The organism is Ruegeria sp. CF3, assembly GCF_056537365.1.
Genome location: NZ_JBQFRK010000001.1, coordinates 1,463,124 through 1,544,052, shown reverse-complemented (window position 1 = coordinate 1,544,052; position 80,929 = coordinate 1,463,124). Strand labels below are relative to the sequence as shown.

The window sequence follows — 80,929 nt, the reverse complement described above, 5'->3', positions numbered from 1 at the left end:
TCAAGTAGCGTAAGCGATAGGTCACTTAAAGTGTCGCGGGATGGAGCAGCCCGGTAGCTCGTCAGGCTCATAACCTGAAGGTCGCAGGTTCAAATCCTGCTCCCGCAACCATTACAGTCGAACGCAGTGTCAGACGAGCCGCCTCAGGGCGGCTTTGTTCGTTCTGAGATGCTCCCAACGCAAGCAAACCTGCCAACTCTCCAACAAGTTCAATCGCATACTTTCCATCATCTGGGATCAACCTGATCTCCGATAGACAGCTGCGAATGATGGATGTCGTTTTCGCTTGAGATGACGGATCGCGCAAACGAGATCAGGATCATTGCCATCGAGTGTGTCAAGGACGATGAGTCGTCCTATTTCCTCCCAATGATTGCGGCCCAGCCATCACGGCTGGTGGGTTGATAGTACTCTTAACCTGTGAGCCGTTGCTTGCCTGTCAAGGGCAGCACGGCGTGGTTACCTCACGGTTACCACTACTGAGATCAGGCCCGACTTCTACACGTTTAACTCAATGAAGTTATTTAAATTTTGTCTGTTTTGACTTTGGGTGGTTATCCGGACGTGATAGTCTCAAGCGCAAGGGTGCCGGGTGAGTGCCTGGATACCTCCTCTCTCTGACAAGCGACGAGGCCACTCCGGTCGGTTAACGCCGATACGTGTCAACCCGGCCCCGATCTCTTCTGCGCAACTGACAACAGGTTCAGTCCCAGCCCCGCTTGACCGCACCGGACAGCATTACGGTGATCTTCTCTCTTATCGTTTGATCGGGATTGCGTTTGAACATGAAGATCTTGCTGAATCCGCACCGTGTTCAAAGACCGCGACTGTGCTGGATACGGTAGCCATGGCTCACGCGTTCGCGGACTTCTTTTACCATGTCGTGGTCGTTGATCTTCAAATCCCGGATCGCGTCTTCTTTCAACCGACGTCTAACCCGTTCGGCAACTGCGCCTTCAAGTAGTAGTTGTGCTTCCGGCACAAACAGCGCACATCCTTTGACATTTGGCGCGAGTTCTTGTTGGCTTCATTAATCCGGGATTGGCTTCGCGTTAACCGGCCTGCCAGAACCGTAGAGAATTGAAGGGCCCGTTGCCGATGCTTACATTAAAGTCATGGCTCGAATCTCTGAAGTTGGAAAAATACCTCGACGTGATGGAAGCCAATTCCATTGATTTAGACGTCATCGGAGAGCTTTCTGAGCAGGATTTCGCAAGCCTTGGCATCGCGCTTGGCGATAGCAAACGACTTCTCAAAGCGATGAGGGCGCTGCCGGAGGAGAGGGAAGACCCCGACGTTGCCGGTTTTCAGGAATCCGCCTCCGCCTTCGAAATCGCGACAGAACGGCCGCGAAGGTCCATCGGCGAGTTGCGTCAGATGACGATCATGTTCGTTGATTTGGTCAACTCGACAGGGCTCGTGCAGGAACTGGGGATCGAGCAGTATCGAGACTCGCTCAAGGCCTTTCAGAACCTCTGTGCTGAAGCGATCAAAGAGAATTTCGGCTATGTCGCTCAATTCGTCGGTGACGGGGTGGTTGCCTACTTCGGTCACCCGGTAGCCAACGAAGATGATGCAGAGCGCGCAGTGCTCACGGCACTTGCAATCATCGAAAAAGTGAGCGTGATCCCTGTTCCCCCGCTAGAAAAACTGTCCGTGCGCATTGGCATAGCGACCGGCGATGTTCTGCTCGAAGATATTATGCACGGCACACAACAGGTCGACAGTTTCGTGCTGGGGGATATCCCCAACCTCGCCGCCCGCCTTCAGGCGCTGGCCGATCCTGGGCAAATTGCCATATCTGGGCGAACGCGGCGGCTTTTGGGGTACAACTTCCGCTGCACTTCGATCGGCAAACACCAACTGAAAGGATTTTCGCGCCCTGTAAGTGTTTGGCTGGTCAAAGAATCTCGAAAGACAGAGCTACGCTTCGAGAAGCGGATGCACGGCGCGCTAACCCCCCTGATTGGACGTGAAGGCGAATTCAACTTGCTGCGCAGACGCTGGAACGCCGCCTGCCGTGGCGAAGGACAGGCAATATTTCTCTCTGGCGAGGCGGGGCTCGGAAAGTCGCGTCTAGCAGAGGAAATACAGCAAACGCTCGTTCTCCCCATGGGCCAGAGGCTCAGCTTCCAGTGCTCACCCTACCATGAAAACAGCTCGTTCTTTCCAATAAAGTCACATATCATCAATGCTGTCGGCCTTAAGGAAAACGACACTCTCAAAGAGCGTGAATCCAAACTGAAAACGTTTCTGGAAGAGCGCGGCAACGCCTCCGACGAAGTGACCTCACTGTTTTCCAACCTGCTTTCTTTCGGTGCGCCGGAGCAACGCCCGCCTGTGGCGCCCGAAGAGATTAAAACGCGCACTTTTGAGATCCTGCAAAACTACGTCGAACGCGCCTCGCTCAAAAAACCTGTCTTTATCCTCTTCGAAGACCTGCAATGGATCGATCCCTCTTCCGAAGAGTTGCTCAACAACCTGCTGGAGCGAATCGGCAATCTGCGGGTCATGGTACTGGGCACCTACCGCCCTGAATACACACCAAGGTGGTCGAACCTGCCCAAGGTCACCACATTGTCGTTGCCCAGTTTGGGCACGCGCGAAACAGCACAGCTACTCGAAGCACTGATGAGCGACGGAATGGCACTGAACGGGCTTATGGAAACCATCATCACCCGCTCGGAAGGCGTACCGCTCTTTGTTGAGGAAATGGTGAGTATGCTGGCCCGCTCCGCGGGTTCAATCCAGCCGGACAGCCATTTGAAACAAGAAACACTATTCCCGTCGAACTTGAAGGACCTGCTCCGGGTCCGGCTCGACCATCTGAGCGTCGCACCGGACACGATTTCAATTTGTGCCGCTCTGGGACAGGGCTTTACGAGTGATCTCGTCGCCGCCGTTGCTGGGCGACCGGTCGATGAAATCCTGTCAGAGCTTCAAAACCTCGCACGCGCACAGACCATGGTGGAGAAATTTGAAGGAGGCGAAAGCAGTTTTTCTTTCCGCCATGCCCTGATCAGCGATGTCGCCTACGAGGCGATCTTACCACAACAGGCAAGGAGTCTTCACCTCCGCATTGCCGAAACCATGGTAGCGCGTTTTGCGAACCTTTGCGCACGTCAGCCCGAAATTCTGGCGCTACACTACAAAAAGGCGGAACAATTCGACGCTGCGCGGGATCGGTGGCACGAAGCTGCCAAGCTGAGCCTGCGCAACTATGCCAGCAACGAAGCAATTGCCCAGATGAGCGCCGCGATCGAGGCGCACGACAGGCTTGAGCACCACGAAACGTCCGACCAGATCGAGATCAAATTGCGCCAGTCTCTCGCCGTCGCCCTTGAAATGCGCAGCTGGGGCTCGCCCGACATCACAAGAAATCTGGAAAAGCTGATCGCGCTTAACGAGAAAAGTGGCGATCACGAAGTGGCTTTTACCAACCTCCACCAGCTCATAGGTGAACACTTGATCGGTGGCCGCCCCGATGCCGCCTGGCCGTATTGCGAACAAATGACTGACATGCTGGCCGATGACCCCAATGCCGCTTTGCACACCTTAAGCGAACACAATAGCGGCTTGGCTTCGCTGCTTAGGGGCGAATTCGACCAGGCGATTTCTCATCTGGACCGTGCAATTGAACATCGCGCCCAGTGCGACTTGAGCGAAATCAACCGATTCTATCCAGCGGATACGGAAATTGTCGATATGGTGATGCGCTGCTGGGCACGTACTCTGCAGGACCCTGAAGATGACAAGGTGCGCTCGGAACTGGAGCAGGCGATAGCCAAAACCCGCGCCGAACGCAGCGAATTCTCCCGCTGCTACGCGTTGAGCATTATCGCGTCCATTTACTGTACCTACGGTGAGCCCGCACCCTGTCTAGAATTTGCCAAGGAAGCGTACGAAACCAGCAAAAGAAAGAAATTCAAGTATTGGGAACACTGGTCCGCCGTACTTGTGGGATGGGCCGAGACCAGATGTGGCGAAGCAACGGGTGTCAAGACCCTACGGGACGGGCTTGAAAAATATGTGGAGACAGGATCGGGTCAGATCGTTGCCTTCTCGCACAGCCTGCTTGCGGATGCCTTGCTCCATCAGGGCGATCCGGAAGAAGCCGCCGTGGAAATGTCCAAAGCCCGTGAGATTCTTGCGGTCTCCTCCATCAGGTTCCATGAACGGCTGACCGATACAATCGAAAAGAAGATTAAGGCCCATCCCGCCGTTTGACCACGCTGCACCCTGCAACCCGAAATCCCGTTCACAGTCCACATTTTCCCGCAAACCGGGGGAATTCTTAGATTTTTTAAACCGAACGTGCTACGGTTCTGGCATTACTCGAATTTTGTTGTCGGAGTAAATTATGAAAAGACCCAGTTTAAGTATGTTGCTGTTAACTTGCATTGTCGCTCTTTTTTCCGGTTGTTCCTATGTAGTGGAAGACGAGAAGGGATCATCATTCAACACGATCAACCTGCCCGACCAGAAGGTGGTCGCGGGCGGAGTATCTCCTAACAAGAATCTGGAAGACCCGCCCAAGCCAGTGAAAGAGTTCACGGAAGCGGATTTCAAAAGGCTCCTGTCGCAGCTCAGTGAGCCCCCTTGCGATCCCCAGCAGGAGTTTTGTCCTGCCATTAACCGTGCGTCGGTTGTCCGTGACTACGGCGGATTTTCCGGGGTCGCAACCGAGCCGGTTGTAAGGGTTGCGAACAACAGGAACCTGTTCGGCACAAGGACAGTTTCGGTCAAGGGGCAGATATTGGACAAATGTCTGCACGACTCTAGGCTCGCCGGGTATTATTATTCTGGCGGCGCAGATGGTCCGTATGCAAAATCAAGCGGCGACCTTCGTCTCTGTGTCCTGATGCGAACCGCAGTCTCGCGTGCGGGAAGGCTGACGCCAGCAGTTCGTTACCAGTACTTCCACGTCGAGGCCGGGAACGCCAGGGTCGACAAAAAAACTATAGAAGACGCGATAAAAGGTGTATTTCACAAAGCCTTTGATGCGACAGAACTGAAGGTCAGCGCTGCCATGGCGGAGCCGTTCGAATACAAGCTTTATGCCGCGAAACAGGACATCAAAATCGTCAACTATTGGGAAGCGAATTGGGAGCTTGGCAAGGGCCGCGCAAAATGGAAAAAATTCGATCAAAGCACAGTTCCACCCGGAAGTCTGAATCGTATCCCCCTGATCTTTGCGGATAACGGGACCGCCTGTATTGACATGATGTTCCCGGAGGAAACGGGCGTACCAATGACACTAAAACCCAACGCCGCGGCCGGTGTCCACTATTGCCTCGGTCGTTGTTCAAAACCGCCCATCGTGAACACGCGCTGACAGAGCGGTGAGTTTGGCGACCCTGTCGCGCGTTGCGTGTTTCAGCCGGCGCCGTTTTTTCTACTTCGCGAACGTTGCATTTGCCCATTTAGGCGAGCCGGCATGAACTTCCATGTCGAAGGCTCCACCAGCGATGTCCCGTAGAAAGCTGGATATAACTACGCACGTGAAGGGTCCTGTGCGGGGCTTTTCTCGCTTGGTCGTCCTTCATCTGGCTTTGAAATGCACGCAACGCAGAGGCGTCTGTGAACCCATGCCGGACTTCAAGAAACTGGGAGCCGGTGTAGCAGATCCGCAGGCGATCATTCTGATCGAAGGAAAGAACGCGAGTAGGAAGGTCCAGACCTGCTCGCATGTTCTCTTTCAGAATGGGCGTGTGACCCACACCTGCTCGAAAACGCACACGGCCTGCATATGAGGACCGATATCACACCGGGTTGGACATCTGATTATCGTGGTTTCGATTTGGTAAAGGTAGACAATCTGCCTTAGCCGCGCGTGTTGATAGCTGATCGCGGCTATGATGCTGACAAAACACGTAGACAGATGAATAATCGAGATGTGATGACCCAGATACCGATGCTGAAAATCATATAGATGCGCGTTGGTGTCGACCGTTCACTCTACCGGCCGCGAAATCGGGTCTCGCGCTGCTTTTACAGGCTCAAAAACGCTCGACGTGTTGCGACCCGCTACCACAAGACCGCAGAGAGCTTCCTCGGATTCATAGACATTGAGTCCAACCGACTTTGGCGTCGCCATTTGTCAACATGAACTAGTCGCCAGTTCTCTTGATTTACGGCGTAAGTCGCGATCACTACCGCAGGTCACAAAGCCCAAAGCGCCATTCGCTGCGCTCACATAAGCGCATCTCGTTTTTATCGATGCCTCAATTTTGGCGTGCGAGAAGAATTGACCTATCGCGTCGCATCCAAACCCGGTGGAACGCCCTTGCAATAGCCGCCCGCACAAAACACACCTGCGTTTGGCAGCGACGCCGGCACGGAAATGTCAAAACCATTAACCTTATCCACGAACCAAATGTCGATACAGGCATTCCCTACAATCAGGTATGCAGGGTTGTTGGGCGGCAGCGCCGTGCCGTCAATTTGCATAAGTACAAGCTGAATTCCCGTTCCTCTTGCAATAAATCGCTGCTGATACGAACCACCATTGGGCGGCGGGTTTGAAAAGCCGCCTGATTCTTCGACTTTCAGGCTTTGGCCATTCACATTGAATACCCACCGCACATTGATTGGGATGCCCTCTATGTCGTTCGTAAGTAGATTACGACATAGGACAAACTTGGTGGTTCTTATGTCGAATTGGCCACGACCAAGGCCCTCGTTCGCGTCTTGATCAAAAGCGTACTGGACGGCAGTCATGGAACTGCGACCCAAAATAGCCGTTTTGTAGATTTCCCATTTGTTATTTGGATTGCCCAGATCTGGTGGGGCAGGCGGAAGCGCCTTACACTTTTCTGCGCCGATGTCAGAAACTGTTAGCATTTCTATCGCTGCCGCGGCTTGCACTCCACCACCGTTCAGTTCTTCATCTTCAAAATACCCGAGTGAGTCACCAAGTGCTTCCAACCCAGGGTTATCACTTTGTCTCAGAGCATTGATAAAAGCATCTTCGTTCAATGATCTATAACCATCCTCCTCCGAAGCATTTATCGCAAGTGCGGACTCGGAGCTTAGGCCCAACTCGCTTATTTGGTCGGAAAGCTCTTTTAGGTCAAAAAACTTCTTTATGTGGTTACCTTCAGAATCTTTTTCCTCGGACAGATAGCTGTAGAAAACACTTGGCACCGTCACGATTTCGTTGTCCTGACCGCGAACATCCGTCGCAATGGACAATGAAACCAATAAACACATCGGAGTTCCGTAACGAGCCTTGCTAAAAAAGGCTGCGCAAAGACTACTGATCATAAAACCCTCCCGGAAAAACTTAACGACAAAAAAGCAAAGACTTAAAAACAACAGCAATCAGCTAAGTGCGATTGGACGGCAAAACGTTCACGCAATGAGCAAACCGCTGCAGCGGTGTAAGGTTAGCACAATTCAGCATTCGCTGCACTGGATTTGTAGCAGTGCGACGTACAGTTGCCGCTTGGGCATTTTGTTTTCGCCGGAAGCTTCATTCTTAGCAACTAAACCAAGTAAACTGCCAAACACAGCATCAGATATAAAAATAACGGTCATTTATTCGGCAATAGCGCGAATCTCAGCCTCGTCTCGTGCCGCTAGGCCGAGAACTATGATTTTGGGCTAGACCATGCGTGGTGTGTTGAGCTTTCCAAATTGCTTGGTCTCGTGTGCCAAACAAATGCGCATAGCTAGGCCCATAGTGTGCTTCGTCAAGTGATAGAAGCGGTCACATCACCGACAAGAGCACGATCGCTTTGTAAGCATATAAAAGCGTCCAGCCTCTTTGCTCTAAGAATTGATTGGGTTCAGCGGCATCATAGCCGCCACGCAAGATGCGCGCAAAATGCAGCGTCCGCTGCGGTTTCATTCGCCCCCGTGCCGTTATCGTATCTGACCTGAAAACCCGATCAATTTCGCGTTTCAAATCGTTCCATCCTTTCGGTCTGGAGTTGGGAAGGCTGGCAATGGTGACCCTCCCGGGCCGCCCCTCTTGCAGGCTTTAATTCAGTACAGTCGCTCAGAATCTTCTCGAAGAGACTCTGGACTTTTTTGTATGCCTCTAACTTGGCGTTTCCAGACACTTTTTTTGACTGCCGGTAAAGCTCTACCGCCTCTACGAATAGGTTGTTAACTTCCGTGTCATTGTTTTGTGCTCGCACTTCGAATGCTGAAATGCAAAAAAAAGCAAACGCCAGCAAAACGGTTCAACGCACGTGTTGCGACGATCCGTTGTAATCACCGCCTATACTTGGCATTTCAGTTGCGTTCGGCATCGGTGGTTGCGCCCTACCGTAAGCAATTGGGTCGAACAAAGCACCGAACAGACCGCCGCACGGCGGCTTTGTTCGTTTTGAATCTCAACCAACGCAAATACACCGACAGTTCCTCGACAAGTTTAATCGCATACTTCCGTTCTAACGGGATCAACTTGATCTCCGATAGACAGCTGCGAATGATGGATGTCGTCTCGGCTTCTGTGCATTGAGCATTCAACGCTTCTTTTCAAAGTTAACTTGATGATTGTCGATGACTGAAGGCGGCTTTTGCGACGAAAGTTGTTAAGTGTCATTCATTAAACGCTATAGGTCAAAACCAGACAATCTGGTGCGATGTCTGCCTCAGATACAAACGTTTACCGGAACTCCAATCTCAGAATGGCAACATTTCAAACTGCCTATTCGAAGCGGTCTAAGTACGTTTTCGATTTGTCAAATTTTGTGTTGAAGGAACCCTTATCAAAGGTCTGAGACGGCATCGGCGCAGATGGTAAGCCGGCAAAGACTACGTTTCACACGACCAAGTTACTCGCAGCAAGCCAAAGCGTTACGGAAAAAGCAAGAAAACGTAGATGAAGTAACATAAAGCTTGCTGCGAATCGATGAGAGGCTTATTAACCGACCTACCGGTCACTTAATGATGTGAATTCAAATTCGGAGTAATCGACCTATGGACGCCTTTATCTGCGACGCCCAGCGCACCCCGATCGGACGATATGGTGGTGGACTAAGCCAGGTGCGCACAGATGATCTTGCCGCCCTGCCAATCGCTTCGCTTGTCGCGCGTAACCCACAGGTGGATTGGTCCAGTCTGGACGACGTGATTTATGGCGATGCGAACCAAGCCGGTGAAAGCAACCGCAATGTGGCGCGGATGGCGGCGTTGCTGGCAGGGCTGCCGGTGGATGTACCGGGAACGACAATCAATCGGCTCTGCGCGTCTGGCATGGATGCGGTGGGCATGGCTGCGCGCGCCATCAAGGCTGGGGATTATGACATGGCGATCGCGGGTGGGGTCGAAAGCATGTCGCGTGCGCCATTTGTGATGCCCAAGGCAACATCCGCCTTTACTCGTGCCAATGCCGTTTACGACACCACGATCGGCTGGCGCTTTGTGAACCCGAAAATGGAAAAGGAATTTGGTATCGACTCGATGCCCGAAACAGCGGATAACGTAGCGGAAGCTTATGGTATCAGTCGCTCCGATCAGGACGCGTTTGCCGAACGCAGCCAGGCCCGCTGGGCCGCGGCGCACCAGACCGGGGTGTTTCAGGAGGAGATCACCCCGGTCACAATCCCCCAGCGCAAAGGTGACCCGGTGGTGGTCGATACGGACGAGCATCCGCGACCGGGGACTACAGCAGAGAAACTGTCTGGCCTAAAGGGCATCAACGGTCTGGACAAGACTGTGACCGCTGGAAACGCCTCGGGTGTTAACGACGGCGCGGCGGCGATCCTGATGGCAAATGAAACTGCTGCGGCAAAGAACGACCTGACCCCGATTGCCCGTGTGGTTGGCATGTCCGTTGCTGGAGTGGAGCCGCGCGTGATGGGCATCGGCCCGGTTCCAGCCAGCCGTAAGGTGCTTGCACGGGCTGGGCTCAGCATCGATCAGATGGATGTGATAGAATTGAACGAGGCGTTTGCCTCGCAGGGCCTAGCCACGCTGCGCGAACTCGGGGTGCCTGATGATGCGCCGCATGTGAACCCAAATGGCGGGGCAATCGCCATTGGCCACCCGCTTGGAATGAGCGGTGCGCGGCTAGTGATGACTGCTGCCTATCAACTGCGCCGCACCGGAGGCCGCTACGCGCTCTGTACCATGTGTGTCGGGGTAGGGCAGGGTGCCGCACTTATTCTTGAACGTGTGTAAGGGAGGAGACCTCACATGTACGCTCAGATGATCAAAACAGCCGGAACAGGCGTGAAATCCCGCGAGGAGATGACCGAGCAGGAGCGCGCGTTTCAGGACAAGATCGACGCCGATATCAAGATCGAGCCCAAGGATTGGATGCCCGACGACTATCGCGCGACACTGATCCGTCAAATTGGCCAGCACGCACATTCTGAAATCGTAGGCCAGCTGCCCGAAGGAAACTGGATCACCCGAGCGCCAACGCTGGAGCGCAAGGCGATCCTGCTGGCCAAGGTGCAGGATGAGGCCGGGCATGGGCTGTATCTCTATTGCGCGGCAGAAACGCTGGGTGTCAGCCGGGATGAGATCACCGAGATGCTGCTGGACGGGCGCATGAAGTATTCGTCGATCTTCAACTACCCGACACTGAACTGGGCCGATATAGGCGCGGTCGGATGGCTGGTCGATGGCGCTGCGATCATGAACCAGGTTCCGCTGCAGCGGACATCCTTCGGACCATACTCGCGCGCAATGATCCGCATCTGCAAAGAAGAGAGCTTTCACCAGCGCCAGGGCTATGATGCGATCCGCAAGATGGCAGAGGGTACGCCAGAACAGCGTAAGATGGCGCAGGATGCAATAAATCGACTGTGGTACCCGTCGCTGATGATGTTCGGGCCGTCGGACAAGGAAAGCGTGCATTCGGCGCAATCCATGGCGTGGAAGATCAAGATCAACACCAATGACGAGCTGCGCCAGAAATTCGTGGATCAGACCGTGCCTCAGGCCGAATATCTGGGTCTGAGTATCCCTGACCCGGACCTGAAATGGAACGAAGAACGGGGCCATTATGATTACACCGACCCGGACTGGTCCGAGTTTTTCGATGTGATCAAGGGCAACGGCCCCTGCAATGTCGACCGGCTGGCCGCGCGTAACAAGGCGTGGGACGACGGTAAATGGGTTCGCGACGGGCTGCTGGCTCATGCCCGCAAGAAACGCGCCGCAAATCTGGCTGCAGAATAAGACTGCCCTGAGGAGGATACCAAATGAACAACGAATGGCCCCTGTGGGAAATCTTCATCCGCGGACAACATGGCATGAGCCACCGCCATGTTGGGTCGTTACACGCCCCGGACGCGGAAATGGCGATCAAGAACGCGCGCGATGTCTACACGCGCCGCAACGAAGGCGTTTCGATCTGGGTGGTTGAGGCCAACAACATCTCGGCCTCATCGCCCAGCGACAAAGGTCCGCTGTACGAGCCCAGCGAAAGCAAAGTGTACCGCCATCCAACCTTCTTCGATATTCCCGAAGAAGTGGGGGCGATGTAATGAGTGTTCCGGTTTCCAATGACGCTTTGCTGCAGTTTCTGCTTCGGATGGGGGACAATACCCTGATCCTCGGCCATCGCGTCAGCGAATGGTGCGGTCATGCGCCTGTGCTGGAGGAAGACATCGCGCTGGCCAATACCGCGCTGGACCTGATCGGTCAGACTCAGATGTGGCTGGGTCTTGCGGGTGAGATCGACGGCGGAAAATCCGCCGATGATCTGGCCTTTCTGCGAGATGCCTGGGATTTCCGCAATGTGCTGCTGGTCGAAGTGCCGAACGGCGACTTCGGCCGCACGCTGATGCGTCAGTTCCTGTTCGATGCGTGGCATTCGATCATGCTGGGGCGTCTGATGACATCCTCTGACGACCGGGTCGCGGCGATTGCCGCCAAGGCCAGCAAAGAAGTTAGCTATCACCTCGAACGCTCGGGCGACACGGTTGTGGGCCTCGGCGACGGGACCGAGGAAAGTCATGCCCGCATGCAAGAGGCGCTGGACTATCTCTGGCCATATGTCGGCGAGATGTTTGCCAGTGACGATGTTGATGCAGAAATGGTTACGGCGAGGATTGCCCCGAACCCGGCAGATCTGCGCGCAGAATATGACGCTCTGATCGAGCGTGTGCTGTCCGAGGCGACACTAACCATTCCCGAAAGCCGCTTTGCCCATAAGGGCGGGCGCGACGGTCGCATGCATACCGAGCATCTGGGCCATCTTCTGACACAGATGCAGTGGTTGCAGCGCGCATATCCCGGCGCGAAGTGGTAAGGATCAATGCGGGCTTCAACGGATCAGGTGTGGGAATGGCTGGACGCTGTACCAGACCCTGAGATTCCGGTGATCTCGGTCGTCGATCTGGGCATTGTACGCGATGTGCGATGGGATGATGACACTCTGACGGTTACCGTCACGCCGACCTATTCAGGCTGCCCGGCGACCTCGGTCATCAGCATGGATATCGAAACTGCACTGCGTGATCATGGAATCGACGATCTGCGGATCGAGACAAGTATCGCACCGGCTTGGACCACCGATTGGCTCAGCGACAAGGGCCGTGCTCGGCTCGAGGATTACGGCATCGCCCCGCCGCAGCCTGCAGGTGGACCTGAACGCTGCCCACATTGCGGTAGCAAGGCGGTTGAAAAGGTCAGCCAGTTTGGCTCGACCCCTTGCAAGGCCCATTGGCGCTGCACCGACTGCCTGGAACCTTTTGACTATTTCAAGTGCATCTGAGGGAGGATCACCGGATGGCACGCTTTCATGATCTGGAAGTTACCGATGTTCACAAAACCATCCGCGATGCGGTGGTCGTGACGTTGAAACCTGTAAACGGTTCAGCCGATGAATTCGACTTTACCCAAGGCCAGTACCTGACCTTCCGCCGCGATTTCGACGGGGAAGAACTGCGCCGGTCCTATTCGATCTGCGCGGGCAAGGATGAGGGCATTCTGCAGGTGGGGATCAAGCGCGTGGATGGCGGCGCATTCTCGACCTGGGCCAACTCCGATCTAAAGGTGGGCGATACGGTGCAGGCGATGCCGCCGATGGGCAGCTTTTACACCGCAATCGATCCCTCCGCCGAAAAGCATTATCTGGGCTTTGCGGGTGGGTCGGGCATCACGCCGGTTCTCTCGATCCTGAAGACGACGCTCGCCCGAGAAACACATTCGCGGTTCACATTGGTTTATGCCAACAAGGGCGTGAACACGATCATGTTCCGAGAGGAGCTTGAGGACCTCAAGAACCTCTATATGGGGCGTTTGAACGTGATCCATATTCTGGAAACAGACGCGCAGGAAATCGAGCTTTTTACCGGTCTGGTCACGCAGGACAAATGTGCCGAACTTTTTGAACACTGGATCGATATTCAGAACGTCGACACGGCTTTTATCTGCGGCCCCGAGCCGATGATGCTGGGCATTGCCTCAGCCCTGCGGGCGCATGGGCTGAACGACGGGCAGATCAAGTTTGAACTCTTCGCCAGCGCTCAACCCGGTCGGGTCAAGCGCAAAGTGAGCGGGGCGGACACGGCGTCTCGGGACAACCAAACCAAAACATCAATCACCATGGACGGGGCAACGCAAACGATCACCATGCCGAAGGATCAATCGATTCTCGATGCCGCGTTGGAGAATGCGATGGACGCGCCTTACGCCTGTAAGGCCGGGGTCTGTTCAACCTGCCGCTGCCGAGTGCTTGAAGGCGAGGTCGAGATGGTCGCCAATCACGCATTGGAAGACTACGAAGTCGAGAAAGGATACGTCCTGAGCTGTCAGGCCTATCCGATGACCGACACCGTTGTCGTGGACTACGATCAGTAGACGGAGGGAATGATGGCTGAAGACATGACAATCGAGAGCTATTTGGCAGCGGGTGGTGTCCTGAGTAATCCAACCAACGTGCCTCCGCGCTATCGTGCAGAGCTCATGAAACTGATGGCGACCTTCGTGGACAGCGAACTGGCCGGCGCAGCGGGCTTTGCCGACATCATAAATCTGGGCCCGGGCATTAAGGAACGCATCGCGGCGGCCAAGATTGTGCTGGAAAAGACCGACAACGCAGATCGTGTCCTGAAAATCATGGGCGAGTTCGGAGCCAACACTGACCGCTATGCAAATCACCATCCCTGGACCACACGTCTGGATCGTGATGCGGATATCGGGGCTACGCGGTCCGAACACGACATGCGCCTTGCTGTATTCAACTATCCGATCGAAGGATGGGAAGATGCCGTGGTTATGAACCTGCTGATGAGCCAGGCGGTTGACGTCCAACTCGCCCAGTTTTCGCAGATATCCTATCAGCCTCTGGCCGAGGCCTTCCGCGGGATTTCCCCGATCGAGGCGCGCCATGGGGAGCTTGCGCTTGAGGGTGCGGGCAAGCTGATCGAACAGGGAAAGGCTGCAGAAATGCAAGCGTCGGTCGACTATTGGTGGCCCCGGGTCGCGGCAAGTTTTGGGGCAGGCACAGCCGAGAAAACCGAAACGCTCCGCAAGCTGGGGCTGCGGCAATTAACCGGGATTGAGATGAAAGATCAGTGGACAGTAAAAGCGACCGAACAGATCGAAAAGCTGGGACTTAAAGTACCCTAGCTTTCAAAGTTGGCGTTTACGGCTCAGCAACCCATACTTCACGGCCAATCCGCGAAGCGTGCGACGCTTTCGCCGATCTTTCTTCAATGACTGCTGGGCTTTAGCACCACATTTCCGATTGAACTCAAAAACGTCAATCACCCGCTCGGCGCAGCCACAGGCTTCGCCCAGACCTACTTTGGCGAAATAGAATTTATCGAAACGATCAGGGCGTTGCATGGGTAACCTCCGCCCTTATTGAACCTCATCCTGACCGAAGAGCCAAATCAACTCTGTGCCAACAAGGGTTCAAAGGCCATCAACACCTGATAATGTCAGATTGCTTACCAACGCGGCGTAATCGCTGCGCGCGTTGGCATCCGCCCCGGCATTCCACATGTAGAACCAGTTCAACATTCCGAAAACGGACATGGTCGTGGCTCGAAGCTTGGCCGCATCATCCTTAAAAGTTGCAGGCGAGATGCTGGCGATGATGTCGCTGACGAACACCACCAGATCCCGCTGATAGCCACGCAGCAGATTCTGCTGCTCTTCGGGCAATGCGGACATGCCGCTGGTTTGCACGCGATGCTCATCATCCACGCCTTGATAGGCCAGTAGGATTTCCCGCACCACCCGTTTCAAGCGATCCGCGGGTTCCATCCCGTCAAGGTCCAAGCCGCAAACCTGGTCACGCAATTGCAGCAGGTAACTGTCGAGAATATCAAACAGAATGGCGTCCTTGCTGTCGTAGTAATGATAGATATTGGCCTTGGATATCCCGCACTCCCGCGCCAGCTGAGACATTGACGCCCGATCAAATCCTTCCTGCGCGAAGACGCGGGCGGCGCATTTCAGGATACGTGTTCGTTTATGGTCGTGGTCTTTTGCTATCGTGCGCGCCAAATCCTGACCCTCCGTCTGTCGCTTAGCTGTCCCGATTGTCAATCACGCGCCGGGCCTTGCCCTGTGAGCGTTCAACCTCGCCCGGCTCGCCTATATCGATCTCGGTCGAGATGCCAACCACCTCTTTAATCCGACGAGATAGCATCCGAGCAGCGGCGGTTTTGCTCAGCTCATCGGCTGCATCTGGCGTTGCTTCGACATGCACGCGCATCGCGTCCATCCGGCCAGCTTTATAAAGTTCGATCTGGTAGTAGGGCGCCAGACCGCCGGTTGCCAGAACCTGCTCCTCGATCTGACTGGGGAAGACGTTGACACCCCGCAGAATGATCATGTCATCCGAGCGGCCCGTGATCTTTTCCATCCGACGCATCGACCGCGCCGTGCCGGGCAAAAGCCGCGTCAGGTCACGGGTGCGATAGCGGATCATCGGAAGACCTTCTTTGGTCAGCGTGGTAAAGACCAGTTCACCAATCTCACCATCAGGCATGACCTCGCCGGTCTGCGGGTCGATGATTTCGGGGTAGAAGTGGTCTTCCCAGATCACGGGCCCATCTTTGGTTTCGACGCACTCATTGGCGACGCCCGGTCCCATGATCTCGGACAGGCCATAGATATCGACGGCATGCATATCGAAAGCCTGTTCAACCTCGGAGCGCATCGAATCCGTCCAAGGTTCAGCGCCAAAGACGCCGACAGCCAAGGAACTTTCGCGCGGATCGAGTCCAATCTTGTGATACTGCTCAAGAATGTTCAGCATATAGGATGGTGTTACCATAATCCCGTCTGGTTTGAAGTCGGTGATCAGATCAACCTGCTTGCCGGTCTGCCCACCGCTCATCGGGACGACCGTGGCCCCCAGACGTTCGATTCCATAATGCGCGCCCAGGCCGCCGGTGAACAGGCCATAGCCATAGGCGTTGTGCACCATGTCGCCCCGGCGCAAACCGCTGGCACGCAACGACCGCGCCACCAGATCCGCCCAATTATCGATATCGCCTTGCGTATACCCCACGACGGTTGGCTTGCCCGTGGTTCCCGACGAGGCATGAACACGAATGATCTGCTCACGCGGGACTGCAAACAGACCAAAGGGATAGTTTTCCCTCAGATCGTTTTTGTAGGTAAACGGAAACCGTGCCAGATCACTGAGGGACTGAAGGTCGTCAGGATGCACACCGGCCTCATCAAACCGCTGCCGGTACATAGGCACGTTGTCATAAGCATGGCGCAGCGACCATTTCAGCCGATCCAACTGTAGGTTGCGGATTTCATCAATCGAGGCGATCTCGATCGGATCAAGATCCGCCTTGTTCGGAGTAAGATCCTTCATGCCATCCCCCTCATCTCAGGTCTCGTCAAACACCGGGCCTTTGACCGCGCGGGAAAAGCCCCGAAATTCTGCGATCTTTTGTCCGGCTTGGTTGGTTATGGATACGTCATAGATGCCGCTGCGCCCTGTCAGGCTCAGTTCCGTTGCGCGGGCCGTCAGCAGATCACCGGATCGCGCGGGCGCGACGTAGCTGATCACATTGTGCTGGGCGACTGTGGACTGGTTGCGACTATTGCAGGCAAAGGCAAAGGCGCTGTCGGCCAACATGAATGTCACGCCGCCATGGCAGATCCCGTGCCCGTTGCAGTGATGGTCAGCCACCTGCAACGCCAGCGTCGCAGCGCCTTCATCCATCTCCACCAGTTCCATGCCTGCCCATTTCGAGGCATTGTCCCGCCCCCACATGGCAGCAGCGGCTTTCTGGGCGCGTTCCTTCGGCGTCATCTCATTCTCCCCGAAATACTGGCGCACGCTTTTCCAGAAACGCAGTAACGCCCTCGGCATAGTCGACGCTTTCGCCGCAGGTTTTCATTGCGTCCGCCTCAATCTCGAGATGATCGGTCAGGGTATTCGTGGCAGCCGCCTGTATCGTCTGTTTCGTCAGGCCAAGTCCCAGCGTTGGACCATTGGCGAACTGTTCCGTTAGCGCGCGCGCCTCGGTCATTAGTTCAGCGTCTGGAATTGCTTTCCAGATCAGCCCCCAATCCGCAGCCTGCTTTGCTGGCAGGGGTTGCCCAGTCAGGGCCAGCCCTTTGGCTCGGGCTTCACCCAGCAAACGTGGCAGATGCCAACTGCCGCCGGTATCAGGGATCAGGCCCACTTTGGAAAATGATTGGATAAACTTGGCGGAGTCAGCGGCAAGTACCACATCACAAGCCAAGGCGAGATTCGCACCCGCCCCGGCGGCAACGCCATTGACGGCGCAGACAACAGGTAATTCCAAGGACCTGATCAGGCGGACCAAAGGCGCGTAGAAGGTGCGAACCGTATAGCCCAAATCCGGCGGACCCTCCATCGTGGCAGGGTTTCGATCGCCCAAATCCTGCCCTGCGCAGAACCCGCGCCCCGCGCCGGTTAACAGCACCGCTCGTGCACCACCGTCACGCGCGGCCTCAAGTGCAGCGCGCAGGGCATAGTGCATCTCATCCGTGAAACTGTTCAGGCGATCAGGGCGATTGAGTGTAATTTCAACCCATTGACCCATATTCTGCGAAATAATCGTGTCGGACATGCCCGGTTCGCTTTTCATAAGTTACAACAAACTTCTTGCATAAACCGAACGGTTGGTCAATAAATTCTATAGCCGTTTGTGACTCGGCGATCGGAAATGCCATTTGGCCAGCGGGCGGAACAGCATTTCTCGTCGTTGATAGTTACAAAACGTACCATTAACACATTCACGACTTGCGATTTTGAGGAGGAGACCCGGTCATGAAATTCACCAAGCTCACCACATTGTTGGCGTCTGCAACCTTGGCGGTGTCCGGCACCATTGCTTTTGCGGCTGACTACACCCTGACAATTTCCAGCTGGGCCCCACCCACCCACGGCATCAACGCAAAGATGTGGCCCAAATTCGTCGAAATGGTAGAGGAGGCCACTGACGGGCAGGTCACCGCAGAGCTTAAGCTGGGTATCGCTCCACCGCCTGCGCAGATGGACCTGATTATGGATGGCGCGGCCGATGCCTCGATTATCTTTCATGGCTATCAACCGGGACGCTTCGTCACCACCAAGCTGATCGAACTGCCTGGTTACGAAGGCTCGGCCGAGGACGCTTCGGTTGCCTACTGGCGCGCCTACGACAAGTACTTGAAAGCTGCTGACGAGCATCGTGGTGTCAAAGTCATCGCCTTGCACACGCATGGACCCGCGCAGCTGCATTCCAGCGCGCCAGTAACCACTCTGGATGAGGTTTCGGGCCTGAAAGTACGTATCCCGGGTGGCGTTGGCGGAGACGTTGGTGCGGCGCTTGGTGCGACCGGCATTCAGGTGCCTGCTCCGAAAGTCTATGAAACACTGGCGTCGAAAGCGGCGGACGGTGTCGTCATGCCGCTGGAATCGCGCAAGGGTTTCAAGCTGACAGAGGTTGCGCAGAATGTGTATGAGATGCCCGGTGGTCTTTATCGCGGTTCGTTTGCCTTCATCATGAACGAAGACACCTTCGCAGATCTGCCACCCGAGCTGCAGACGGCGCTGGAAGAAAACGTGTTCGGCGAACCGCTGAGCCGTGAGATCGGCAAAATCTGGGATGAGATCGACGCCACTGGACGTGAGGCAACCGAGGCGGCAGAAGGCAATGCCATCAACGCTGCCACAGATGCGGATATGGAGAAGTTCTCGGCGATCGCCGAAGACATCCGCGGCAAGGTCATCGCCGAGGTTGACGCAACAGGTGTCGACGCTCAGGCCGCATATGACATGATCAAATCGGAAATGTCCTCGAACTGATCCGACTGCAGGGCGGCTCTTGCGCCGCCCTGACTTACCCTGCGCGAGTTTCCCATGACCCCTATTATTCAGCTTGTGCGCCGTGCCAGCGCCCTTCCCGTGATCGTGGCCTGCATTGCACTGTTTATCCTGATGGTAATGACCTTTTGCGACGTGATCCTGCGTTCGGTCTTCAATGCGCCCATTGAGGCCGCCACCGAGCTGACGCGCATTCTGATGGCAATTCTGGTGTTTTCTGTCCTCCCGATCGTCTCCACCACCAATGGCCATATCGCGGTCGATCTGACAGACGGGTTCTTCCACCGTCTGCATCTGTCGCGTGCGCGGGACGTTGTGATCTATGTGGTCAGCGGCATCATGCTGTTCTGGCCGGTCCAGCGCGTTTGGGTCCTGGCCGAGCGAGCGCGGGATTATGGGGATGTAACCGAATATCTTTCAATCCCCACCTACCTGATCGGCTGGTTCATTACCCTGTCTGTTGCCATCACTGCACTGGTGATGATCGCCACTGGGCTGCTAAAGGCCTTCGCCCCAAATACACTGTCGGAGCCTATGTAATGACCGCAGCGCTAATCGGATTTGCGATTGTATTGATCTTGGTGCTGGTGCGCCTTCCTATCGTTTTTGCCATGGGTCTGGTCGGCACATTGGGCTTTGCCTATGAGCGTGGCGGCTCGATCTTTGATGAGCGCGGGATGAAGGCTGCCATGTCCATGGTGGGCCGACAGATCACCGACACTGCGCAGGACTATGGTCTGTCGGTTGTACCGCTGTTCATCCTGATGGGCCTGTTCGTGAACAAGGGCGGCATGGCGCGCGAGCTTTACGCGGTGTCCAACGCCTTTCTTGGCCACATGCGCGGTGGTATTGCCATGGCAACGGTTGCGGCCTGTGGCGGATTTTCGGCTATCTGCGGATCGTCGCTGGCAACCGCCGCCACGATGTCAAAGGTCGCGATGCCGCAGATGCGGCGTTACGGCTATTCCGATGAACTCTCGACCGCCTCGATTGCCGCCGGTGGTACGCTTGGCATTCTGATCCCTCCATCGGTCATTCTGGTCATCTACGGGTTGCTGACCGAGACCTCGATCGGGAAACTGTTCATGGCGGGCATCATCCCTGGCATCCTCGGCATTCTGTTCTACCTCTTCGCCGTGCGCTGGACCGTCTGGCGCAACCCCGAGGCCGGCCCAGCCGGAGAGCGTGCCACATGGTCCGAACGCATCCGTGCGCTGGGTTCGGTTTGGGCGGTGCTGTTGTTGTTCTTCCTAGTGATTGGCGGGCTTTATGGAGCCTTCGATTTTGAGCCCCTAAACCTGACATTCTCACCCACCGAGGCCGCAGGTATGGGGGCCGCTGGGGCCTTTCTGATTGCACTCTTTCGTGGGGGCCTCACGGTTGGCTCGACATTCGAGGTGCTGAAAGAGACCTGCTTTACCGCGTCTGCCCTGTTTGCGGTGTTGATTGGTGCGCAGATATTCTCAAATTTCATCAATCTGGCCGGTTTGCCCGAAGCCCTGATCGCGATGGTGACCGCCTATGATGTGGCTCCGTTTGTCGTGATCCTGATGATCCTTGGTATCTACATCATTCTGGGTTGCGTCTTCGAATCCCTCTCGATGCTGTTGCTGACGGTTCCGATCTTCTTCCCGTTGGTCACGTCTCTGGGCTATGACCCAATCTGGTTTGGCATCGTCGTCGTGGTTGTCACCGAAATCTCGCTGATCACGCCACCCGTTGGCCTGAACGTCTTCATCCTGAAAGGCGTGGTGGGTGACGTCTCGACCGGCACCATATTTCGTGGCGTCACTCCGTTCTGGATCGCCGATATCTTCCGCCTCGCGCTGATCGTGCTGGTGCCCATCGTGGTGCTGTATCTGCCGCAGCAAATGGGCGCTTTGGGACACTAGTCCCACCGCATCAAACAGGAGAACACCATGTCCCTGCATCAGATTTCCAGCTTCGCCGCTGGTACTTGGGTCGCGCCTGGAGAAGGCGCACGCACCATCGCATCCGCCATCACCGGCGCACCATTTGCCAGCGCTGGCAATGCCGCGCTCGACGTACAGGCGATGCTTGACTATGCGCGTAATACCGGTGGCCCCACGCTGCGCAAGTTAACGTTCCACGACCGTGCTCGGATGCTCAAGGCGTTGGCGCAAGAGCTTTCGGCGCATAAACAAGCCCTTTACGACCTGAGTTTCGAAACCGGAGCTACGCAGAAGGACCACCTGATCGATATCGATGGTGGCATCGGCACGATGTTTGTCTTTGCCTCAAAAGGCCGGCGCGAGATGCCGGATGCGCAGGTTTATCTGGACGGCGAAATCGAGCAGTTGTCACGCAATGGCACCTTTTTGGGGCAGCATATCTGCACGCCCCTGCAAGGGGTCGCGGTTCATATCAACGCCTTCAACTTCCCGGTCTGGGGGATGCTGGAAAAGCTGGCCCCGACGCTGCTGGCTGGCGTGCCTGCAATCGTCAAGCCGGCTACCAACAGTTGCTACGTCACCGAACTGGCAGTGCGGATCATGCTGGATAGCGGCATCCTGCCTGCCGGTGCGCTACAGCTGGTCTCGGGCGGGTTGGGCGACATGCTCGATCACTTGGATTGTCAGGATGTGGTCAGCTTCACAGGCTCGGCGAACACCGCGTTGAAGCTGCGGCAGACGCCTGCGATCTTGCAGAACTCGGTCCGGTTTGTGGCCGAGCAGGACAGCTTGAACGCTTCCATCCTCGGGCCCGATGCCACGCCCGGCACGCCCGAATTTGACCTGTTCGTCAAGGAAGTCTCGCGCGAGATGACCACAAAGGCGGGCCAGAAATGCACTGCCATCCGACGCATCATCGCGCCCCAGCCGCAGGTCGACGCCATAATTGCCGCGCTGTCTGACCGATTGGCAAGGATCACCATCGGCGACCCCCGTTCCGACACCACTCACATGGGCGCGCTGGTGTCGAACGGGCAGAAAGCCGACGTTCTGGAAAAGGCAGCTCTGATCGGGCAAGAGGCTGAACGGGTTTATGGCAACCCCGACGCGTTCGACCTGCACGGCCCTGAAACCGGCGCATTCGTTCCCCCGATGCTGTTTTACTGTGCTGACCCCGACAAAGCGCAGCGCGTGCACGATACCGAGGCCTTCGGCCCAGTTTCGACCCTCATGGGCTACTGCGATCTGGATCATGCGGTGGCACTTGCCAATCGCGGGCAGGGATCTCTGGTCACGTCGCTGATCACTCACGACACAAACGTCGCGCACAACGTAGTGATGGGGGCCGCAGCCTATAACGGGCGGATTTACATCAACGACCGCGACTCGATGGCTGAATCGACCGGCCACGGATCTCCGCTGCCCCATATGGTGCATGGTGGGCCGGGCCGTGCGGGCGGCGGTGAGGAAATGGGCGGCGTGCGCGGTGTGAAACACTATATGCAGCGCACGGCCATTCAGGGCTCCCCGCGCATGCTCAGTGGTATCAGCACCAAATGGGTGCCCGGAGCGCCCGAAATCCAAGGTCCGGCCCATCCGTTCACCCGTAAATTTGGTGAGTTGCAGGTCGGAGAGACGCTGCACACAGCCCCGCGCACTGTCACGCTGGAGGATATCGAACACTTCGCCAATTTCACCGGCGATACCTTTTATGCGCATATGGACGAGGACGCGGCGGCGCGAAATCCGTTCTTCCCCGGTCGGGTAGCGCATGGCTATCTGTTGCTCAGTTTTGCGGCGGGCCTATTTGTTGAACCGAACGAGGGGCCGGTGCTGGCCAATACCGGACTGGATGGGCTGCGGTTCATGAAGCCCGTTGTTGCTGGCGACAGCATCAAGGTGCGCCTGACGGTAAAGCAGAAAACCCCACGCAATGAAGATTATGGCGAGGTCCGCTGGAACGTTTCCCTGACCAATCAGGATAATGAGCCGGTCGCAGAATACGAGCTTTTGACCATGAACGCCCGCTGAGCCGCTGTACTACCTGTTTTTCTTATTGGGCCTAATGGGTTAAACTGGTCCCATGACCAAACAACGCTCGTGGTTCGAAACGGCTGTGGCCGAACTGGCGGACCCGCAAGACCAGCGGGTCTGGTCGATTATCGTCTCGCTGTTTGGTGACATGGCACAAGAGCCCGGCGCGCAAATCTCGGGCGGTGTTCTGACCCGGATAATTGAGCCGATGGGCATCAAACCCGAAGCGATCCGCGTCGCTCTGCACCGGCTGCGCAAGGACGGCTGGATTGAAAGTGACCGGATTGGACGCGTCTCGCGCCATGTCCTCTCGGAATTCGGCCGGACGCAATCCGCCGCCGTCACGCCGCGCATATATGCGCGCGGTCCTTCGCCCATTGAAAATTGGCATCTTCTAATCGCCGAGGATGGATCGGGCACACAAGTGCTTGAAGACGTGATGCTCAGCGATGACTATATCCCTATTGGGCGCAACGTAGCGATGGGTGCGGGTCCCGTTCCAGATCAGTCGGACGGTTTGCTGGCCTTGGACATCTCTCCGCACGCAGCCCCCAAGTGGGTGCAGGATCGGTTGTGTCCACCCGAATTGCGTGCCTCTTGCAAGGCTCTTCTGGGCGCGGTCGAACGCGCGGCGAAGTCCCGCCCCGAAGGCTGGGCGCCTACACCCTTGCAGAGCGCAACACTGCGCACCCTGCTGGTGCATCGGTGGCGGCGCGTCGTGCTACGCCAGCCGGACTTACCTTTGGCTTTTTATCCTGTGGATTGGGCTGGCCCTGCTTGTCGCGATAGCGTGTTCGGGCTGCTTGATTTGCTGCCACGACCCTCTGCTGATGTGTTGAGCGGTACGAGTTGACCGCTGAGCGGTCTGTTCAACCATATTATCAGTGCGGCGCACATACCGGGTGCTGGGAGCTTTTCTGACCAAGTCATACCAATTTACACACCAATAATTAGGTTGCGGTTATCTGCCTGCCAATTCAGCCGTTCAGAAAACGCATGGTGCAATCGGGCCCCGGGCAATACCATCGCCTGAGCAAACCTACCGGAGATCCGTGATGTCGATTTTGCTAACGATTGTCTTGTTGCTGATGTCCCTTTTGCTGGGGATGCACATCTGGACTCGTCGCCTAACGCGGCAGGGCACCGAAATGGTGCCGCAACTGGGGCGGATCGTGCCCGTTCACGGTGGCGGCATTCACTATGTCGAAAAAGGCGACCCTTCCAACCCGACAATTGTCATGATCCATGGCCTATCAGGCCAATTGCAGCATTTTACGTATGCATTGGTGGATGATCTTGCTCAGGATTATCACGTTCTCGCGGTTGACCGTCCGGGCTGTGGCTATTCCACGCGCGATGCTGCCCAGTTGGCGGAATTGCCCGAACAAGCCCGAATGATCCACGAGTTTCTGGAAATAAAGAACGTCGATCAAGCCACACTGGTCGGTCATTCTCTAGGTGGCGCCGTGTCTCTTGCGATGGCACTGGATTATCCCGACAACACGGCGGCGTTGGCGCTTCTGGCCCCCTTGACGCAACAAATGCCGGAACCGCCCGCCGTTTTCAAACCACTTGAAATCCGTACCGAGTGGCTGCGCAACCTTATTGGCAATACAATCGCCGTCCCGATGGCCCGAAAAACCGCACCCTTCGTGCTGAAAGACGTCTTCGCACCCGAGCCCGCGCCCTCAGACTTCCTGAACCGTGCTGGGGGTGCCCTTGGTCTTCGCCCCTCGGCCTTTATCACCGCCTCACAGGATGTTGTTGGGGTAGAGGCCAGCATGGGTGCCCTGACTTCACGCTATAACGACCTGCGCGTGCCCGGAGGCATCCTGTTCGGCACAGAGGACCCGATCCTGTCCGCCGAGCTACACGGTGCTACAATGACGAAATTCGGCCTGACCTTTGAGGTCCTGGAACACCGGGGTCACATGATACTCATCACAGAACCCGAAATCTGCGCGCGTTTCATCCGCCAGATCGCCGAGAATTCCCGCACCCGGCTGGCAGAGCAGGATGCGCATTGAACAACGCAATAAAGAATCTCGGCAGGCACGCTTTTCCCTCTTGACCCTCCCCGGCCCCTCGCTTAAATCGCCTCACACTCGTGGCGGAGTAGCTCAGTTGGTTAGAGCAGCGGAATCATAATCCGCGTGTCGGGGGTTCAAGTCCCTCCTCCGCTACCAAATCACCAACATAAAACATTGAAAAAATGTAAAAAATATTATTCTTGAGTTTCTACCATCACCCTTACCACTATTTGTCCGATATTCAGCAGCATTTGATCAGTGGAGCTCGAGATTCTCATCTGGCTAGTAAGATTCGAAAACCGCTATAGGACTTCCCCAGAGAGTGGCGGTCGCTAGCTGTCCAGCTTGAACTATATGCCCCTATCCGATTAGAGGTTTTCTGGATACGACCGATGGAATTCAGCTACGCTGAAAAGTCACAAATAACTATGTCCGACTAATCCGCTTTGTCCAAAACCCATCTTCCGTTTGGCTTCAAAATTGCATTGGTGTTTTGCAGAGCACTTGATAGCTGTTGACGATCGCAACTCCTTTTCATTTTCTCGGATACCCTTATCCTCAAAAGGTCGAAACTGCACCCGCCTTCGGCCTCCTCTACAGCCTCCTCCAATGTCTCTTTCAATGCCGCCGGAAGTGATGTTCTTCTATCGTCGTTCCAATGCGAAAGATAGACATTCCGCCCACTGCTTACTCGAAGCTCCGAGGAAAGTGAGAGCAAGCTAAACAAAGCCTCCGGATCCATCGTGGGGAGCCCGGGTAGGTATTTATCAATTTCAGATATGTGTATTCCATGATTCAAGGAATTAAGAGTATTGCAGGCATAACTAGCTAACCGCGGTTGGTCGTTTCTCTGTGCCTGTGCCATCCTATACCCGACAGCTTCTATAACGCGCAGATGGTAGTGAACCCGGTCACTAGCCACATCTAACTTGAGAATTCGGTGCTTTGAGGCTGCAATGACCCCATTCAGGTCGCCGAACTCAGCCAGCAGACGTTTTGCCAATGGCTTAATGTCGATCCTCGGAATTGCTTTGAAAAGTAGCAGCTCTGAAAGCTCATATTCCGGCATTGGATCGTGACCGCCTTTGAGAAAGCGTTGCCGCAGTCGCTCGCGATGCCCCCAATTGTGAGGCCGGTTAGCCCCGTCGTCGTCTTTAATCAGGCCACCACCAGCAGCATTCTTTCGTGAAAGTCGGTCTCGATACACGTATGACGGCGGGTGTGCAGGTTCGGTTATGGCGTTAGGTGGTGGGCTGCGTGCGTACAACTCATCCAATCCCTTCAATTCTTCCTCTGAAAATCCGTTGTGATCGTCATACTTGACCAGCTTGCCGAACCTTTTTCTATCTCAGCCTATTACCTCTTTTAAATTGTCCAGTATTGCCGACTTTTTCATGGTTACCGCTTGATGCACCAGCCCATGGCCCATGCCCACAAGTTGGTTAACGAGTGGTAAAAGCTTATTATTTGTTGCGAACACGTGGTTGAATTCATCATGTTCGTTCGAACTGATGCAGCCAGACTTAGGTGAAGATAAACTCGTCCGTCAAAAGGAGTGTCTTTGTGTAGTGCCGACCGCGAGGCTCAAGTGCTGAAGGGCGCGTAGGAGTGTTAGCGGCTCGGTCAGCAAATCCGATGTGGAGTTTGCGGCGCTTAGGTCTACTGAGCAAGAAAAACACTGCGGCACGCGTGCCGACAAGGTCACTAGGTATCGCGACCAGTTCAGTTCTTGTCCGAGAATGCTGAGCCATTCTCTACTCCAATTGTCTGAGCATGCAGGACAATAACTCAATCGGTATTCGGTCGCAGCAAAATTTCCTGTTGCTAAAAGAAACGGCAAATTGGTGCTCAATGAGTGCATCTCAAAAACCTCCTTTGAGTCTTATTTGTTCCCTTCTTGTTCTTTCTTTTTTGGGTATTATGACACCTCAATGGCATCGATATAGGGGCAGAACATGGAAGCGCACACGAAACAATTCAGAAGTCAGAACAGAGGGCGAATGTACGTTTAGCAATATGGAAAAAGCACACTTTAGAAAGCAAAGGCCCCGCCTAAGCGGGGCCGTTACAGATAGGTCGAGAACAACACAGCAAGCCGCTCTTTGTTGCGTTGAGACGTAAACGGCGTCCTCTGCATGGCTTCGTGAATTTGCGCCACAAAGCTTAGGTCCAATCTGCCGATGATACCGCCTCGATTGAGTGCATCGTCGATTTCGAGCTCGTCGATTTCGCTCAAGGTAAGGCGGGGTCCGCTCATGGCCGAGAGTCGTGCAGCGTGGGTTTCATTCGACGAAAGAAGCGTTTAGCCTCCTCTATATGAAAAAAATTGTCCAACTGGCTTTGGTCTCATTCGCTGTGGCCACGGGCACCGGTGCAAAATCCGGGTGTCTGAGAACGAACCCAGTTTATGTGGCGTTTCTATCTTTGCATTGAAAGTGGTGGGTTTCCATTGCTTCACGTCTTCCTGGAACCAGTGCGGTACAAGCCGCCAGTGGGCCGTAGAGCTAATAAGTCGGTCGTCATGGATGGAACGCTATATCCAACATTTAAGTTGGCTTGAGTTTCAGCTCATGGACAGGTCTTGGGCGTTTGGATCGCGCTCAGTTGGGATAGGAACGCCGTTCACGTTCCAGTTCTGCAGGGCATAGAGTTCCGCCCATGTCATTTCAGGTCTGCCGAAGCGTCCACACATTCGGATAGCATAGCGGAGCGGAGAAACACTTAGTAAACATTTTTGTTAATTCAAGCCAAGAAACTAGTTTGGCGAGTCCTCACGCTATTCCACCAAGCTTTGCGTGGAAATCAAACAGAATGGCGACCCCGGGAGGATTGGGCCACCATTCTCACTCAGCAGGATAGCCGTTTCTGGGGGGGGGCAAGACCCCTGCCTCTTCTGCAACCTGAATCTCGTTTTGATCCAGTGTACCATCGCCATTGGCGTCCATGGCAGAAAAAGTCTCTGCATCAACGTTCGGGGCAACAGCCTGCACCTCTTCGATGGTCAGTACACCATCTCCGTTAGCGTCTGCAGATTGTGCGGTGACCAAAGTGGGTAATGCAAAGGCGACTGCTGCAAGAACTGCGACTTGTTTGGTTTTCATTGTATTCGCTCCTAAGCAAGAATTGAGCATTTCTGTCCTGACACGGACTAGAAATATGCTTGTGCACGCAGCGTCGCCCGTCATACGTGAATCGTAAGTGTATGCGCCAATCTCCGCGTGTTTTCTTGAGTCGCTCGCACAAAGATCTGCGGGGCAAAAAATCCCCTAATATGGCTAGGTAATTAATGCCCGAGCTGAACCGTGTAACATGGCAATGCTCCGCTCAAAGCCTCTGACATGTTTGGTTTCGCGAGTGGTGGTCTTCAATAATGCTGAAAACCATCAGGAATGTTGAGATCGAATATCATTTAGTGGACAAAGCGGCCTTTGACTGCTGCTGTGCCAAAAGCCGCATCCATGATACGTTTACTGTTTTCCTCCTATTAGAACGCGCGACTTAGTTTCTCCAGCATGTTGTCAGCTATTTGATCAAACAAACTTAGTTTCTAGGGCGCGGGGCAATGGAAAGATGTCGTGAAAAATGAACTGGAAAATGTCCTTCCAAAGTTCAGATATTGAACGACGTACTTTTGAGTTAATTGCCCAGGTTCCTTGCAAAAAGAACATGATTGGTTGCTCAGACCCGATTGCCTGCGTCAAGCACTATTTGTGACGTCTGACCGCGCGTTCAACGGCTTGGATTGATTGACGAATATCCTCGGATGTTGTGCGGTGATTGACCAAGGCTGCACGTAGACACGCCTTGCCTTTGATGACGGTTGTTGAGAATACGGCATCACCAGAAAGCTGAAGCTCGGCTGCGATTTTGTTCACGTCTCCATAGGCAATGTAGAAACAGCAAATATTAGAAGTGACGGGAAACGAAAGGTCCAAAACATCAGATGCCTCGACCAGCTCAGCCATCAATGCAGTCTGCTTGCAGTTGTTCGTAATGGACGCAGAGAAGGCCTGTGTTCCGATCGATTTAATCGCGGCCCAGACCTTAAGGGCGCGAAATCCGCGCGAAAGCTCCAGCCCATAGTCGCAGAACCACAGATCGCCTCCTCCAAGCCCTTCATTTTGTTGTTCAAGGTAGCTAGGGCGTGACGTAAACGTGTCGAAATGCAGGGAGCGATCGTAGATCATGCAGGCTCCGCAGTCATAAGGAACGGACATCCATTTGTGAAAATCACATGAGATCGAATTTGCCCGTTCCATCCCGTCAACAAGCTGTGCCCAAGGATGATCCGCGAGTCGTGTCCAAAATCCAAAGGCGGCATCCACATGAAGCCAGATATTTTGGTCTACACAAAAATCCGCAATCTCGTTTAAACTATCAAACGAACCTGTGTTGACCGAACCCGCTGTGCCAATCACGGCCAAAGGAACGCGATCAATGGACTTGTCTTTTGCAACAGCGCGTTTCAATGATGCAATATCCATCCTCATGTCATCGTCTGTGTCGACAACATGAATTGCATCTGTCCCGTAGCCCATCGATTCAAGCGCCTTACCGATACACGAGTGCGTACCGCGGCGCACGTAGACAGCTACGCTTGGCAGCGCTCGAATACCGGTCTTTCTAACGTCATGACCAAATTGCTTGTTTCGCGCCGCCGTCAGCGCTAAGATCGTCGCTTGCGACGTACCAGTCGTTAGAATGGCAGATGCACTCTCGGGCAATCCAGAAACGCCAAGCAGCCAATCCAGCGTGACCCGCTCGACTTCGATGGCCCCGTGATCGCGGCCGCCGCAGTTGCTGTTCATCGTGGCTGCAACCAATTCTGCCCCAACGGAAACCGGCAGTCCGGCCCCATGCACCCAACCGAAGAACCGTGGATGCGTGTTGCCGGTCGCGTAGGGCATGATGTCATCAGCCAACTGAGCGAACGTTTGCTTAATACCAACACCAACGGCCTCTCGCGTCAGGGACAAGCGACCGGCAAACCCGTCAGGCTTAGGTTGCCAAGGCAAGTCCCTCGCGCATTTCATTCGAGCTATGCATTGATCCATTAACTTGTGCAAATGATGGCTAAAATCATCCCAGTCTTTCGGATCCAAATGGTTGCCTTCAGAAGTCATAGCAAAGCCTTTTTTGATGGGCGATTGTCGATAGCATTAGAACATCGCAGATCTGCGATACAAGCCGCGTTAGGTTTGCGGTCTTCAGATGGGACGGGTCAATTGAGACCTGCCGCCGATCTTACTGAGATTATCCGCTTTGCTATGAGGCGCAGAGCTAACGAAAGCCGACTTTGGTTCAGTCTGTAGGAACAGTAACTCTGGGCTCAAACCAGCCATCTGACATATTAGGTTGGAAATTAACGCGGTTCTAACGGTTTGATGCCTGCCTCGCGGACAAGCCATCGTTTCGCTACGCCTGCTCAAAGGCCCACTTCATTAAAATGCGCCAGCGCTAGAAAGTCGTTTCTGCCAGTGAGTGAAGGCAACGGGTATGTCTATACTACAAAGAGAAGGAACCCCAGTTCTTGAGCAGGAAGCCTTCATTTACCGACTCACGCACTACCAGTGGTTTGGATTATCTAGTGGACCAACGCATCGAGAAGTGCCTTTGAGTGGGGTGAATTGATCTGCTGTCAGGGATTGACCAAGCCATCCCTCCGGATACTGGAGTGGCAAAGGCGGCTGAGCATCGGCTTCTGTAATGTGAGCGAAGCCCACCTTCGAATAGAAGTTGTTTTCCCCGTAGGTCAAAGCAACATCAACCCCACTGTCTCTTAGAGCTTGAAGCGCGTGACCAATCAGGCGTTGCCCAAGCCCTTTACCCTGCCGATCGGTTGAGACCGCGACTGGCGCCAGAATGAATACCGTTCGATCATCTTCCGGATATGTCATCCGTGTGAAGATGATGCTGGCCAAGACGTCCCCGTTCTCAACCGCAGAGAACACGAGCATGTCGTTAGTGGTCAGCGAAGACAGCATTTCGGTGACCAACGCCTTTATCAGTCCGCCAGCTTTGGGTCCTTCCGATGCGGAGAATGTGTCCAAAAACATCGAGATAATGTCATCAGTTATTTCATTGTATTCAGTTGTGATTTCCATGGTCTTTCACTGCGGATCAGTTTATCTTTGGTTGAACCCCAGTCCAGTCCGACAATGGAACGAATGTCGGGTATGCGGGACAAAGCTGCCTTTTGCTGGTGCAGCGTCATTTGCCTTATTGAAGCGAGATTGCCAATGACAGTCTTCACAGCGCCGGAGTATCACTGCGCAAGCCTGCATCAATAAATCGTGAATAGAGTCACTGCGATCTAAGGCTGGCGCAGACATCATCGCGTGCCGCTCCCAGATATTGCTCGTGTTGTTGCGTCCCTAAAACGCCATCGCTCAGGTTGCATGCTGCCTTGGTGCTCAGAACATCCCAAATACGCACTATTCCGTCTTCACCGGAACTTGCAAACTGCTGCCCATCTGGATGATTTGCTAGACGCCAGATGGCTCCTGCATGTGCATTTGGAATGCGGCCAATCAATTTTCCAAAGCTCAGGTCCCAGACATGTTGCCCACCGCTTCTGTCGGATGCTACTAGGCTGGCGCCATCGTGCAAAAAAAGGAGGTCCGTGGCTCCGCGGGCATGGCCTGTGAAGTTCTGCAGTCGCATTCCATCTTCCAGACGCCAGACTGACACTGTTTCGTCGCTGTCCGCAGCGGCCAGCAGTGATCCATCGGGGTTGAAGGCCACTGACCAAACGAGATTATCCGATACCTTCAAAGTCAGGGGCATTGCAGTCTGGTCAGTTGGCCAAACGAGCACTTCACCCATGCTTGTGGAAACCGCTATTCTAGATGAATCAGCGTGCATGGTTGCTCTGGTAACACTACCGTAGTCGAGCGCAAAGCGACGCAGTGTTTCAGCGGTTGAAACATCAATCAGATGCGCACCACCTTCCGCACCAGCTAGAAGGCTACTTCCATTTGATGTGAAAGATAGCGACCAGATTGCTTCGCCGAGCGCAGGAAATCTAATTTGAGCGCCCAAAAAGTCAGGCGACGAAATTACGATCTGCCCTTTGCGGTCCGCGGTCGCCAACTGCCTGTAGACCCCTTATTTTCTTATCTCAGACACAATTCAAACACGCTGCACCGATACAAGCAGGTGAGGCGCGTCGTGATGGGATCAGCGATTTCAATGAGGGGGTACGAGTTTGACGCGTCGTAACTCCAGCCTGTGGGGCTACCCTCTAGGAAATTGAATCTTTGGTGCGATAGCTTAAGATCGTCAAGAAGTGCGAGAAATCACATGCTCTCAATTAACCCGCGTGGGCCATTATAGACAGAACTTGGTGGAAAAATGCTGACGCGTTTGTTGTTGATTCTGGCGATTCTTTTGCCCGCGCCACTCGCTGCAAATCCTATAGCAGCGGACGAACTAAACACGTTTCGCAAAAGCCAAGGGCTTCAAGGGTTAGTCTATAGTCGGAAGTTGGAGAAAGCCGCCAAGTCTCATGCTGAGGACATGGTGAAGAAGGGGTTCTTTTCGCATACCGGCTCCAATGGGTCTGACGTGGACCAAAGGGTGCGCAAGGCAGGCTACGAATGGTGTTTTGTGGCTGAGAACATCGCCAAGGGGCAGAAAGGTTTGGACGCTGTGATGTCAGCTTGGGCGCAATCGCGGGGGCATCGTGCTAATATGCTGTCACGCAAGGCCGAAGAGTTCGCGCTGTACGAGGCGGCGGATCGCATCTGGGTGATGGTTCTAGCCGCCCCGTGTCGGTAGTATTTGGGAGATAGCCTTGTTTTCTCGCTTAAATATGCAGCAACAAAACTGCAAAGCGTCACCAGCTTCAAACCACTGACTACATCCAACGAAACGCGATGATTTTAGTATCGTCCGACAGGCCTTTCATCCACCGAACTTCTTGGACATGGGCATTAAGTTGCTCTTCGGTCAGTACCGGCTCCACCCATGTGTAGTGTACCTTCGATTCTAATGAATGCACTTCGAGCTTCTGTAGTCGGTTAGTTAGATTAGGCATATGAACCTCCATTGCCTTTGAGTTCGGCTAACAAATTCGGATCGTGCGCTGAAATGAACGCATCAAGCGCTTCTCCGCACGCTTCAAGCGTCGGAGTATCCAACTGTTGATAGAATGGGTCACCATTTCCCGAACGTGTCTGAACCGATTCCAAGTGAACACGCTGCCGGAAGTCGGATTCAGCCTCATCATCAATTCGATTTACGCGTGCCAATCCAAGCTGTGGTAAGGTTTTCAAGGTATCTGTTCGTTAACATCTTCTTCATCGCTCTGGGGGACTCATGGGGACAAAATCAACTGGATTGTGGCGGACAATTATGGACAACTGTAGACAATAACTATTCGGGGAAAAATATATAGAGCTCGGTATTTACAAACTAAATTGGGGTAGGGTTGGATAATTGTGGACGGCCATAGACTGTAGAGACTTACAGCGAAATCAGTAGGTGAACGGAATCATAATCCGCGTGTCGGGGGTTCAAGTCCCTCCTCCGCTACCAGAACTTCCCAAACAAGTGCTAAGGCCCTGTTAGCGGCGTTTCCATTTGGATCGCGCCCTCGGGTTCCGTGCGAATTCAGACCAAGCACTGCAGTTCTTTGCGCTTCGTTGCTCTGAGGCCGCGAAGCAAGTTCTACCGCAACGTAAAAGGTTAGTTCCGGGCATGAACCGCGTGATTATGGTACTAAATCCGAGAAAATCAAATAAACCGAACGATCGGTCGAAAATGTAGTTGAATACGAACGCAGACCGGGCCAGTCTTTGATCGCGCCGTGTCCGGGGATTCCCCGATTTACTACTGGCATCGCATTTCGTCTGAGGAGGCACGATCATATGACCCAAGTCATCGGGTATGAGAAAGTGGGCGATATCGCCGTTTTGTCGGCTGAGAACCCACCCGTTAACGCGCTGGGCGTGGATGTGCGCCGGGGTTTGTTGTCGGCGATCGAACGTGCCGAAACAGAGGGCGCGCGCGCGGTTTTGATCTATGGTGAGGGTCGGACTTATTTTGCAGGCGCAGACATTCGCGAGTTTGGCAAGCCGCCACAGGACCCGTGGCTGCCCGCACTCTGTGATCGGATTGAGGCGTCGCCCTTGCTGGTGGTTTCTGCGTTGCATGGAACCGCGCTTGGTGGTGGGCTTGAGGTTGCTTTATCCTGTCATTATCGCGTTGCCGTGCCGTCTGCGAAGGTGGGGTTGCCCGAGGTTAATCTTGGTATCATTCCCGGTGCTGGCGGCACCCAGCGACTGCCGCGTGTTGCCGGGGTCGAGGCCGCATTGAACATGATCACGACGGGGCGGCACGTTCGTGCGCCAGAAGCGCTTGAGATGGGTGTGCTGGACAAAGTTCAGGATGGTGATCCGCGCGAGATCGGCCTGGCCTATGTCAGAGAGCTGCTTGCAACCGATGCACCTCGGCGTCCTGTTTGCGATATGGACCGGCCCGCCCCAATCGATTTTGATGCGGCCTATAACGCGGTGCTGAAGAAGGCCCGGGGCCAACTGTCGCCTGCGATTGCAGTGCGGGCAATACAAGCCAGTTGCGAGGCCGAGGATTTTGCATCCGGTTTGGCTCGCGAACGGGAATTGTTCATGGACCTGATGGGCTCGGATCAGCGCAAAGGGTTGATCCACGCATTCTTTGCGGAACGTGCGGTTGCAAAATTGCCCGAGTTGAATGGGGTCGAGCCGCGGGACCTGCAACAGGTCGGCGTCATCGGCGGCGGCACGATGGGCGCTGGGATTGCCACCTCAGTTCTGCTGGCGGGGCTTCCTGTCGTGCTGCTTGAGATGTCACACGAGGCAGCGCGGTCCGCTAAAGATCGTATCGCGGCAAATCTGGCTGGCGCCGTGAGGCGCGGAAAGCTGAGCCAGGACAAACATGATGATATTCTGCAGAACCGGCTGACCCTGGCCACGGACTATGACGCACTGAGTGGCGTCGATCTGGTGATCGAAGCCGTGTTCGAGGACATGGCAGTGAAGAAAAAGGTTTTTGCGCAACTGGATGCGGTCTGCAAAAGCGGTGCGGTATTGGCGACCAATACCTCATACCTTGATATCAACGAAATTGCCGGATCGACCGAAAGGTCACGGGATGTCATCGGTCTGCATTTCTTCTCCCCAGCACATGTGATGAAACTGCTTGAGATCGTGGTGGCGGATCACACCGCGCCCGAAGTTGTGGCAACGGGTTTCGCGTTGGGCAAGAGGTTGGGCAAGGTGGCCGTTCGGGCAGGTGTGTGCGACGGGTTCATAGGTAATCGGATTTTGGGCATATATCGGAACTGTGCTGATCACATGGTGCTGGATGGGGCGAGCCCATTCCAGATCGATGCTGCGCTGACCGGGTTTGGATTTGCGATGGGCCCCTATGCAGTGTCAGACTTGGCCGGATTGGACATTGGCTGGGCGGCGCGCAAGCGGAAACGGGCCGCAGGCCAGGATCCACGCGTTCGCGACAGTTTCTATGCCGACAAGCTGTGCGAGGCCGGACATTTCGGCCAGAAAACCGGCAAGGGCTATTACATATATGAAAATGGCAAGCGGGGTGGAGAGCCGAACCCCGAGCTGACATCATTGATCGAAGCCGAGCGTGCGGCTCAGAACATAACTCCACGCGCGTTTACGGATGAGGAGATCATACGTCGCTATATGGTCGCGATGGTGAATGAGGCGGCGAAGGTGGTAGGCGACGGCATCGCGCGTAGACCGCTGGATGTGGACGTTACGCTGCTCTATGGCTACGGTTTTCCGCGCTACTGGGGTGGGCCGCTGAAATGGGCAGATTTGCAAGGTTTGCCGGGCGTATTGAACGATATCTGCAAGTGGGCTGAAGAAGATGCCTATTTCTGGCAACCTGCACCCCTGCTCGAACAACTGGTGGCCGAGAACCGCTGCTTTGATGATCTCAACAAAGATGCCTGAAGTCTCGGGGCAAAGGCTCTCGTGCCTGCGCAACATTGGCTGCGCCAATATTGCTAGCCGCCTTGGGCCCGGCATCGCGCAAAGCGCGATGCCGGGCCCAACAGGAGGAGGCGTTTCGTAAGAAACGTCGACGACTGGCGGGAGGGTTTGTTGTTAACCCAGTGCACCTTCGGCAGCAGTCCGCACAGCGCGAATATTGTCGCCATAGACCGACGGGTTTGAAACTGACCCGCCTTTAAAAACTGCTGATCCGGCGACCAACACGTCAGCGCCTGCAGCGGCCACCAGAGGCGCTGTTTTGGGATCAACACCGCCGTCGATTTCGATATGAACCCGTCGGTCGCCGATCATCTCGCGCAAACGTCGCACTTTTGCGGTCATGTCGATGAATTTCTGCCCCCCGAAGCCGGGGTTGACGGTCATGACGCACACCAGATCAGTCAGGTCCAACAGATGTTCGACGGCCTCGGCGGGCGTCCCGGGATTCAACGCGATCCCTGCTTTCATTCCCGCAGCGCGTATCACCTGCAGCGTGCGGTGCGAATGCGGCCCCGCTTCGACGTGCGCGGTCAGCACATCAGCGCCCGCATCGGCATAGGCTTGAATATAAGGATCGACCGGAGTGATCATCAAATGCACATCCATGACGGTCTTAACATGTGGGCGAAACGCTTTGACCGCTGGGGGACCAAAAGTGAGGTTTGGGACAAAGTGGCCGTCCATCACGTCCACATGAACCCAATCCGCCCCTTGAGCTTCGATGGCCTGAATCTCCTGTCCGAAATTTGCGAAATCGGCTGACAGGATCGAGGGAGCGATCTTGATGGAACGGTCAAAGCTCATGACTGGCCTCATGTGGGTGTGCTGTTGCGGTGGCGTATACCCTCGACTCGCGTCAATGCATAGGCCTGACTGCGGTGAATCTGATCGATAGATTCAACATACTAACCCGTCAGTTCAAAGCCTGCTCAGGCGCGATAGAAAAGATATCGATCGGGCGCGATGGTCTCGGGGCCTTCAACCTGCGCAAAACCCGTCAACGGTTGCCCTGAAATCAACAACCCACCGGGTCGCATGACCTGTTTGATCAAAGGGCTGAGGCGTGCCGCTTCCGCAACATCTTCGGACTTGATCCCGCGGCCGAAATCGTAGTGCGCCAGCGCGATTGTTTGGCCTGCGTCCGCCAGTTTACGCAACATCGGCTCAGCCTCACCCTGTAGGAAATCCTGTGCCGGTGGCGTGCTGTCGGGATGACACTGCAAGACGCGATCCATCACCCATATACGCCGAGAGGGCAGGATCTCTCGCAGATGATCATAGGTACGTCCGTTACCTAGCCCCAGGTCCAGAACGTCCCCTTCCATGGTGCCGATCTGTGCGGCGGCCCAGTTTAGCCCATCGCGTTGCGCCGTCAGGCGGCGCAGCATGGAATCCAGTCGGCTCATTCGGGCTCTCCTTGCGAGTTCAGTTGCGTGGTGCGGTCCAGGGTGTGCCCGGTCCATCAAGCAGCCTGTGCAACAGATCCTGTGTAAACGTCCAGATGTCCTGATCATGGACCAGATGATGCGTCAACACCCCAAATGCTTCGGCATTGTCTGCGCGACCGGTGCGTCGGTCATGCAGCAGCTCAACTGTCTGTGCGATCAGTCTGTCAGGGTCGATTAAACCGCGCGTCCCGCGCCAGTCGATTGGATCGAGATGTGTGTTTATCTGCGCGAGGCCGGGCGCCGCGAGCGGTATCTTTCGGGGGGTCGCCGTCGACAGTATCCGATAGCCCAGCCCCTGAAGCTGCATGGCAACTTTGGAGTCGATCCGATTCCACGGGGGCACAAACATCGGACGCAAGTTGTCACCGAACAAACCTCGCAGCCGGGACAATCCAGCCTCGGCATCTGCAACTACCGCTTTAAGGGGCCGGTGCAGGCGAAATTCGGCTTTCTTCTCGTCTGCAGGCGCGTGGTTCTGATGCGCCCAGCCATGCACAACCGGGATCAAAACAGATTGATCTGACACATACTCTGCAAGTGCCGCTTGCGCATCACGCGGGATCACAGCCAGATGGACGGGTAGGCCAAGCGTGCCCGACATGGCGGATAGCTTTTCAAGCTGCGGTGTCACCGCAACTGCATCGTCATCACGCCACCACAAGGGCAGGGTCAATCCTGCGTCCTGCCACTGCTGCAACTCGGATTGCAATGTGTGCCAATCAGGCCTCATCGGCTAGCCTCGTACAAGCTCTCTGCAATTTCCACCGACCGGCGTGCACCATCAAACCCGTTGGTCATAGGGGGGCGTTCAGCACCCGAAATGACATGCTCCAGCGCATTGGCCAGCGAGCCAGCGGTCAGGTCAGAACTGTTAAGCACCTCGATCCCGTTCAACTGCGAAAGAGATCGCGCGCGCAAAGATTGCTCAACCTCTTTGCCATCATCGAAGGGGATCAGAACCGCCGGGGTACCGCTTTGCAGCAGGTCCATGGCCGTGTTGTAACCGCACATGCTGACCGAAGCGGCGGCAAGCGGCAGCATTTGGCGAAAATCAGGGCGGACGGTTTCAAGAAGAACCGATGAACCCTCGGCCATTTGCGAAAGCTCGGCGATCCGCGCATTGGCATCCTGCCCGCCCACCAACAGGCGCCAGCGCCTGTTGGGCATCTTTCGGGCGGCCTCGATGGCCGCTTGAAAGATCGGCTGGCCGACCGACCCGCCACCCGCGCTGACCAATATCTCGCCCTGGCCTATGCCATCCGGATGACTTGGCGCAGCACTTGGGGCCACGAAACCGGTGTAATGCAGGCGCGATGCCAGTTGATCCGAGACAGGCCAACTGATTTCAAGTTCGGTGATCTTGGGGTCGGAATGGACCAGAACGCCGTCGTAAAACTCTGCGATAACCTCATCCGTTTGAGTTACCTTTGCGGGCTTCGATGGCGGCGCAAGAATGTCACGGATCGAACCAAGGATGACGGGTGGCCGAGGTAGGTCTCGTGCGGCTTTCAATGCAGATTTGAACTCCGCGGCCAAAGAGCGCCGCCCGAACGGATAAAGCTCGGTGATCAGAACCTGCGGCCCGAAGCTGCTTACCGCCTGCGTCAAGGCGTTTGTGCGCGCAGCGAAGTAGGCCAAGTCGGCCACAGCGCCATTCTGATCAAGCAGGCGGGTGAAATCGGTGCCATCAGACCGCAGCGGCGGTAAATTCAGTAATGATAATCCACGTGTGCCAAGCTGAGGCGCAGGCATGCCACCCGAGACCACAAACACCTCGTGGTCCTGTTCGGCGAACGCGCGCCCCAATGTAAGGGCCCGGCTAAGGTGTCCGGTCCCTAACAGATGGGTAACAACGATCATCACCTTCATGGTCAAGCCTCACGCGCAATCAATCGAACCGGTTCGGGTTCAGGCCGCATTTCGTCCAGGTCTACGATAAACAGTCTGTTGCGCTTGATCTTAAACGGCGCGGGACCGGAAAAGTTCCAGCCCCAGGCCTTGGCCAATATTACCCTCATGATTCCGATGTGGCAGACAGCAAGATTGTCTCCCTGCAACTCGGTCAACCATGGATTAAGCCTTGCCCATAATTCAGCCGGGCTTTCACCGCCCGGTGGCCGATAATCCCAGCCCCAGTCTTCGATGTGGCGATAACCGCTGTCGGGGATTTCGATCAGTTCGGCACCGCGCCGTCCCTCCCAATCGCCCCAATTCATCTCGGTCAGCGCCTGAGATGTTTTGGGCGCTTTATCCGATACCAACTGCGCTGTTTCAGACGCGCGGCTTAGCGGGCTGGACCAGATTGATGCTGCGTTCCACGGCGATGGCAGGCAATACCCCGCAAGTTCAGCCCGCGCGTCGGCATCCAACGGGATGTCGCTGCGCCCCTGAATGCGACCCGCGCGATTCCAATCCGTGTGTCCATGGCGCAGAAGGGCGAGACGGGTCATCGGTTTTTCTCCAACAATGGGCGCACAGTGGTCCAGAACCGCTCGGTGGCGGATGGCATCAGATGGCGGTGCGCGACATAGGCGCGGGCACGATTGCCCTCAGACTGGCTCAGGTCGGGATGGTCCAGAAACCTCTGTATACGCGCGGCCAACCCTTTGGCACCCGATCCGACGCCGGGATGATCCGAAGGCATCAGCACATCACGAACACCGGGGCGATCTTGTGCTGCGACGGGAACGCCGCAGGCCTGGGCCTCAAGATAGACCATTCCATAGGCTTCGTTGACCCCGGGCCAAACGAACATGGACGCCTGGCGGTACTGGACCTTCAACGTGTCCCGATCCAGCTGACCCAGAAACCGGACACGAGGTCCGAACCGCGCCATCAGCGCCTCGACTTCCAATCGGGCCGGGCCATCGCCTACCACGTCCAACGCCCAATCCCCTGTCAGATGTTCCAGCGTGTCGGCCAGAATGGCGTACGAGGCCAGCTTGTCCCCCGGCCGCATCATGCCCACGGTCAGCATCGGCCCATCACGGGTCGAAACAGGGGGCAATTCCGTGATGGGAAGAAACGGAGGCAGTTCCACCAACGCCTGCGTACCGAACCTTTCCCGTTCTAACGTGATCAGGTCGTTGGCAGTGTGGTAGAAAATCACCTGCGCGCTGTCGCACGCGTCATGCGCCGCTTGCGCAAAATCAGCCCATGGGCCTGCAAGCCGGCTGGTGGCGCGGGTACTTTCCAGCTGCACATACGGGATGTCTCTTGCGCGGCTCACGGCCGGGCCGAGCAGATCGGGGGCCTTATAGTAGTTGTGATAAGTCACCCACAGGTTCGTGTCAGAGGGCAGTTCCTCAGCCAGTCGTGCAGCCTCGGTCGTTGCTTTGCGACGTAATTCGTCCTGAAGTGCCCGGTCGCCTGCCTTGTCGTAAATCCGCAATTGCGAGGCCAGCTCAACAATGTCTCCCTGAGCGCCGAGGGCCTGCATCAGGTTGCGGGCCATTTCGCGATCACCCGAGGGCTTGGGACTGTCGGGGGACTTCATCGGTGCATAGAAAGCCACCCGCGCCATCAGGGCTCGTCCGCGCACAAGGCGCTGAGCCGCTCGGACAAGCGACGTATGCCCGGGTCCATCCGGAAGTCGGCGATCAACCGGTTATACGCGGCCTCAGCCATCTCGGCCGTTCTGGTCGGGTTCCGGGCGAGATCCGCAATAGCCGAGGCAAGAGAGGTCGGGTCATCTGCTGACAACTGACCGTGAATACCGGATTCAATGAACTCCGGGATGGCTGACACCGGCGTTGACAGGATCGGGAGGCGCTGGGACGCGGCTTCCATCAAAACATTGGGTAAACCATCGCGGTCGCCGTCGGCAGCAATTCTGCTGGGCAGGACAAACAGATCAGAGCGGCGCATCTCGGCAATGACTTCCGGTTGATCGCAAGCCCCCATCCACGTGATCCGATCGGAAATCCCTGCGGCATCGGCTTGTGCGCTCAACTCATCGCCCAGATTTCCGCCGCCGATATGGGTCCAATGCCAATTCAGCGATCTGGGGAGTAGCGCGAAAGCTTTGAGAAGCCGGTCAAAGCCCTTCTTTTCGACAAGACGCCCGACTGACAGCATGTGAAAGGGTGCATCCTCTGCACGCGAACACTGCTGGGGAGGTGCAGGAAACCGCGACAGGTCCAGCCCATGATAGATCAGTTCTACCCGCGCAGGATCATCAGCCAGTTCGCGCAGATGTGCGGCACCAATGGCGGTACAGGTTGCCCCGAAGATGGCGCCGTGAGAGGCCAGTTGCAGCTTTTCCCGCTTTTCCCAGTCTGGTGAGGTCCAGATATCTTTGGCATGCGCCGAAAAACTCCAGGGCAGGCTGCGCATGATAGACGCATAGCGGGCGACCGAAGACGGAGTGTGCATGAAATGCGCATACAGCGCCCGCGTTTGATCGGGCAGCTCAGCGGCCAATACGCAGGCCTGACCAAACCGGCGAATTCGGTTGTGAGTCGGGTCTCGGTGAAGGTCTTGCCGCCAGACCTGGTAAGCTTGCGCGTATCCGGGCAGACGAGCTGCAATGTCTCGCGCAGTCGCCAGCCGCTCAGGCTCTTCATAAAGGTATTCCGGCAGGTAATGCACCTGCCCCTTGAAGCGATCGTGCAGAGGATGGCGCTTGGTATCGGTCGGATGGCGCAACGACCAGATATCGAAGCTGTGCCCTGCCTCCTGCAAGGCCACCAATTCTTGCGCGATGAACGTCTCGGACAGGCGCGGCCAGCCTTTGACCAGCACCGCCAGCTTGGGGGGTTCGCGCGTCATCCGGTGGCGCGCTCTTGTTCCGCGCCTAGCAGCGCGTTTATACGATGAGTGACGTAGCTTAGCCCGTCCAACAACCCTGCGCGAATGGCCTGCGAAGGCAGCGGCTGATGGGGCAAGGCGCGGATCGCGCGGATCATTGCATCCGCCGTCAGACCGTCACGGTTTTCATCCAGCATGCGTACCAGACCCAGATCCTCGGCGCGCGAGGCACGAATCCATTGCTCCAGCCGCGGCGTCGTGCGCGGAACAATGACGGCGCGTTTGTCGAAGGACAAAACCTCGCAGAAGGTATTGTACCCGCCCATGCAGACCACACCGGCAGCGCCCGCGAACAGCGTTTCGATCTGCGATTCAAAGCCAACGGCGGTCACACGGCCATTTAGGGCGGCGACACGGGTTTCAAAATCTTCGCGTAGTTCGCCTGACAGGAAGGGCCCATAGACCAGCACAGCGCGGGGTGACAGATCCGGGTCTTTTTCATATGCGGACAGCACCAAATTGACCATCGCCTTGCCATCGCCGCCACCACCGGGGGTGATCAGGATATACGGTTGTTCTGGTGGCTCACCAACCGGCCCAAGATCGCGACGTAGATACCCTGTCCAATGAATGCGCTGTTGCGTCGCCGGGCTGAGGGGAAGGCCTTGTGTAGGATCGTAGACCGATCGCAACCCATATACCCAGATCTCATCATAGAATCGTTCAGTCGCCGAGATCGCGTCCTTACGCTCCCATTCGGCGGCCAGTACTTCGGGCTCATCCAGAACGTCGCGCAGGCCCAGAACCAATTTGGTTGAGCAGGAGTTTTCAAGATACTCAAGCGTCGGCAGCAGCTCACCGCGAAAACCGGTAGGCTCTTTGTCGACGATCAGCACATCGGGGTCGAACTGTTCGACAGATGTCTGGATCAGGCTTGCGCGCAACTCGGTCACATCATCGATGCCCATGCCGATGGTCTGCGAAGCATACGAGCCGTCGGCGCGTTTGGTGACCCCGGGTAGACGGACATGGTCAACGCGACGCGGAAAAGTAAACCGTCCGGCAATGGGTGAACCGGTCAATATGAGGGCCGAAGCGCGTTGATCGGCTTGTGTTATGGCCGCAGCCAGCGCGCGTGACCGGCGCAGGTGACCCAGGCCGAACGTGTCGTGACTATATAGCAGGATGCGCGGTGCGCGGCCGTGATTTTCGTTTTTGATCCCTAGGCTCATGCCTTCGCCTGTTTCGGTTCCGGTGCAACTCCGCGCGTCTGCACCTGATTATCGTAATTCTGCCAGACCTTCTTGCCAAAGGCACAGATTCCGCCGTCCAAATGCGCCAAACATTGCGAATTGGCAACAGCATAATGCCACCGCCGGCAACAGGCGCACCTTGCGATATGCAGGCCGATGGTTCTTCATGCACAAGCCAATTCCGAGACCGGACGCCTCAGGTGGTCATATTCAATTTTTGTTGTCTTGGAAACACTTTATCCCATCCATTGCGTCAGGAACACGGGCTCTCACGATGTTGACACCGCGTGTGCGGATGATTTGAACAGCCTTCTGAGGTTCTATAGTCTTGGACGCAGCTACGAATTGGATGCGATATACGATGAAAATGAATGTTCTGGCCGGGCTGATTTTGGTGATTTGGGCGGCAATGCTGGCCAGTGCAACCGACGCGGTTGCGCAAACTTCGCTTATTCCGGGATACCCAATAGGATCAAGCGAGGAAACCGGTTCTTCAAGCTCTGCCGCTGACAGCGATCTGGCGGCGGCCATTCGATCCGCTTCCGAGGCGGGCGCAAGCGTAATCGTAATCGACAGCGCCGGGCAGGTTGTATCGGCAGCGGGCAATAGCGCCGACGCGACGCCAGAGGCAGATAGCATTGATCACATGGCTGAGGGTTCTCAGCTGATGAAGGCGCAAGAGCGGTTCTCAAAGTTCCGGGATTCCGTACGCTCGCGGATGGAGGCGCTGCCCTATTCGGTCTTTGAGGTCCAATACATCCTCAGACAGACCAGTCCGGACGGGCGGATTCAGACCTATGTCGAGGTGTTGGTCCTGAATGTGTTGTTCCTTTTGCTGGGGCGATGGTTGTCGATCGAAATCTACGGCAAGCGCATCGCGAAGCGTTTGGTGGTTGCGCGCATCAAGGAAAACCCGGTTGGCTATCGTGAGAAGATGCCTTTCCTTGTGTATCGTTTCGTGATGGGCATTGGCGGAACGATCTTTGCCATGCTCATGGCGCTGATCGTTGGCTATCTGTTCTTTGGTGAAGCGGAAGACATATCAATCCAGTTTACCGTTACGGCAATCTTTACCGCATTCTTCCTCTCGCGCACCGTCTCGGACTTGTGGCGGATGGTTCTGTCGCCTTACCTCAGCCAGTATCGCTTGCCGCCTTTTTCAGACCGGGACGCCAAGCGCCTGTATGTTTGGGCGTCAGCACTGGCGACCTATGACATCTCGGTTGTTCTGTTCTCGACATGGGTCGCGGATTTTGGGCTGAACTATAACGTCTATGCCATGGTCTATGGTAGCCTGACGCTGATCGGGGCGCTGGGCAACATACTGATGATCCTGTTCAATGCACGCGCGATCTCGAACGCTATTCGTGGCGGGCGTGCTCCGGATCAGGTGTCTTGGATACTGAAGTTCATCTCTTTCGCCTGGGCACCGGTTCTGGTGCTTTATATGGTGTTCAGCTGGTTCAAACTGGCCGTTGATCTGGTTCTTGAGGTTCAGGATTCGATCCCGATCGTGGCCAGCAGCTATGCCATCTTTATGTCCGTCGTCGTGGCCTACGGCGCGATGAACTATCTGCTTGAAAGGTATTTTGATCGCAATCGCAGAATTGAGGTGATGAATGCCGACGCAGAAGCGGCTGAGCAGATCGAGGATGAGCTGGTGGCTGATACGCCGCAGGCCGAAAAGCGCAAACACGCCATTCTGACGTACGAAGACCTTGCCCGTCGTGTGGCAGGCATTCTGGCCTTTGTGGTGGGTCTCTATGCGCTGGTAGTGATATGGAACCCGCAGGCCAATTGGTCGGATGACTTGCCTATCGAGCGGGCGCTGGATGTGATGGTGATCCTGTTTATGGGTTACATTCTGTTTCACTTCTTCCGCGTCTGGATCGATAGCAAGATCGCGGAAGAGACGGATGACGGCGGAGCTGAAGCCGAGCTGGGCGACGAAGGAGGCGAAGGTGGGCAGAGCCGTCTTGCAACTTTGTTGCCTCTGTTCCGCGGGGCCATTCTGGCTGTGGTCGTTGTGACCATCGCGCTGATTGTATTGATGGAACTGGGGATCAATGTCAGCCCGCTGTTTGCCGGTGCAGGTGTCGTGGGTCTGGCCGTTGGTTTCGGGTCGCAAACCTTGGTCCGCGACATCTTCTCGGGTGCGTTCTTCCTGATGGATGATGCTTTCCGCAAGGGAGAATACATAGACATCGGTGATGTAAAGGGGACGGTCGAAAAGATATCGGTCCGGTCCTTCCAACTGCGCCACCACCTTGGTGCGCTCAACACGATCCCATTTGGAGAGATCAAGGTTCTGACAAACTATTCCCGCGACTGGGTAATCATGAAGCTGCCGTTGCGGGTGACCTATGACACCGATGTCGAAAAGGTGCGGAAGCTGATCAAGAAGCTGGGTCAGGAGCTGCTGAGCGATCCGGTGATTGGTGATAACTTCATTCAGCCGCTGAAATCGCAGGGTGTGATCGAGATGCAGGATTCGGCGATGATTATCCGGGTCAAGTTCATGACCAAACCGGGTGATCAGTGGCTGGTGCGTAAGAAAGTCTATCAGGATATTCGTGAGCTGTTTGCCCGTGAAGGCATCCGGTTTGCGCATCGGGAAGTCACCGTGCGACTGGCGGATGACAAAGAGGCCGAGGACCTGACTCCCAAACAACGCGAGGCTGTCACAGGGGCCGTTCAGGCCGCGATTGACGAAGACTATCTGGACGATATCGGCCCCGGCGGTGGCGATGATCGCTAGGAGGGCTCCCGCCCCTTTGGTTTGCGTCTCTGGCGAGACGTCAACCAAAGCGTTGGGCCGGGCCGCGCGTCCCGCGCGGCGGCAGCTTTAAGCGGTAAGTGACGGCCAAGCGGGCTGCGAAGTTCCCAGTTTGGACGCAGGCAAAGCCCAGTGCATCTTTGCGGATCCAACGGTTAGCGCCGGCTTCAATCGATAGCCGGGGCCCCACCCGGAAGGTTCGAGCGCATCCGCATAATCGACAGGCAGCGCCTCGGTAATTTCGTCATCGGGCTCGCTCTTGGCCAGGGTTACCAGCAATTCGGCAGTGCGCGCCAGCGAGAGCCGGGCATCCATGACGGCCTGACCGGATGCGGCCTCGGCGAGCGCCGAGAGCAGGGCGGCTGCCATCAAGTAACCAGTTGCGTGATCCAGTGCCTGAACGGGTAACGGAGTTGGCTTGTCGGCCCCCGCCCAACCCATCCCTGCATGTGCGATTCCGGAACTCATCTGTACAAGGCTGTCAAAACCGCGGCGCGCTGCCCAAGGTCCTTGCCAGCCATAGGCGTCTAGCGTGACTTCAACCCTGTTGGGGGCGAGCTGATCCCGCGTGTTTTTACCCAGACCGAGTGCGTCCAAAGCGCCGGGCCGATACCCGTGGACAAGTATGTCCGCTTGGGCCAGCAGCTCTTGCAGTTTTGCTTTTCCATCGGGTGATTTCAGGTTCAGATAGGCGCAGTGCTTGCCGAGAGAAATGTCAGGAATGACGCCAGGTTCATCCCAGCCGGGTGGATCGATCCTCAGGACCTCGGCGCCAAAACCCGCAAGTGTTCGTGTCGAGACTGGCCCGGCCAGAATGCGGGTCAGATCGAGCACACGCAGCCCAGAAAGAGGTCGCGCGGCAGTCGCCTGAGGCCGATCACGTAGTTGAATATTGCGTGGCCCCTGCCATCCGATCAACGGCTCGCGGGCCAATATGCGTCCTTGCGGATGGTCATGCCACTCAGAGCGGCTGCGCATTGCGGCAGCGACGCCGCCCTCGGCGACAATCGCGGCTTCCAGTTCAGAGATGCTCCAATCCCGAACTGCGCGCGATACCAGCGCACGGTCCGGCGCGACTTGCAAAACACTAAGGGCGGCGGCGCGATGACTGGGCAGGTTGGTGTGCAGCCTGATCCACCCATCAGAGGCCTGATAGTCACCAGCAATCGCGTCCCAAAGGCTGGGCATATCCCACCCTTTGGGTTTGAAGGAAAAGCCATACCACAAGGAGGCCAGTCGATGATCTACGGCCACCTCCAGAGGTGTAGGCGCCAGGTTCAAGGCTGTCACAAGGCGCGACAGCTCCTGCCCGACTGCCGCAAAACTGGCCGTCGCCAGTTCCGAGACCGCAAAGGCGCTGGGCCGCGCACCCGCCCCGTTGACTCTGTAGGTGTCAGTTGAGGGGAGGGCGGACAGCAAGCTCATTGCTGATAGGGGTCAAGACTGTCGCGCAACCCGTCGCCAAGGAAGTTGAAGGCCAGCACCACGACGATGATCGGTAGCATCGGAATTGCGGTCCATGGATAGATCTCGATCGAAGCAAGGTTCTGCGCATCGTTCAGCATCACGCCCCAACTGACCGCCGGGGCGCGCAGCCCAAGGCCAAGGAAACTGAGGGCGGTTTCACCCAGGATCATCGCAGGAATTGATAGCGTGGCCGAGGCAATCAGATGCGACATGAAATTGGGTAGCAGGTGCTTTCGGATCACACGACCCGAACTTGCGCCCATCATCTCGGCCGCGCGTACGTATTCCTCTTCTCTAAGAGACAGGAATTTTGCGCGGACAGATCGGGCAAGGCCTGGCCAATCGAGAATACCGAGGATGATCGAGATGATGAAGAATACCGCGACCGGGCTCCAATTTGATGGCACCGCGGCGGATAAGGCCAGCCAAAGGGGAAGTTCCGGCAGCGAGCGCAGGATTTCGATCACGCGGTTGATGGTCCAGTCGATGCGCCCTCCGAAATACCCGGCCATTGATCCGAACAGGATGCCGAGGAAGAAGGAAACCGAAATGCCGATCAGGCCCACTGTCAGCGACAGTTGCGCGCCATATAGGATGCGGCTGAATACATCGCGGCCCAGACGGTCCGAGCCCCACAGAAACAGCGTGGCCCCTTCGGGTGCGCAAAACAGGTGCGTATCGGATTTGATCAGCCCTGCGAGTTTGTATTCTGACCCTTCGCAGAAGAACCGGATTGGGCGCGGATCTTCCGTGTCAGCGACGAATTTCCACTGGAAAGTTTCAAGGTCCGCCTCTGCAACTATTGGATAAATGTAGGGGCCGATGAACTTCCCCTCATGAAACCAGTTGACCGACTGGGGTGGAGCGTACAGGTGCTCTCCGTTCCGGTCATTGGGGCCGTAGGGGGCAATAAAGCCCGCAAAAGGCAGCATCAAGTAGCAGAGCAGCAAGAAGAGGCCAGAAATCAGACCCAGCTTGTGGGTCCTGAACTTGCGCCAGACCAGCACCCAATTAGGGGCATCGAGATCTGCGCGCTCAAGCTGCTGAATAGAGGCCTGCGGGTCAAATGGTGCGTCGTCGACATAGCGACCATCGGGTTTATCGGTCATGCTTCGCGCCCCTCGTAACGAATGCGCGGATCAAGCATGACCAGCAGGATATCGGAAATCATGGTGCCGATCAGGGTCAGCAGAGCCACGAACATAAGAATGAAGGCCGACAGGAACTGGTCCTGCGTTTTCAAGGCAGTCAGCAGGGTCGGGCCGATTGTTTGCAGACCCAGAACCACCGAGACCAAAACCGACCCGGAAACCATCGAGGGCAGCAGGTTTCCAATGTCGGCGACAAACGGGTTGAAGGCCACGCGCAATGGGTATTTCGTCAGCATCCGCGATGGGGACATGCCCTTGGCGATTGCTGTTTCGACATAAGGTTTCCCTAGTTCATCCAGCATATTGGCGCGCAGGCGCTGCATCATGGCCGAAGCACCCGAGGTTCCGATGACGAAGGTCGGAACGATCAGGTGGACAAGGATGGATTTCAACTTGTCCCAACTCATCGGTTGTCCCTCAAAGGAAGGGTCCATCAGTCCGCCGATGGGCAGGTTGAAATAGCGATGGCCATAGTAGAACAGGATCAGCGCCAACAGGAAGTTCGGGGTCGCAAGACCCAGATAGCCTACAAAGGCCGAGGTATAGTCGATCCACGTCCGTGATCTGGCCGCAGCGATGACCCCCAATGGCAGAGCAACGGCATAGACGAATAGAATGGCGGCCAGATTGACCACAACCGTCAACCAGAGCGTATCGCCCACGATCTCGCGCACGGGGCGGTCAAATTCGAAGGACCAGCCATAATTGCCCTGTAACAGGCCCTCGAACCCATGCGGTCCGGGCCAGAAGCCCATCCAGATCAGGTACTGCTCGGGCAACGACCGGTCCAATGAGTATTCCTTGCGCAGAAACTCGGCCTTGGCGACACCGGCGGACTGTCCTGAAGCCTGCAGTTCGGCGATCTGGTTGCTGAGATAGTCGCCGGGGGGCAGGTTGATGATCACGAAAATCAGAACCGACACCACCAGCAATGTCAGCAGCATCGTGAAAAAGCGATACACCGCGTAGCGCAGCATGACCATTTAGCTGCTCCTGAATTAGTCGGCGAAGAAGAACTCGTCGGGACGGTGAATGCCGAAATGTGCGCCGGGTTCCCATGCCCACATGGCCTGCTCAGGCACATTGCGCAGGCGGTTCGACACGACAATAGGCTGCGGTGCGCCGTTCAGGATGCCGATCGCATAAAGCTGGTCGGCGTGAATTTTCAGCATCTCAGACCAGACTGCGCCGCGTTCTTCATCCGTGGAGGCGATTTCCCAATCGTGGGCAAGCTTCATGAGAAGTTCGGCCTCGGGCATGTCTGGTGGTTCGCCCGACCCTCCATTTGTCTGATAGTATTGGCCCCATTTAGGCCACGCCAGAAAGACCTGATCGGTCGGGGCGAGATAGGCCGGCGATGTGTGGCTTTGCGGAATGCCGTCATCCCAGCCGAACCAGACCGACGCCATTGTATTGCCCGAGAAGACCCGGTTGCGCAGAATGTCTCGATCCAATGGTCGCATGACCAGTTCGACTCCGATCTCACGCCAGGTATCCGTGACGATCTGCAGGGCGTTTTCAACCTCTTGCCGCTCACCGGCGGTTTCGATGATCAGCTCCATCGGACGCCCGTCGGGCAACAGTCGGATACCATCTTTGTCACGCTCGGTCAGCCCAGCCTCATCAAGCAGAGCATTCGCCTTGTCGACGTCATACTGTGCCCAAGCCTGCGCATTCGCTTCGTCGTAGAAGGGCGATGCGGGCAGAACCGACATAGCGCCGGGTTGGGCCAGCTTGAAATAGAGCGCCTGATTGATCGTCTTGCGATCAATGGCGAGCGACAGTGCCCTGCGTACACGTACATCGCGCAGAACCTCGCGCCACGCATCGTCAGTGTAGTTCAAATTGGGATAAATCGCGATCTGCGACGCGACGCCTGTTTTCCACAAAAGCGTCTTGTATCCACCTTCAGCCTCGCCCTTTTTCAAGATCGAGGCATCGCGGAATGCCAATCCGCGACCTTGCAAGTCGGTTTCACCCGCATTTGCTTTGGCCGCGACCAAACCCGGTGCGACGATTTCCATTTCGACTACGTCGATATAGGGCAGCTGAACCCCATTTGAATCCACCCGATGGTAATAAGGGTTACGGACAAAGTTGTGCCGGATTTTCTTGCCCGAACTTGCGTTGAGCCATGGCTGCAACGTCGGCAGTTCATGATTGTCGTACTTATATAGATTGTCCAACTTGTTATGCAGCGCCGCCCAGCTTTTTACCCGCGCATCTTCGACCTTGAATGCCAGTTCTTCGGGGTCCGCAAACTTCTCGTGATATTGCTTAAGGAACTCAGACGGTCGATAGATAAAGGGCGGCCGCGCCTGAGCAAGTGATTGCAGGAAATTCGGGTTGGGGTCATCCCATTCGAATACAACTGTTGTTTCGTCGGGGAAGGTGACGGTGGGTGTTTTGCCTTCAACCAGCAGGAAATCTGGTGGGCCTGAAGGGCTGAGCAATTCGTTGTTGGCCACATCCTCCCACCAATACCGGAAGTCTTCGGATGTGAACGCGGATCCGTTTGACCATTTGTGGCCGGGTCGCAGGTTCAAAGTAAATTTGCGATTGTCTTCGTTTTCGAAAGAAGCCAGCAAATCCGGGACGATGTTGTAATCCTGATCGAAGCCCACAAGCCTTGCGTAGCCATAGACCACCATTTGCCGAATATCTTTGGACCGGGTGACCATCGTGCGCAGTGTACCGCCGGGTACGCCGAATTCGCGACCTTTGGCGGCTAAGTCCACGATCAGTGGATCTTGCGGAATACGTTCAGCAACCGGTGGCAGGTCACCGCTTTCAACCTCGGTTTGCCAGAACGCGTTTTCCTGAAGATTAGACGGAATTTCTGCCACAGCGGGCAGCATACCTGCGATGGCCAGCGACGCGGCCAGAATCAATCGGTGAGTGGTCTTAAACATGGCAACGTACCTTATGGCCGGGCTCCAACTCTACCAAAGAAGGTATCACGGTGTCGGAAAATCGAAAGGCGTCATCCCAACTGTCGGGCGAACCGGCACCAAGCGCAACCAGTTTCAGATCAATCGGGCGATTGATATCCGGTTCGGGCTGGGCGGCAATCAGTGCCTTGGTATAGGGATGACGTGGATTGTAGAACAGAGTTTCGGGTGGGGCTTGTTCCACCACAAGACCCCGGCGCATGACGGCGACCTCGTCGGCAATGCGCGCGACGACGGCCAGATCATGTGAGATGAACAGGTAAGACAGGTTCAGACTGTCCTGCAGTTCTTCGAGCAGGGTCAAAATTTGCTCTTGAACGGATACATCCAGTGCCGAGGTTGGCTCGTCACAAACAATCAGCGCCGGGTCCAGCATCATCGCGCGGGCGATAGATAGGCGCTGTCGTTGTCCACCAGAAAACGCATGCGGATAGCGTTTGAGCATATCGGCATTCAGCCCGACCCGCTGCAACATCGCGGCCGCTTTGTCGCGCTGCTCTGCCACGGTGCCGAGGCGGTGTATCTCCAACGGCTCGGTCATGGCATCCTGAATGCGCATACGGGGGCTAAGAGAGCTATAGGGATCCTGAAACACCATTTGCGCCTTGCGCTGAAACGCGGTGCGTTCGGTCCGTGTCATACTGTGAACCGTTATCGGTTTGGAATCCCTTGTTGTTCTGAACAGAACTTCGCCGCCCGGGTCGGGCAGTTCAGCGCCCAGAGCGATTCTGGCGGCGGTTGTTTTGCCAGACCCGCTTTCGCCAACGATTGCAAGCGTCTTGCCGCGCGCCAGCTTCATATCTACGCCCCGGCAGGCATGGATCAGTTTGTCGGCTTTCCAACCTTTGCTCGATCGCATCGTGTAGGTCTTTGAGACCCCGGTCATCTGCAGAATTAGGTCCTCGTCGGGCATCGGTATGCCGACGGCATCCTGATCGGGTATCTCAGGCGCAGCGTCGAACAGCTGCTGCGTATAGGGGTGCGCCGGATCGTTCAGAATTGGTGCTGCCGGGCCAGCTTCCATCACGCGGCCTTTGTGCATGACGACCACCCGCTCGGCCATGTTAGCAACTACACCCAGGTCATGGGTGACAAGGATCAGCGCCATACCGGTCTCGCGCTGCAGCTCTTTGATCAGCCCAAGAACCTGCGCTTGGGTGGTAACATCCAGCGCTGTGGTTGGCTCGTCCGCGATGAGCAATTCAGGCTTGGACACCATCGCCATGGCAATCATGGCGCGCTGGCGCATGCCGCCGGACAGCTCGAACGGATAGCTGTCGTAGGCGCGGGCAGGGTCGGGGAAACCAACCCTCTCAAACTGGGTCAGAACTTCTTTGCGGGCCTGTGCATCGGATGCGCCGCGATGCAACCAAAGAACTTCGCTGACCTGATTTCCGATTTTATGAAGCGGTGACAGAGATCGCATCGGTTCCTGAAAAATCATAGAAACCCGATTGCCGCGAATACTACGCATCTGTCTTTCACTCAGTTCGATCAGATTAGCGGTGCCTTTGGAATCGTTCAGCGTGATCGTTCCGCTACGGATCTGGGCGGTACGCGGCAGAATACGCAGTGCAGCGCGACAGGAAATCGTTTTGCCCGAACCGGATTCTCCAACCAATGCAAGTGTCTGCCCGGGTTCGACCTCGAAGCTGACATCTTGGACAACGGATGGACCCGTGCCAAAGCCGATGCTGAGATCCCGAACGGACAACAACGCACTCATGCGGGTTTTCCACCCGTCTGGCCGCTAGAAAACATCGGCTTTGTGAACTCCCTGTCTTTTTTGAGCAGTTTCGCGCGGTTGGGGCGGCGTAGTCAAACACCTTCTTCACCCGAATTGTCGCGGAATCGTGAAACTCGGGCCGTATGGCTACACAAAGTCTTGAGTTTTTGCCATCAAAGGCGCAATCGCCCCCCGACTGGTGTCGAATGATTTTGAAAGAGGTGCCCCGTGTCCGAGCAACAAAGCCGATTGGATCTGTTCATTGACCGAATGGTCTCGCAACGTGCTTGTCTGGACTTTGCCATCGCGCAGACCACGGGGCAGCCTGGTCCGGTTTTTGAGCTGGGATTGGGAAATGGGCGCACATATCACCACATGGTTAAGCACATTCAGGACCGTCCCGTTTATGTTTTTGAACGGGCCGTTGCGTCTCATCCTGATTCGACACCGCCCGATGATCTGGTGATTCTCGGTGATGTGCGCGAAACATTGCCTGCTTCGGTCACGCGATTTGGCGCGTCAGCCAGTCTGATCCATGCCGATCTTGGGGGACACAACCGGCAAAAGAATGATGCTTTTGCCCGCCTCGTCTCACCTTTGATCGAACCGCTTCTGGCGCGGGACGGACTGATGGTTTCCAGCGATCGTATGTATTTCGAAACACTGACCGAGGTGCCGCTGCCAGAAGGGGCGGTCGACGGGCGCTGTTTCATCTATCGGCGTTGATCTGCCGTAGGGTCACTGTGTGATCCGACTCGCGCTGTAGTACCGGGCCGGTCTAACGTCTGAGGCGTGAAGCTTTGGAGGGGACCGTCAAAAATGCTTTTCTACGATTGCTCGACCGCGCCAAGCCCGCGCCGTGCTCGGATGTTTATCGCGGAAAAGGGGCTGAAGATTGACACCCGCGATATCTCAATCGCCAAGGGTGAACAGCTTAGCGATGCTTTCCGGGCTGTGAACCCTGGTGCAACGATTCCTGTGCTTGTTACGGATCAAGGTACCACGCTTACAGAAAATCTTGGCATCGCCACCTATCTCGAGGCGCGCTTTCCGGAACCTGCCTTGATGGGGCAAACGCCGGATGAAAAAGGCGAAATTCTGATGTGGAATGCCATCGCCGAACAACAATGTGGCGCACCAATCGCGGAAACTTTGCGCAACACCCATCCTTCGTTCAAAGGCCGCGCGATCACCGGGCCTGCAAACCACGCGCAAATCCCTGAACTAGCGCAGCGGGGGGCTGAGCGGGTGCGTGCCTTCTTCGATTTGCTTGAGGCCCGTCTGCAAGTGAGCGGTTTCGTTGCGGGTGACATGTTTTCACTGGCCGATATCACCACATTTGTGTTTGTCGATTTCGCACGTGTCATCAAGATGCGTATCCCAGAAGAGAACACGGCCACACGCGCCTGGTTTGATGCCGTTCAGACACGCCCGAGCGCCCGGCTTTAAGCTGATCCGGGTGCTGTCCCTCGAACTGTACAGAAATGTCTAGACAGAAGTGAACAGTGCCTCTAGCGTCCTCTGCGAGTCATGCAGGGGAGCGCAGGATGAAATCTCAGTATCGTGTCGTAGTCATCGGTGGCGGCGTTGTCGGCGCCTCGGTTCTGTACCATCTCGCCAAGTTTGGCTGGTCAGATGTGGTCATGCTGGAAAGGCGGCGTTTGGCCTCGGGGTCTTCGTGGCACGCGGCGGGAGGCATCCATGCGCTGAACGCAGATCCGAACATGGCGTCGCTGCAGGCCTATACGATTGATCTGCTCAGCGAGATCGAAAAAGAGTCGGGTCAGAATATCGGCCTGCACATGACCGGCGGCCTGACGCTGGCGGGCACGCCCGAACGGTGGGAGTGGCTGCAGGCCAACTACCGCATTTTTCAGTCCATCGGCATTGACGACTGTGAGTTGTTGTCGCCAGAGGAGGCGCAGAAACGCTGCCCGATCATGTCCACCGACGGCGTGCTGGGCGCGATGTGGGCGGATCGCGAAGGTTACATCGATACAACCGGTACGGTTCAGGCTTATGCAACTGCGGCCAAGAAACGTGGCGCGGAATACTACGAAGAAACCAAGGTCGAAAGCCTGACACAGACTGCGGATGGTTGGGAAGTTGTGACCGACAAAGGCACTATCACTTGTGAACATGTGGTCAACGCTGCTGGCCTCTGGGCCAAACAGGTGGGGCGCATGGCCGGAGTGGAGCTGCCGGTTTCGCCGCTGAAACACCACTATCTGATCACCGATACGGTGCCTGAGGTGGCCGAGGCGGATTTCGAGATGCCGATGACGGTTGATCTTGAAGGCTTCACCTATATGCGACAGGACCAGAAGGGCGTTCTGGTGGGCATCTACGAGGTCGATCACGAGCACTGGGCTATGGACGGTGCGCCGTGGAATTACGGTGAAGAATTGTTCCAGGAACAGCTCGACCGGATCGAGAACGAGCTGACGCTGGGCTTTGAACGGTACCCGTCGATCCAGAATGTTGGCATCAAAACATGGGTGAACGGCGCGTTCACCTTCTCACCCGATGGCAACCCGCTGGTCGGTCCGGTCCCAGGCAAGCGCGGTTATTGGTCAGCTTGTGCGGTGATGGCCGGATTCCTGCAGGGTGGCGGCGTTGGTAAGACGCTGGCCGAATGGATGATCCATGGCGATCCTGAGGCCGACGCATGGCCTATGGACGTGGCGCGCTATGGCGATTTCGCTCAGAACAAACGCTACATCCGCGAAACAACCGGTCAGTTCTATTCCCGTCGTTTCGTGATGACTTACCCGAACGAGCAACTGCCCGCAGGTCGCCCGCTGAAGATGGCCCCAGCCCATGATGCAATGACCGAGGCGGGGTGCAAATGGGGCGTCAGCTGGGATCTGGAAGTACCGCTTTACTTTGCGCCCAAGGGCTTTGAAGAGACGCCGACGCTGAAACGCTCGAATGCGCACGACATCGTGGCTGAGGAGTGCAAAACCATCCGCGAAGGCGTGGGACTACTGGATATCTCGGGCTTTTCGCGCTTCGAGGTCACAGGCCCAAATGCCGAGGCTTGGCTAGACAGGATCATGGCGTCGAAACTGCCTGCACCGGGGCGTGCCAAACTGGCTCCAATGCTGGGTGAGAACGGTCGCCTCAAGGGTGATCTGACCGTGCTGAACTGGGGCGACGGGACCTGGTGGATCATGGGCAGCTATTATCTGCGCGCATGGCATATGCGCTGGTTCAATGATCACATGATGGACGCCGTGAATATCCGCGATCTGGGCGAGGAATATTGCGGTTTTGCCGTGGTTGGGCCGAAATCGCAGGCTGTGGTCGAGAAACTGGCCGAACAGGATATCTCGGGCCTGAAATTCATGGGCTGCGGCGACTTTGATATCGGTCTGGTGCGTGCCCGTGTGGCGCGTATGTCTGTGACGGGCGAAAAAGGGTATGAGATAAACTGCCGCTATGGCGACCATATCAAACTGCGCCGGATGCTGCTTGAGGCTGGGGCCGGGGACGGTATCCGCGAATGCGGATTCAACGCGATGCTGTCGACGCGGCTTGAGAAGAGCTTTGGTATCTGGTCTGCAGAGTTCACTCAGCTTTACACGCCAGGCATGACCGGAATGGATCGCTGGATCGACTGGAACAAGGATTTCGTTGGCAAAGAGGCTGCGCTGGCTGAACGCGATGGCAACGGTCCGGCGCAAGTTCAAGTGACGCTTGAGGTTGATGCGCTGGACGCAGATGCCAGTGGGTATGAACCGATCTGGGCTGGGGATGAGCGCGTTGGATTTGTGACTTCGGGTGGCTATGGCCACTACACGGGCAAGTCGCTGGCCATGGCTTTGGTCGACCGCGACAAGGCTGAACCAGACACCGAGTTGTCGGTGCATGTGGTCGGTGTCGAACGCCCGGCCCGCGTGATTGCGCCGTCGCCCTATGACCCGCTGGGCAAAGCGATGCGAGGTTGACCATGTCGGACTTGGGCCAAAGACGCCGACGGCGCGGGCGCGGGACCGATGTCGCCCCGCAATCTAGTCGCGAGGTGAATTATCGCCAGTTGCGCAATCCGTTTCCACAGATGGAAGTGTTCCCGACGGATCAGATTGCAGATATGCACGACACCGCATTGCGCACACTGGAAGAGTTGGGCGTGAAAGTTCTATTGCCCGAAGCGCGGCGAATCTACGCGCAGGGTGGCGCCCGCGTGGATGAAGACAGCGAAATGGTCTTCATCGGGCGGGATATGGTTGAGGCTGCGGTGGCCTCAGCTCCGAAATCCATCGGCTGCCGGGCGGGCGCGCGGCACCGGGATTTCACTTTGGAGCTGGGCTCTTTGGTGTTCCAACCCGGGGCTGGCGCTCCAAACGCGACCGATCTGGAACGCGGTCGGCGGCCAGCGAGTGGGCAGGATTATCTGGAGTTCCTAAAGCTCACTCATCACTTTGATGTCTTCCAGATGATCTCACCGCAGGTCGAACCGCAGGACGTGCCAACCAATGTGCGGCACTATTTCACCACACAAGCGCAGATGGAGCTGACGGATAAGTTCCCGTTCTTCTTCTCGCGGGGCACGCCGCAAGTGATGGACTGCTTCGAGATGCTCTCAACGGCGCGAGGTCTGTCTGACAAGGAGTTCCGCGCTAACGCCCATTGTTACACGATTATCAACACCAACAGCCCGCGGACGCTGGATATTCCAATGGCTCAGGGGCTGATCGACTTTGCGCGCCATGGTCAGATGTCGATCATCACACCCTTTACCCTGATGGGCGCAATGGCTCCGATCACGGTGGCCGGGGCCATCACGCTGTCCCATGCCGAGGCACTTGCGGCCTTGACGCTGACCCAGCTTACCAACCCCGGTGCGCCGGTGTGCTATGGGACCTTTACCAGCAATGTCGACATGAAATCAGGGGCGCCTGCATTCGGGACACCCTCGCATTTTCAGGCGTCTTTGGCGGCGGGCCAGTTGGCCCGGCATCTGGGCCTGCCCTGGCGGTCTGCGGCGGGGTCTGCGGCAAATATCAACGACGTTCAGGCCGCCAATGAAAACCAGTTCGGCCTGTGGGGCTGCCTGATGGCCGGGGCGACGGTCATCATTCATTCGGCCGGATGGCTCGAAGGTGGCCTGACCGTATCTTTCGAGAAGATGATCTGCGATGCCGAGGTGTTGAACATGGTGGCCGAGCTTTGTGCAGGGGCACAGGCCAATGGTGCAGAGATCGGGTTTGATACTGCGCTGAGCGAGGTTGAACCCAGCGGACATTTCTTCGCCACGAGCCAGACAATGGAGCGCTATAATACCGCATTTTATGAGCCGCACCTGCATGATTACGCAAATTTTGGCACCTGGACCGAGCGTGGCGCGATCGACGCCAACCATCGCGCGACCGGTGTATGGAAGGAAATCCTGGCAAATTTCAAAGCACCGGCATCAGATACGGATCGCCTTGGTGCGTTGAAGGATTTCATAGCGCGCCGTACAGAAGAGGGCGGCGCACCGCCGGAGAGTTGAATGAGCACCAAACCCATCCTGCACAGGGACGATCCCGAAGCTGAGCCACTGATTGGTAACGTCAAGGTCACGCGCGATGATTGGCTGAACGTGGCCATGGACGTCCTGATTTCGGACGGGGTCGAGCAGGTGAAAGTCATGAACCTTGCCGAGCGGATGGCGGTCTCGCGCTCATCATTCTACTGGTACTTCAAGTCGCGGCAGGAATTACTGGATGCGCTGCTGGCGCGATGGCAGGCGACAAATACGGCGGCCTTGATCGCTCAATCCGAATTGCCTGCTGAAACGATCACGGCTGCGGTTTGCAATGTTCAGCGCTGCGTTGTGAATACCGAACTATTTGATACGGCGCTTGATTTTGCTGTGCGGGATTGGGCACGAAGATCGGGAAAGGTGCGGCGTATGCTGGACCAGTCCGATGCCCGTCGCCTGGCCGCGCTGCGCGCGATGTTCATCCGGTTCAACTATGATGAGACCGAGGCAGAGACGCGGGCGCGGGTGCTATATTATATGCAGATCGGATATGATCTGGCGCAGTTAAACGAACCATTGGCGATCAGGCTGTCGATGGTTCCACACTACCTTTATGTTTTTACAGGGGTCGAACCGCGACCCGAGGAAATCACCGAATTCAGCGCGTATGCGAAACGTTTCTGGGAAGGGGCAGGACATGAACCAACCTGACGCAATCATCATTGGCACCGGTGTGATCGGAGCCGCCATCGCGTTCGAGATGTCCAAGGCCGGTTGGAAAATTCTGTCGTTGGATCGCAATGCGCAGGTTGGGCATGGCTCGACCGCAGGCTCTTGCGCGATAATTCGGATGCATTATTCGACCCTCGATGGAACCGCGTTCGCCTGGGAAGGCTATCACTATTGGCGTGATTGGGCGAACTATCTGGGCTTGCCCGACACAGCCGATTTGGCGCAGTTTCGTGAGACCGGGTGTTTGGTCGTCAAGACCGAGGCCAATGGGTTTCTTGAGAAACATAAGAAGTACAGCGCCGAACTGGATTGTCCGTTTGAAGAATGGACACCTGAGCGGATTACCGAACGTCTGACGATCTATTCTCTGGACAGCTTTGCCCCGGCGCGGCGCATGGATGATCCGGAGTTCGGCCAACCGAACGGAGATCGGATTCAGGGCGCAGTATTCTGGCCGAAAGCAGGTTATGTGACCGATCCGGCCTTGTCGGCGCAAAACCTGATGGATGCCGCCAAGCTGCATGGTGCCGAAGTGCGAACAGGCGCAGACGTACGCGAAATCCTGTCGCAGCAGGGGCGCGTCGCAGGTGTCAGACTTGCCTCTGGTGAAGAAATCCACGCCAAAGTGGTGGTGAATGTTGCCGGTCCCGGGTCAGCGCTTGTCAACGAAATGGCCGGGGTTCTGGGTGACATGACCATTCAAACCCGCCCGCTGCGGCAGGAGGTGGTGCATGTACCCGCGCCCGAAGGATTTGATTTCGAAACGCAAGGAACAATTGTCTCGGATAGTGATATCGCGCTGTATTGCCGTCCAGAACATGGCAATCATATTCTGATCGGTTCCGAGGATCCGGCTTGTGATCCGCATCAATGGTGCGAAGATGATGTAAGCTATAACCACGATTTTACGGATCAATGGACCACGCAGGCCATGCGTTATGCCCAACGGGTCCCTAGCCTGGGGATACCCTCCAGAACCCGTGGGGTGGTGGATTTGTATGATGCCTCGACTGACTGGATTCCGATCTATGACAAGTCCAGCCTGCCGGGGTTTTACATGGCCTGCGGCACCAGCGGTAACCAATACAAGAACGCGCCGATTGCAGGCAAAATGATGGCTGAACTGATCGACTACGTCGAAGGCGGTGCGGATCATGACGACAAGCCGATGCAGTTTGAACTGCCTTACATTGGACGCACAATCGACACCGGTTTTTATTCCCGCAAGCGACCGGTCAATACCGATAGCAGTTTCTCGGTGCTTGGTTAACGCGCCATCGCGCGCGCGTTCTCATAGCTTTCTTCCCGTACTCGACCGAAACCGCGTATCTGGTCCGCAGCTGACAGCGCGTCCAGCCACTCGGCCTCGGAATGGGCGGAGGGGTTTGTCAGATACATGTCCAACAGCGATTGGTACCAGTTTAGGATATCTCGATGCAGTCGCGCTTCGGAGTGATAGCCGAAGGGGTTCAGGACCGAGCCGCGCAAACCACGTAGACGGGACAGTCCCCGCAGAACCGGGCGCATCCATGGACCCAGTGCAAACTTGAGGGGGCGGCCCCGTTCGTCCTTGCGCCAGCTGAGCATTGGCGGGGCGAAGTGGTAACTGGTTTTGAAATCTCCCTCGAACTGTTGCTTCAGTTCGTTGTCGAAGTTTTGGGACGTTTGCAGCCGGGCCACTTCGAACTCGTCCTTATAGGCCATGAAGCGGAACAGGTTACGGGCTACGGATTCTAGAAGATCGTCGGATATTTTCGGGTTCGACGCGCGGATTGCTTCAATCTGTTGCGCATAGCGATCCGCATATGCGGCATCCTGATAATCTGTCAAAAACGCCACCCGACGCGCAATCACCTGATCCAAGGTGCCGTTTGCCTCTTCGGGTAGTGCCAGCCCGTGAATGCGGTCGGGGTCAGCCGCCAGACAACGCCCAAGAGCAAAGGCCAGCCGGTTTTTTTCGACGGCAACACCGTTCAGCAAGATGGCCTGAGCCAATGCAAGGTGCGATACCGGAACCAGCTCGTTTTGCCATGCATAACCCAGCAAAATGACGTTGGCGAAGACGGAATCCCCCAGTAGCGCCTCAGCTATTGCATTTGCGTCAAGGCTGGCGAGATTGTCCACCCCAACCACATCTGCGATCGCCTGTTCCCGCTTATCGACCCGCAATTGGGCATCGCGACGCAGGACAAGATCGCCGGTGGGCATCTCAGCCCTGTTCAGCACAACGCGTGTCCCGCGGGCATAATGAGCTGAGGCTTTGGGGGCCGAACTCACCACCACATCACAGCCAATCACCGCATCCGCAGCGCCTTGATCTATGCGTACTTGGTTAAGCGCATCCGGAGCTGCGCCAAGGCGGATGTAACTGAGTACCGTGCCGAATTTCTGCGCAAATCCGGTGAAATCCAGGACCGAGGCACCTTTGCCTTCCAGATGCGCGGCCATAGTGATCAGGGCCCCAACCGTGACAACCCCAGTGCCACCCACGCCTGTCACAAGCAGATCAAACGGTGTGTCCAAAGATGGAAGCTTTGGGTCCGGCAGGCCTGTTTCAAGCGCATTGAAGTCCATTTCGATGGCGCGCTTTCGTCGGGTTGCGCCCTCAACGGTCACAAAACTCGGACAGAACCCGTTCAAGCACGAAAAATCCTTGTTGCACGAACTTAGATTGATCTTGCGCTTGCGCCCTAGCGGGGTTTCTCGCGGCTCAACGCTCAGGCAATTCGATGCGACCGAACAATCGCCGCAACCTTCGCAGACAAGATCATTGATCCAGACGAACGTCGAGGGGTCCTCCATTGTCCCACGCTTGCGGCGGCGGCGTTTCTCGGTGGCGCAGGTCTGTTCATAGATCAGGACCGTGACTCCGGGTATGTCGCGCAGTTCGCGTTGCAGGCTGTCCATCTTTGCCCGGTCGTGGAATGTGGTGCCAGCCGGGAAATCGGATCGGTGAAACTTGGCAATGTTGTCCGAGACCAGCGCGATCCGCGCAACGCCTTCAGCCCGGCAGGTTTGGGCAATGCCTGCAACGCTGACAGGTCCATCCACTGGTTGCCCTCCGGTCATTGCGACCGCATCATTGTAGAGGATTTTATAGGTGATATTTGTCCCTGCCGCGACCGCCTGACGGATCGCGAGTGATCCAGAATGGTACCACGTCCCTTCGCCAAGGTTCTGGAAGATATGCTTTCCGCCATTGAATTGTGAGGCCACCACATGGGGTACGCCTTCGCCTCCCATCTGTGCATAGCCGACCGTCTCGCGATCCATCCAAGATGCCATTACATGACAACCAATGCCGCTGGCAGCGGTAGAGCCTTCTGGAACTTTGGTTGATGTATTGTGCGGGCAGCCCGAGCAGAAATAGGGTGTCCGTGTTGCGCCCGGGACGTTGATCACGGGCGGTTCTGTCTCAGTCAGTGCACGCGCTTTGGCAGGCAGGTTTTCTTCAGGGAAGAACGTGTTAAGTCGGGCGGCAACAATAGGGGCCAGCATGAAAGGGCTGAGTTCCCCGGTCCATGGGATCAGCGGTTCGCCATGGCTGTCATATTTACCTACCATCTTATGGGGTTTGTCGCCGGGCCAGTCATAGAAGTATTCTTTGAACTGGCTTTCGATGATGCCGCGCTTTTCCTCGACGACCAGAACCTCGGCCTTGCCTTTCACAAAGCGCAACGCGTTGCGACGGGCCAGCGGCCAGACCATGCCAACCTTGTAGATGTCGATCCCCAAGCGGCGACAGGCGGCTTCATCAAGGTCCAGCAAACGCAGCGCCTCCATGAGATCGAGGTGCCCCTTGCCGGTGGTCACGAAGCCGAACTTCGCACTGTCGATGTCATAAATACGCCGGTCGATGGGGTTTTCTTCGGCAAAGGCCCGAACGGCGCGCAACTTGTGCTGGATGCGGGTCTCGATCTCGGGCGAGGGCAAATCGGCAGTGCGGACGTGCAAGCCGCGTTCGGGCAAGTCGATCTGCGGCAGGGAAAAGCTGCGATCCGGGTGCAGATCGACGGACCGCGCGCTTTCGACCGTTTCCGAGACCGCCTTGAACCCGACCCACGTGCCTGAGAAACGGGACAGAGCGAACCCGTACTCGCCGAATTCCAAATATTCCTCGACCGAGGCTGGGTTCAATGTCGGCATGAACCACGACATGAAGGCCACATCCGACTGATGGGGCATCGAAGAACTGACGCAACCATGATCATCGCCTGCCACGACCAGCACGCCACCTTTTGGCGCAGACCCATATGCATTCCCATGTTTCAATGCATCGCCTGATCGGTCGACACCGGGGCCTTTACCGTACCACATCGAAAAGATGCCCTCGACCTCGCAATGCGGGTCCAAAATGGCCTGTTGCGCACCCAGAACCGCCGTTGCGCCGAGGTCTTCGTTCACGGCGGGCATAAACGTGATGCGATCTGTCTTCAGTCGGTCCTTTGCGCGCCATAGCTCAAGATCCAGCCCGCCCAGTGGCGATCCGCGATAGCCCGAGACAAACCCCGCCGTGTTCAGCCCGGCCTGACGGTCGCGTCGGGCCTGGTCCATCATAATCCGCGCCAGGGCTTGCGTGCCTGTTAGAAAAACCCGGCCCTGCGTCAGGGTATTGCGGTCTTCAAGCCGATAGGTGCGGGGGGAGGGTTCGTGGTGGCTCATTGCTGCGCGTCCATGGGTTTTTGTCTTTGGTGTTCGGTTATTTTAACCCCCCGCAGGTGAATTTCTGTTTCAGATTTTGTGCGAGTTCCGCAAAATATGATATAATTCACCAGATTTAGTTAAAATTACGGATGAATCTTTCTAAGATGACCACTCTTGATGATCGGGACCGCCGCATTCTGACGCTGCTTCAAAATGACAGCCGGGTTTCAAATGCCGAATTGGCAGATGCAGTCGGCATGTCGGCCTCAGCCCTATGGCGCAGGGTGCGCGCGCTGGAAGAGGCTGGGGTGATCGAACGGTATGGCGCTTTGGTGAACCCTGCCGAGATGGGGTTGACGTTCGAAGCAATCGTGCATGTTCACCTGACCCGGCATGACCCGGACAAGATTGTTGACTTCATCCGTGCCGTCGAGATCAGCCCCGAAGTGCAGGAATGCTACGCCACGACAGGTCAGGCGGATTATCATCTGCGTGTCTTGTGCAGGAATCTGTCTGCTTACAACACGTTTCTGGAAGATTTCTTGTTTCGATTACCCGCCGTCGCCAGCGCGCAAACGAATGTCGTGCTGCGGACGATCAAGCGGAACCGACCGGTGGTACCCTGAAGCTTAAGCCGCGAAAGCCACCCAAGCCCAAGCCATGCCAATATAAGTAAGGTTGTGAAACAACTGATCCAGACCAGCGGCACGCCAAAAAGCGGCCTGATTGGGTTGCAACTGTTTGCGGTCAGAATAGTTGGCTTTGGCAAAGTCGATGTGGAAATGCACGATCCATTCCAACGCAGCGATGATCAGTATGAATTCAATCGGGGCGCGAAATAGCGCGAAAATCACGACCGAACCCACAACATGCACAGCAGCATGTTGCGCGCGCCCCATGTGGAAATACGTGCCTCGCCCGGAAAGCATCTTGGGCGTCTGTAAATAATAGTCGGCGAACATGTGTTTGATCTGAAGCAGGCACAGCAACAGAAACACAGCGCCAAAGCTGGCAGGCAAATGAATCCTCCCGATATCGTCCTGAATCAGGAGATTAGGGGGTAAACGCGAAACGCGCAAATGAACTTGTTCACACAACGCAAATTAGGCGCAAATCGGAAATTCATTTGCGTCCGAGGATACGATTGCGGTAAATTCGGCCCGTTGTATTCACGCCAAAATCAGTGATTTGAGCGGCGGATCGTTAGTAGGGGCGGGTTCAATAGAACGATCGATCTTTCAGTTCATCTGGAAATACTCGAAGCGCGACCAGTTGATTTTGCTGGCCGTGACGTCGACCTTGTTTCCTTTGCTTTACCTGACGTTGGAGCTGCCCAAGCGCATCATCAATGACGCAATCGGCGCGACAAGTCAGATTGTCGATGTCTGGGGTTATAGCCTGACGCAGACCACTTTTCTGATGATCCTGTGCTTTGCCTTTCTGGCTGCGGTGCTGGCGCACGGGCTGATGAAGATGCGTATCAACACCATGAAGGGTGTTCTGAGCGAGCGTATGCTGCGTCGCTTTCGCTATCAGTTGATCAACCGCGCGCTTCGCTTCCCACAACCATATTTTGAGCGGGTCAGTCAGGGCGAAATGGTCTCGATGATAACCGCTGAAAGCGAACCGATGGGTGGGCTGATGGGGGATGCGATCAGTCAGCCCGTGCTGCAGGCGGGACAAATGATCACGATCCTGTCCTTTCTGTTCCTCCAAAGCGTTTGGTTCGGACTGGCCGCGGTGGCGTTGATCCCGCTGCAGGCCTGGCTGATCCCGCGATTGCAACGCCAGATCAATCTTCTGAACAAGAAGCGCATTCAAGAGGTCCGCGTTTTGGCTGCCCAGATCGGCGAGAACGCTGCCGGTGCTTCGACCCTGCGCGCCAATGGCGGTTGGCGATATCGGCGGGCGATGATCTCGGATCAGCTGGGGCGGCTGTTCGCCATCCGCTTTGAGATCTATCAGAAGAAGTTCTTTATGAAGTTCATCAACAACTTCATATCGCAGCTGACGCCATTCATGTTCTACCTTGTCGGTGGCCTGCTGGTGTTGCAGGGATCTGTTTCGCTGGGTGCTCTGGTGGCTGCGCTGGCGGCTTACAAAGACTTGAGCTCACCCTGGAAAGAACTGCTGACCTATTATAATCAAACGCAGGACATGTCGCTGCGATGGGATGTTGTGATTGATCGTTTCGCACCGGATGGAATGATTGATGAGGCCCTGTTTGACGGAGAGCCAGCGGATCGTCCGCATCTGAATGGCGATATCGTACTGAATCAGGTCTCGGTTCGTGATATCGACGGCAATCAGGTTTTGGATGATCTGGACCTGACGTTTCCAGCAGGTAAAACGGTCGGCATTTCGGCCACCAGCGAGGAAGATCGCCATGCGCTGACCGAGTTGCTGACCCGCGAGATTCTGCCAACCTCTGGCCGTATTGAAATCGGCGGCATCAATATGGCTGGCCTGCATCAAAGCGTTGTTGCCCAACGAATAGGTCTAGCAACCTCGCGCCCCATAATGTTTCAGGGCACGTTGGGTGAAAATGTGATGATGCCGATGCGGTCACATCCATTGTCCAAGTCCACCGAGGATCCGGATTTCCCCGAGACGCTGAGGGCAGGTAACAGTGCTGATCCATTCCACGTCGAATGGCTAGATCCAGGATCGGCAGGCTTTGACGATACAGCACGGCTGCGCGATTGGTGGCTGAAACTGATCGATGGCATGGGCTCGGGCGCTGCGTTGTTTCAGCGCGGTGCCGAGCAGGTGTTTGATGCGAATGAACGCCCGGAACTGGCAGCAAAACTGGTCGAATTGCGCCCTCGGGTTCAGAAGGCGGTGCGCGAGGCCGGGCTTGATCAGCAGGCGCTGATTTTCGATCGCTGCGCGTATAACCCTGCGCTACCCGTTGCTGAGAACCTGTTGTTTGCCACCCCTTGTGTTCCAGTGACACGGCAATTGCTGGCACAGCAGACCGTGTTTCTGGGCCAGTTGCGCGAGTTGGGGTTGGATGAAACCCTGATCAGCCTGACACGCGACGTAATTGAGATGCTGCGCCAGATATTTGGGCTTGATGGAACAGATCATCCTTTGTTTCGCAAGCTGGGGCTTGAGGCCCAGACCTACGAGGCCGCGGTTGAATTGGTCGAGCAAACCCGCAAAGAAGGCGCAAACGGGCTGGATGACGGACAATTGGCTAGCTTGCTTTCGGTGCCATTTGTGATCTCGGCCGAGCAGATTGGCCCGGCGTTTTCGGATGAGCTGAAGAACCGCATTCTTGAGCTTCGCCACAGCCACTCGGCCAAATTGCTGGAACCGTTGCACGATGTATTCGTCCCGTTGGATGAAGATGCCTTTGCACCCGGTTTGACGGTCATGGAAAACGCACTGTTTGGCAAGGTCAGCCAGATCGGCGGTGCGCGGACCGACGAGGCGCGCAAACTGATCGTCGATGTTCTGGCCGAGAACGGGGCGCGACCGATGGTGGTGGAACTGATCTATGATGTTCCGGTCTCGATTGGCGGCCAGAACTTGCCTGCGGTATTTGCCGAACCGCTGGCCTTTACCCGCGCTGCGATCAAAAAGCCGGATATTCTGATCCTGGAAACCGCGCTTGCCAGCTATGATATGGAGACACAGGTCGCAGTTTATAAAAATCTGCGTGAATTGCTGCCCGAAACTACTGTAATCTATCTAAATGATGCGTTCGAAAATCCAGATGTTTTCGACATGTATGTTGAAATCCGTCAGGGCCGGGTCGTGACGGGTGAAGGCCCAACCGACGTCGACGGCGACGGTGCGGCGTCTGCCGATCTGGTACGCAAATTGCGTGCGCTTGAGCAGACCCCGTTGTTCTCTGGGCTCGACCGTCGCCAGCTTCGACTGCTGGCCTTTGGTGCGCGCTGGTTCGAAGCGAAACCTGGCCAGGTGGTGTTTCTGAAGGATGATCAGCCAACCGATGGCGCCTATGTCATCCTTGAGGGCGAGGCAGGATTGTACCTGCCGCGTTCGGGCGAGGCCGATCAACTGATCACAACGGTTGGTGCGGGCGCGTTGGTGGGAGAGCTGGGGTTGATCCGAAAAGAGCCTCGGGCGTTGAGCATGGTGGCTGAAACGGAACTGTCCTGCCTACGGATCGGTGAGGAGGAATTTCTGGCGGTCGTCGAGAACGATGCAGCCACAGCCTTTAAACTGTTGCAGGTCATCGCGGGGTATGTCTCGAACTGATCGGCCTGCTCGCCTGTCGATTGTTACCCTTCGGTTGCGGGTGCCCCGCCTTGAAACGCATTCCCATTTGCATAGTCACATGGTGTTTCCTGCATCTGTAGGTGCAGCCCGTCACCTTTGTAGGGATGGGCTCGGGCAAGGCCTTCATCGACCTCGATACCAAGGCCGGGCTCGATCGGAGGAGTGACGAACCCCTTCTCGACGCGGATGCTTCCCTTTATCAGTTGATCGTGGAATGGGGTCTCGATGCTTTCAAGCAGCAGCAGGTTCGGGATCGACGCCGCAAGATGAATATTCGCCGCCCACTCGATCGGTCCCGCATACAGATGGGGTGCCATCTGGGCGTTGAAAACCTCGGCCATTGCGGCGACTTTCTTCATCTCCCATATACCACCAGCGCGACCCAGCGCAGGCTGAAGGATTTCGGCGGCCCCGGCGCGCAGGACCGCGCCAAATTCCGCCTTGGTTGTCATCCGTTCACCGGTTGCGATAGGGATACGGACAGTGCGCGCCACACGGGCCATATCCTCGATCATGTCGGGGGGTGTGGGTTCTTCGAACCACAGTGGTGAAAAGGGTTCCAGCGCTTGGCCCAGACGTATAGCTCCGGCTGTGTTGAACTGACCATGAGTACCGAACAGCAGATCGGCCTTGTCTCCAACTGCCTCACGGATCGCTTTGCAAAACGCTATCGACATTGAGATATCGGACATAGCGGGCATGTGCCCACCGCGGATCGTATAAGGCCCGGCAGGATCAAACTTGACGGCGGTATAGCCGCGCCGGACCATTTCAGCAGCACTTTCTCCGGCCTGCTCAGGTGAAGTCCAGAAGTCCGTCAGGTTATGCTGAGGAAGTGGGTAGAGATAGGTATACGCCCGGATACGGTTGTTCATCCGCCCACCCAGCAGCGCATAGACCGGACGATCACGATCCTTGCCCAAAATGTCCCAGCAGGCGATTTCGAGCCCCGAGAACGCACCCATGACGGTCAGGTCTGGTCGCTGAGTGAAGCCGCTGGAATAGGCGCGGCGGAACATCAACTCGATATTCTCGGGGTTTTCGCCCTGCATGTGCCGTTCGAATACATCGCGAATGACATGGGTCATGGCTTCGGGACCAACCGAGGACGCGTAGCATTCCCCCCAACCGATCACGCCCGTATCCGTGGTGACCTTGACCAAAATCCAATAGCGCCCACCCCAACCCGGTGCCGGAGGCGCGGTGACAATGACATCGAGATCTTGCAGTTTCATCGGGTGTTCCTTTTGCGGGGTTCAGTCGCGATCAAACAAGATTACATTGCGTTTGGCCGCACCGGACCTGGTGTCTTCGATGGCCTCATTGATCTGTGACAGGGTCCAGCGACCCGAGATCAACTCGTCCAGTCTCAGCCGCCCCTGTTCATACAGATCGATCATCCAGGGGATGTCTCGCTGGATCACTACATCGCCCATTTTTGAGCCCACCATGCCCTGGCCAAGCGCGGCCAGCACGACGGGTTCGTAACTGGACATGTCACCAGAATGGGGCATCCCGATCATGATCGCCTTACCGCCCCGACCAAGATAACGCGGGGCCTGATCATAGGCGGGGATTGCACCAACAGTAATCAAGACGGCGTCTGCGCCACGTCCGCCCAGCGCCTTGTAGGCGGCTTTCCACGGCTCTTTCTGGCTGGCCAAAACACCATGGGTCGCGCCGAACTCCATTGCGATATCCAGCTTATCCTGTGTCATATCGACCGCAACGATACGGCGAGCTCCGGCAATACGTGCGCCTTGGATTGCGTTCAAGCCGACGCCCCCGGCGCCGATGACAACCACGTCCTGCCCGGGGCGAAGCTGGGCGGCGTTGACTGCTGCACCAACACCGGTGATCACCCCGCAGGACAGCAGGCTGGCAAGGTCCTTGGGCAGCGTTTCGGGAATGCGGACGATTTGTCGGTGGCTGACAACTACCTTTTCGGCAAAGGCCCCGCATGCCATGGCCTGTTCCAGCGCATCACCTTCGGCAGTCTGCAGCGGGCCTTTGACCGTGTCATACGGTGTCTCACAAATGGTGGGCTTGCCACCGGCACAGGACGGACAGCTTCCGCAGGCGCGGATCAACGTGACCACGACGGGATCACCAAGTTTGAAATCCCCTGCGCCCTCGCCAACGGCAGAAACGAAGCCTGCCGCCTCGTGCCCATAAACCGCGGGCAAGTGGCCGCCCCATGCGCCGCTTGCAAAGGAAATGTCCGAATGGCAAATCGCCACTGCATCCAGCGTTACCTCGACCTCGCCCATGCCGGGTGGTGCGATCAGGATGTCTTCGATGACCAGAGGTTCGCCGAAGGCCCGGCATACGGCTGCTTTGATGGTTTGCATGTGTTTTCCCGCTCCCTAACGGGATCACGGTGACCCGTCCCGGCGGGACCTGCAAGGTGGAAACCGTCACGGATGTGTCGTTGTTCTGCCAAAGTGGGGTAGACGCAAAAGAATCCACCTATTGATAAGCATTGTGTGGGTCATCGGTTCAGTGTGCGACAACCAAACAGATCGGCGCACGGCGTATCGGGGTCGGGACATCGACGGTGGCTGGCTACATTCGTTGCGAGATCTGGTGCATCAACCCGGCAAGATGCTCAGGATGCGAAAAAAACGGCGAGTGAGAGCTGTCTATCGTAAGGTGCATATCAGGGTCCGCGCAGCCCGCCATCTCGGCCTGATATTCGGTCGGAACGATTCTGTCATCGGTAGTTCTGATGTACCCTTTTGGAACGCGCGCGAAGTTATCGCCGACGTCTAGGGGGGTAGTCTGCGGTGCAATCGCCTGGGGGCACAGGCGCGCGAATGCATAGGCAACCACCTCGCGCGCGCAGTCGTGATAAAGCAGGTCGTGCACCTGATCCGGTACCACCGAATACGACAACCCGTCGCCGGATACTTCGACGGCATTTCCGATCAGTTGGCGTGGGGCTCGTTTGCGCATTTCGACCATAGATAGCCCGGATTTCGGAACATAGGCACTTAGATAAATCACACCTCGCATGGCGTTCGCGTCGGTCTCGGCAGCCGCACTTACGGGATATCCACCCCACGAGTGCCCTAAGATGATGGTCTTTGGTGTCGAAGCCTTCAGCACGGCATCTCTGCACGTTCCAAGGGTTACATCGCGGATAGGCGTCGGGTCCGAGCCGTGGCTTGGCATATCGATGGCGCGGGCGGTATGTCCGAATGTGGTCAATTCCGGGATCAGATCGCGCCAGCACCAGGCACCGTGCCACGAGCCATGTACAAGCAAGAAATCTGCCAACAATCCCTCCTTCAAATATGTCCGATCTCTGTCAGAAAATCACCGATCAGTTGGGCAAAGTCCTGAGGGTGCTCGACGCAAGGCAGGTGGTCTGCCTTTCGGATCAGCGCAAAGCGTGAGCCAGGGATCAGATCGACCGTTTCGCGCACCAGATCGGGCGGGGTTGAGCCGTCTTCGCTGCCCGCAATCCCCAAGGTCGGCAGGCGCAATCCGCTGGTTGGCGTATAGAAATCGGTGCCAGAAATTGCACTGCAGCAGCCCAGATAGCCATCGACCGGTTGTCGGACCATCATGTTGCGCCAAAGCGTCATCTCGGCGCTGGCCCGAAATGATTTCGAGAACCACCGATCCATGGTGGCATCCGCCAGTGCCTCGATCCCGCCTTTACGGACAGCATCCATACGCTGCTGCCACATCTCGGGAGTGCCGATCTTGGCGGCCGTATTCGACAGCACCAGCGCGCGGATCTGATCCATACGCTTGACCGCCAGGCCCTGCGCAATCATGCCACCGACGGACAGACCCACGAATACGCAATCCTTGACCTCTAGATAATCCAGCAATTGTTCGGCGTCGCGCACCAGATTTCCCATGGAATAGGGCGCTGAGGGTGCTGTTGACAATCCGTGCCCGCGTTTGTCGTACCTAATGATGCGCAGCCCTTTGGGCAGTAGCGGCAATATCGGGTCCCACAGCCGCATATCCGTGCCCAGTGAATTAGCAAACACGATGGGGGCGCCAGCGGCGTCGCCATCAATTCGGTAGTGTATCCGAACATCTTTGAGGTCAGCGATATGCATGTTTAGCGTCCCCGTCTGCTCAGGGTGTCGGTTAAAACGACTACAACCGGATTTTGCACCGGCTGTAAGCGATTGTCAGGTAAGGAATTCCAACGCCCGTTCAAAGATCTGCGGATCCACGTTGCCGCCCGAGGCGACTACGATCACCGCATTCCCATCAATCTGATCCTTGCGAAACAGGGCAGAGGCCAGCGAAACCGCTCCTCCGGGTTCCAGCACGATCTTCAGACGCAGAAACGCAAAGGCCATGGCGCGTAGGGATTCCTGTTCAGATACCGACAGACCAGGGCCGCAAAGCCGCTGCAGGATGGGAAAGGTAATCTGCCCCGGCTGTGGCGTCAGGATTGCGTCGCAGATATTTCCCGAAGTAGCGTCGTTGCTTTGGATCGTCCCGCTTGCCAGCGAGCGTTTCACGTCTTCGAACCCTTCAGGCTCGCATGGACGAGGGCGCAGACCGGGCGCGTGACGCTCTAATGCCAGCGCTATACCAGATGTCAGCCCGCCGCCGCCACAGCAGATCAGCACGTCACCTTCGGTCACGCCCAGCGCCCGTGCCTGACGCGCCAGCTCCAGTCCCGTTGTTCCCTGGCCAGCGATCACTTGCGGTTCGTCATAAGGCCGGATCAAGGTCAAACCGCGCTCGGCAGCCAATGCCTCGCCGATGTCTTCGCGGCTTTCGCTGGCGCGGTTATAAAGGACGACCTCACCGCCCAGCGCGCGGGTGTTTTCAATCTTCAGCTTCGGCGCATCCGAGGGCATGACGATGACGGACGAGACTCCATGTTGAGCCGCTGCATAGGCAACACCCTGTGCGTGATTGCCCGAGGAATAGGCGATGACGCCCCGGTTGCGCGCCGCTTCATCCAATGCCGAAATAGCTGACCACGCGCCGCGAAATTTGAAACTGCCGGTGTGTTGCAGGCATTCGGGTTTGATCAGCACGCGGCGACCCGCGATTTCATCCAGGAAAGGCGATGACAGAAGCGGCGTCTCGCGCACGTGACCTTTCAGCCGCTCGGCGGCGGCTTCGATCATGTCTATGTTGCTCATTTGGCGTCCAGTATCTTGCGGATCAGGTCTAGGGATTGAGGCTCGTTCAGGAACGGGACATGTCCTCGGTCCGGCACTTCGGTCGAGATCAATTCGGGGTGGTGTGCGTGCATCTTCTGCACCGTGGCTTTGCTCAACAAGTCGGAATTTGCACCGCGGATCACGCCGGTGTGGATCGTGCTCAGGGCGTCGAACAAAGGCCACAGGTCCGGTACCGGGGTGATGGCGGCCTGCTCGATCAGCGCTTGTCGCAATGCGGGGTCATAACGCAGCTGTAGCCCGGTATCGGTTTGAATGTATTGATGTTCTACCTGCAGTTTCCAGACGTCCTGAGCGATGCCCGGGAACTGTGGCGCCATCATCGTTTGCAGGACCTGCGCAGCCTCATCATAGGATTGTGAACTTGGGGGATTGCCGACATAGTCCATAATCTTGGCAATGCCACCGGGTTCGATCACCGGGCCAACGTCGTTCAGGATAACACCTGCCAGCCGGTCAGGATGGCTGGCGGCCAAGGCCATGGCGATCAGCCCCCCCCGTGACGTGCCCAACAGGGTCACCTTCTCCAAACCCAGCTGATCCAGAAGTTCGACCGCATCCTGTCCTTCGCGCAGGATGTTGTAATTCATGTAGTTCGCATCAAAATCGGACTTGCCGCGCCCGCGATAATCCATCGCAATCATACGAAGATCACTCATATGTGGCGCAAGAAATGAAAAGTCGCGGCAGTTGCGCGTCAAGCCAGCCAAGCAAAGCAGAGGATGGCCCGTGCCGGTATCTTCATAGTACAGGCGTTTGCCGTCCGAGGTGGTGAAATATGCCATCAAAGCCCTGCCAATTGAGGGATCGTCGTCAGGTCTGGCAGCACATGTGCAGGTTTCCACGGCAGACGGTCCATTGGTTCGCCAGCGCGGTTGACCCAAGCTGTGACAAATCCATAGCCACTGGCCCCGGCAGCGTCCCAGCCGTTTGAGCTGACGAACAGAACTTCTTCGCGCGTACAACCGAACCGGTTTTGCACCAGATCGTATACGCTGGCATGGGGTTTGAAGACCCCCACGCTTTCGACCGACAGAACATCATCCAGCACATCACCGATCGCGGCAGACTGCACCGCCCCGTTCAGCATCGGGGGTGAACCGTTGGACAAGATGGCGGTCTGCAACCCACCGGCCTTCAGCGCCTTCAACATATCGGGGACCTCGGGATAGGCCTGCAATTCCCAATACAAATCGAGCAGACGCTGCCGAAGGGTGATATCCCCCTGAAGGCCTACCGCTTCCAAGGCCCAATCCAGCCCATCTTGCGTGACATCCCAAAAGTCACAATGCGCATCAGCGACAGCACGCAACCATGTATATTGCAGTTGCTTCAGACGCCAGTGATTGGCCAACTCGGGCCATTTGCTAGCCAACGCTTCAAATCCGGGCTCTGTTGCGGCCTGCCTGGCGGCGGCGGCCACGTCAAACAGAGTGCCATAAGCGTCGAATACACACGTGGTGATAGCCATCCGATCCTCCCCTGATCGGGCGCAGGTAAACACAACCGGTTCCGGGGTTAAAGAGGGCAGGGTTTACAATGCTGTGTCAGCCTCTAGGCTGCGCCGTTCATTTCTTTTCAGGCCGGAGGCCATCATGACCGCAATCAAACAAGGCGACACGGTTCGCATCCACTACACCGGAACTCTGCTGGACGGCAAAGTCTTCGACAGTTCCGAGGGGCGCGATCCGTTGGAGTTTGCGGTTGGTTCCGGGCAGATCATACCCGGTCTGGACGCTGCCCTGCCGGGCATGCAGATTGGCGAGAAAAAGCGTGTGGAGATCGATTGCGTTGACGCCTATGGCCCGATCAATCCGGGCATGCGGCAGCAGATCCCGCGTGAAGGCATCCCGGATGACATTCCGCTTGAACCTGGCACGCAGTTACAGATGCAAACTCCTGACGGTCAGGCATTGCCAGTGACTGTCGTCGAGGTAGATGAGGCGACGGTGACCTTGGATGCAAATCATCCACTAGCGGGGCAAGATCTGGTCTTCGATATCGAAATCGTTTCGATCAACTGACGCTGATTGGATCAAAGGCCCGGGATATGTGACAACAACGGCTCAATCGCATCGCGCACGGGCGGTTGGGTCAGAAACACAAAGGCAATCAGCAGCGATGTGAGAATCAGCAGCAAAAGACGCGCACGTCCGCTTCCTGATTTGCGTTTCAAAGCTGGCGAGCGCGTGTTGCTCGCAAGGATCTGTTCAAGTTTGCTCATATCGTAATCCCTGCGGGGCAAAGATGTTCAAATCTTGGCACCCGCAGGGAAAGATATAGTCACATGGCCTCTGGCTGGGGCATGCCCAGAATATGATACCCGCCGTCGACGCGGATGATCTCACCCGAAGTATAGCTGCCGGCGTCGGACGCAAGATACACGGCGGTGCCTCCGACGGCCTCCAGCGTGGCATTCGAACGCATCGGTGCGTTCTGGTCGCAGAACTTGTAGGTCTTGCGTGCACCACCAATAGCCGCACCCGCCAATGTTTTCATCGGGCCGGGCGAGATGGCGTTCACGCGAATACCCTCGGGGCCCAGATCGTTCGCCAGATAGCGCGTCGCCGATTCCAGCGCAGCCTTGGCGACGCCCATGACATTGTAGTTTGGCACAACCTTGTTCGATCCCTGATAGGTCAGGGTCAACAATGTGCCGCCATTGTCCTTCATCAGCGGATAGGCGCGACGTGCAACTTCGATGAACGAATAGGCCGACACATCCAGCGAGTGTTTGAAGTTTGCCCGCGTGGTGTTCAAGAATCGACCGGTCAGTTCGGACTTGTCCGAATAAGCGATAGCGTGGACAACAAAATCTATTGTTGGCCAGCGGGCGGACAACTCGCCAAACGCGCGATCCAGTGAATCATCATCGGTCACATCCGCATCGACCATGAAGTCGCTGCCCAAGCTTTGGGCCAGCGGTTCAAGCCGTTTGCCAAACGCCTCGCCCTGATAGGTGAAAGCCAGCTCAGCGCCTGCTTCGTGCATGGCTTTGGCGATGCCCCACGCGATAGAGCGGTCATTAGCCACGCCCATGATCAGGCCGCGTTTACCCTTGAGAATATCCGACATCTTGTTCACCCGTTATACTTCGACAGAACCATGGATCCGTTGGTGCCGCCAAAGCCGAAGCTATTGGTCATCACGCTGTCCAAGCCTGCGTTTTCAACCACTTGAGTTGCAATTTCACCGGGCAGGATGCCGTCGGCAAGTGTGTCGACATTGATCGACGGAGTAATGAAATCATGTTCCAGCATGAGCAGGCAGAAGATCGCCTCAAGCGCGCCCGCTGCGCCTTGCGCGTGACCGGTCATCGATTTTGTCGATGAAATCGGAGGCACACTGCCTTCACCAAAGATACGGCGTACGGCTTCGACTTCTCCGACGTCGCCCACTGGGGTCGAGGTGCCATGGGCATTGATGTAGCCGACCTTGCGGCCTTCGGGTACAGTCGACAGCGCCAGACGCATCGCGCGCTCGCCGCCTTCGCCGGATGGTGCCACCATGTCGTGCCCATCAGATGTCGCGGCATAGCCGGTTACTTCGGCATAGATTTTCGCACCGCGTGCCAGCGCATGCTCGAGGTCTTCCAGAACCACGATGCCGCCACCGCCGGAAATCACAAATCCGTCGCGGTTCTGATCGAATGCACGCGAGGCTTTATCAGGTGTGTCGTTGTACTTGGACGACATCGCACCCATCGCGTCGAACAGGCAGGACAGGGTCCAGTCCAACTCTTCTCCTCCACCTGCGAACATCACATCCTGCTTGCCCAGCATGATCTGTTCAGCCGCATTGCCGATGCAGTGCAGCGAGGTCGAGCAGGCCGAGGTGATCGAGTAGTTGATACCTTTGATTTTGAACGCGGTCGCCAAGTTCGCAGAAATCGTCGAACACATGCACTTTGGCACTGCAAACGGGCCGATCCGTTTGGTTGCGCCGGTTTTCAGCACGGTTTGGTGCGCGGTCAACATCGCGCTGGTCGATGGTCCACCCGAACCTGCCACCAGACCTGTGCGCGGATTGACCACCTGATCTTCGGTCAGCCCGGCGTCCGCGATGGCCTGATTCATCGCGATATGGGCATAGGCAGCACCCGGACCCATGAACCGCAGGGTCCGCTTGTCCACGTGATCGGCCACATCGATTTTCAGCGAACCGGCGATTTGGCTGCGAAAGCCGTGCTCGACCATCTGTTCGCTTGCTACGATGCCGGATTTGCCTGCTTTGAGCGAGGCGAGCACCTCTTCGGCATTGCTCCCGATCGAGGACACAACCCCCAGACCGGTGACGACTACTCGACGCATGTGCGTACTCCTTATTGCGGCCGGTCAGGCTCAGGCGTCTGACAGAACGACCTTCATATCCTTGACGTCGTATATCAATTCGCCATCGGCTTCGACGATGCCATCTGCCACACCCATGGTCAGGCGGCGCGTCTGGATCGCCTTTTTGAAATCAATCTTATAGGTCAACATCTTCCGGTCCGGGCGCACCATGCCGGTCAACTTGACCTCTCCGACGCCAACTGCCATGCCACGTCCTTGCCAGCCGCGCCAGCCGAGGTTGAAGCCGGTCAGTTGCCACAAACCGTCCAGGCCCAGACAGCCGGGCATGATCGGATTGCCAGGGAAATGGCAGTCAAAGAACCAAAGCTCAGGTGTGATATCGAATTCGGCCAGCACATGACCCTTGCCATGCGCTCCACCGTCGCCGGAAATCTCGGTAATGCGGTCCATCATCAACATCGGCGGAGCCGGCAACTGCGCGTTGCCAGGGCCAAATAGTTCGCCGCGGGCGCATTTCAGCAGATCGTCCTTGTCAAAACTGCTCGGGAATTGGGCCATTCTGCCGCCTCTCCTGCCTGGGTCCGTTTATTACATCTGGCCTCGTCTATCACCCGTATGCAAGGTCCTGCAAGACCAGCACTCCATATCTTGTTGTGACTACAATATTCTTTGCGAATGAATTTCATTTGAAATTGCAGGCAGGGCACACTTATATTAAGGGCAGCAAAACACAGGTATCGGATTCATGACACCTCAGAGCCGTGAGATCGCTGCAAATTGGTTGGTTGACGCAGGTTTGCGCCCCACGCGCCAAAGGGTTGCTTTGGCCGAATTGCTTGTGGGCGACGGTCTGCATCGTCATGTGACAGCGGAAAGCCTGTTTGAATCCGCAAAAGCCAAAGGTGACGCGGTTTCGCTGGCGACCGTATACAACACATTGCGGGCGTTTTGCGATGCCGGGGTGCTTCAAGAGATAACTGTTGACGGGTCCAAAAGCTATTTCGACACCAACACGCATGACCATCCGCATTTCTATTGGGAAGACGAAAGCCGTCTGAGCGATGCACCATCCGACCAATTGGTGATCCAACAATTGCCGGAAGCTCCTGAAGGCGTCGAAATCGCATCGGTCGATGTGGTGATCCGCCTGCGGAAGAAGTAACCTCTAATCCTTACATAACAACGTAACCAACGCATGCTCAGCCTGCATGATCATTGGATCTGTCGGCCCCGTGCCATGCCGTGCCAATACAACAGATTCGGTTGCATCTGGATCGGTGATCGGCAGGCTTATCACGCGGACCTGATCATAACTGAAGCCGTTTTTAGGGCTGGTATAGCTTATCCCGATGCCTTCCCCATGAGCGGCCAGGCTGCGCGAAAGCTCCAATGATTCCGCTCGGTGCGAGATTGTGGGGTTCAAACCTTTGCGTCTGAAAAGCGCGAGTACATGCTGTGCAGACAAACCCTCTTTAGACAGAATCAGTGGATATGACGCTAGCTCGGTCAGGGTTAGCTGCTTGGCCGCCGCCAGTGTATGATCAGGTGAAAGCAGTGCGTGTGGGGTGCTGTCGAACAACTTCTTGCAGGAAAAACCGGCATCCATGCCGAGGTCATAGGTGAGTGCAAAATCGTATCTGCCATCGATCAGGCCGGAAATCAGGCCTTCGAACGTCTCAACCCCGTGTGTCAGGACGACGTCGGGCAAAGCTTCTTGCAGGCGGTGCAGAGATTGGGCCAGAAGAAAGGGTGCCAGATCGACAAAGCATCCCAGGCGTAATCGGCGCTCGCCGGTTATCGGCTGCATTGACTGTTCCAAATGCGCAGCTCGCTTCAACAAGGCCTCGGCCTCTTCGATGAATTTGCGGCCCTGCGGGGTCAGCGCCATCGCGGCACCCCGTCTTCGGGCAAACAGTGGATATCCCAAACGTGATTCGACCCGGGTCAGCGCATTGGACAAGGCAGGTTGCGAGACATTTAGGCGTTGTGCCGCAGCAGACAGGCTGCCATGCCGGCCGATGGCGCAAACATATTCGTACTGGCGCAGAGTGAGGTATAACATAGAGTTAATACCTAATTTGAAAGATATGATTTGAACAGATGTCTTGTTCATGCGCAGATCGGGCGACAAATCTAAGGAGACCGCGATGACTCACCCTCTTGTTTCTCAGGCCATGATCGACAACTTCCAGACGGACGGCGTTGTGTTGGTCAAAGGCCTGTTCGCCGATCATATTGAAACCCTACGGGCCGGGGTTGCCGCGAATATGGCCGAGCCGGGTCCTTATGCTTCGGAGAACAGGAAAGATGGCGAAACCGGCCGTTTTTTTGACGACTATTGCAACTGGTCCCGTATCCCGCAGTTTCGTGAAGTGATCGAAAAATCTCCTGCTGCTGAAGTAGCGGCCGACCTCATGCAGTCGCAATCTGTGCAGATGTTCCATGACCATGTTCTGGTGAAGGAACCCGGAACCTCGATGGCAACGCCGTGGCATCAGGATGGGCCATACTATTTTGTGGATGGTCAACAGAATATCAGCTTCTGGTCACCGTTGGATCCGGTGAAACAAGCGACCTTGCGCTGCGTTGCCGGTTCGCACCGCTGGGAAAAAGAAGTGCTACCTACCCGCTGGGTCACGGAAGAAG

At 56.3% G+C, this 80,929-nt stretch carries 69 protein-coding genes, 2 tRNA genes and 1 pseudogene (1 of these 72 running past the window's edge); 32 read left to right on the top strand and 40 right to left on the bottom strand.

Features of this window, described 5'->3' with window-relative positions:
• Positions 1-34: 34 nt before the first annotated feature.
• From ACR0KC_RS07720 to ACR0KC_RS07705, 4 genes and pseudogenes are all read left to right on the top strand, one after another.
• Positions 35-111, top strand: a tRNA-Met gene (locus tag ACR0KC_RS07720).
• Positions 112-1,098: 987 nt separating this feature from the next.
• Positions 1,099-4,227, top strand: coding sequence for an adenylate/guanylate cyclase domain-containing protein (locus ACR0KC_RS07715; protein WP_480771679.1), 3,129 nt, complete (start codon positions 1,099-1,101; stop codon positions 4,225-4,227).
• A gap of 133 nt (positions 4,228-4,360) precedes the next feature.
• On the top strand, positions 4,361-5,335 hold the full coding sequence (locus tag ACR0KC_RS07710) for a hypothetical protein (RefSeq protein ID WP_170734236.1): 975 nt from the start codon (positions 4,361-4,363) through the stop codon (positions 5,333-5,335).
• Positions 5,336-5,719: 384 nt separating this feature from the next.
• A pseudogene (locus tag ACR0KC_RS07705) lies at positions 5,720-6,109 on the top strand (transposase); the annotation flags it as partial.
• A gap of 143 nt (positions 6,110-6,252) precedes the next feature.
• Here ACR0KC_RS07705 and ACR0KC_RS07700 read toward each other — a convergent pair.
• Both ACR0KC_RS07700 and ACR0KC_RS07695 read right to left on the bottom strand, forming a co-directional pair.
• Complete coding sequence (locus ACR0KC_RS07700; RefSeq protein ID WP_170515268.1) at positions 6,253-7,266, bottom strand: hypothetical protein; 1,014 nt, start codon at positions 7,264-7,266, stop codon at positions 6,253-6,255.
• Between the two features lie 445 nt (positions 7,267-7,711).
• Positions 7,712-7,909 (bottom strand): hypothetical protein, encoded by a 198-nt coding sequence (locus ACR0KC_RS07695; protein ID WP_480593604.1) that lies wholly within the window; start codon positions 7,907-7,909, stop codon positions 7,712-7,714.
• Positions 7,910-8,931: 1,022 nt separating this feature from the next.
• On the opposite strand from ACR0KC_RS07695, the gene pcaF reads away from it, so the two are divergent.
• The 7 genes from pcaF to ACR0KC_RS07660 are packed head-to-tail and all read left to right on the top strand — an operon-like array spanning position 8,932 to position 14,541.
• Positions 8,932-10,134 carry a 3-oxoadipyl-CoA thiolase gene (pcaF, locus tag ACR0KC_RS07690; RefSeq protein WP_170596866.1) on the top strand — a complete coding sequence of 401 codons (1,203 nt, stop codon included), beginning with the start codon at positions 8,932-8,934 and terminating at the stop codon, positions 10,132-10,134.
• Positions 10,135-10,149: 15 nt separating this feature from the next.
• Positions 10,150-11,142 (top strand): 1,2-phenylacetyl-CoA epoxidase subunit PaaA, encoded by a 993-nt coding sequence (gene paaA / locus ACR0KC_RS07685; RefSeq protein WP_170404695.1) that lies wholly within the window; start codon positions 10,150-10,152, stop codon positions 11,140-11,142.
• 23 nt (positions 11,143-11,165) lie between these two features.
• Positions 11,166-11,450, top strand: a complete 285-nt coding sequence (paaB, locus tag ACR0KC_RS07680) for a 1,2-phenylacetyl-CoA epoxidase subunit PaaB (RefSeq protein WP_170404692.1) — start codon at positions 11,166-11,168, stop codon at positions 11,448-11,450.
• Positions 11,450-12,217 carry a 1,2-phenylacetyl-CoA epoxidase subunit PaaC gene (gene paaC, locus ACR0KC_RS07675; protein ID WP_223117613.1) on the top strand — a complete coding sequence of 256 codons (768 nt, stop codon included), beginning with the start codon at positions 11,450-11,452 and terminating at the stop codon, positions 12,215-12,217. Before paaB ends, paaC begins: the two co-directional genes overlap by 1 nt.
• Before the next feature lie 6 nt (positions 12,218-12,223).
• A complete protein-coding gene (gene paaD / locus ACR0KC_RS07670) occupies positions 12,224-12,682 on the top strand; it encodes a 1,2-phenylacetyl-CoA epoxidase subunit PaaD (RefSeq protein WP_170511230.1) in 459 nt (152 codons plus the stop codon).
• 14 nt (positions 12,683-12,696) lie between these two features.
• Positions 12,697-13,770 (top strand): 2Fe-2S iron-sulfur cluster-binding protein, encoded by a 1,074-nt coding sequence (locus tag ACR0KC_RS07665; protein WP_480771678.1) that lies wholly within the window; start codon positions 12,697-12,699, stop codon positions 13,768-13,770.
• A gap of 12 nt (positions 13,771-13,782) precedes the next feature.
• A complete protein-coding gene (locus ACR0KC_RS07660) occupies positions 13,783-14,541 on the top strand; it encodes a Phenylacetic acid catabolic protein (RefSeq protein WP_170647372.1) in 759 nt (252 codons plus the stop codon).
• 3 nt (positions 14,542-14,544) lie between these two features.
• Here ACR0KC_RS07660 and ACR0KC_RS07655 read toward each other — a convergent pair whose 3' ends face one another.
• The 5 genes from ACR0KC_RS07655 to paaG all read right to left on the bottom strand — a co-directional run bounded on the left by ACR0KC_RS07655 (position 14,545) and on the right by paaG (position 17,987).
• The gene (locus ACR0KC_RS07655) at positions 14,545-14,760 is read right to left on the bottom strand and encodes a hypothetical protein (RefSeq protein ID WP_170596871.1); all 216 of its coding nucleotides are present in this window, start codon (positions 14,758-14,760) and stop codon (positions 14,545-14,547) included.
• 69 nt (positions 14,761-14,829) lie between these two features.
• Positions 14,830-15,426, bottom strand: coding sequence for a TetR/AcrR family transcriptional regulator (locus tag ACR0KC_RS07650; RefSeq protein WP_170397716.1), 597 nt, complete (start codon positions 15,424-15,426; stop codon positions 14,830-14,832).
• A 22-nt stretch (positions 15,427-15,448) separates the two neighbouring features.
• Positions 15,449-16,756: a phenylacetate--CoA ligase PaaK gene (paaK, locus tag ACR0KC_RS07645; RefSeq protein WP_170397713.1), complete on the bottom strand. Its 1,308-nt coding sequence runs from the start codon at positions 16,754-16,756 to the stop codon at positions 15,449-15,451.
• Between the two features lie 15 nt (positions 16,757-16,771).
• Positions 16,772-17,200 carry a hydroxyphenylacetyl-CoA thioesterase PaaI gene (paaI, locus tag ACR0KC_RS07640; protein WP_170397710.1) on the bottom strand — a complete coding sequence of 143 codons (429 nt, stop codon included), beginning with the start codon at positions 17,198-17,200 and terminating at the stop codon, positions 16,772-16,774.
• Position 17,201: 1 nt separating this feature from the next.
• A complete protein-coding gene (gene paaG / locus ACR0KC_RS07635; protein ID WP_170424494.1) occupies positions 17,202-17,987 on the bottom strand; it encodes a 2-(1,2-epoxy-1,2-dihydrophenyl)acetyl-CoA isomerase PaaG in 786 nt (261 codons plus the stop codon).
• 200 nt (positions 17,988-18,187) lie between these two features.
• Here paaG and ACR0KC_RS07630 point away from each other — a divergent pair, with 200 nt between their 5' ends.
• From ACR0KC_RS07630 to ACR0KC_RS07600, 7 genes are all read left to right on the top strand, one after another.
• Positions 18,188-19,207, top strand: a complete 1,020-nt coding sequence (locus tag ACR0KC_RS07630) for a TRAP transporter substrate-binding protein (RefSeq protein WP_170397704.1) — start codon at positions 18,188-18,190, stop codon at positions 19,205-19,207.
• 54 nt (positions 19,208-19,261) lie between these two features.
• Complete coding sequence (locus ACR0KC_RS07625; RefSeq protein ID WP_170397701.1) at positions 19,262-19,765, top strand: TRAP transporter small permease; 504 nt, start codon at positions 19,262-19,264, stop codon at positions 19,763-19,765.
• Positions 19,765-21,117, top strand: coding sequence for a TRAP transporter large permease (locus tag ACR0KC_RS07620; protein WP_170397698.1), 1,353 nt, complete (start codon positions 19,765-19,767; stop codon positions 21,115-21,117). The genes ACR0KC_RS07625 and ACR0KC_RS07620 overlap by 1 nt, the downstream gene beginning before the upstream one ends.
• Before the next feature lie 27 nt (positions 21,118-21,144).
• Entirely contained in the window at positions 21,145-23,169 is a 2,025-nt protein-coding gene (gene paaZ / locus ACR0KC_RS07615) for a phenylacetic acid degradation bifunctional protein PaaZ (RefSeq protein ID WP_480705705.1), read from the top strand.
• Between the two features lie 52 nt (positions 23,170-23,221).
• Positions 23,222-24,025: a PaaX family transcriptional regulator C-terminal domain-containing protein gene (locus tag ACR0KC_RS07610; protein WP_480705703.1), complete on the top strand. Its 804-nt coding sequence runs from the start codon at positions 23,222-23,224 to the stop codon at positions 24,023-24,025.
• Between the two features lie 202 nt (positions 24,026-24,227).
• Complete coding sequence (locus tag ACR0KC_RS07605) at positions 24,228-25,199, top strand: alpha/beta fold hydrolase (RefSeq protein WP_480771677.1); 972 nt, start codon at positions 24,228-24,230, stop codon at positions 25,197-25,199.
• A gap of 82 nt (positions 25,200-25,281) precedes the next feature.
• A tRNA-Met gene (locus ACR0KC_RS07600) sits at positions 25,282-25,358 on the top strand.
• Between the two features lie 280 nt (positions 25,359-25,638).
• On the opposite strand, the gene ACR0KC_RS07595 is transcribed toward ACR0KC_RS07600, so the two are convergent.
• The 6 genes from ACR0KC_RS07595 to ACR0KC_RS07570 all read right to left on the bottom strand — a co-directional run bounded on the left by ACR0KC_RS07595 (position 25,639) and on the right by ACR0KC_RS07570 (position 31,988).
• Positions 25,639-26,487 carry a JAB domain-containing protein gene (locus ACR0KC_RS07595; protein ID WP_480771676.1) on the bottom strand — a complete coding sequence of 283 codons (849 nt, stop codon included), beginning with the start codon at positions 26,485-26,487 and terminating at the stop codon, positions 25,639-25,641.
• Between the two features lie 780 nt (positions 26,488-27,267).
• Positions 27,268-27,459 carry a hypothetical protein gene (locus ACR0KC_RS07590; RefSeq protein WP_170799676.1) on the bottom strand — a complete coding sequence of 64 codons (192 nt, stop codon included), beginning with the start codon at positions 27,457-27,459 and terminating at the stop codon, positions 27,268-27,270.
• 586 nt (positions 27,460-28,045) lie between these two features.
• Positions 28,046-28,303 carry an EF-hand domain-containing protein gene (locus tag ACR0KC_RS07585; protein WP_480771675.1) on the bottom strand — a complete coding sequence of 86 codons (258 nt, stop codon included), beginning with the start codon at positions 28,301-28,303 and terminating at the stop codon, positions 28,046-28,048.
• A gap of 603 nt (positions 28,304-28,906) precedes the next feature.
• Positions 28,907-30,235 carry a pyridoxal phosphate-dependent decarboxylase family protein gene (locus ACR0KC_RS07580; RefSeq protein WP_480771674.1) on the bottom strand — a complete coding sequence of 443 codons (1,329 nt, stop codon included), beginning with the start codon at positions 30,233-30,235 and terminating at the stop codon, positions 28,907-28,909.
• Between the two features lie 531 nt (positions 30,236-30,766).
• The gene (locus ACR0KC_RS07575; protein WP_170799680.1) at positions 30,767-31,306 is read right to left on the bottom strand and encodes a GNAT family N-acetyltransferase; all 540 of its coding nucleotides are present in this window, start codon (positions 31,304-31,306) and stop codon (positions 30,767-30,769) included.
• A gap of 199 nt (positions 31,307-31,505) precedes the next feature.
• Positions 31,506-31,988, bottom strand: a complete 483-nt coding sequence (locus tag ACR0KC_RS07570) for a WD40 repeat domain-containing protein (protein ID WP_480771673.1) — start codon at positions 31,986-31,988, stop codon at positions 31,506-31,508.
• Between the two features lie 567 nt (positions 31,989-32,555).
• Here ACR0KC_RS07570 and ACR0KC_RS07565 point away from each other — a divergent pair.
• Both ACR0KC_RS07565 and ACR0KC_RS07560 read left to right on the top strand, forming a co-directional pair.
• Complete coding sequence (locus ACR0KC_RS07565) at positions 32,556-32,981, top strand: CAP domain-containing protein (protein ID WP_480438842.1); 426 nt, start codon at positions 32,556-32,558, stop codon at positions 32,979-32,981.
• Positions 32,982-34,072: 1,091 nt separating this feature from the next.
• Positions 34,073-36,166: a 3-hydroxyacyl-CoA dehydrogenase NAD-binding domain-containing protein gene (locus tag ACR0KC_RS07560; RefSeq protein ID WP_480771672.1), complete on the top strand. Its 2,094-nt coding sequence runs from the start codon at positions 34,073-34,075 to the stop codon at positions 36,164-36,166.
• Between the two features lie 153 nt (positions 36,167-36,319).
• On the opposite strand, the gene rpe is transcribed toward ACR0KC_RS07560, so the two are convergent.
• The 8 genes from rpe to ACR0KC_RS07520 form a co-directional block, all read right to left on the bottom strand.
• Positions 36,320-37,009 (bottom strand): ribulose-phosphate 3-epimerase, encoded by a 690-nt coding sequence (rpe, locus tag ACR0KC_RS07555; RefSeq protein ID WP_480771671.1) that lies wholly within the window; start codon positions 37,007-37,009, stop codon positions 36,320-36,322.
• Positions 37,010-37,134: 125 nt separating this feature from the next.
• Positions 37,135-37,611, bottom strand: a complete 477-nt coding sequence (locus ACR0KC_RS07550; protein WP_170511246.1) for a class I SAM-dependent methyltransferase — start codon at positions 37,609-37,611, stop codon at positions 37,135-37,137.
• A 19-nt stretch (positions 37,612-37,630) separates the two neighbouring features.
• The gene (locus tag ACR0KC_RS07545) at positions 37,631-38,383 is read right to left on the bottom strand and encodes a polysaccharide deacetylase family protein (protein ID WP_480771670.1); all 753 of its coding nucleotides are present in this window, start codon (positions 38,381-38,383) and stop codon (positions 37,631-37,633) included.
• Entirely contained in the window at positions 38,380-39,522 is a 1,143-nt protein-coding gene (locus ACR0KC_RS07540; protein ID WP_480705687.1) for a glycosyltransferase family protein, read from the bottom strand. The genes ACR0KC_RS07545 and ACR0KC_RS07540 overlap by 4 nt, the downstream gene beginning before the upstream one ends.
• Positions 39,523-39,524: 2 nt before the next feature.
• Positions 39,525-40,103: a histidine phosphatase family protein gene (locus ACR0KC_RS07535; protein WP_170636477.1), complete on the bottom strand. Its 579-nt coding sequence runs from the start codon at positions 40,101-40,103 to the stop codon at positions 39,525-39,527.
• Entirely contained in the window at positions 40,100-41,176 is a 1,077-nt protein-coding gene (locus ACR0KC_RS07530) for a glycosyltransferase family 4 protein (protein ID WP_480771669.1), read from the bottom strand. The genes ACR0KC_RS07535 and ACR0KC_RS07530 overlap by 4 nt, the downstream gene beginning before the upstream one ends.
• On the bottom strand, positions 41,176-42,423 hold the full coding sequence (locus tag ACR0KC_RS07525) for a glycosyltransferase family 4 protein (RefSeq protein ID WP_480771668.1): 1,248 nt from the start codon (positions 42,421-42,423) through the stop codon (positions 41,176-41,178). Before ACR0KC_RS07525 ends, ACR0KC_RS07530 begins: the two co-directional genes overlap by 1 nt.
• Positions 42,420-43,634: a hypothetical protein gene (locus ACR0KC_RS07520; RefSeq protein WP_170424455.1), complete on the bottom strand. Its 1,215-nt coding sequence runs from the start codon at positions 43,632-43,634 to the stop codon at positions 42,420-42,422. The genes ACR0KC_RS07525 and ACR0KC_RS07520 overlap by 4 nt, the downstream gene beginning before the upstream one ends.
• A 382-nt stretch (positions 43,635-44,016) precedes the next feature.
• Between ACR0KC_RS07520 and ACR0KC_RS07515 the strand changes: the two genes are divergently transcribed.
• Positions 44,017-46,413: a mechanosensitive ion channel family protein gene (locus ACR0KC_RS07515; RefSeq protein WP_170397663.1), complete on the top strand. Its 2,397-nt coding sequence runs from the start codon at positions 44,017-44,019 to the stop codon at positions 46,411-46,413.
• Positions 46,414-46,500: 87 nt separating this feature from the next.
• On the opposite strand, the gene ACR0KC_RS07510 is transcribed toward ACR0KC_RS07515, so the two are convergent.
• Genes ACR0KC_RS07510 through ACR0KC_RS07490 form a run of 5 tightly spaced genes read right to left on the bottom strand, consistent with a single transcriptional unit; the run spans position 46,501 to position 53,726 of the window.
• On the bottom strand, positions 46,501-47,856 hold the full coding sequence (locus ACR0KC_RS07510) for a CoA transferase (RefSeq protein WP_480771667.1): 1,356 nt from the start codon (positions 47,854-47,856) through the stop codon (positions 46,501-46,503).
• A complete protein-coding gene (locus tag ACR0KC_RS07505; protein WP_170663923.1) occupies positions 47,853-49,007 on the bottom strand; it encodes an ABC transporter permease in 1,155 nt (384 codons plus the stop codon). The genes ACR0KC_RS07510 and ACR0KC_RS07505 overlap by 4 nt, the downstream gene beginning before the upstream one ends.
• The gene (locus ACR0KC_RS07500; protein ID WP_170397654.1) at positions 49,004-50,032 is read right to left on the bottom strand and encodes an ABC transporter permease; all 1,029 of its coding nucleotides are present in this window, start codon (positions 50,030-50,032) and stop codon (positions 49,004-49,006) included. The genes ACR0KC_RS07505 and ACR0KC_RS07500 overlap by 4 nt, the downstream gene beginning before the upstream one ends.
• Positions 50,033-50,047: 15 nt before the next feature.
• On the bottom strand, positions 50,048-51,961 hold the full coding sequence (locus tag ACR0KC_RS07495) for an ABC transporter substrate-binding protein (RefSeq protein ID WP_170596927.1): 1,914 nt from the start codon (positions 51,959-51,961) through the stop codon (positions 50,048-50,050).
• Positions 51,954-53,726 (bottom strand): ABC transporter ATP-binding protein, encoded by a 1,773-nt coding sequence (locus ACR0KC_RS07490; RefSeq protein WP_480771666.1) that lies wholly within the window; start codon positions 53,724-53,726, stop codon positions 51,954-51,956. Before ACR0KC_RS07490 ends, ACR0KC_RS07495 begins: the two co-directional genes overlap by 8 nt.
• Before the next feature lie 228 nt (positions 53,727-53,954).
• Here ACR0KC_RS07490 and ACR0KC_RS07485 point away from each other — a divergent pair, with 228 nt between their 5' ends.
• The 6 genes from ACR0KC_RS07485 to ACR0KC_RS07460 all read left to right on the top strand — a co-directional run bounded on the left by ACR0KC_RS07485 (position 53,955) and on the right by ACR0KC_RS07460 (position 61,198).
• Positions 53,955-54,452 carry a class I SAM-dependent methyltransferase gene (locus ACR0KC_RS07485; protein ID WP_170564502.1) on the top strand — a complete coding sequence of 166 codons (498 nt, stop codon included), beginning with the start codon at positions 53,955-53,957 and terminating at the stop codon, positions 54,450-54,452.
• A 93-nt stretch (positions 54,453-54,545) separates the two neighbouring features.
• On the top strand, positions 54,546-55,175 hold the full coding sequence (locus ACR0KC_RS07480) for a glutathione S-transferase (protein WP_170564505.1): 630 nt from the start codon (positions 54,546-54,548) through the stop codon (positions 55,173-55,175).
• Between the two features lie 98 nt (positions 55,176-55,273).
• Positions 55,274-57,676, top strand: a complete 2,403-nt coding sequence (locus tag ACR0KC_RS07475; RefSeq protein ID WP_480705677.1) for a GcvT family protein — start codon at positions 55,274-55,276, stop codon at positions 57,674-57,676.
• Positions 57,677-57,678: 2 nt separating this feature from the next.
• The gene (locus ACR0KC_RS07470; protein ID WP_480705675.1) at positions 57,679-59,223 is read left to right on the top strand and encodes a trimethylamine methyltransferase family protein; all 1,545 of its coding nucleotides are present in this window, start codon (positions 57,679-57,681) and stop codon (positions 59,221-59,223) included.
• Entirely contained in the window at positions 59,224-59,907 is a 684-nt protein-coding gene (locus tag ACR0KC_RS07465) for a TetR/AcrR family transcriptional regulator (protein WP_170404600.1), read from the top strand.
• Positions 59,894-61,198, top strand: a complete 1,305-nt coding sequence (locus ACR0KC_RS07460; protein ID WP_480771665.1) for an NAD(P)/FAD-dependent oxidoreductase — start codon at positions 59,894-59,896, stop codon at positions 61,196-61,198. The genes ACR0KC_RS07465 and ACR0KC_RS07460 overlap by 14 nt, the downstream gene beginning before the upstream one ends.
• Here ACR0KC_RS07460 and ACR0KC_RS07455 read toward each other — a convergent pair.
• On the bottom strand, positions 61,195-64,590 hold the full coding sequence (locus tag ACR0KC_RS07455; protein WP_480771664.1) for an indolepyruvate ferredoxin oxidoreductase family protein: 3,396 nt from the start codon (positions 64,588-64,590) through the stop codon (positions 61,195-61,197). The two genes, ACR0KC_RS07460 and ACR0KC_RS07455, sit on opposite strands and share 4 nt — an antisense overlap.
• Positions 64,591-64,736: 146 nt before the next feature.
• Between ACR0KC_RS07455 and ACR0KC_RS07450 the strand changes: the two genes are divergently transcribed.
• Complete coding sequence (locus ACR0KC_RS07450) at positions 64,737-65,198, top strand: Lrp/AsnC family transcriptional regulator (protein ID WP_170511280.1); 462 nt, start codon at positions 64,737-64,739, stop codon at positions 65,196-65,198.
• Between the two features lie 3 nt (positions 65,199-65,201).
• Here ACR0KC_RS07450 and ACR0KC_RS07445 read toward each other — a convergent pair whose 3' ends face one another.
• The gene (locus ACR0KC_RS07445; protein WP_170397621.1) at positions 65,202-65,591 is read right to left on the bottom strand and encodes a DUF3307 domain-containing protein; all 390 of its coding nucleotides are present in this window, start codon (positions 65,589-65,591) and stop codon (positions 65,202-65,204) included.
• A gap of 169 nt (positions 65,592-65,760) precedes the next feature.
• On the opposite strand from ACR0KC_RS07445, the gene ACR0KC_RS07440 reads away from it, so the two are divergent.
• On the top strand, positions 65,761-68,802 hold the full coding sequence (locus ACR0KC_RS07440; RefSeq protein WP_480771663.1) for an ABC transporter transmembrane domain-containing protein: 3,042 nt from the start codon (positions 65,761-65,763) through the stop codon (positions 68,800-68,802).
• 23 nt (positions 68,803-68,825) lie between these two features.
• Here ACR0KC_RS07440 and ACR0KC_RS07435 read toward each other — a convergent pair whose 3' ends face one another.
• The 7 genes from ACR0KC_RS07435 to ACR0KC_RS07405 all read right to left on the bottom strand — a co-directional run bounded on the left by ACR0KC_RS07435 (position 68,826) and on the right by ACR0KC_RS07405 (position 75,462).
• Positions 68,826-70,058: a mandelate racemase/muconate lactonizing enzyme family protein gene (locus tag ACR0KC_RS07435; protein WP_480771662.1), complete on the bottom strand. Its 1,233-nt coding sequence runs from the start codon at positions 70,056-70,058 to the stop codon at positions 68,826-68,828.
• 21 nt (positions 70,059-70,079) lie between these two features.
• A complete protein-coding gene (locus ACR0KC_RS07430) occupies positions 70,080-71,174 on the bottom strand; it encodes a zinc-binding dehydrogenase (RefSeq protein WP_480771661.1) in 1,095 nt (364 codons plus the stop codon).
• A gap of 214 nt (positions 71,175-71,388) precedes the next feature.
• Positions 71,389-72,102 (bottom strand): alpha/beta fold hydrolase, encoded by a 714-nt coding sequence (locus ACR0KC_RS07425; protein ID WP_480705664.1) that lies wholly within the window; start codon positions 72,100-72,102, stop codon positions 71,389-71,391.
• Positions 72,103-72,113: 11 nt separating this feature from the next.
• Positions 72,114-72,902 carry a 3-oxoadipate enol-lactonase gene (gene pcaD / locus ACR0KC_RS07420; protein WP_480771660.1) on the bottom strand — a complete coding sequence of 263 codons (789 nt, stop codon included), beginning with the start codon at positions 72,900-72,902 and terminating at the stop codon, positions 72,114-72,116.
• Between the two features lie 75 nt (positions 72,903-72,977).
• Entirely contained in the window at positions 72,978-73,952 is a 975-nt protein-coding gene (locus ACR0KC_RS07415; RefSeq protein WP_170626513.1) for a threonine/serine dehydratase family protein, read from the bottom strand.
• Positions 73,949-74,776, bottom strand: a complete 828-nt coding sequence (locus ACR0KC_RS07410) for an alpha/beta fold hydrolase (RefSeq protein ID WP_480737182.1) — start codon at positions 74,774-74,776, stop codon at positions 73,949-73,951. Before ACR0KC_RS07410 ends, ACR0KC_RS07415 begins: the two co-directional genes overlap by 4 nt.
• Entirely contained in the window at positions 74,776-75,462 is a 687-nt protein-coding gene (locus ACR0KC_RS07405) for a haloacid dehalogenase type II (protein WP_480571020.1), read from the bottom strand. Before ACR0KC_RS07405 ends, ACR0KC_RS07410 begins: the two co-directional genes overlap by 1 nt.
• Before the next feature lie 124 nt (positions 75,463-75,586).
• Here ACR0KC_RS07405 and ACR0KC_RS07400 point away from each other — a divergent pair, with 124 nt between their 5' ends.
• Complete coding sequence (locus ACR0KC_RS07400) at positions 75,587-76,015, top strand: FKBP-type peptidyl-prolyl cis-trans isomerase (protein ID WP_170818117.1); 429 nt, start codon at positions 75,587-75,589, stop codon at positions 76,013-76,015.
• Positions 76,016-76,026: 11 nt separating this feature from the next.
• On the opposite strand, the gene ACR0KC_RS07395 is transcribed toward ACR0KC_RS07400, so the two are convergent.
• Genes ACR0KC_RS07395 through fabA form a run of 4 tightly spaced genes read right to left on the bottom strand, consistent with a single transcriptional unit; the run spans position 76,027 to position 78,841 of the window.
• Positions 76,027-76,215 carry a hypothetical protein gene (locus ACR0KC_RS07395; protein WP_170397589.1) on the bottom strand — a complete coding sequence of 63 codons (189 nt, stop codon included), beginning with the start codon at positions 76,213-76,215 and terminating at the stop codon, positions 76,027-76,029.
• Between the two features lie 59 nt (positions 76,216-76,274).
• Entirely contained in the window at positions 76,275-77,066 is a 792-nt protein-coding gene (locus ACR0KC_RS07390) for an enoyl-ACP reductase FabI (RefSeq protein ID WP_170397587.1), read from the bottom strand.
• Between the two features lie 5 nt (positions 77,067-77,071).
• The gene (fabB, locus tag ACR0KC_RS07385) at positions 77,072-78,301 is read right to left on the bottom strand and encodes a beta-ketoacyl-ACP synthase I (protein ID WP_480771659.1); all 1,230 of its coding nucleotides are present in this window, start codon (positions 78,299-78,301) and stop codon (positions 77,072-77,074) included.
• Positions 78,302-78,331: 30 nt separating this feature from the next.
• Positions 78,332-78,841 carry a bifunctional 3-hydroxydecanoyl-ACP dehydratase/trans-2-decenoyl-ACP isomerase gene (gene fabA, locus ACR0KC_RS07380; protein WP_170397581.1) on the bottom strand — a complete coding sequence of 170 codons (510 nt, stop codon included), beginning with the start codon at positions 78,839-78,841 and terminating at the stop codon, positions 78,332-78,334.
• A 187-nt stretch (positions 78,842-79,028) separates the two neighbouring features.
• Here fabA and irrA point away from each other — a divergent pair, with 187 nt between their 5' ends.
• On the top strand, positions 79,029-79,445 hold the full coding sequence (gene irrA / locus ACR0KC_RS07375; RefSeq protein ID WP_170397577.1) for an iron response transcriptional regulator IrrA: 417 nt from the start codon (positions 79,029-79,031) through the stop codon (positions 79,443-79,445).
• A 3-nt stretch (positions 79,446-79,448) separates the two neighbouring features.
• Here the strand turns inward: irrA and ACR0KC_RS07370 are convergent, their stop codons facing one another.
• Positions 79,449-80,345, bottom strand: a complete 897-nt coding sequence (locus ACR0KC_RS07370) for a LysR family transcriptional regulator (protein WP_480771658.1) — start codon at positions 80,343-80,345, stop codon at positions 79,449-79,451.
• Positions 80,346-80,430: 85 nt separating this feature from the next.
• Between ACR0KC_RS07370 and ACR0KC_RS07365 the strand changes: the two genes are divergently transcribed.
• Positions 80,431-80,929 carry the 5' portion of a phytanoyl-CoA dioxygenase family protein gene (locus tag ACR0KC_RS07365; protein ID WP_170564552.1) on the top strand. It continues 299 nt past the right edge of the window, so the window shows 499 of its 798 coding nt (coding positions 1-499); it begins with the start codon at positions 80,431-80,433; its stop codon lies beyond the right edge, outside the window.

What these genes read in the sequence shown, in the direction of transcription:
- ACR0KC_RS07715 (WP_480771679.1), top strand. Translation starts at nt 1,099, where the DNA reads ATGCTTACATTAAAGTCATGGCTCGAATCTCTGAAGTTGGAAAAATAC.
- ACR0KC_RS07710 (WP_170734236.1), top strand. Translation starts at nt 4,361, where the DNA reads ATGAAAAGACCCAGTTTAAGTATGTTGCTGTTAACTTGCATTGTCGCT.
- ACR0KC_RS07700 (WP_170515268.1), bottom strand. Translation starts at nt 7,266, where the DNA reads ATGATCAGTAGTCTTTGCGCAGCCTTTTTTAGCAAGGCTCGTTACGGA.
- pcaF (WP_170596866.1), top strand. Translation starts at nt 8,932, where the DNA reads ATGGACGCCTTTATCTGCGACGCCCAGCGCACCCCGATCGGACGATAT.
- paaA (WP_170404695.1), top strand. Translation starts at nt 10,150, where the DNA reads ATGTACGCTCAGATGATCAAAACAGCCGGAACAGGCGTGAAATCCCGC.
- paaB (WP_170404692.1), top strand. Translation starts at nt 11,166, where the DNA reads ATGAACAACGAATGGCCCCTGTGGGAAATCTTCATCCGCGGACAACAT.
- paaC (WP_223117613.1), top strand. Translation starts at nt 11,450, where the DNA reads ATGAGTGTTCCGGTTTCCAATGACGCTTTGCTGCAGTTTCTGCTTCGG.
- paaD (WP_170511230.1), top strand. Translation starts at nt 12,224, where the DNA reads ATGCGGGCTTCAACGGATCAGGTGTGGGAATGGCTGGACGCTGTACCA.
- ACR0KC_RS07665 (WP_480771678.1), top strand. Translation starts at nt 12,697, where the DNA reads ATGGCACGCTTTCATGATCTGGAAGTTACCGATGTTCACAAAACCATC.
- ACR0KC_RS07660 (WP_170647372.1), top strand. Translation starts at nt 13,783, where the DNA reads ATGGCTGAAGACATGACAATCGAGAGCTATTTGGCAGCGGGTGGTGTC.
- ACR0KC_RS07655 (WP_170596871.1), bottom strand. Translation starts at nt 14,760, where the DNA reads ATGCAACGCCCTGATCGTTTCGATAAATTCTATTTCGCCAAAGTAGGT.
- paaK (WP_170397713.1), bottom strand. Translation starts at nt 16,756, where the DNA reads ATGAAGGATCTTACTCCGAACAAGGCGGATCTTGATCCGATCGAGATC.
- paaI (WP_170397710.1), bottom strand. Translation starts at nt 17,200, where the DNA reads ATGACGCCGAAGGAACGCGCCCAGAAAGCCGCTGCTGCCATGTGGGGG.
- paaG (WP_170424494.1), bottom strand. Translation starts at nt 17,987, where the DNA reads ATGTCCGACACGATTATTTCGCAGAATATGGGTCAATGGGTTGAAATT.
- ACR0KC_RS07630 (WP_170397704.1), top strand. Translation starts at nt 18,188, where the DNA reads ATGAAATTCACCAAGCTCACCACATTGTTGGCGTCTGCAACCTTGGCG.
- ACR0KC_RS07625 (WP_170397701.1), top strand. Translation starts at nt 19,262, where the DNA reads ATGACCCCTATTATTCAGCTTGTGCGCCGTGCCAGCGCCCTTCCCGTG.
- ACR0KC_RS07620 (WP_170397698.1), top strand. Translation starts at nt 19,765, where the DNA reads ATGACCGCAGCGCTAATCGGATTTGCGATTGTATTGATCTTGGTGCTG.
- paaZ (WP_480705705.1), top strand. Translation starts at nt 21,145, where the DNA reads ATGTCCCTGCATCAGATTTCCAGCTTCGCCGCTGGTACTTGGGTCGCG.
- ACR0KC_RS07610 (WP_480705703.1), top strand. Translation starts at nt 23,222, where the DNA reads ATGACCAAACAACGCTCGTGGTTCGAAACGGCTGTGGCCGAACTGGCG.
- ACR0KC_RS07605 (WP_480771677.1), top strand. Translation starts at nt 24,228, where the DNA reads ATGTCGATTTTGCTAACGATTGTCTTGTTGCTGATGTCCCTTTTGCTG.
- ACR0KC_RS07590 (WP_170799676.1), bottom strand. Translation starts at nt 27,459, where the DNA reads ATGAGCGGACCCCGCCTTACCTTGAGCGAAATCGACGAGCTCGAAATC.
- ACR0KC_RS07585 (WP_480771675.1), bottom strand. Translation starts at nt 28,303, where the DNA reads ATGAAAACCAAACAAGTCGCAGTTCTTGCAGCAGTCGCCTTTGCATTA.
- ACR0KC_RS07580 (WP_480771674.1), bottom strand. Translation starts at nt 30,235, where the DNA reads ATGAAATGCGCGAGGGACTTGCCTTGGCAACCTAAGCCTGACGGGTTT.
- ACR0KC_RS07575 (WP_170799680.1), bottom strand. Translation starts at nt 31,306, where the DNA reads ATGGAAATCACAACTGAATACAATGAAATAACTGATGACATTATCTCG.
- ACR0KC_RS07570 (WP_480771673.1), bottom strand. Translation starts at nt 31,988, where the DNA reads ATGCCCCTGACTTTGAAGGTATCGGATAATCTCGTTTGGTCAGTGGCC.
- ACR0KC_RS07565 (WP_480438842.1), top strand. Translation starts at nt 32,556, where the DNA reads ATGCTGACGCGTTTGTTGTTGATTCTGGCGATTCTTTTGCCCGCGCCA.
- ACR0KC_RS07560 (WP_480771672.1), top strand. Translation starts at nt 34,073, where the DNA reads ATGACCCAAGTCATCGGGTATGAGAAAGTGGGCGATATCGCCGTTTTG.
- rpe (WP_480771671.1), bottom strand. Translation starts at nt 37,009, where the DNA reads ATGAGCTTTGACCGTTCCATCAAGATCGCTCCCTCGATCCTGTCAGCC.
- ACR0KC_RS07550 (WP_170511246.1), bottom strand. Translation starts at nt 37,611, where the DNA reads ATGAGCCGACTGGATTCCATGCTGCGCCGCCTGACGGCGCAACGCGAT.
- ACR0KC_RS07545 (WP_480771670.1), bottom strand. Translation starts at nt 38,383, where the DNA reads ATGAGGCCTGATTGGCACACATTGCAATCCGAGTTGCAGCAGTGGCAG.
- ACR0KC_RS07540 (WP_480705687.1), bottom strand. Translation starts at nt 39,522, where the DNA reads ATGAAGGTGATGATCGTTGTTACCCATCTGTTAGGGACCGGACACCTT.
- ACR0KC_RS07535 (WP_170636477.1), bottom strand. Translation starts at nt 40,103, where the DNA reads ATGACCCGTCTCGCCCTTCTGCGCCATGGACACACGGATTGGAATCGC.
- ACR0KC_RS07530 (WP_480771669.1), bottom strand. Translation starts at nt 41,176, where the DNA reads ATGGCGCGGGTGGCTTTCTATGCACCGATGAAGTCCCCCGACAGTCCC.
- ACR0KC_RS07525 (WP_480771668.1), bottom strand. Translation starts at nt 42,423, where the DNA reads ATGACGCGCGAACCCCCCAAGCTGGCGGTGCTGGTCAAAGGCTGGCCG.
- ACR0KC_RS07520 (WP_170424455.1), bottom strand. Translation starts at nt 43,634, where the DNA reads ATGAGCCTAGGGATCAAAAACGAAAATCACGGCCGCGCACCGCGCATC.
- ACR0KC_RS07515 (WP_170397663.1), top strand. Translation starts at nt 44,017, where the DNA reads ATGAAAATGAATGTTCTGGCCGGGCTGATTTTGGTGATTTGGGCGGCA.
- ACR0KC_RS07510 (WP_480771667.1), bottom strand. Translation starts at nt 47,856, where the DNA reads ATGAGCTTGCTGTCCGCCCTCCCCTCAACTGACACCTACAGAGTCAAC.
- ACR0KC_RS07505 (WP_170663923.1), bottom strand. Translation starts at nt 49,007, where the DNA reads ATGACCGATAAACCCGATGGTCGCTATGTCGACGACGCACCATTTGAC.
- ACR0KC_RS07500 (WP_170397654.1), bottom strand. Translation starts at nt 50,032, where the DNA reads ATGGTCATGCTGCGCTACGCGGTGTATCGCTTTTTCACGATGCTGCTG.
- ACR0KC_RS07495 (WP_170596927.1), bottom strand. Translation starts at nt 51,961, where the DNA reads ATGTTTAAGACCACTCACCGATTGATTCTGGCCGCGTCGCTGGCCATC.
- ACR0KC_RS07490 (WP_480771666.1), bottom strand. Translation starts at nt 53,726, where the DNA reads ATGAGTGCGTTGTTGTCCGTTCGGGATCTCAGCATCGGCTTTGGCACG.
- ACR0KC_RS07480 (WP_170564505.1), top strand. Translation starts at nt 54,546, where the DNA reads ATGCTTTTCTACGATTGCTCGACCGCGCCAAGCCCGCGCCGTGCTCGG.
- ACR0KC_RS07475 (WP_480705677.1), top strand. Translation starts at nt 55,274, where the DNA reads ATGAAATCTCAGTATCGTGTCGTAGTCATCGGTGGCGGCGTTGTCGGC.
- ACR0KC_RS07470 (WP_480705675.1), top strand. Translation starts at nt 57,679, where the DNA reads ATGTCGGACTTGGGCCAAAGACGCCGACGGCGCGGGCGCGGGACCGAT.
- ACR0KC_RS07465 (WP_170404600.1), top strand. Translation starts at nt 59,224, where the DNA reads ATGAGCACCAAACCCATCCTGCACAGGGACGATCCCGAAGCTGAGCCA.
- ACR0KC_RS07460 (WP_480771665.1), top strand. Translation starts at nt 59,894, where the DNA reads ATGAACCAACCTGACGCAATCATCATTGGCACCGGTGTGATCGGAGCC.
- ACR0KC_RS07455 (WP_480771664.1), bottom strand. Translation starts at nt 64,590, where the DNA reads ATGAGCCACCACGAACCCTCCCCCCGCACCTATCGGCTTGAAGACCGC.
- ACR0KC_RS07450 (WP_170511280.1), top strand. Translation starts at nt 64,737, where the DNA reads ATGACCACTCTTGATGATCGGGACCGCCGCATTCTGACGCTGCTTCAA.
- ACR0KC_RS07435 (WP_480771662.1), bottom strand. Translation starts at nt 70,058, where the DNA reads ATGAAACTGCAAGATCTCGATGTCATTGTCACCGCGCCTCCGGCACCG.
- ACR0KC_RS07430 (WP_480771661.1), bottom strand. Translation starts at nt 71,174, where the DNA reads ATGCAAACCATCAAAGCAGCCGTATGCCGGGCCTTCGGCGAACCTCTG.
- pcaD (WP_480771660.1), bottom strand. Translation starts at nt 72,902, where the DNA reads ATGCATATCGCTGACCTCAAAGATGTTCGGATACACTACCGAATTGAT.
- ACR0KC_RS07415 (WP_170626513.1), bottom strand. Translation starts at nt 73,952, where the DNA reads ATGAGCAACATAGACATGATCGAAGCCGCCGCCGAGCGGCTGAAAGGT.
- ACR0KC_RS07410 (WP_480737182.1), bottom strand. Translation starts at nt 74,776, where the DNA reads ATGGCATATTTCACCACCTCGGACGGCAAACGCCTGTACTATGAAGAT.
- ACR0KC_RS07405 (WP_480571020.1), bottom strand. Translation starts at nt 75,462, where the DNA reads ATGGCTATCACCACGTGTGTATTCGACGCTTATGGCACTCTGTTTGAC.
- ACR0KC_RS07400 (WP_170818117.1), top strand. Translation starts at nt 75,587, where the DNA reads ATGACCGCAATCAAACAAGGCGACACGGTTCGCATCCACTACACCGGA.
- ACR0KC_RS07395 (WP_170397589.1), bottom strand. Translation starts at nt 76,215, where the DNA reads ATGAGCAAACTTGAACAGATCCTTGCGAGCAACACGCGCTCGCCAGCT.
- ACR0KC_RS07390 (WP_170397587.1), bottom strand. Translation starts at nt 77,066, where the DNA reads ATGTCGGATATTCTCAAGGGTAAACGCGGCCTGATCATGGGCGTGGCT.
- fabB (WP_480771659.1), bottom strand. Translation starts at nt 78,301, where the DNA reads ATGCGTCGAGTAGTCGTCACCGGTCTGGGGGTTGTGTCCTCGATCGGG.
- fabA (WP_170397581.1), bottom strand. Translation starts at nt 78,841, where the DNA reads ATGGCCCAATTCCCGAGCAGTTTTGACAAGGACGATCTGCTGAAATGC.
- irrA (WP_170397577.1), top strand. Translation starts at nt 79,029, where the DNA reads ATGACACCTCAGAGCCGTGAGATCGCTGCAAATTGGTTGGTTGACGCA.
- ACR0KC_RS07370 (WP_480771658.1), bottom strand. Translation starts at nt 80,345, where the DNA reads ATGTTATACCTCACTCTGCGCCAGTACGAATATGTTTGCGCCATCGGC.